This window comes from Peribacillus sp. NPDC097198 (genome assembly GCF_044762055.1).
Classification (GTDB): Bacteria; Bacillota; Bacilli; order Bacillales; family DSM-1321; genus Peribacillus.
Genome location: NZ_JBIWDO010000006.1, coordinates 173,015 through 288,357, shown reverse-complemented (window position 1 = coordinate 288,357; position 115,343 = coordinate 173,015). Strand labels below are relative to the sequence as shown.

Genomic DNA, 115,343 nt, shown 5'->3' with positions numbered 1-115,343 from the left:
TACGTTTGTTGAATCTCTTTTTTAAATGCAAAGCTTATCCAGAGGGCCACGATGATATTGATAAAAGCGATAAAAAATCCGGTCTTGATCAGTCCCAGCATCGGTTTTAGCCAAAAAGCAAAAGCCACGGTCCCCAATAGACTACCAACATAGTCCCATCCCAGTACATTAGCAGTCGATTCCTTTAAGTCGGCATCAATTTCTTCGGATTTCCGAATAAGTAGGGGCACTTCCAATCCTGTAAGATAACCGGTGATAATGATGATGGCAAATAAAAAGACCTTGGATGTCCCATCCCCGAAATTTGCTTGTATGTAAAAAACAGAGAAGATGGAGAAACCACCGATTAAGGCAATCAAATATTCCGTTATCACGAATTTGGACATCAAGTGGCGATGGAATTTACCGCTATGCATGGCCCCAATGCCCATCCCGCTCAAAAACAAGCCAATGGTTAAACAATAGAATAATGTGGAATCCCCGAAAAGATAGCCACCAGCGGCTCCATATAGTACCTGGTACACAATCCCACATATAGAAACAATCCCGGAAGACGTGAAGATTCTTCTTTTTTGAATGTGGCTTGCTCTTTCTGACATACTGTTCTCTCCTTCACAATCTATAATGATCCATCAAAAAAGAACCTGAAAGAACTCAGATTCTTCATGTTAGTCCGTCTTATGAAATGGCACCTGAAATGATAAAGGCGATAGCGAGGGATATAGCGGCTGCAATGATTCCAACCGATACTTTCCCTTTTTCAATCTCTTTTCTCACATCTAATTTCGGTGTAGCGATCTCAAATATAAAATAACCGATCATCATCAAGATAAAGCCGATGATGCCCCATATTGCGGCACCCAGTAAGGAATTATTTGTGTCAACGGCAGTACTCATGATATAGGTGATACCCAAGATTTTCCCCGCAAACTGAATAGCGACCGCACTGTTCCCGTTTCTGATCAGTTCAAAATCATTGTACGGTGTGATTTTTTCGAAAATCCACATACAAACAATGGATACTACACCCAATACCAAAAAGTAATAGATTGTTAGTAACACTTCCTGTACGTCTATAATGTTTTCAAACATTTCTTATATCCTCCTTGTCATTTCCCGGTCCCCGGACCGCCACCACGTACAACATCACCATTTCGAATGCTGTCCGGATCTGATGATTTTTTCACATTGCCTGTCCCTCTATAACCGCTACCCGTGTATGAAGATCCGGATTCGTCTCCCTCTTCATCCTCCATCAAAGAATTAGTGGGGATACTAGTGGAGTTATGATTTCTAAACGCGTTAACATAACCCTTATAGCCCAGCCGTTTCTTTAATGTTTTCGAGTCTACTTGATTCCAGCCATACAAAGTGGTAGCCACACTTAAAACGCCGAGTGTTTCCATAAGAGGAAAGTCATAGCTATTTTCGGCAAAATCCTCTTCGACGACTTCAATGATCGTATTAGCTGGGTTTAGTTCATCTTTCATAATATGTATGACTTCATCTGTTGAGTCTTCTGGATAGAGGAGAAACATCTCTTCCTCACTGCTTACTGAAGCATGATCGGGTTCTGTGTCCGTCCGGATCTCACTAGCAACCTCTGAAACACTTTTACTATAAGCCTGATAAACCGTTCCATGATCCCCTAAGTCATTTTCAATCGTATCAATTTCTTGATATTGAGAAGAAATAAAGGAATTTCCACAAGAAGCTAAAAATACGGATAACGAAGTAAGTATGACGGCCATTTTCTTCATGACTTTCCTCCTTGATTGTTGTCTTTAATATAATAGTATATTTTAGTGAAAAATTGTAAAAAATAATAAATGGGAAGATGTAGGGATCGTTTTACGAATTAGTTCCTTTTTATGGTAAATGAAGGAGAGAGAAATTATAATCAATAGATAAAAAAGACACCCGTTGAGAAATGGAATAGGGGGATACAGATGTGCATAGGTGTAAAAGAGTAATGATTGGATGGCTGATGATAGGTAGCCTTGTTGCATGTGAAGAACCAGCCATTCAAGAAGGAAAGTTCCAAGTGCAAGAAACAAAAGAGGGGAAAGACTTAGTGGAAACGAGTGATGTGCCTTCTTATAAGACCCCTAAGTATTTTGGTAGCCAATTGTACAATTATTGGGTATCGAATGACACGTACCTTATTATCATGAGGGATGAAATCAGTACGTATACCCTTCAGAGAATCACAAAAAACGAGATTGATCCACTTAGGCATTTTGAAATCGTGAATCCGACTGGTTCCACAATCACGGGTATCTTATATAATGAAGAAAATCGAAATCGCACTACCCTTTTCACTTTGAAATTGAGCGAAGATAAAAGGAAACTAACCGTTACGATGCCAAATGAAAAGCCGATTACGTACAAAGAAACGGACCTGGACCCGCATGAATTTAACCCTCGTTTTATTTGGGAAGATATTAAGTTTGAGTAAGTAGGTTTCTTTACGTTTAATAGAATGTGGCTGGCTTGACTTTGTGCAAAAAGTACAAGATAAAGTCTGAAATCATTTACTGACAAGAGGCGGCCTAATCACAACTCTTCTCGAAATGTTTCCCTTCACTGGGGCTTTTTCCTTCTGGTGGCGACCAAGAGCCTTGGCACAACTCATTGCTCAAGGAATACGAATACGTCCACCCTTTTTCGTTTTCAAATTCTACATTTACGTGATACGGATTATAGTTTCTCCCAATGTCCCTACTGAATTGCCATCTTTGATTCGGATATTTGTCCTCAAGATAGTGGTTGAGTTGTTCAGTCTTCTTGGATACTTGATAATCAACCCAATAGGGGCGAATAACAAAGAATGCAAGCACGAATACGGTAATGGAAGAGGCCATTAGTAAACTCAATTTCCTGATCTTTTGTGGCAATAATAAGGCAGTGGCATACAGCATAACTACAAAAATAGTAGACCCTATAATTTCTAATACTGTTTGTGGATACAAGGGAAATCACTCCTTCAAGGAACTATTATTTTTGTGGGAAATCATTGAATATATAAAAAAGACGAAAAAGCACCTTTGCTTTTCGTCTTTTTTTTCATTTATAAGAAACGCTTCCTGATACTTGGTGAAGGCAACATGCAGCTTTCTTCCTTTTTCCCGAACCATTTATAACGGTTTTTGGCAATGAAATCATAAGCGGTGTTCCGAATGAAACGTGGGACAATGACCAAGCCATAAAACAGCTTCCAAGCGCCTTTCAAATGGCTACATATCCTTAGTGCTGCAGCCGATTTATAGTAGGCCTTGCCATTCTCAAGCAAGACGATGCTATCGATATTCCCGGGAACCTGATACTTTTTCTGAAACTCTTGTCCAGTTGGACTTTGAAGGGAAGCAAAACGAAACAGCCCCTTCGGATCGCGCTTTATGATGAATTGGACACTCGAATCGCAAAAGTTACATTCACCATCAAATAAGATGACAGGATTCATGAACTTTCCTCCTCAAAAGAGACGTGTAGAGAATGCCTCATCCTTTCTCTACCCACATTACTGTGATGGAAACGTCTTTGGTTTTCGATGTTCTTTCTTTTATTTTACATGATTTATTCCATATTTACGCATTTTATGAAAAAGTTTTACCCGCCATGCTACTTTTCCCGCTAAAAAGTTTATATAGAGTATGAAAGGGGGTGAGCGACATGGCAAACCAAATCAAATTATCGACAACGTTACGATTGGATTTTGAAACGGGCCTCAATGAAAAAGGGGAGATCGTTTTTAAACGTAAGTCCTTTTCTAACATTAAAACGGATGCATTGGTCGATCAATTATCGGCAACAGCCAAGGCCATTGCGAGTGTGCAGAATTATCCGATGGGTGAAGTGAACCGCGTCGATACGAACGCCATCATCGGGTAAGTAGTGTGATGTCAAAAAAAGAGGGAGGTGACAGATATGGCTAAAGTATTGGAAATGATCTTTGTAACAGAAGAAGGAAAGTCGTCGACGATTTCTGTGGATAATCCAAAGGAACCGGTGGACGTGAATCAAGTGAAACAAGCAATGCAGCAAATCATCGCGCAAAATGTTTTCATCACCTCATCAGGAGATTTCGTTAGCATCAAGGGAGCACGCGTGGTCGAGCGTAATGTCGAGGACGTTGAAGTGCTTTAAAATTAGTAACGGTCGAATTATCCGTCTTAACGGTTGAATTAATGCCCATAATGGTCGAATTATTTTCTAATGTGGTTGAATTCTTGGTGATTCAACTCCATTCCGAGGCAGGCTCATCTTGAAGGACAAGTCCGGAAGCGGTGAGCCTGTCCTTTTTGATTAAAACTACTCAAGGCAGGTGAATAAAAGTGGACCAAATCCTACCGTTTGTCAGCGATATCGGGTTTCCCATCATTGTAACCTTGTACTTGCTTCACCGGATCGAAACAAAGCTGGATACATTGAACGAAACCATTGTCGAGCTGCCAGAACGCTTGCGAGAAGGATTCCAAAGTCAATTCAAAGGATGAAGGGAAACACCGTGGATGATTGCATTCACGGTGTTTTTATTATGCAATTCGGGTTAATCGATTGGATACGTGCTACTTTATAACTGTTTATTGATAACTTTTTTGTTTATTTTTCCCGTTTAGGTTTTATTATGCTAGCAATCCATTTACAATTAAAAAAAGAAATTTTTGAATTTTTTGTGAGGTGAACGGTTTGGGACATAAAATGATTATGACTGCTGGCTACCCTGAAATGGCTATACTGATTCGAGAACTTGCAGATGAATTAAGGCTGGATATAACCATTGTGGAAGGAATTTTAGATGAAGCGGCACAGGAAGTAAAACGATTGGTGCAAACTGATACATATGAAGTAGTCATTAGTCGGGCGGGCACAGCGGCGAAAGTAAGGGAAGTAATCGACCTTCCCATTGTATATTCAGATTCGGAGCATCTCGATTTACTTCAAGGATTTATCGAAGCAAAGAAGCTGGGGGATCGAATTTGTTTCATTACTTTTCCAGAGGAAGGATTTTTATTTAACTTTGAAGAAGTGACTAAGATTCTAGGTTTCGAGGTCTCTTTTTATCCTTATCATTCAGATCGTCAATTGATCGAACAAATAAAACAAGCGAAAGAGGATGGAATGGATGTGATTGTAGGAGGTGGCGTGCGGTCAGCCAATATTGCATCGAGCTATGGGATGAAAAGTATGTACTTGCCGCCCAACCCCCGTACTATTAGACGGGCATTGGTTCTAGCCGATCAAGTAGCAAGGGATCGCGTCATGATCAAGGAAGAGGCAGAACGGTTAAATGCTGTAATCAATGTTTCGGAAGAAGGCATCATTTTTTTGAATGAGGAAGGCATCATTGAGTCGATGAACGCTGCGGCTGAAAAGATTTTCAATGTGAGCAGGACAGACTATATAGGGAAAAGTAAGGAACAAATTTCATTGGTGGAGTTAAAGAATATTTTATTGAAAAGCAGTAAACACATTGAGGGTGGGAACTTTACGTTAGGAACCCTTAATGTATCATACAGTCCTGTGATTGTCGGGTATACGAAGATTGGAACCTTTGTGAATTGCAGAGAGGTTAGTAAAATTCAAAAGTTAGAACAGAAAATCCGACGGGATTTACATGTAAAGGGTCATACAGCCAAATTCACATTTGATGAAATCATTCATGAAGATCCAATGATGGAGGAAGTCATTGACTTGGCAAAGGAGTATGCAAAGACGGAGTCCACCGTTCTTATAATAGGAGAGAGTGGAACCGGAAAGGAACTTTTTGCCCAAAGTATACATAACGAAAGTAGCCGAAACAAAGGTCCTTTTGTCGCCATAAATTGTGCAGCCTTGCCTGAAAATTTATTAGAGAGTGAATTATTTGGCTACACGGAAGGGGCATTCACTGGTGCAAGTAAGGGTGGCCGTCAAGGTGTATTTGAATTAGCACATGAGGGCACGATCTTTCTAGATGAGATTGGGGAAATCCCGACGCATATCCAAACCAGGTTATTACGTGTCCTTCAGGAGAAAGAGGTTATGAGACTTGGTGGAGAAGGGGTCATTCCGATTGATATTCGAGTGATTGCAGCCACGAACAAAAACCTATGGGAAATGGTGGATAAAGGCGAGTTTCGATTAGATCTCTATTTTAGGCTTAGCATATTACATTTAGACGTCCCACCCCTTAGAGAACGGGGATTAGATATCCCATTACTTGTGGATCAACATTTTCAAAAGCTAAATCAATCGATTCGATTTTCTGATTTATCCATACCTATCCAATATTTCTTCAAGAATTATAGTTGGCCAGGAAATGTACGGCAACTCGAAAATGTCGTAGAGCGGTATATCCTCTATTCGAAAAATGTAAAAAAAGAAAAATATTTCATAGAAGATATTTTGAAAGAGATGGGTGAGGGACAGAAACTGGAATCCCAGGGAGATGAACTAATCGTTCGAGCAGGAACGTTAGATGAAATTAATAAGCAAGTGATAATGAAAATGTTAGAAGAACATAACGATAATAAAAAGGTTGTAGCCGAATTATTAGGGATTAGCCGAACAACATTGTGGAAGAGAATATCGGAAATATAAAAAATCAAAGTGGGTTCCTTCCGCTTTGTATTTTTTTGGAGTAATCTTACGCGTATGTTTACGAAATGAACGTTTTTATAGGAGTGTTTAAATAATGAACAGGTTCGTCGGCAATTTGTTAGAATTTAAGCCATTTTATATTTGGCATGGATTTTGCTTATTAAGTTAATAGGAAGGGGGAGATTACAAGTTGCAAAGTAGTATTAGCACCGTATCATATGGTCAAATCCGTGTCATTACATTAAATGAGCCGAAGAAAATGAATGCGCTATCATATGAGCTGAAGCAGGATTTATTTACAGAATTACAATCCTTACAATTCGATCAAGATATAAAAGTCATTATCCTGACCGGTTCTGGCAAGGCTTTTTGTGCAGGTGGTGACGTGAAAGCCATGCAAAAGCCTTATGATGCCGAAAGTATTCGAAGAAATATGGAACTCTCTAAACATATCATTATGCTCATCCGTAATTGCGAGAAGCTTGTCATTAGCATGGTGAATGGGGTAGCCGCCGGAGCGGGAATGAGCCTAGCGTTAGCAACGGACTTATCAATAGCGGAGAAGAATGTGAAATTCATATTGGCCTTTAAGAATTTAGGTCTTATTCCAGATTTAGGGTTACATTATTATCTACCGAACATTATTGGAGAGAAGAAAGCAAAAAAGTGGTTCATGGATGGTGCGAGCCTAACGGCTATGGAGGCATTAGGAGAAGGACTCATCAATGAAGTTGTAGAAGAAGGAGCGGGAATGGAGTACGCAATAGAAATGGCGCAACAATTAATTGAAGGTCCCGTTGATTCTTTTATCGTATCAAAATCATTAATCAACCAACAAAGTAATGATCAAATCGAAAAAATCATGACACTCGAAAATATGCATCAAACACTTTTGCGTGGGAATGAAGATCACTTGAAGCGTCTACAAACTTTCTTTGCTCAACGGAATTAATGGATAGATCAACAAATAAAGGAGGGATTCATTTATGAGAATTCGAAAGTATTCGCGCTTCGTCTGGCTGTTCATGGTTGTCATCATTTTATCGGCTTGTAACGTTTCTGCAAGTAATGGGGTAGTCAAAAAAAATGAAAATGGGGATTACAAAGTAACGATGACAACAGCCGGTACAAGTGGTTCATTCTATGCAATTGGCGCGGCCATCTCACAAAATCTAAACAATAATGCAAAGGGGATTTTCATTACGAATCAGGCTTCAGGTGGTTCTGTTGAAAATGTTCGATTATTGGACCGCAATGAGGTGAATTTCGCACTTGTAGGTGGGGATAGTGCTTTAGCTGCTTATAATGGAACACATGAATTCGAAGGAAATGCCCGTTCGGACGTATTACGCGGTGTAATAAGCCTATACGAGCAGCCCCTTACATTGGTTGTTTTAAAGGATTCCAATATTAAAACATTTAATGATCTGAAAGGAAAACGTGTGGCTGTGGGTGCGCCTGGTAGTGGTTCGGAACTGAAAAGTAAAGAGGTTCTGGAAGTTTTGGGGTTGCCTTATGACGAGGGGGTCAAGCAAAAGTATCTGTCCTTTGCAGATGCCATTGAAGGAATGAGGGATAACCAAGTAGATGCGACATTTGTTTGGGCAGGAGCGCCGGCATCAGCCGTGCAAGAGCTAGGGAGTACACGGGACATAGATATTGTTGGCTTCACAGAAGAAGAAAGTGAAAAAATATTTGAAGAAAACCCATCCATTTTTCCTTATGTATTGCCAGGTGGTACGTATAAAGAGGTAGAAAATGATGTAAGGACTTTGGCCATCAATACCCAAATTGTTACACGTAACGATATACCAGATGAAGCAGTGTATAACTTTGTAAAAGGATTCTTTGAAAATATAGAAGAAATCCAGCTTGCACATAGCTCTATGAAAGAAGTAAGTATGGAAAGTGCCGTGCAAAACGTCATTGAGATGCATCCAGGTGCGAAACAATATTTTGAAGAAAGTGGAGCTATGAAGTAATTAAAAAGGGGGAAAAAACATGGAGCATGAACCTCAAAAACCACAACACCATTTAGTGAAGAAAATTATTTTCATCACGGCCATTGTCTTATCGATTTTCCAGTTGTATACGGGAGGGTTCGGTTTACTAACGCCCATGTTACAACGAAGTCTCCACCTATACTTAATTCTAATATTAGTATTTTTAATGTACCCCATTAAACTACCAAAATCTTGGCGGATACTCGATTTTATTGCCGTTGCGTTATCGGTTAGTTCAGGGATTTATATATTCTCTACATATGAAACGCTTTTGTTTCGTGTAGGTGCGCCAAATGCATTAGATGTTTTCTTTGGTGCGGTGACTATCATTTTAGTACTTGAAGCAACTCGACGTGTGGCTGGGTTAATTTTAGCGTTAATCGGCACAGCCTTCATTTTCTATTCATATTTTGGTTCGTTTTTCCCGAGTGTTTTTGAGTCTTCGAACATGTCGACCAATCGATTCATGTCATTAATATTCCTTTCAAGTGAAGGATTATGGGGAAGCACTTTAGGGATTGCGGCAACATTTATTGCCCTATTCATCATTTTCGGTGCGTTCTTGAATGCAACGGGTGCTGGTAAGGTATTTATCGATTTGGCTTACTTTTTCGGGGGTCGTTATCGTGGGGGCCCAGCAAAAGTAGCGGTTGTATCGAGTGCATTAATGGGGACGGTTTCAGGTAGTCCGGTAGCCAACGTGTCATCGACAGGACAATTTACCATCCCGTTAATGAAAAAAATTGGTTATAAACCAAAAGTAGCTGCTTCAATAGAGGCAGTAGCTTCAACAGGTGGTTCAATGATGCCACCAATCATGGGCGCTGGCGCCTTCGTTATGGCAGAAATGACTGGGATTCCATATTCAGAGATCATCATTGCTGCCATCATACCGGCCCTTTTATATTATTTATCCATTTACTTCTATGTCGATTTGGAAGCTGCAAAGGAAAACTTACGAGGCCTTTCGAAAGCGGATTTACCTAACTTGAAAGAAACGTTTTTAGCAGGATTCCATTTGTATATTGGTTTAGTTTTCCTTATATACATGCTTGTATTTGTTCAAGCCTCACCGATGTTTTCGGCATTCTGGTCAATTGTCGCATTAGTCGTGTCCTATATCGCATTCTACTTCAAACAAGTGAAGTGGGGTTTCTTCATAGATGCATTACTTGATGGAGCAAAAGGGATGGTTCTAACAACCGTTGCCTGTGCTACAGCGGGTATTGTTGTTGGGGTCGTTAACTTAACAGGTGTGGGCGTAACATTGACTACACTAATGGTGAACGTTGGTAGTACCTCGATTATCTTAACGCTAGTTGTAACGATGGTAGCGTGTATCATCATGGGAATGGGGCTTCCCCCGACAGCAGCATACATTTTACTTGGTGTGTTAACGGCACCAGCACTAATCAATTTGGGAATCGAACCGATATTCGCCCATATGTTTGTATTCTACTTCTCTTGTCTAGCACCAATCACACCACCAGTAGCCCTTGCATCCTTCACAGCGGCGGGAATCGCCAATAGTCATCCACTGAAAACCAGTATAACTTCTGCAAAGATTGGACTTGTTGCATTCTTGATTCCCTATATGTTCATATACGGTCCGGAATTGTTAGCACAAGGGAAAGTATCGGCCATAATGTGGACCATATTAATGGCCTGTATAGGCGTTTTCGTATTAGCAATGGCCATGGTTGGCTGGTTGAAGCGAAAACTATTCTGGTATGAACGGGTATTGGCTTTTATCACAGCCGTATTACTGATATCGGCAGGAATGCTTACGGATATTATTGGCCTGGGTCTCCTTGTTGGTTTGTTAGCCCTTATTTACACGACAAGGAATAATCCGGTCGAGGCTGTTGATACAAACTTGGAATTAACAAAATAAATAGATTTTATTAAAGGGTGTGAGTGAATATGAAAGTATTTACTCCTCTTTTTTTAAATGACGTTAGGTTTGGATGATGTGTATGAAGCTTTATTCTTTATATATCGCGGCTATTTTTGTATTCATCGCAGTTTTTGGAATACGTCCATTAACCTCTTTATATGCGAGCTCTTTAGATGCGACGATGTTCCAGATCAGTTTAATCACGATGTGTTATTCGGTTGGCCCTTTATTGATAGCCATTAAGATCGGAAGATTCATTGATCAATATGGAGAAAAAATACCCATTTTGATAGGGGCTTTAGGGATTGGCGTTTCAGCATTGTTACCCGTTTTATTTCAAAGCATCGGTATGCTCTTTGTATCTCAGTTCTTATTAGGGACCAGTCAGATCTTAACGATTGTTGCCTTGCAAAATGGGGTGGCCAGTGCCGTTCCAAGCAGGAATCGTGATAGGGCAGTCGGGACCTTTAGTTTATTTACTTCGACAGGCATGTTCATTGGTCCATTTGTCGGTGGATTCACTACAGATTATTTTGGCTATCTAATGGCCTTTATCGTGCTTGCCTGTGCACCGATTGTTAGTTTTATAGCGACATTAGGCATTCAAACGACGAAAAAGAAAGAAACAAAGAAAGCTAAAGACAACAATCTGGGCGTGACACAACTTATTGGTCAAGTCCACTTGAGAAAAACGATTATCGCTGGAATGCTGGTGCTCTCGGCCTTGGATTTGTTTTATGTGTACTTTCCTTTATATGCAGAAAGTATAGGGTTCACAGCTTCCCGGATTGGCATTTTACTATCAGTAATGGCTGGTGCTAATATGCTTGCAAGGATTTTTATAGGAAAGCTCATCACTTTATTTGGGCGCGTTAAAACGTTATGGCTTTTTATGCTCATTGGGGCAGTTGGGTATGCGTGTGTGACGTTTACGAGTAGTTTTGCCGCCTTATTTCTTATCGTCTTTATTATAGGAGCTGGTTTAGGTGTGACACAGCCACTGACGATTATACTCACGTATAATTTAGCGCCAGTAAACCAAACGGGAGAAGTGTTGGGTATTCGGTTGGCGGCTAATCGTTTATCACAAACAATACTCCCCTTTCTTTTCGCTAACTTAAGCACATTAATCGGTCTTGGGTCGATTTTTATTTTTAAGGCACTCTTATTAGGAATCGGTTGCCTATCGGCCAAGGGTATTCAGGAAAAACAAGCTACAATCGAAAAGGAGGTACAAGATGTCAAATAGTATAGTCGGAACACCTGTACAAGTTACACATGAATTTGCAAAGTTCATTCATGATTTTCATCCAGTCCAACTAGACCAAACGGTAAAAAAACAAGTGCATCATATTTTAACGGATTATTTTTGCGCAGCCATAACGGGATCTCAAACAGAAACAAGTAAGAGGGTATTACATTATTTAATAGAAAGCGAAGGGACGGGGACAAGTAACGTCATTGGTTCAAAGCATAGGCTTTCCCCAGCAAATGCCGCTTTTATCAATGGAACGAGTGCACATTGCTTGGACTTTGATGATGGCCATACACAAGGGTCGGTTCATCCCGCTGCACCCATCATCCCGGCCGTACTGGCGATTGCGGAAAGCCTCCAGTCAGAAAAGGATGAACTAATAAAAGCCATTGTCATTGGTTATGAAGTTTGTTTGAGAATTTCCGCCGCGATACACCCCAATTCTCGTAAACGGGGTTTTCATAATACGCCGATTACCGGAATTTTTGGCGCAACGGCTGCTGTATGCTATTTGCATAAAATGGACGTGGAGGAGATCCAAAATGCTTTCGGAATCGCTGGTAGCTTTGCGGGTGGCCTCTTTGCTTTTTTAGGAACGGGTTCTGAAGTGAAACGGATCCACCCCGGACAAGCAGCAAGAGATGGTATACACGCAGCCTTATTAAGTCTTCATGGTCTAACAGGTCCAACCAATGTTTTGGAAGGGACCAACGGATTCTTTGAAGCATTCGCCGGGGACATAAATAATGAACGGTTATTTGCAAATCTAGGAACCCAATATGAAATTTTCAATATTTATTTCAAGCCATATCCATGTTGTCGGCACTTACATGTGGCGATTGATGTGATAAATGAAATGAAGAAAATATTTTCAATCGATGTTCAAGAAATTCGAGCCATTAAAATCGGGGTAAATGAAATTGCCGCGATGCACCATCATAAAGAATGCACGAATCTATTGGATGCACAAATGAGCATGCCCTATGCAGTTGCTTTGGCTTGTCTACATGATGAATTGCATGTGGATTTATTCCAACCATCCCATGCACCTGAAGAGGTTTGGGAATTAGCGAAAAAAATTGATGTGTACGTGGATGAAAAGGCAAATGAGCTGTATCCGGAGTATCGCGCAGCAAAAGTAGATATGGTGATGAATAATGGAGAGGAATGGAGTCACTTTATCGATAATCCGTTAGGTGAACCTTCCAAACCATTAACTACAGAACAACTCCAAACGAAATTCACGTCCAATTGTAACCCGATTATAGGTGTGAAACCGAGCCAAGTTTTCTTAAAGGGACTTAGTAGTGAAAAAAACACGGATGTTTTTTATCAAATTTAGGGGGCTACAAGGATGAGTGAATTCAAATATTTAGACGTGTATAAAGATGGCGCACTAGGAATTATTAAAGTAAACCGGTTAGAGGTCCATAATGCGCTTAATAAAGAAACCATCCAAGAACTTTCCGCTTCCATAGATAAATGGGTAAATCACGATGGAGTCCAAGTCATTGTAATGACGGGAGCCGGAAGTAAATCATTTATTTCCGGTGCGGATATTAACCAGCTGACCGTGAAAACACCTATTCAAGGTTTAGAGGCTGACTTGTCCGTGTTATGTGAGAAAATCGAGAATTGTGAAAAGGTAACGATTGCCGCCATCAATGGGTATGCATTTGGTGGGGGATTTGAAGTAGCGTTAGCCTGTGATATCCGAATTGCTTCTGCGAATGCAAAGTTTTGCTTTCCAGAATTAAACTTATCCATCATTCCAGGTGGAGGGGGAACTCAAAGATTATCCCGTTTGATTAACAAAGGGGTCGCGCTGGACCTCATTTTAACGGGGGATGTGATGACAGCGGAACGAGCTGAAAGGCTAGGAGTCGTTTCGGCGGTCATACCCCAAGAAGAACTATGGGAAGCAGTCATTACTAAAGCACAAAAAATCATTACCAAAGGGCCCATCGCTTGCCGGCTAGCTAAGTTAGTCGTGAAAGAGGGAGCTGAGATAAATTTATCGTCAGCACTAGTATTAGAAAAGTTAGCCCAATCTCTTTTGTTTGGGACAAAAGATAAACAAGAAGGTACACAAGCATTTATTGAAAAAAGAAAACCTATTTTCGCAGGAAAGTGAAACGTTTAGTTTATGAACGAAATTGTTCATAAACTAAACGTTTTTTTATTTATGGGTGTATTAAAAGGCATTGAAGTAAAGGATTCCCTATGTTTTTTAAGTTGGCATCAAAATTGCTTATATATAAAGGGAGTGGATTAAACTATTTAATTCCAACTATAAAACTACTAAAGGGGTGCTAGATATGGATTTTACATTATCAAAAGAACAGGAAGATTTAAAAAAGTGGGCGAAAAATTTAGCAAAAGAAAAATTCTCGGAAAAAGCATACACATGGATAAAAAACGGTGAGGTGCCATGGGAGAATGCACGGATTCTTGCAGAACACGGTTTGATGGGCATGACGCTACCGGAAGAAGATGGCGGTCAAGGAATGACGTTAATGGAAGCCATTATCGTCATGGAAGAAATCGCAAAAGTTTGCCCGAATACGGCTGATATGTTCCAGGTGGGGAATTTTGGGGCGATTCGCCAATTGTCCGCCTATGGTTCACCAGAATTGAAGGCCCGTACTCTCCCGGGGATCTTAGCGGGTGAACAGTTAATCTCTGTTGCCATGAGTGAGCCCAATGCAGGTTCAGCTACAACCGACTTGGAAACACGAGCACGTATTGTGGGAGATAAAGTCATCGTAAATGGTTCGAAAGTATTCAATACACATGGTCCCCATAATCAATATTACGTAGTCTGGGTCCGTTTCGGTGATGATGTTCGTAGCTCGGGAGCCATCTTGATTGAACGTGGCTTACCAGGATTCACACTAGGAAAAACGGAAACACATATGTCAGGTGAGGAACATTGTGCGTTATTCTTCGAAGATTGTGAAGTACCGATTGAAAATATCCTGGTTCCGGATAATGGGTTCAAAAAGTTATTTACCATGTTTAACATCGAACGTATGGGTAATACTTCACGCTCATTAGCTTTAGCACAAGCTGCTTTTGATATGGCAGTTGAACATGCAAAGGAACGTGAACAGTTCGGGCGTCCACTAGCTGAGTTCCAAGGCATTCAGTGGAAGGTGGCCGAAATGAAAATGAAATTGGAAGCTGGTCGCCTCTTGTTATATAAAGCAGCAACGAATGCAGATAAAGGAGCTCCAAGCCCATTAGAGGCTTCAATGGCAAAGTGTTATATCAATACAACCGCATTTGAGGTGGCAAATGAAGCAGTACAGATCTTTGGTGGATATGGCTACTCAACGGATTATCCATTGGAATATATTTTCCGTCGCGTTCGTGGTTGGATGATTGCAGGTGGTACACCAGAAATGCTGAAAAATAAAATTGCTGAGGAAGTATTTGAACTGCGCTTTAGCCAACGTAAAAAAAAGCCTGAGATTGAGAAGGTGGTTAAATGACTTTGACAGAACAAATGGTGGAGGAGAAGACATTTCTAACGGAATATGAAGGGGCGAAATTATTAAAAAAGTTTAAATTACCTGTTGCCCCTGCTGAATTGGCGAAAACACGCGAAGAGGCAGTGATTTTTGCTGATAAGATTGGCTATCCACTTGTGTTAAAGGGTATGTCCCCGCAAATTACGCATAAAACGGAAGCCGGTATTGTCAAAGTGAATATTCAAGATGAGCAGCAACTTTTAGAAGCCTATGAAGCTATTACTAATAATGCCATCGCCTATGATGCTTCGGCGAAATTAGAGGGCGTCTTAATTCAAAAAATGTCCCAAAAGGGGTTAGAACTTATCTTAGGAATCAAAAGGGACCCCGTGTTCGGACATCTTTTGGTTCTGGGGATGGGTGGTACATTCGTAGAAATTTTGAAGGACTTTTCCATGCGCATTATGCCCGTAAGCAAGCAGGATGTTCTAAGCATGGTAGATGAGTTGAAAAGTGCCGAACTAGTAAAGGGATACCGCGATCAAGCCGGAATCGATATGAGTCTACTTGTGGACATTTGCCAGAAGCTTAATGAACTTGTAACCCTCCATCCTGAAATTATGGAGTTAGACTTGAATCCTGTTATCTTCTCTGCAGAAGGTCCACTCATCTGTGATGTGCGCATTTTAAATGAGCCGGTCATTGAACTTGAAGGGGAGCGCCGGAGTTTAGAAAACCTAGATAAACTATTACATCCCTCATCAATAGCCATTGTAGGCGCATCGTCTAATGAAAAGAAGAATGGTGGCCGCCTAGTTAAGTATTTGGTGGAAAATCAGTTTAAAGGGAAAGTGTTTCCAATCAACCCTAAGGCAGATGAAATTTTCGGTCATCGCGTATATCCTTCTTTAACCCATGTAACTGAGCCAATTGATGTGGCTTGTATTATTGTGGCAGCACAGAGTGTCCCTGGCGTCATGCGTGAATGCCAACAAAAAGGGATTAAAAATGTCATTATCTATTCATCGGGTTTTGCTGAAACCGGAGCAAAAGGGGCCCTTTTACAACAAGAAATATTAAGTATCGCTAAAGAAGCGGGGATTCGGATCGTCGGTCCAAATGTAATCGGTGTTGCCAGCCCAAATGACAATGTGTATATGGCATTCGGTTCAGCTTTAACAACGAAAGAAAAAGTGGCCGGCGGGATCGGATTCATTTCCCAAAGTGGAGCGATGGGTAGTGCTTTACTCAGTCGTGCTTGGGAAAATAAAGTGGGCTTTAGCCGATGGGTAACAGTGGCAAATGAAGTCGATCTCACAACATCCGATTTTATTGAAACCTTTGCTGAAGATTCACAAACGAAAGTTATCTCGGCCTTCATGGAAGGTTTAAAAGATGCAAAGGCATTTGAACGTGCGACCCAAAAAGCGTTAGATGCGAAAAAGCCAGTCCTTGTCTATAAAACAGGACGTTCTGAAGTAGGAAAGCGGGCCGTTCAATCACATACGGGTTCCATCGCCGGTGATGAGGCGGTATATTCGGCGGCCTTTAGAAAATATAATGTATTACCCGTGGAACAAATCGAGGACTTAATTGAAGTTGCTGCGATATTTGAAAAACAACCACTGCCTAAAGGCAATCGCATTGGGATTGTTACAGCTTCTGGTGGTGCTTGTAGTGTAATTGCCGATTTATGCACAGCGAATGGACTTGAGGTACCTGAACTTACAGAAACTGCCGAGAAGATCAAGCAATACATTCCTGTATTTGGCGCAGCGAATAATCCCGTTGACGTAACGGCGGAGATAATCGGAAACCCTGATATGTTTAAGAAAGTATTAACAGCCGTTGTGGAAGATTCACAAATCGATGGTGTGCTCGTTATGCTAACATCGAATGCCGACCCGGGAGCACTTATCATTGCCGAGGCCATTTATGAAGTCTTCCAATCGCACCAAAAACCGATAATCGTTGGGCGCTTAGGGGCAACTGCGATCGCACCAAAAGCAGTATCTTTCTATCAGGAAAAACAATTCTTCGTCTATCCAAACCCAGAAAAGATTGTTAAAGCCATGAAGTATTTGGTGGACTATGAACGGATTCTACGGATGAATGGGAGTCTATGAGAGAGAAGGGTGAGAGGGAAATGGAACAAATAGCCGTCGTCGGAAGTGGATTGATGGGTAGGGGAATTGCATTAACCGCTGCTCAAAACGGATTCACTGTACAACTTAATGATGTGGATGAAGATACCTTACAAAGAGCGCAAGCGTTTATTGAAGAAGAACTGGAGAAGGCTGTTGAAAGGCAGATCATCAGTTTGGATCAAAAGCAGCAGGCAATCGCACGGATTTTCTATGAAACGTCACTTGAAAAAGCGGCTTCGAACGTTCAATTAGTGATTGAAGCCGTACCGGAAATCATGAAGTTGAAAATTGAAATTTTTAAAAAGTTAGATGAATATTGTTTACCACACACGATTTTAGCTACGAATACCTCAACAATGAGTCCTACAGAAATAGCGGCCCAAACGAATCGGCCTGAACAATGCATTGCGATGCATTTCTTTAATCCACCTCATAAGATGAAGCTTATTGAAATTGTCCGGGGATTACAAACAAGTGATGATACGATGGCATTTGCAAAAGCCGTTGGGGAAAAGATGAATAAACAAACGGTTGAAGTCAATGAGTTCCCAGGATTTGTAACAAGCCGTATGAACTGTTTAATTGGAAATGAAGCGATGACCATGCTAATGGAAGGTGTCGCTTCTGCACATGACATTGATCAAGCGTTAAAACTGGGACTCAATCATCCAATGGGACCATTGGAATTAGCAGACTTGGTAGGTTTGGATACGCGTTTAAAGAATATGGAGTATTTATATCAAACATTGGGTGAAAAATATCGGCCTTGTCCCTTATTAAGTAAATATGTAAAGGCCGGTCGTTTTGGTAGGAAATCAGGTAGCGGTTTTTATGAATATGATGAAAAGGGGTGTAAGAAGTGAGAAATGTTGTAATTGTAGATGCAGTCCGGACCCCCATTGCCACAATGGGGGGAACACTAAAAGAGGTGGAAGTTGATTTCTTGGCGGCTTCCGTGATCGATGCCATTGTTAAGCGATCCAATCTAGATGCGAGTCTTGTTGATGAAGTCATATTAGGTCAGGCAAAACAAAGTGCCGACTCCCCTAACCTTGCGCGTCTTGCTGCATTACGCGCGGGTCTTCCAGTAGAAGTGGCCGGATACACAGTACATAGACAATGTGGTTCAGGATTACAATCGATCGTAAATGCCGTTCAACAAATTCAATGTGGGCAAAGCGACATCATCATTGCAGGTGGGGCAGAAAGCATGAGTACAGCACCCTATTACATGAGAGGTATTCGTTATGGACTTGGTGCAAATAACGGGCAATTGCTTGATCCGAATACAGAAAGCCAACCCCGTTCACAACCAGAGGATCAATATGGCAAATTTACAATGGGACTCACAGCCGAAAACTTGGTGGAGCAGTATGGGATTTCAAGAGAAAAGCAAGATTCATTTGCTTTTCGCAGTCAGTCACTTGCTTTAAAGGCGATTGAAGAAAACCGCTTTGCAGATGAAATTATCCCGTATAAAGTGAAGACTAGAAAAGGAACGGTGATATTCGACAAAGATGAATATCCGAGACAAACGACTCCCGAAAAGTTAGCCGAATTAAAGCCTGTATTTAAAAAAGGAGGAAGCGTCACAGCAGGTAATAGTAGTGGTCGCAATGATGGTGCATCAGCCGTGTTGCTGATGTCTGAGGAAAAAGCTTTGAAGCTGGGCCTTAAACCACGCGCACGCATTATTGGACATGCAGCAGTAGGCGTATCCCCAGAAGTCATGGGGATTGGACCAGTACCTGCCACGAAAAAAGCATTACAAGTTGCGAATATTTCAATGGAAGACCTGGATTTAATCGAATTAAATGAAGCATTCGCTGCCCAGGCCCTTGCGGTGATTAAGGAGTGGAACGTGGGACTGGACAAAATCAATGTGAACGGAGGAGCCATTGCATTGGGGCACCCACTTGGGGCAACAGGTGCGATTTTACTAACTAAGATTCTCTATGAACTAGAACGTCGTAATGGTCGATATGGGTTAGTCACCCTATGTATAGGTGGAGGTATGGGTATTTCAGCCGTTATTGAAACAATGAAATAGACCAAAAAATAATGGACGGTTGCCCCGCTCCTATTAATGTAGGGATTGATCTCATAGTATAATCTACTTAATTGATAGAAGGGTGGCGGCATAAATGGATATATTCATAGAGGAGTTACAAGATTCAGATATGGAAGAGTTGTTAGCATTCGAACTGGAAAACAGAGCTTTTTTTGAAGAAATGGTCCCGTCTCGTGGAGATGACTATTATACCCCTGCTCATTTCAATGAAAGCCATAAAGCATTACTCGATGAACAAACACGAGGAGCTTCCATTTTCTATTTAATCAAGGATAACCACCATTCCATTTTAGGAAGAATAAATGTGGTAGATATCGAAGAAAACCAAAGAATAGGGCATCTTGGTTATCGAGTAGGTCAAATATACACTGGAAGAGGGATTGCCAATAGGGCTCTGCAATTATTACTAAAGAAAATCGTCAATAAAGATATCAAACAAATCCATGCAAAGACGACCACTACTAATATTCCCTCCCAAAGAGTTTTGGAGAAAAACGGCTTCAAGAAAGTGGCTACCAGTGAAGAAGGCTTCGAAATGAATGGACAGAATCTCCATTTTGTTTATTATACGTTGACTACCATGTTATCCGGTACAAACTGATGTATTCTATAATTATTGTATCAATTTTCCAAATGAATAATTTTGAGGGAAATTTACAATGAATAAGTTTTTGAAAAGTATTCTTCAGACTATAAACAAACAGGATCAATTTATGAGGGCATCCTTCTATATTATAGGAGGTTTCTTAATTATATTGGTTGGGTTAGTAACCTTTTAAAGGTCAGGATTACTTCTAACAAGTTGGAACAAAAATAAGCATTTGGTGGAAGCGTCCCATCGCCATCAAGCTAACAAGAACGAGTTACCCCAAAACGAAAAAAATGAGCTGAATTCCCATGGACAACTATGAAGGGATAAAATATTTATTTTGGGGATATTTCAAAATATTAGCTTGATGGGCATGGGTAGTACCCCTAATTTTGGTGTCAATGATGAAATAATCTTGGAGGAATCTGCAGATGTCGGATCGCTAACAATTTTTTACTTCTATTTATCTGGTGCTCACATTTTGTTTATGAGGAATAAACTACCTTGCATTATTTAATAGTTATGGAATATAATGTTATTAAATGGTACCTGTTATTAAACAATACTGATTTTTGTAAACTACCTTTCATTATTTACTACATAATAAAGAATCGGGTGATCAATATGGTAAAAATATAAAAAACGGAGCTTGACGATTGAAACAGACAAGGGTGAAATTACCTTAAAAAAATAACTTGCTGAGCAAAAAAACTTTATTTCAAACTAACAAGCAGGAAAAAGTGTGTTAGTTTATTTTTTTAGCAAGGTACCTTGCATTGAACAGTACTAGAATGTAATAGTGTGGAAAACGGACCGCTTTACACTTCATAATTATCGAAAGGAGCTATTATGAATACAAATCTATTGATTAAAGAAAGAATTGGTACGATTGATTGTATACGCGGCTTTGCCCTGTTAGGAATCTTTATGGTGAATCTGCCGATTATGCTGGGTATTTTTACCCCGTTTGAAAAAGAAGAGGTTACGATAAATCAGTGGATAGAAATATTCTTAAATCTTTTTATATCCAATAAATTCTTTGTTCTGTTTTCCTTTTTGTTCGGGTTAAGCTTTTTCATTTTTATGTCGAGGGCTGAAGCAAAGGGATATGGAAAAAAACTTTTCGCTCGCAGATTGTTTTTCTTATTGCTTTTCGGAATCATTCACCGGCTGTTTTTTTGGACAGGAGATGTTTTGTTGTTATATGCGGTTACCGGCTATTTCCTTTTATTCTTTTATAACCGCAAACCGAAAACAATACTCGTATGGGGAGTCTCGCTTATATCAGCATTTATCATTCTTGTCCATGGTCTTGCCGGTTTTATGTTTTTGAATAATCCTTCTTTATTGTATGGTTCTTTTCATAAAGAAGCGCAGATTGAAGCCTATCATACACTAGAGTATGCTGACTGGCTTATCTGGCATTTTAACGCCGAAGTTTTAACTGAAACACCTGAACATCTGCTTATTATACCTTTGCTTTTAGGTATATTCTTACTCGGATTATATACAGGAAAAATAGGGGTTTTTCAACATATTGAACAGTTTATTAAACCGTTAAAGAAGATTCAGGCAGCTTCAGGGCTTGCAAGTATACCATTAATCGGCTTGTTGTATTACTGCCAAGTTGCTAAAGATCCAATTGCTTTAATAAAAGCTTTCGAAACGCTTTATTTACAAGCAGGCGGAATTACTTTATCGGCATTCTACATGACAACTTTAATGCTTTTACTGCGTGTGAGCTTTGCTCAAAAGGTTCTATCTCCGCTTCGCTTATATGGACAGATGGCTTTAACCAATTATTTAACTCAAACATTAATTGGGTTCGTGATCTTTTTTATCATGCGCTTATATGGAACAATAGCATTGTACGAGTCCGCATTAATTTTCATTGGTGTTTTTATAGTGCAAATCATTTTCAGCAATTTATGGCTTAAGAATTTTCGGCTTGGACCTTTCGAATGGCTTTGGCGAACATTGACCTACGGAAAGCGGCAAAAGCTGTCGAAAAATAAAGGAGATATCGCTATCTAAAATGAAGATAAGGCTTCCTATACTGAATTAAATGGAGGATGCTATTAACAAAGCAAGGGGGGACAGGGGTAGCGCCCCTTCACCATCAAGCGAAAGCCAAATTGTATCCATAATACGAAAAAAACGCTATTCTTTCTGTAATATGTAGAAAGGATGGTGTTTTTTTATGTGTCACGAGGTTTCATTTGTGAACTTACTCTCTTTTCACAGGAATTACAACGATCTTTGTCTCCACAAGCTCTCCAACAGCTGGCCAAAAAGGTAGGCTTTGTTCAAAGGACGAGTAAGTACCAAGCCAAAGATTTAATAGCATTGTGCGTGTGGTTAATTAAGTCAAAAAGTAGCGAGTACTTCCCTGACACAGTTATGTAGTTCACTAGAATCTTCAACGGGGGTCTTAATAAGTCCTGAAGGGCTCAACTAGCGATTTAATACTTCGGCTGTCAAGCTTCTACAACACGTATTCACTTCCTTGCTTACTCAAAAGCTATATACCTCTCAGGTTCTTACTCATTGTTATGCTTCCCAGTTTCAGCGTATACGAATCTTGGATTCTACGACCTTTCAACTTCCAGATGTGTTTGCCTCAACCTATCAAGGATCCGGAGGCAGTAGCCATACAGCTGGCGTAAAGATTCAATTAGAATATGATCTTCTTAGCGGTCAATTCCTACACGTTCACTCAGGACCAGGAAAACAAAATGATCGAACCTAAAACAAGTGATTTATGTATACGCGATTTAGGTTATTTTGATTTGAAAGATCTCCATCAAATGGATGAGAAAGGAGCCTATTATATTTCTCGCTTATAATTAAACACTCGGATTTATCTGAGGAATCCTGATCCCGGACCCTTCAAAAATGGAACGCTCAAAAAACAAACCGAGTATATTCAATTGGATATAGAAGAAATCATGCATAAATTAAAACCAGGACAAACCTATGAGATCTCTGACGTTTACATTGGCCAGTATCAAAAGTTGCCGACTAGGGTCATTATCCATCGACTTACGGAAGAACAAACCCGAAAACGCTGGAAAAATCAAGCGTTAAAGGAGAAAAAGAAAGGTATTGTCATGAAAGAACGGAGTAAACGGTTGAGTGCTATGAATGTATACATAACCAATACGCCACAAGAAGATGTCCCAATGGGACACGTTCACGATCTTTATTCTTTACGTTGGCAAATTGAATTACTTTTTAAAACATGGAAATCCTTCTTTGAAATAGATCATTGTAAAGAGATAAAAAAAGAGCGATTAGAATGTCATCTCTATGGTCAACTGATTGGCATTCTCCTCTGTTCCTCCACCATGTTTCAAATGTGGCAGCTACTCCTCACCAAGAAAAAACGAGAACTCAGCGAATATAAAGCCATTTATATCATCAAAGATTATTTTTCACTACTGTTTCAAGCGATACAAAAAAGCACCCAAGAATTATCAAAGATACTGCTTCGCCTGTTTGCCCTCCTACAGAAAAACGGGCGAAAGGTTTATTTGGCATGTTTTTTTCATTAGCATAGACAGTTTTATTGTAGAAACGGCTCTACTAGTAGTATCCGTCGTTGTTAACTTGATGTGCATGTGGAAGCGCCCGCCAAATGCTATTTTTATACTCTGTTCAAGTTACTGAGGAATTTTTTTTACAGGGGGACTATCCTAGATTTTAAAGATAAGATGAAATATAATTGATATTAGAATATTCTAAAAATTATTCCCTTCGATTCCACATCATGACGCTTCTCTACATCTCATCCGTTTGTTCCTCAACTAGGTCCATTGCAAAAATATGATAACGCTTCCAACCATTTGTGATTCTTTTAATAGGAGGAATGGATCGTGAAATCAATGACTAAGAAAAGCTGGCCAAAAGGTGTTTTGGAAACCTTGCATTACCGCTTAGGGGAAAAGCCGCTTCATGAGTACTTGATGGATAATGCGAAGGAACGTCCGGAGGAAACGGCGTATGTGTACTATGGGAACAATCTGACTTGGAGCCAGCTTCAGGATGACACGGGGAGGCTTGCCCAGTTTCTCAAAGACCAAGGTGTGGGTAAGGGTGACCGGATCGCTTTGTTCATGCAGAATTGTCCGCAATACCTCATTGGACATTACGCCATCCAAATGCTTGGTGCTATAGTGGTTCCCTTGAATCCGATGTATAAAGAAGCGGAACTGGAATATTTGATCAATGAGGCGGATATAAAGGCCGTGATTGCCGGCCAGGAGTTATATCCAACTATGGAAGCGGTGAAAGGCAAGGCAAAATCTTTACAATTTATCATCACCACCCATTACGCTGACTTTCTTTCGGAATCTCCCACTTTGCCGTTGCCAGTCGAGTTTTTGGCGGAGAAAGTGACAATGGAAGGAACGTTTGATCTTCTTGAAATTCTCTATACGAATGAGGTTCTAAAAGAAGTGGAAGAAGTGAATATATGGGAAGATGTGGCCTTGATGGTCTTCACTTCGGGTACGACGGGGAGGCCGAAAGCGGCGATGCTTACATATGGGAACGCGTTGTTCAAAACGGCAGCGACTGCTCAGAGTTCTTTCATCACGCACAGCGACAAAACGCTGGCAGGCGCTCCATTTTGCCATATTGCCGGGATGGTGATGGGCGTCAATATTCCTATATATAGTGCCTGCATGTGTGTGGCATTGACAAGGTTTGAGCCAGAGGCGGCAATCAGTGCCATAGAGACGTATAAAGTGAATAAATTATATACGGTCGCCCCTATGAATGTAGCCATCTTGAATACTCACGGTATCGAAGGAAGAGACTTAACTTCACTTGAATTGAATTTCGCGACTAGTTTTGGCATTCCGGTCGATGAAAAGCTTGCAAAGGCATGGGGGGAATTGACCGATGGTTGTCTTTTGTATGAAGCCTCGTATGGGTTAAGTGAAACGCATACATGTGATACATTCATGCCGATTGATAAAATCAAGTTTGATACTTGTGGCATTCCGACATTCGATACCGAAATTTGCATCGTTGACATCGAAACAGGAGAAGATTTACGGCCGGGTAAACGAGGGGAAATCGTGTTGAAGAACCCTGGCGTATTCAAAGGATATTTGAATAGGCCAGACGCGACAGCCGAAACATTAAAAAATGGCTGGGTCCATACAGGTGACATTGGAATGCTGGATGAGGAAGGTTATCTGCATTTTCTTGGCCGTACGAAAGAGATGATTAAATCCTCCGGATACAGCATTTTTCCAGAAGATGTGGAAGTCTTGATGAAAGACCATGAAGCGATTTTACAAGTTGCCGCAGTTGGTGTGCCAGATGGGATCAGGGGCGAAAGCGTGAAAGCCTTCATCGTATTGAAACCGGAGTACAAAGGGAAAATCAGCGAGGAGGAGATCGTCGATTGGTCAAGAAACAGGATGGCGTCCTATAAATATCCCCGCTACGTTGAATTCCGGGACAGCTTGCCAACAACCAGTTCAGGCAAGGTATTACGGAGATTATTAAAAGAGTGAGAGAAAGCCGATAGCGGCAAGTGGCTATCGGCTTTGTTTTGTAGTGAATGTTGAATTAATGGTGTGAATGTTGAATTATTGCCACGAATGTTGAATTAATGAGGCTGAATGTTGTATTAATGCAAACGAACGTCGAATTAAACTATTCTAGTAAAAGGGCATATTGTTATTAGCATAATGAGGTATGATTCCACTATCATCTTGGTATAAAATGGATAGTGAAGGGAGCTGTTTTAATGAGTAATATTGGGGTACCAGGAATCATTTTGATGATCATCGTATTTGCACTTTTCGCTTTATTCTTTGTTTCATTCACTGCGTTTATCAGTAGGCTACTTAAGAATTCAGGCAAGAATCGTAATCAACCAGATATAGATAGTAGGCTCACTCGGATTGAAGATGAACTCCGGTCCATTAATAAGAAAATGGATCACCGGGATAGTTGAATGAAAGAGGGTGTAACCGAAATAGCGGAGGGCAAAATGAAGTCATTACAAGTAATCATGCTTATTATTTTTACACCAGTCATTGTGCTGGATTATTTCCCGAATCTATCGTTTGTATGGGTGATTCCAGATGGTATTTTCCTATGGCTGATGTTCGTCATATATGTGATCAGTTTTTTGTTTAAGAGATTCAGTGATGGGAATCCTAGGGAATGGCTCCAGTGGCAAGTGCTTTCCCTCTTTTATTTACTCTCATTACTAGCTTTGTTGACCATTCTCGGAGGCCAATCGCCTGCGGGAATTGCATTTGATAGTCCTTTCCTATGGCTGATTCTATTGATGTCGTGTTTGGATATCTATTCCCGGTGGAAGAAATTGAAACAGGAACAAGCTGCTCATTAGAGGAGGACTAGAATGATAAGTGCATCGACTTGGTTTAATCCTTACGTCTTAGAAGTGCTTATCCTCCCGATTGCTGTTGTAATAGGAACAGGATCAGCATTGGTTACAAAGAAAATTATAGTAGGACCCATCATTCATATAAGCATATCCGTGCTTTTCTATTGGTGGAATTTCACTTATTTTCACGACGAGGATTACCATTATAATAGGATTGATTCTGAATGGATACTTATTGACTTAATCTTTGTAGGAATTACAGGCTTGTTATCTTGGGGGTTACTAAAACTCAGGAGGAAATAGCTCATATCATAAAATCTTACTCTTCTTATTTAATAATAGAAGGGTAGGATTTTTTTTATTTTCATGTATAGAAAAGTCAAATCCAGTTAATCATGAGAGTAAGAGAAGGGAGAGGGGAACGGTTCACAAAAAAAGATGTCTTACTACTAATGTATATTTTTAAGAAAACATAAAGAATGATACTAATTTTCAAGTTGTCCAATATAATAGAAAAAAGGTGAAGGAGTTGGTTTCGAATGGAGAAGCAATTGCCTATAACACCACTAGAACCTGAGATGATGGAAACGTTGGCAGAAATGGTACTTATCAAGGCCCTCAGTGATTACCGGAAAACTCAAATCGAAAAAGAAATCGATCATTCGTTGGAAACCCGTGATAAGCAGGAATTTATAAGATTAACCAATGAATTGAAGAGTCTCTGTTAGATTGGCCTTATGAATCAGGCTTTTTAATATCTGTATATAATGAAGGACCAATCTTCTATTGAAATTGGTCCTTTGTTTTTCTTTATTTTAATTGTCCCTGATAGGAAATCTGTTATGCATAGCTAAAATCACATTCTGATAAGCTATAAAAAAATAACCTTCAACATCCCATAAATAGCATAATAAATCATAAGGGAAGCAAGTAACTGTAAAATAAGGGCGATTAGAAACAAAAACTTTCGAACAAACCAACTATATTTGCTAAGCCTTAGATAAATGTAGTAACCGGAACCAACGAGAAGGAACATGAATAAGTTTATGAATTTTTGATAAGGGCTACTAGGTTTTTCATAGATGGCTAAAGCGTAAAAGCTGGTCATCGTTCCTTCTAATAAAAAATACAGAAGCCATAGGTAAGTTGTATGGTTAGATAACCTGCTAATAAATTTCTTATCTCTTCTATAATGCTGTATGCCATTCTCATCTTCTCCCTAACATGAACGGTACTTATAAAAATATAACTTTCAAAACCCCATAAATGGTTTTATAAATCAGAACAGAAGCGATTGCCTGTAAAAACAGGGCAACCAGGAATAATAATTTTCGAACAAGCCAGCTGTAATTTCTAAGTCTAAGATAAATATGATAGCCTGAGCCAATCGTTATCAACATGAAGAGATTCGTTATTTTTTGAAAAAGATTATTAGGCGGTTCATAAATACCTAAAGCATAGAAGTTGGACATGGTATTTTCTAATAAAAAGATGGAGAAGCCATATGCAAGTTGGATTGAAAGTAAATATGCTAATATGTTGCCGAATAACTCTAAATTTCCTGATGACATGTAGGTCCTCTTTCTAAGATTATAGGAATATACCTTTCAAAGCCCCATAAATAACGTAATAAATAATAACAGAAGCGATTGCCTGTAAAAACAGGGTAAATAGGAAGAGAAACTTCCTAATAAACCAATTGTATTTTCTGAGTTTGGTGTAAATGTGATAGCCTGAGCCAATCGTTATCAACATGAAGAGATTCGTTATTTTTTGAAAAAGATTATTGGGCGGCTCATAAATACCTAAAGCATAGAAGTTGGTCATGGTTTCTTCGAACAAGACAATTAAGAATCCATACATCAGTTGTCCTGAAAGAATACATAATAATAAAATTCTTATACCTTGAATGATGTCGTGCACATAATCTGCCTCTTTTCAAAACGAAAGGCCAATCTCTATTGAAATGGCCCCTCCGCTTTACTCAATCTATTAACTTTTTTATATTGATTGTCCCTGATAGGCGGCCAAGTCACCTATGCCAGATAATGTGGCTTCCCATTCATCATGGTTGGCTAAATGGATATGTACAGGGGTTTTTGGATCATCCGTATATTCTGCAAGCCATATTCCACGATCAGAGGGTAAAAAGAATAGAATGTTCTCTAAGTATGCTTCTTCTTCATAACTCGTTAAACTAAAGTTGGAAATGTTGAACAGAGTCCAGTCATAAGTGCGCAGGTCATCAGAGAATAAGTAGAAACTGTCTTCTTCTTGCTGGGTAAACTTGGACTTCTTCCGTACTTTATCAACTTTTTTAGGATTACTTAACCAATCAAATGCTTGCTCGGTCAGAGAGAAAGCTTCCTCACCTTGATATTTGTCAAAGGAGATTCCATAATATTCTCTAATAATCATCTGGATTTCAGAAGAGGGGATAATCGCGAATTCATGAATGATATCTCGATCGATCAAATGGAAAAGCCATTCATCCTCTTCAAAGTGATGAAGCATTAATACGGACTTTTGAGGGAAATTGGAGCAGCGAATCATTCGTTTTGAGCCAATATACTTTTCGATGAAACGCTGAGTTTCCTGCGTTAATGGTACTTCTTCCCGAGATTCTTGCTCCTCACTCCACATGTTTTTCATGATCAATTGATTTTTCGTCACTTCAAGAATGGTCAACCACTCTTTTTCGGACTTATCCCCAATAGCCGTTTCGGCAATACCTTTTGCGATTTCATGATGTCCGGCAACACTCACCATCAAGGCTAATTCTTCAGTCGTACAGGTTAACAAATGATTCATTATGATGTCACGTCCTTTTAAGAACTATGGTTATGTATCCGCTTTTTGATAAGTTATAGAAAGATAGCTTTCACTGTCCCATAAATGATCTTGTAAATAATAATGGAAGCAATTCCTTGTATAATAAGAGCGATAAGGAAGAAAAATTTTCGAACAAACCAATTGTATTTACGAAGTCTGAGATAAATATAAAAGCCGGCACCCATCATGGCATACATGCAAAAGTTCACGGTTTTTTGATAAAGGTTACTGGGTTTCTCATAAGTTCCTAAAATATAATAGTACCTGATCATGGCGCTTTCGAATAAGAAGATTACAAAGCTAGATCCCCATTGGATTGAGAGGAGATATAGTAATAAAATTCCTATCCATTCAATTGTACTATATGTCATTATTGTCCTCTTTCAAAAAAATGGAATGTAACCCTTATAGAAAAATAGCTTTCAACGTCCTATAATAAATGATGTGATAAATAATAATAGAAGCAATTCCTTGTGAAATAAGGGCGATTAAAAATAAGATTTTCCGAATAACCCAATTGTATTTGCTGATTTTAAGGTAAAGGTTGTATCCAATCCCGGTTAAAGTGAACATAATAAAATTAATGGACTTTTGAAAAAGGGTAGAAGGTTCTTCGTAAGTCCCTATCGTGTAAAAATTAATCATTGCTCTTTCTAATAAAAAAATGGAGAGACTGTAAGCAAATTGCGTTATAAGAATACATAATAATAAAAGTCTTATACCTTCTATTATGCTATATATCATGGTTCTCCTCTTTCTAGGTATAAAAAATAAACCAGTTGTTACCTCCTGAATTTAGGAGGTTTACTATACAAACTATAAAAGTAATTGTATAGAAAATCACATGCTATCCTATAAATTGTGTTATGAAATATATTTATATAAGAATTATTGCTTCTAGAATACGAAGCAAGGCTATATAAATAATAACGGACACCAGTGCTTGTAAAACAAGAGCAATAAGAAATAAAACCTTTCTTACCAACCATTTATGATTTCTAAGTTTAAGATAAATGTGATAACCGGTACCCACGGTAACAAGCATGAAAAGGTTTGCGAACTTATGGAAGAAATTATTAGGTTTTTCATAGGTTGCTAGAGCATAATAATTCGTCATAGTACTTTCTAATAAAAAGATTAAAAAACCAAACATAAGTTGAATGGAGAGTATGTATCCAATTAAATTGCTAATTATTTCAGATGTTCCTGGTGACATTTTATCCTCTTTCTAAAACTATAGAAAAATAGCTTTCAACATCCCATAACTGATTTTATAAATAATCACGGAAGCAATTCCTTGTAAAAGAAGCGCTATTAGGAATAGAAGTTTCCTAACAAACCAATTGTATTTCCTGAGTTTTAGATAAATGTGAAATCCAGTACCAATTAAAGTGAACATGAAAAAATTCACGAATTTTTGATACGGAGTACTGGGTTTTTTATAAGTTCCCATAGCATAATAGTTGATCATCGCACTTTCGAATAAGAAAATAGAACAGCCAAATGCAAATTGTGTTGAGAGTATACATGTTATAAAGGTCCTGATGCCTTGAATTATATCGCCTACCATGACATTCCTCTTTTTAAGTTATAGAAAAATAGCTTTCAACGTCCTATAAATGATTTTATAAATAATCACGGAAGCAATTCCTTGTAAAAGAAGGGCTATGAGGAATAGAAATTTCCTATTAAAATTCTCATACCTATTAGTGCAGGGTTTTACTATACAAATTTCACAATTTTAAAAAGCCAGTGTACAGAAAATAACACGCTATGAGAAAAAATATGACTGTGGCTACGTTCGCTATAAAATTTTTAATGTGTTTTCTCATTTTAAACTCTCCTAAACCTTTTAAGTAATTTTATTCTTCTGCAAAGACATACAGTGGATAGCCGCCGTTATAGAAAAATAGCCTTCAACGTCCCATAAATGATTTTATAAATAATCACGGAAGCAATTCCTTGTAAAAGAAGAGCTATTAAGAATAGAAGTTTCCTTAAAAACCAATTGTATTTCCTAAGTTTAAGATAAATATGATAACCTGAACCAACGAGAAAGAACATGAAAAAGTTTACAAATTTTTGATAGCGGTTACTGGGATTCTCATAAATGGCTAGAGCATAAAAACTTGTCATTGTACTTTCTAGTAAAAAGATGGTGAAACCATACGAAAGTTGAGTTAATAGAAAACCTGTTAATAATACTCTTATGCCTTCAATTATGTTGTATACCATTATTTTCCTCTTTCTATTAATCAGAATATAAATTTGAGAATACTAAAATTCCTCTTATTTAGATGAGAATTAGAAAAGTGTATTAAATTCTTTGGATATGGTTTTTTAATTTTAATTAAACCAACTAGAAACCGAATTTTTAATATTACTACCAATGTCATCAACTAATGCACCTGATTTTTTGATAACCTTTCCAGTAACTTTTCCAACTTTTCCTCCAACATCTTTGATTTGATCACCAAAAGTAGAGCTTACTACACCGCCAGCTAAGCCTCCTACTGCACCGCCTATAACGATTCCCACCGGACCGCCAATACTGCCTATTGTAGCTCCTATTTTAGCGCCACTACCAATAGCAACCATATCTGTCGTGAAACCAAATGCGAATCTTCCAGCATTTTCAGAGAAGGATTTATTTGAGTTTTCTGGATTAGCAAACTCACCGAGATTAGAAGCAGCTGATATTGGAATTCCGACCAATGGAATCCTTTTAGCGGCAGATGTTAATCCTCTAGCTCCTGCTGCTTTACTTAATAGGCCTGTTGTACCATTTGTTTTTATTCTTTCAGTTGTTCCCTTAACTAAATCTTTACCGGTTGATCGTTCGAAATTTTTCGGGAAACCGGCCAGATGTTTTAACATATGGGAAGGACTTGTGTAAGAAGCAGCGAATTTCTGTAGTTTCTGCATCACTGGGTTAGTAGGTGTGGATCTGGAAAAGTCCAAGAGCCATTTAGAAACTTTCGAACTATGTTTTCCTTTCGATGTCCAAGACGGATCTGCCTTTACAGAAAACTCATAGTTTCCTTTTAGTTTTTGCCATAGTGTCGGTTTACTACCAAAGTAATGGATACTTAATTTTTTTGACAAATACATGGTAGATATAGAGGAAGCAGCTTGATACCCTACTAAGACATTATCGCCAAAACTCATTTTCCCGTTAATATAGGCAAAAGGAGAGGTAAGCATTTGTCCAAATGTCATCAAATCTTCTGAAGCTACTTGCTTTTTTACCTCTGAAAATGTCGGCTTATCCTTTAATTGATTCACATCATAGTTCTGAATGTTGAAGTTTCCGCCACTGAACATCCCTTGAATTTCATTGAGGTATTTGTTCATCAATTGTATGTCATCCTCTACGGATGCTAGTTCTTTTGTTTGGCTTGTATCGAACGTACCCAAGTTATCAATCGTTTCCTTTATTCTAGAAGTAGCCCTTTGATAATGGGTGAGAAATGTCTGGTCATTGAGCTTTTCGATGGCAACGATATCACGTACCTCATCCAGGGTGGTGTTGGCTTCATCCACTAAATCAATCGTGACATTATGTGCATTCTTTAATCCTGTCGTGAGTTCGCCTTCAAGAAAACTTTGGCGGATAAAACCGTTTGAATCAGACTCCAATTCAGTAGAAGCCTCTTTAAGAGCCGTCAGGACTGCTTCATAGTTTTTAAGAGAAGTGTCATAGAATGAAAGGAAAGGGATATGCCAATCTTGATAAAAGGAGCGTATCGCTGAACCACCTTTTCCTTTTAAGGAATCATCGAGATTGAAAAATTCAAGAATAACCTTCTCCAGTTCATTCGCCTGTTTCCTTTGGGCTTTTACTTTGCTTAGTAATCCATCTATTCCACTATGTAAAGATTGAGAATGAAGTGTCCTCATTGTATCCTCCATATTCTAATGTGCGTTTATAGAAGTTGAAAGCTGTTGGTCAACCTGTTCTACCTCTTGTATGGCCGTTCGTACGGATTGGTTATTAGCTTTTAAAATTTCTTTATAGGTTTGGCCAATCTTTTCTAATTGATGGTTTAGTTCATTGATTTTTTTTACAACGTCTAATTCATTTCCGGCTGCGAAATCTTCGGTTAATTTCGTTTTGAAGGATTCCATTGTACGGTCCATTTTCGAGATGGCTGATTTTACATCTTCACCATTCACTTTTATTTCTTGACTCAAACCATTCAATCCTTTCTTAGCTTTTCTTGTCTTCGTTTTTCTTCTTCTTCTCTAGCAAGTCGTTCGATTTCAGCCGTAATCCTGGTTTCTAATGAAGTAATTTCTGATTGAAGGCTCATTATTTTATTTTCGATGGCCGTTATCGCTGCATTCAACTGAGATTGAGATAGATCTTTATAGGCTAATTCTAGGTCTTCACGAACTTCCGTAAAATCAGTGGCTAAGGTTCCATGCCATGTTTGGGAAGAGAGCGCTGGTTTCGTTACTACTCTTTCGTTCTGAAGGAATTCTCCTTGTAGACTGTCTAATTCATGCTTGCAGGTTTTTAACTTTTCGACTTGTTGTTTCTTCAGGGTTAATTCGGATTGCAAATCGGTTAGGTAGGACAATGTTTTCAGCCCCTTATGCTTATAGGTATGGTGATAATAGTCACGGTATCTATATGGTAACACGTGGAAAATAACTTAATAAATGGGTATATATTACCTAAAAAAGTGTGAGTATAGTCAATTATTCCTGCATTAAATTGTTTTTGAATGGTGATGGAACAAGTTGCATTAGTTCATATTCTTAAAGCAGCATGCTAGGGTTTTCAAGATTCCGTTTCTTTTTTAACATTCTTATGGTGGAATAGTAAACTTTTGTTATAATGGAAATTCCTGCTTAATAAATGGGCGGCAAAAACAAAGAGGCGAGGGGAAGTTTTGAAAAAGTTCATGATCGTATTAGTGGGGGCTGTTTTGTTGGGTGGTTGTAACCTGGACAACGATGCCAAGTCAGAGGCAGTAGATCGTGCAGGCCATGCCGATAGTGCCGACAATGACAATATTATAGAAGAAACGAGGAAGGAAGAAATCCATTCAAGTTATACGGTTGCCGACTATATAAAGTCCGTAGAAGGTAACCTTGAGGCAAATTCGGATGCTTTGATCGAAAAGCTTAAAAAGGTACAAACATACAACTTTTACTCTGAAGTGGAGCTCTTGGATTTCGTGGCTGATCGGAATGATTTTTATTTATCCATCACGATGTTTTCCATGGATCGAGTAGCTAATGAGGTCTTTTATGAGGGAAAGGATTCTAGCATTTTTTCAGGTAGTGTGGGAATTGTAGAAGATGTACCATTTTCCATCGTCTTAGGTAACGAAATAGATGACTTTTGGAATTTTTACGAGGAGAACGATGAAGAACTGGATACATTAGAGAAACAAGCCATCACAAAATGGTTTGCAGATTGTTGGGAAAAAGCGAATGGACAAATGATTGAGTTGCCTTCCTACTTTTGTTTCCACGATGATTATGAGTCCTTTGATTTGAAGAAAAGAGAACAGATTTCCGATGATGAGAAATGGGCTGAATGAGACGCAAAGAAGGTCACCAATGGCGACCTTCTTTTTTTCGTTTTCTGTTAGAAGTACCATATCAACCCGGCAATGCCTAATGACAGTATGCCAATAATCCCGGTATACAATGACATGTTTAATCTGAACTGCCGATGTTCACTCGTTTCCGAATGGAAATTAGCTCTTTGTTCAGGCCCGGTCGTCCAGGCCCCTATAAATATTCCTGAAAGGCTTATTCCTACCACACCAATAATCTCGAATAACTTTAGCAATCGCCCCACCCCTTATTCATCTTAGGTAACTCTACGTTCCAAAAGGAAAATGGTTCCAATTATTTAAGCGAAGGTAGAAGTCCCCGACAAATGGGGTACTAGAAGGGAGGAAGAGGTTCTTTATTCTTCCATAAGGAAACACCTAAGAAATGAAAGTTGTGCGCAATTCCTTCATGACAAGGTGTTTTTTGTTGTCTCCTTAGATTTCTTTTTCTAATAGGCGCAGGCAGGTGTTGACGTTTTCCTCGAATTGTTCCATATCTTGTTTGGACTTGGAGGCATATTGGGTCTTTATAACATGGAGTAAGCTTTCTATTAAAAATACCCGTGGCTTACTGGTTTGCATCAGCTCTTCTTGAATGAAGTCGATTAGTTCATTTGCTTTTGATTGATCTTCTCGACAAGGGAGCGATCTGTGTGTTGCCTTTTTTAGGGCCAAGGTGGATTTCATTAACTCATTATGACATTGATGTAAATTATTTTTAGAGGTTGGAAGCCATGTATTGATTAATTCCGGATTAAGTATTTGTTCTTTGCTTTTGGCTACTCCGTCAACTAGATCGACGATCCGGTTCATGCAATAGCGGATGACTTTAATTTCTGGTGTAGCGGTATCTTTGGCATGGAAGCTGAAATAACTCATATGGGCCATCATTCCGTTAAAGAGAATGGCGGTATCCAATAAATAAGGTTTTTTACTTTCCCCAAAGATATCGATAAAACGACCATACATCCAACGTATGCTTAATAATTGGATGCGCTTGATGAATTCTTTCAATTCTTCGTCGTTTGATACACGTACTTCTTCAATTAAGACGAGTAATTTACTTTGTATATTCACCGTCATTTGTATTTCTAGCTGTTTAATGAATATTTCAATATCCGCCAAATCCTGACCAATCAATAGTTCTTCCCGGTCATAGCGGATCTTTTTATAGAAGGAACTGAAAATGGCCATAAATAATTCTCCCTTGGAGGGGAAATAATTATAAAATGTACCTTTGGAAATGCCACTGCCATCTAAAATATCTTGGATGGATGTCGCTTGATAGCCTTTTTCAATAAACAATTTATGAGCTGTATCGATGACATTCTGCTTGCGTTCATTCATATGATCACCCTTAGTCAATTATAATGCCTGTATAAATGTAATCGTATACTATTTTCCATACCAGCACAAACCCAATATTCACGTAAGAAATTTATATTGCAAAATATGGGCGAGGAGTATATTATATATTTTATGCAGAAAGTTAGACTTACCGTATAAGAAAATGAACCAACAGTTTGAATGGAGGAATAGATAAAAAGTGAGTACTACTCAAACGATAGAAAAAAAGGCCCCTTATGGCATTTTAGCCATCTTGATGATCGGGGCATTCATATCCATACTTAATTCAACTCTTTTGAATATTGCACTACCATCCATATCAAAAGATCTTGAAATCGAGACGGCAACCGTCCAATGGTTGGCAACGGGATATATGCTGGTGAATGGTATCATGATTCCTACAACAGCCTTCTTAATTAGAAAATATTCTGTGCGGAAGCTGTTCTTGACAGCGATGTTGCTATTTTCAATCGGGACGATTGTTGCAGGTGTAGCACATGTATTCCCATTGTTATTAGGTGCACGGATGGTTCAGGCGGCTGGTTCAGCGATCATGATGCCATTATTAATGAACGTTCTTTTAACGTCATTCCCTGTTGAAAAGCGTGGATCGGCAATGGGGTTATTCGGTTTAGTCATGATGGCTGCCCCTGCTATCGGACCAACGCTATCCGGATGGATCGTGGAACATTATGACTGGAGAATGCTTTTCCACTTTATTACTCCACTTGCGTTACTAGTTCTTATTCTTGGCTTCTTTAAACTGAAAGACAAGAAAGAAAAAGTAGATATTCGAATAGATATTCTGTCTGTCATTCTATCTAGTTTAGGTTTCGGCGGATTGCTGTACGGCTTCAGCTCAGCGGGTAGCAAGGGCTGGGATAGTCCTTGGGTATACGGAACATTAGCCGTCGGTGCCGTTACACTGGTTCTTTTCATTGTACGCCAGCTTAAAATGGAAACGCCGATGCTTGAATTCAGGATTTTTACCCATCCAATGTTCGCCTTATCAGCGGCCATTTCCATTGTCCTGAATATGGCAATGTTCTCGGCCATGATCTTGATGCCGATGTATATCCAAACGCTTCGTGGCATTTCACCGTTCGATTCGGGACTGTTGATGCTTCCAGGAGCCATCATCATGGCACTCATGTCACCAATTACCGGTAAGCTATTTGATAAGTTCGGAGCACGCGTTCTTGCTGCTGTTGGTTTGCTTATCACCGTTGTTACCACTTATTACTTTAGCGAGTTGACTATGGAAACATCGTATGGAAATATTATGGTTCTGTATTCTGTACGGATGTTCGGGTTGTCCATGGCAATGATGCCTATCATGACAAATGGTTTAAACTCATTGCCGGCCCGTATGAATCCACATGGTACTGCGATGAATAATACACTTAATCAAGTTTCAGGTGCAATCGGAACAGCATTGCTCGTTACGGTCATGTCTAACCGAGCCACTTCGTCTGGCGAAGACCTAATGACTGCTGCCATGAGCAAATTAACAAGTCAGCCTACAGCTGAGATGATGGCTCAAATGCAAGCGCAAGTTGGTATGCAAGCGATGTTAGATGGCATTAACTTCTCTTTCCTTGTATCAACCTTCATCGCTGGATTGGCGCTAATCTTAACATTCTTCATTAAGCGTGCTTGGCCTGCAGAAGATAAGCTAGCTAAAAGGGAAAAACAAACATCATAAGATAATAAAAACGTGATCATGGTCATCTCCTTTTGGGGGAGAGGCTAATGATCATGTTTTTTTATTTTTTTATGGTAAAAATAGGATAATTGCAAATTGATGTAGAAATATCTAACAGGTATCCAAAAAGGAGCTATTAAAGGAGGAGTACATGAGTAAATATGGATTGATTGGAAAGTTCATTGTGAAAGATGGCGAACGTGACGCAATGGTAAATATTTTGTTAGAAGCAGCAGAATCCCTAAAGAGCCTGGACGACTGTGAAATCTATCTCGTCAATATTTCCGAAGAAGAGCCTAACTCTGTTTATGTGTATGAAGTGTGGAACGATGAAGGTGCCCATCAAGCATCCCTCGGTCTTGAAGCGACTCAAACATTAATAAAACGAGCAAAACCAATCATGGCTGGAATGGAGAGGATCGGTACATTACAAACAGAGGGAGGGAAAGGCTTATTGGACTAAATGTGTGAAAGTGAAATTATAGGGTTTCTAAAGGTCCTTCTTTATCCTGTTAGAGGTGTTATCTGATCGTAAATACCAATTGGATAATAAATACTCAAGGAGGGAATCAATGATTTATGAAATGACCATACAAATTCGGGTTACCGATATAGAAGAAGGACGCCAGTGGTATGAGTCCTTCATAAAACGCAAACCTGACTTTATGCCTCATGAAGGTTTTATGGAGTGGGAACTCATTCCAGGGAGTTGGCTACAAGTATCGGAAGGAACACCATCAGAAGGATGTGGTCCGTTACGTATAGGTGTGGTTAGTCTGGAAAAAGAACGGGAAAGAGTCATGCAAGAACTTGGAGTGGAATTTTTTGAGATTCATTCAAGAGCGGAGGTTCCAGTAAAGTGGGGAACGTTTAGTGATCCTTGGGGCAATAGGCTTGGCTTCTTTGAATATGTAAGTAAAACGGAAAAAGCATGAAGTGTGGATATACGTTTTGGGCTTACCATTCGTAATCACAAAAGGGTAAGCAAGGTGTTTTGAAAGCTAAACGGTAAGAATGGGTTGTGTTTCGAAACCTGACTTTTCAAATAAAAGAGGATGGGCATGCTTCTAGATTGTAGAAGAACATGACCCATCCTCTTGCTTTTTTATTCGATTCGACATTAATTCATATCTACATGAGGTGGCGTTTTTTCAATGTTAATTTTGGACAATTTCATTCCTTTATACGATGTGATGCAAGGAACCAAACATAAGACGGCCATTGGGACGCAATAAAGAATGTAGAAGTGTCCTCCTTGTTGTATAAAAGGTAAATAAGCAAGTGCTATGCAAAGCAATGCAGCGAATATGATTAAGAAGATTCCGAAAGACTTATGATAAAATGAATAGACAGCTTCTCTTTCTACGCGCTGTTTGTATAAGGTCTTTGCGACTTTATCAGTGCGGATAAAGAAGTATAAGGACACTAAAAGAAATACAGCCGAGAACGGTAAGGCTAGGGCAAAGTAGGAAACATCAAGAATGCTGAGATAGAAGCTGGTTAAAAAAAACACTTCCGATATACCTAATGCAAAACCATAATTGAAAACGCTTACTTTTGAAGGTTGCTTAATCATGGAAATTCCTCCCTCTTTATATATATATTAAACGATATCCATCTTGTTCACAAGTTAGACACATTTATTTTTTGAAAAATAATCCATTTGGCAGGGGTTTTTGTGGGATACAAAGTTTCCTGGGGAATATAAGTGATGAACAAAAAAGTGGCGGGGTGTAAGTAATACATGAAACTCGCCATCCTTAGTTGGAACGGCGAGTGTGGGTGTTCTTATCCAAAGCCAGGGTGGCGATAATGGGGTAATGGTCAGATCCTGGAGTATAAATCACTTTCGCTTGAGATGTTTTTATCTCCTTTGAAGTGAAAATATAATCAATCCTTTTGGGGATGCCCTCAGCATCATAAGTATAAGCATCGTTTTGTTCGGCGAATGCATCATGAAAATGAGAGGCAAGAGTTTTCAATTCCGTGCTTTGTGGTCTTGTATTCAAGTCACCCATGATGACCTTGTGACCTTTTTTTCTATTTGAAATTTGGATGATTTCGTTCATTTGAATGTGACGCTCGTTAGCAGTTAAAGCTAAGTGTGTATTATAGATGTTGAGTTTATGGCCTTTTATATCGATGACAATTTCCAATAGTCCTCGTTGCTCCGATTCGCCAATTTTCGTAAGAAGGTAATTTTGCGCTTGAATGATTGGATATGTGCTTAATATGGCTGCCCCATATTGTCGGCGGTTTTTTCTTGATTTAAATGGAGGACGATCAATATTGGCCATATAGATATAATGCATGTCGAGACGCTTAGCCAACCAATCGGCTTGATCTTCAAAGCCACTTCGTTCTGACCAATGATTATCCACTTCTTGGAGTCCGATGATATCGGCGCCCTCGGCTTCTACTATACTGGCAATCCGTTCCATATCCAAAACCCCATCCAAACCTACAGCATGGTGGATATTGTAGGACATGACCTTCACGTTTTTCACTTTCTGCTTGGTGAACAACCGTCCAAAAGGAAGACCTTCCCGCAAAACGAACACTCCTTTCCGTTCATTAAACATTTATATTACCTATTAGTATACCTTTTGAAATCATAATATAAAGTGATTCGGGTTATTCAGCTCCTAGACAAGTTGGTGACAAGGGAAGTGGTGTATCATTTTTCCCAAGTGAAAAAGCACAAAAGTTGTAAGACCAACATCATTTATTATAATCTTCGTGCGGAAGGTGCTTTATCTTTTTAATGTAATCTTAGCCGTCAATGGGAGATGGTCAGAAGCTAGGGTGGAGATGACTTTTGGATTTGATATTTTTATGTTTTTTGATGCGAAAATATAATCAATTCTTTTCGGAGTACCATCCGCAGAGTAGTATGTATACGCATCATTTAGATGGGTAAACGCATCACGAAAAGAAGACGAAAGCATCGCTATTTCATTACTTTCTGGTGTTGCATTCAAGTCGCCCACTATGAGCTTGGGCCCTTTGGCTTCAAGGGAGATAGCGATGACCTCATCCACTTGTTTTTGTCTTTGTTCCGGAGCTAAGGCCAAGTGTGCATTATAAACAGTAAGGTGGTTGCCCTTCACTTTGATTGTAGCTTCTAATAACCCACGTTGCTCTGTATTTCTAATCTTCTTAAAGAAATGGTTTTGTGCATGAAGGATTGGATACTTACTTAATATGGCCGTTCCATATTGTCGTCGGTGTTCCCCGTGATTCAAAGAATCACGTTCCAAGTTGGCCATGTATGCATAATGCATATTCAAACGTTTGGCCAACCATTTTGCTTGATCTTCGAAAAGGCTCCGCTCTGACCAATGATTGTCCACTTCCTGTAACCCAATGATTTCCGCATGTTCTCCTTCGATTGTCTTCGCGACCCGGCCTATATCCAGAACCCCATCGATTCCAACAGCATGATGGATGTTGAAGGTTAGAACTTGTATGTCCACTGTCTTTCTCATACCATGCGGCCGTTCACCAGCCAAGGTATGACGTGCGGGATCCATGGTTACAAGAAAGAGCAATATCGTAATGAAGCCAATTATTTTTCTCAAACTATCACTCCTTTATGAAACGAATATTAATGAAGATATCATTTGACTATTTCATGAACTTTATTAGTCATTCCTCTTTTCGATCCAAGTATAGAGTTAGTCCTTAATACAAATAGTATTAGGAAAGTTAGGGGGAGGGATTTCATGACAAAAAAGATCGTGAAAGGAGCACTGTTTGTATGTCTATTATACGTCCTTTATGCAGTGGCTACGTCGGTTGTTCTGTTCTATTTTCCTTCGGATAAAAAAGGGGAGGCACCCCCTAACGATATAAGTGGTTTTATGGGGAAGGGAGATTCTTCAGATCGAGTGTTGCTCCTGGAAAATGGGTATGAATCGGGACGTGCACGGATGCAAATGATTCAGGAAGCCACTGATTCGATTGATATCGCCTATTATTCGATAGCAAAAGGTAAGTCGACTGAGCTGATTCTCGGTGCCCTTATTGATGCGGCGGACCGGGGCGTTAGGGTCCGGGTCCTTTTGGATGGGATTAGCCATGGTCTGCGATTTAAAATGAGTGATGCCCGTTTCGCCTTGGCATCACATGAAAATATTGAATTAAGGTATTATGAATCGTTCAAAATGTTTAAGCCTTGGACATGGAACAACCGGCTTCACGACAAAATCATGATGGTCGACGGGCGGTTGGGCATCATTGGAGGGCGAAATATAGCCGATAAGTATTTAGCGAAAAAACCACCTAAGAATTATGTCCATGACCGTGATGTCATCATCTTTCATGCCACACAAACTGGAGAAAACGTGATCGTTCAGATGAACAAGTATATGAATGAATTATGGAACCACCCATACACGAGTGACCCCTTTTCGGACCTTTCAAAAAGGCAGAGTACTAAAGGGAAAAAGGAAAAAGATAAGCTAACCCGTCAATACAAAACCGCCATTCAAGAAAATGAACATTTTGTTTCACCATCGATGAACTGGATGGCCATCACCACCCCAACAAAACGGGTGAGCTTTTTGCACAACCCGATCGAGCGTTTCAAAAAACAACCCGTTGTCTGGCAAACGCTTATTGATATCTCGACGGAAGCGAAGAAGTCCGTCCTGATTCAGAGTCCGTATGTTGTCCCTACAAAAGAAATGAAGGGATATGTACCAGAAAATATGAATTCGACAGCCAACTGGACCCTACTCACCAATTCCGTGAAATCCACTCCCAATGTTATGGCCTTCTCAGGATACTTGGATTTGAGAGACGACATTATAAAGACTGGGGTAAGACTTTATGAATATGCCGATAAGCATTCCTTACATGCTAAATCGGTGGTCTTTGATCAACGGCTAAGTGCAGTTGGCTCCTTCAACCTTGATTCACGATCAACCGTTTTAAGCACGGACTCGATGGTGATCATAGATAGCGAGGAATTCGCGGTACAGTTGACAGAGGCTATTCATGACAAAATCGATAAAAGCACGTTAGTGGCGGATAAGAAAAAGAAGATAGACACGCCTAAAGATGAGAAAAAGGACAAGTCTTATCGGGCTATCCTATTAAATGCACTCTCGAAGGTGTCCATATTATGGAGAGGATTGGCGTAACTGGTTTCGGAATCGAATATAACCATGAGCATTTTTTCACAAAAGGGAAATTACTCCAACTTATTCTGCAAATATTGTGATATTCTATTGTGATATCATCTAGAAAGTTTGTGGATTGGTAGGAGGATTCTTGAATGGAGATACAAAAAACCGTTGTTCAAAAACAAAAAAAGTCATTATTCTTATTTTTTTTCACCATGGGAATCGTTCTCGTTGCCTTCAATTTACGCCCGGCCATCACTTCAGTGGGACCGTTAGTCGGTGTGATTCAGACTGATCTTGGACTTGCCCATTGGAGTGCAGGGCTTTTGATGAGCGTTCCATTAATTACGTTTGCCATCATGTCGCCTATCGTTCCCAAAATCGCCAATCGCTTAACAAACGAGAAGACATTGTTGTTGGGGTTGTGCGTTCTGCTGATCGGGGTTTGCATTCGGTCGGTTTCTATGTCAGTCTTTCTCTTTTTTGGTACCGTTTTCATTGGAATGGGAATCTCCATCGGAAATGTTCTTTTACCCGTCGTGATAAAAGATAAATTCCCGCAGAAATTCGGTCTGATGACCAGTATCTATTCTACGTCCATGGGGTTGGTTGCTTCTCTAGCATCAGGACTTAGCGTACCATTAGCCAGTGGTTTGAATCTTGGTTGGCAAGGGGCTCTGATTGTCTGGGGAATCCCGGCCGTCTTGGCCATATTGATCTGGGTGTACCTCATCAGATTGGATCAAGGAAAAGGTAATCCCATTAAAAGTGTGAGCTTAAGCGCTACGAAGATCTGGCGCTCACCACTTGCTTGGCAAATCGCGTTATTCATGGGATTTCAATCGTTTTTATTTTATGTCACGATTACATGGTTACCCGAAATCTTGATTAGTCATGGGATAAGCAGGGGGACGGCTGGATGGTTGCTATCATTTACCCAAATAATCGGGTTGCCTTCAAGCTTCTTCATCCCTGTTCTCGCCGCACGACTTAACTCCCAGGTGTGGGTAGCTTTCGCGCTGGGGTTATGCTCGGTTGTCGGGTATGCAGGGTTATGGTTTGGATCTTCTTTTCCTATCCTGATCATCAGTATCACGTTAATCGGTATCGCATTGGGAGGGAATTTCCCGTTGGCACTAAGTTATATAGGCATTCGCGCACGGAATGCGAGGCGAGCTGCCGAGTTATCGGGAATGGCCCAATCAACAGGCTATCTACTTGCAGCCGTAGGACCGATATTCATTGGATACTTGTTTGATGTGGCTCAAGATTGGACCATTCCGCTTTTTGCACTTATCCTTATCTCTGCATTAGTCATGATATTCGGGGTGAGTTCGGGAAGGGCCCGTCATGTGGAATAAACCAAAGTAAAAGGGGCTGTCCCAAAAGGGGTAATTGCACCGAAATTAGATAAATGGTAAAAGGCAGAAACGTTGATTTAACAACATTTCTGCCTCTTTATTTTTGTGAAATTCCCTGGAATAAGGACTTATTAGACAGCCTCTTATATTTATTTAGTAAATCTTTATTTTTGTTGTATACACTTTTGAATAAAAGATACAAAGGTATCAATATGGCAATATAAACTAGCAAGTACATAGTTGGTACGATGTTAATTTGTTGGTTGATGGTTAAATTAGCTGCATACATTCCAAAAGCTAAGGCAAACAAAACCAAGTAAGCTTTTGATGTGAATTGTAAGGTTTTGACCCTAGATTCATTCATATTCTTAGAATAAAAACGATGAAAAATAATTTGGGCTACTATAAAAAAGAATAACCAGGGTATGATTTGGGCTAATTCTATGTATCCTTTCAAAATAGGTGCGGTTAAAGCGCCAAGTGGCCCTATACATAAGACCATAATTAAATCGAACCCGAAATCTCTTTTGCTTTCGTACTTATTTTGGTTGAGGTATTCTTCTTGTTCTGCAAGCTCGGTAAATGGATGTGGGTCTTCTTTGAAATTTGCGATTGTTTCTTTAATGGCTGTGGTTTCGTCTTTTCCATTTGCGATTTTATTTTCCACCTCGGAATACATATGATCTTTCATTTCATACATTATTTTTTTTCTTTTGTGTGAAGGAACTTCAATGAATTTTTTTCGATATCATTTAAGAATAAATCGATAATAGAATAGTTATTCGTCATCAGTAATGGTCTCCTTCTCTTTGAAGTAAAAAAAATTATATATAATGACCAAGACCTAAGGTTAATGCTGGGCCTTTTCCAACGCCAGTTTCATTCCAAAGCCGATTAGCACAATGCCTGTGATGCCTTCAAAAACCTTTTGAGTCCGCGGTCTTTTCATGAAAGCACTGATCTGGTTAAGCAAGTAGATATAGAAGATGAACCAGAGCGCAGTCAGTCCGGTGTAAGTGGCACCCATCAATAGAAATGGCAGGAATGTATCCTGTCCAGGATTCACGAATTGTGGGAGAAATGTTAGAAAGAACACGGCCACTTTCGGATTGAGCAAATTGGTCAGGAACCCTTGTTTAAAACAAGACTTGCTTCCGTATTTATCTTCATCCTTCCTTTCATCGGTTACTGCCACTTCCTTATTCCTCAATCCCCATAATGTCTTGATGCCTAGATAAATCAAGTACACGGCCCCGACATATTTAAAGATGGAAAATAATAAAGCTGATTTGACGATGATTGCTGAAAGTCCTAAGACAGCGGCGGATGTATGAATGAGCAAGGCACAACACGTACCAAGCATCGTTTGGAGGCCACCCGTTTTTCCAATCGAAAAGGTGTTCTTAGTCGCAATCGCCGTATCAGGACCGGGCAATAGGATGAGAAGAATGCACATCATGATAAATAAATAATAGTTTTCCATGTGAGAAACCGCCCATCTTCATTTGATTATTCTGATAATTCATCATTTAATGTACCATAGATCATTCTGGAAGAGGATAGGTAAATGAAATATTACATCGTACCCTGTATTTGTTTGCTATACTGTAAGCAAACTGATTGAAGAAGATAATCCGACGTTCCAAAGGAGAACTTAATCCATGCAAACTTTAGAACATGTATCCAACCATATCGTTTACCTGACGCGAGTGGAGGTAACCGACCGGCCAATTTTGGTCGCTGTTTCAGGAGCGAAGAAAACGCTCATCATTGATGCGGGGAATTCTGTTTCACATGCGCAACTTTTTCAAGCTGAATTGGCGAAGATCGATTGGAGTGGGGACATGCTTGTTCTTACTCATTCTCATTGGGATCATATATTCGGATTGGGACATGTGGACATTCCCGTGATTTGCCAGGAACGAACGTACCGAAACGTGAAAGAGATGCAGTCTCTTTCTTGGGACGATCACGCATTAGATCAACGGGTCGAGGAAGGAATCGAGATTCCATTTTGTGCCGATGCCATTAAATTGGAGTTCGGTTCGAAGCGGGATATTTCGATGAAGCTTCCTGATATTGTTTTTGAAAAGTCACTAACGATTGATCTTGGCGATATCACATGCATCGTTGAACACGTAGGTGGAGACCACGCCGCTGATTCTTGCATCGTGTATGTCCCAGAGGAAAAGACCTTAATGCTGGGAGATTGCCTGTATGCCAATCTTTATGCGGATAAATGGAATTATACCGCTGAAGAAGCCTTGAGGCTCGTTGAGAAGATTGAATCCTATGATGCCGATACGTATATCCTTTCCCATCATGATCAGCCTTGCACGAAGCAGGAAATGGAGCAGGAGTTCAAGTTATTCAAAGATTGTGCCAGCCTTGTCGGCAAACATCAGGGGGATCAAGCAGCAATGGAGCGGGAACTGGCGACGAAGCTTAACCGTGATCTAACCGAAAGTGAAAGGGAAACAGTGGGCTTCTTTGTAAATGGCTATGCCAGTTGATATGAAAGACACAAAAAAGTCGAATTCCTGTAACAGGAGTCGACTTTTTTTGTGTCTTATTCTGCTTTCACCAGAATCTCTTTCTTCCCATAAATCCGGTAAAGAATCAAGGCGAACACCATTCCGACGAATGAGATGGAAGAAATCGAAAGATAAAGGACTTTTCCTCCAAAAGCACCGTAGATGGCGCCCCCTACATATGAGGCGAGAATTCCCGATACCCCAAAGAACAGCAAGGCCAATATCGTCTGACCAGTGGCACGCCATTCGGCTGGGACGATCCGGTACAAATACTGTATGGCCGCCGAGTAGAAAATCGGGAAGGTTAACAGTTGCAGGATCTGCAAGTAAGCTAACAGGTGCGGGTCGGTTAACCAGGCCGAGACGAAATACCGAATGAAGAAAAATGCGGCAGCGAATGAGATGATGATGATTTCCTTCCCTTTGCGAAGCCACCAGAAGCTTAAGGCAAACACGACAATTTCACTTCCAGCTGCCAAGAACCAAGTGAGTCCAACGAGAGTGGTACTTCCACCAAGTTCCCGAATGTACACACCAAGGAACGTATCGTTCATCCTGGCCGGAACGGCACATATAAAGACCAGTAAAAGGAATAGCAGCGTTTCTTTATTACTGAAAAAGTGCTTGAGCGTTTTCATCGTGACGGGCTTCCCAGAGACGGGTGCATCGGGCATCATCCAGATGATGACAAAACCGATAATGGCAATGCCAGAAAAGAGCCAAGCTAGACTAGTAGCACCGAAATGGGACATGACATAGCCGGTAATCAATGAGATTACGGCATATCCTAAAGCACCGTATGTACGGATGGAGCCATAACTGATTCCATTCGATTCTGCAATCGTGAAATTGAGGCTTTCCGTAAGCGGGTCAATCGGCATCAGGAAAAAGTATAGCAACATGGCAAATAGAATCAGGTGGAGATAGCTTCCCGTATCGTACAAGAAATACCCGAGTATGCTTGAGCAGAGAATCAGCAACAACAGGACTTTGCGAATGGTCTTTGTTTTGTCGCTGATCATTCCCCATAAAGGTTGAGTGATCAAAGTCACAAACCCGCCCGTACCGATGATGAAACCGATTTGACCTGGCGATAGACCTTGATCATCCAGATAGACCGGAAGAAAGGGAATGAAAATGGCAAGTAAACCAAAGTATAAAAAGTTAAAGCTTCTTAGTAGTCGTAATGTTTTCATAAAATGTAATAGTACCCCACATATTCTATAGATTGATGTCCACTCAACTTTTTTATTGTAACATTCCTATAATTAATTGAAATCATAGATTTATTTATTCCTATATGAATAGTTGAATGTTGTAAGTATTTTTTACCATTTTATACTTTGTATGGGGACTCATGATATAATTAACGACAGAAAATGAGGCAGGGAGTTGGGGGTTTGGACCAAGATACAAAAGTTGTTCAAGAGTTACAGGAACTTAAACAAAAGGTTGCATCTCTTGAAAACTTATTAATTACTGGAAGAAAAGAGAATGCAGGCCCCGGCCGTACTTTTATGGATGCTGTTTTATCGTTATTATTCGGATTATTTGTTGTAGGACCGGTTGTCGTGGTAGTTATCGGGGTTTTAATGATAGTCATGTCATGGTTAGGGAAAGGGTTTTAAGTACCTTTTTTTAGCTTGTCACGTCATAAATTTTTCTTGTATAGGGTTTTGTCCTCCAAGAATAAAGATTTTGACATAATCATAGCTTATAAATACGATAGATGAATACATGATTCATATGAAAAGATATGGGGTAAATCCTATAATATAAATTCAATAAAAAAACGGAGTAAGCTATGAAAAAAAACATGAAAATCCTTTACCCATTAAGTTATTTATTATTGTTTATCCTTACTAGTTTCATATACTCCATCATCAATCAATTGCCGAGTGATGCGGTCGATGTCACGACGAAAATAGATGAGGGGATTCCCTTTATCAAGGAATTCATCATTCCTTACTTACTTTGGTATCCGTTTATGTATGGATTATTGATTTATTATTGCTTTGTTGACCGAAAGCAATATTTCGTGGCGATAAGCAGTTTGATATCCGGTAAATTGATTTGTTTTGTCGTATATGTTTTCTGGCAAACGACTGTACCGCGGCCGGACGTGGTCGGGGACGATATCTTTGCAAACCTGGTCCGTTTCATTTATATGCATGACCAGCCTGTCAACTGTCTACCTAGTATTCATGTAATGACGACGTTTATCATGATGATCATCGTATATAACAGAAAAGAGGACTTCAAGCGGGAATACGCATGTGTGACGGTCATGGGTACCCTTATTATCCTCTCCACATTATTCACGAAACAGCATGCCATCCTGGATGCATTGGCAGGAATTCTTGTCGCCTGTGCGGTATATGCTGCTGCCCAGTTTATGTTCAATGGTGGAATGAGCGTTCAGGTTAACCACATCAGAACAGCTCGAATGAAAAAGAGAATGAAAAATAGTGACCTATAAAAAAATAGTAAGGACTGTCTTCATAGTGGGCAGTCCTTTTTGCGATCGTTGCAAGTCTTCGATGGGCAATCATCCTAAATGAAGTTGTTTCTTTGCGCCGCGTCTATATAGTTCCTTGCAGAGGTCTTTGTATTGGAAAATAGATAAATTCCCGCTCACGTATTCTTTTTGAATGTAATCTAATAATTCATCAGCATGAAAAGGCTTTTGGCGTGTTTCTTGAATATAGTGCAAAATTAAAACTTCTATTGTCAGTTCGCTCACCTAACATTTCTATTGGATTTTTTATCTTTAACAATATAACATGGAAAATATAGTAAGATTAGTTTTTAGAAAATTTAAACTACCGACATTTTCATACAATTAAAGACAGAAAGAGTGGCGGGGATTTAAATGGATGAAAAAGGCCTGGTTATTCAACCAAGCCTTTTTAGTACTTCCTTCGTGTATATTGTAGTGTTTTTTAGTTATTGCTCTTCTTAATGGGAGAATCGCCTTTTTCCCATGTCGTAGGGCCTTCATCGCTCGGGACGAATTTATTCCAATATGCCCCTGACGTCTTATCAAAGATGATCATATTATTTTCATTTACAGGGACTAATTCATATCGATCTTCATGACTTGCACCCTTTGAATCTTCTTTAGATGAGGCCATCAGAAATAAACCTAGGATTGTAAAACCCATGATGATGGCCACCCCGATGATTAATGAGGAACTATTTTTCATACTCACCCTCCATATGTATCCATTATCTAACATTTATTATATAGTCTTTCCACCTTTTAGAGTGGATTTTCTTTTGAATAACTTCATGAAAAACTTCATGAAAAACAAAACCCCCATCTCAGTAACGAGATGGGGGAGAAGTAATTACATTTCAGTGTCTAGTTTAACAGATGTTTCGTTGTATTGTTCTTTATCCAGGTCATGCGTGATTTTACTAGTCAGCACACCTGACGTCATGCTTCCGCTAACGTTCAAGGCGGTTCTACCCATGTCGATTAATGGTTCAACCGAAATTAATAGTCCTGCCAAGGCTACCGGTAAGTCCATTGCGGAAAGGACGAGGATGGCTGCGAATGTTGCACCGCCACCGACACCTGCCACTCCAAAGGAACTGATGGCCACAATAAGGATCAAAGTGGCGATAAAGGATGGAGAAAGCGGATCGATTCCCACTGTCGGTGCAATCATGACGGCAAGCATGGCTGGATAAATACCAGCACACCCATTTTGTCCGATGGATAACCCGAATGATCCGGCAAAGTTGGCAATCCCTTCAGAGACACCTAGTTGCTTTTGCGTTTGAATGTTCATAGGTAGTGCACCTGCACTCGATCTAGCTGTGAAAGCGAATGACAAGACAGGGAATGCTTTTCTTAAATAAGTGATTGGATTCAATCCTGCAATCATCAGCAATAGCAGATGAATCAAGAACATCACGATAAGGGCTACATAAGAAGCTCCCACGAATTTTCCTAATTTAAGGATGGCATCGAGGTCACTCGTTGCGACCGTAGTTGTCATGATCGCCAAGATTCCATAAGGAGTCAAGCGTAAAATTAACGTCACCACTCGCATAATGATGCTATGCAGGGCATCGACGATTTTAGAGAAAAACTCTGCGTGTTCAGGCTGTTTTCTTTTAACCCCTAGATAGGCGATTCCAAGAAATGCAGCAAAGATGACCACTGAAATCGTAGAAGTCGAGCGAGCACCCGTTAAATCAAGAAACGGATTCGCTGGAATTAACTCGATGATTTGTTGTGGCATCGACATTTTATCTTCGATGGTACCTGTTTTTTCCGTTATTTCAGCACCACGGCTCGTTTCAGCATCACCTTGTTCAATTTGAACGGCTTCCAAATCGAATACTGTGGCCGATGTAATACCGATGGCTGCTGCAATAGCAGTCGTTCCAAGCAAGATCCCGATGATTAAGACACTGATTTTACCGATATTGCTTGTAAGCTTCAATCTCGTGAATGCCGACAAAATCGAAATGAATACAAGCGGCATAACAATCATCTGTAGGAATTTCACGTAACCCGAACCTACGATGCTAAACCAATCGGTCGATTTCACGATTGCAACCGAACCAGGTTCATAGAAGTACTGCAAAAGCAGACCGAATATGATCCCTAACCCTAGTGCCGTAAACACTCTTTTTGTAAAGGAAATATGTTTTTTGTTCATATAAAATAGAAGGCCCAACAGGACAATCATTATGGCGATATTCAGAAAAACATAACCAATCATTTTAAATCCTCCCCAATTCCTATTAATCTACTCTGAATAATAAATACTAGAGTATGATACATCATTTATTACTATTTTACCAGCGATAAATAGTATGATTTAAAGATATTTTTTTTGAAGGGTAGAAATGGAGGGGGCTGGAGGTGAAATTCTTTTTTAGGAGGTCAGCACTTCAAAGGGGCAATCATCCCGAATGTAAAAAAATACTCCTCGGTTAAAAGGAGTATTCAGGAATCTAGTTCCCTAATTTTTCAATTTGGTTGGTCAGGCTTGTGATATTATCAATCGTCTTCATGATTTCCGAATCTTCAAGGACCGCAGGATTCAATGTCCCATCTTCCATATTTTTTAGATATAAATCGATTCCGTCTTGAAGCTGTTGGTTGGAACTGACGATTTTATCGTGAATGCCATCAGCGATTTGGGGCGGTTCGGTTTCATTGAATTCTTCGATTTCCGTTTTCATCGTTTGCAGTTCATTCTCAAGTGTCTTCATTGCCTCCTTGTCGGTGACAGCATCCTTAGAGAGGGCGGGCACTTCATTGGCAAACTCTTTTACGGTACCGACATAGCTTGTTGCGGTATCGGCGTAGTCTAATGATGAATTGACTTCCCCTAGAAGCGAGCAGCCGGTTAATAAAATAAGTGATGTACATAGCATAAGTATTTTTTTCATGGTTTTCCTCCTGTATGGTTTATTAAATGGGCAAGAACCTTTTCTTATAGATGGCCGCAATGGAATTGAGAATAAAGGTAGGGATTTTCTTGGGAAAGTAGGGCCTCCTATAGAAAAGGTGGAATACGCGTTTTAAATCATGCCATTGCTTGCAGGATTTTGTCTGTCGGAACCGCGCAAGATCGATAATCTTCACTTTCTTATCGGACGTTATCAAGATGTTCCGTAAATGGATATCGGATGGATTCAAGCCTACCTTTCTGGCCAAGTTCAGGGCATGATCGATTTCCTTCACCTTTTCTTCCGTTACCGGGATGCCCATCGTCAAATGTTCAAAAAGCGTGTGACCCTCGATGTAATCAATCACGAGGTAACGCTCCCCTGCATCGAATAGGGTCGGGTAGTACTCGATATGCTGAACGGCCCGGTAAATATCCGCTTCTATTTTAGCCGTGTGGGCATGAGCCGGGAAAAATACTTTCAAGGCTAGGCCGGTATCTTGGATTCTAAATACATATGCGCTTCGCCCTTTACCGATAAGCGACAATGAATCATCGGCCTCGATCAATGTATGGTTTTTATCGTTCGCGATTTTCACACTTTGAGCCAACCTATAATATTGTGACAACTCCTTCACACCTCTCCAAAAGATTGATGATACAAAAAAAGACGGTATAACCGATTATCTTGGTTATACCGTCTTAGATACGAAAAAGACCTCACCAAAAAATCGGCAAGGTCTTGCAAACAACTGTAAATTAGTTGCCAATAAAGCCGAGGATGGACATCCTGTACTGACGACTTTACTGTATAGCTACTCCCCTTAACAGAAGAATTCATTTATTTAGTTACATTACAGTAAGTATAGAGGATATCATGCTCATGGGTCAAATTAAAGAATCTGAAAAGAGTCAGTCCCAAATAGGAGATAACAGATTCTTGTCGAATAGAATAGATGTTGGTAATCATGTTGTTTGTAGATAAATATGAAGGGAAACCTATTTTGATTCCAAATCTAAAGAAAAAACATTCCCTCCACCCGTAAGGATAGGCAAACGAATGAAAAAGGGGTTCCATTATGAGATATAACTATGATATGAAGCGGATAGGATGGATGATCTTTGCCTTTGGGGTATTTGTTTTCGTGCTATTCAAAACCGTTGAGAACGTCGAAGAACATATAGAGCTGAAGAATAAGGATGAAAGCGACCCGATGGATGCGATGGTTTATGAAAAAACGGCTCAACAGGATCTCTTGTATGGAGAGACCTATTATTATGTTCTCATTGCTCCGGGTCTCACGGGACAGGTTGTAAGGGAATTGGATGTCGGCCAGAGAGCGTTTGTGGAGAAAGAGGAATTTGAAAAGCTGGAAATAGGGGATTCGGTTAGCGGATACAGGATTGATGAAACCTTTCATAATAAGGATGATCTTAAAGACAAGGATTGGTCTTTTTATATCGGCTTGGCTTTCGCCAGTATCTATATCATTGGATACATCTTATATTGGTTAAGTAAAATCAAGTGGGTCACGGCCTTTTTTGATCGAATGGAGCGGGGGAAACACTCTGATCGTTTTCTTGGCATTTTCTTATATGGCTTGTTATACGGTGGCCTCATTTTGGGATTATCGTTTTGTTACTATAATATGGGACTAATGGTCATGAACGCATATGAGAAATATTCGGACGCAAATCGAATCGAGACTATGGCTATGGTGACTGATCATTCTCTCGAACGGAATTCATCCCGTTATGGAGATGACGGGTATTATTTGGCACTACGCTTTGAGAATCATGTAAACCAGACGGTATACCTGACGAAAAAAGTTACAAGGGATACCTATTATACGTACCAAGATCAACCGGTTCCGATTTCATATAATGAAGAGAATCCCTACAAAGTCTATCTGCAGGAAATGAGCTTGGAAGATTACTATCAAGTTTTCATTTCCAATATGATGTTATTGTACTATTTAGTATGTTTTGTAACGGTGTTATTGGTCTATGCATTCATATGCTGGAGACGCTATAAAAGGACAGGTTCCTACTATCGTGTCAAGAAGGGAGATCCCCCACTTTCTAAGTGAGGGGATTTTTGGCCTGGTACTTTTTCAAGCGGTATTGGAGGCTTTGCCGGCTTATATTCAAGGCTTTGGCTGCTTGGGAGATATTCTGGTTATGTTCTTTTAACACCTTTTCTAAATAGAACTTTTCTGTATGCGCCATATAATCATCAAGAGGGAGGGTCCCTTGATGAGAGGGAGGGGAAGGCGCTTTGGTTTCCATCTCTTCTTCTTCCCTATTCGCTTTCTTTTTGAAGAGAGTGGGAAGGTGCGAGATTTTTATGTGCTTATCGCCAGGTTCTAGCAAATTCATGGCCCCTTCGATGATATGTTCAAGTTCTCTTACGTTGCCATGCCATTCATAATCATAGAAAAGTTCGTAGGCTTCTTCGCTGATTCCTTCGATGTCCAATTCGAAAAGCGCATTGAATTTGTCAATAAACGATTGGGCGAGCAATGGAATATCCTCTTTCCGTTCCCGTAGCGGGGGTATGAATAAAGACACAACGCTTAAACGGTAATAAAGATCTTTACGTAAATGGCCGTTTGATATGGCATCAATCGGATCTTCATTGATGGTTGCGATGACGCGGACGTCGATATTCTTATCTTTCGTATCACCTACGCGACGAATCTTCCTTTCTTGAAGGGCCCGCAATAATTTTGCCTGCAAATTGGGGTTCAGGGAATTGATCTCATCAAGAAGGATCGTGCCGCCTTCTGCTTGTTCGAACAATCCCGGTCTTTCGACGGAGCCGGTGAAGGCACCTTTCTTCGTTCCGAAAAGGATTCCTTCTATTAAACTATCGGGAAGTGCTGCACAGTTCTGGCTGATGAATGGGTGTTTGGAGCGACTGCTTCCATTATGGATGCTTTGTGCAAAAAGTTCCTTTCCCGTTCCAGTTTCCCCAACGATGAGGATGGTGGAATAGGTTCTTGTCGAACGCTTGCTCTTTTCGATGACCTCCAAGAAATTCGCACTGACACCTAGGATGCTGTCAAAGGTATATTTGGTGTCGCCCTTATTTAATATATTATCCTTGATGATTCGTTCCAGGTTGGTAATATCCTTGGCTACTTCGATGGCCCCGATGATATTTTGCCTGGTGTCGAATATCGGATAGGTATTATTGATGGTCGAGATTTCCTGCCCCAGGCTATTGAAGTAAGTCTGTTTCGAGTTTTCGGTTGCATGGCCGGAGTGAAGGGCCCTGACCAGTGTGCTTTCCGTTTCTTCTTTGAACTTAAAGATGTCGTGAATCTTCTCTCCTAATACATCTTTTGAATCCATTCCCTCAATCTCCGCCATCTTTTTGTTATAGATGACCGTCAAGCCGTTCCTATCTATAATATGTATGCCTATATCAATCACATCCACAAGTGAATGGAGAATCGTTTGAAAACCTTCTATTCTCATAATCTGGTTTAAATCCATGAGGCACCTCCAGGTTTTTCCTTTTGTTGAAGCTAATTGTAAAGTAAATCCAATATTGGTGCAATTATTATTTGCACTGCAAGAATGCATGGCGGAAAGGTGCCAAATATTTTTGCGGATTTTATGAAAAAAATGGGTGAAACCCCTTTCCTGAAATATATTTTTTCTTTGAGTTAGGGTGTTTTTGATAGAGGCCTTTATTTTTGGCATGGAACTTGCTAGTTGATAGATAGGGGGACCTGAACTGATTTTTCAACAATGAAATATGCTACATCTTCATCTACAACGTAAATCATAGCGGAAACGTTTAAATCATAGGGGGAATTTATATGAAAACTGTGACGGAAAAGGTTATTGAACAAACTGAACAATATGGGGCAAACAATTATCATCCACTTCCCATCGTCATATCAAAGGCAGAAGGAGTATGGGTAGAAGATCCAGAAGGAAACAAGTATATGGATATGCTTAGTGCCTATTCAGCCGTGAACCAAGGTCATCGGCACCCAAAAATCATTCAAGCGCTAAAAGACCAAGCGGATCGTGTAACGTTAACGTCCCGAGCGTTTCATAGTGATCAATTGGGTCCGTGGTACGAAAAGGTGGCCCGTCTTACCCAAAAAGACATGGCCCTTCCGATGAACACGGGGGCTGAAGCAGTTGAAACGGCCATCAAGGCTGTTAGACGCTGGGGCTATGATGTAAAAGGAATCGCTGAAGACCAAGCGGAAATCATCGCTTGTATCGGCAACTTCCATGGCCGGACGATGACAGCCGTTTCTTTATCTTCCGATGATGAATATAGAAGGGGGTTCGGGCCGATGTTGCCAGGAATCAAGTTGGTTCCCTATGGTGACCTTGAGGCATTGAAAGCAGCCATCACACCGCAAACGGCTGGATTCCTGATTGAACCGATCCAAGGGGAAGCGGGCATCATCATTCCACCAGCCGGTTTCCTGAAAGCGGCATTTGAACTGTGTAAAGAAAATAGTGTATTGTTCGTTTCGGATGAAATTCAGTCGGGCCTTGGCCGGTCAGGTAAAACATTCGCCTCCGATTGGGATCATGTTGTTCCTGATATGTACATTTTAGGCAAGGCACTTGGTGGTGGGGTTTTCCCAATCTCTTGCGTGGCGGCCAACCGTGACATCCTAGGCGTCTTCAATCCTGGTTCACATGGTTCTACATTTGGGGGCAATCCATTGGCTTGCGCGGTTTCCATCGCTTCCTTAGAGATTCTTGAAGAAGAGAAACTTGCGGAACGCTCGTTGGAATTAGGCGAATACTTTAAAGAAAGCTTGAAGGAAATCAATAATCCGAAGATTAAAGATATACGTGGAAAAGGCTTATTTATCGGAGTGGAATTAACAGTGGAGGCAAGGCCTTATTGTGAAAAATTAAAAGAGGAAAACTTACTGTGCAAGGAAACGCATGATACCGTGATCCGCTTTGCTCCGCCACTTGTGATTACGAAGGAAGAACTAGATTGGGCTATTGCCCGTATTAAAAAAGTTTTAGCTTAATGTCGCTTACTGATTCTGAGTCATGAAAAAAGGGTATTCCAAAAAAAAGCGTAGGCTTATCCATTTTGGAATGCTCTTTTTCGTCTGCAAGGATAAAGGAAATCCAAAATCAAGGCGGTACAAATGAAATGTGTTCATATAGGGGGAGGAGAAAGAATGAATCATGACATCATTTATGTGAACGGAAAAATATTCACAGCCAATCCAACACAACCTTATGCAAGTGCTATGGTCATTCGTGATGGGCGCATACACTGGATTGGGGAAGAAGAAACCAAAGGGATGACTGGAGAGCGCATGAACCTTCAAGGACGCCGGGTGTTGCCGGGGCTCATCGATGCACACTTGCATCCATTGTATCTAGCCGGGTCTTCCAAGCAAATTTCCTGTATGCCGCCTGTTGTCGAATCACTGGAAGATTTAATTGACGAAGTTCGTAAGGCAAGCGAATCACAAGATTCCGGGGGTTGGATAGAAGGATGGGGATATGATGAGGGGAAATTAAAAGAGCGTCGTTCGCCTTCACGCTGGGATTTAGATCAAGCCACGACGAAGGTTCCCGTTATCATTACGCGCACATGCACTCACATGGTTGTGGTCAACAGTAAGGCACTGGAACTCGCCGGCATCACCAAAGATACACCAGACCCAGTGGGTGGAAAGATTGATAGAGATCCGTACGGTGAACCGACGGGCGTTTTACGTGAAAACGCAAAAGGTTTAGTCCAACAAGTAATGCCCGTACAAACTGTTGAGGAAGAAATAGAAGGACTTGTGGAATTAAGCCCAAAATTGCTATCGCACGGAATTACGGCCATTACGGATTTGATGGCAAAGCCTAAACCTGCGGATTATTTAGACATGTATCGTGCTGCTACGGAAAAGGGCATGAAGCAGCGTGCAGTCCTGTATTACATATGGGAAACCATGAAGGACGATCCGATTTTAGCCAAGAACAAAACGAATAGAGACCAGGACAATCATATTGGAGGAATCAAGTTATTCGCCGATGGAAGCGTTTCTGGCCAAACGGCCTGGGTCAATCCGCCATTTTTAGGGGAAGGCGAGAACTATGGCATCCCGATGACCACTAAGGAGGAGTTGCTACTTGCCGGTCAAGCAGCCGAGGAGAATCGTATCCAATTGGTCATACATGCCATGGGTGAGCAGGCGATCGATTTAATCATTGATACCTTTCATGGCAAGAAGGGCTGGATGGAAGATGGCCCTTCCATCAGGATAGAGCATGCGGCCATGCCTTCTAGGAAGGCCCTTCAACAAGCGAGTGAAATGGGAATCGCATTCGTCCCACAACCGATCTTTCTCTACGCTGAAATTGAATCGTACCTTACTAACCTTGGGGCGGAGCGTACGAAGCAAACGTATCCAATTCGTTCCATGTTAGATGCGGGTATCATGGTGGCCTTCTCATCTGATGCACCTGCAACGGCGTGGGCAGATCCGGTCAACCCATTTGTCGGGATGATGGCAGCCGTCACACGTAAGGCCTATGATGGAACGGATACAGGGCAGGAACAACGCATAGACATTGAAACGGCCATCATGCTTTATACAAAAGCGGCACAGGAAGTCACGCGCATCCCGGATGTTGGCCAGCTTGCACCGGGCTTTCATGCCGACTTTATTGTCCTGGATAGGGACATTTTGACCATCAAACCGGAAGAAATAGGGGAAGTGCAGGTTGAAGAAGCGTATATGGCCGGTAAGAGGGTCTTTCAAAAGAAATAGCAGGGTGATGTTCAAAAGCAAGAGAAGGCGCTTGTACAGTGCTCTATATCTGGGGCTTCCTCTCTGGAAGCCCCTTGTTATTAGGCGAGAGGTATCCTAAAATTCTATATAGAATGGATGGGTGCTTTCATCCAAACAGCATTCAATTCTCTGACTGAAATTCCTGAAAGTCACCATTTCCAAAGCTTGCTCAATGGGATAATACCCCACTTCCAAACTCTCTGGTGACGTTGTTACTGTTCCTCCAACTGGTTTAGCTAAAAACAGTGTATTACAGATGGACTCTTCAACGTTTTGAAAGATCCCACAAAATTTCAAAACCTCTATATCCATACCTGTTTCCTCTTTCGTTTCTCTTATGGCGGCTTCTTTCAAGGACTCGCCTTCTTCAACTTGTCCCCCAGGCATTTCCCAACCTCGCATGGGCCCCTTGATTAATAGAATTTCTCCTTGCTCATTGATTACAATCGTTGCTGCTGAGACGATGTGTTTTGGTGGTGAGAAGATTTTCTGCGTGCCATGTTCCAATCGACTTCCCCATTTCTATTGTTTAGTAGTCTAGCTGTTGCCCGTTCCTCGGACTTCCTGCCTGGTGCTTCCTCCATAATACCACCACATGTAAAAAAATTCCTTTTGAAGCGTAGGACTCAAAAAGAAGGCTTCGAATAAATGAAACGATATACCTATATATACTCTTGGGGATTAAATCTCATCTCAGAACAATTATGGTAGAATAAAATAATAACCCAAATAAAGTAACCTCAGTATGTTTTATGAATTTTATTGGGACATCTTACATATTCATGTAACAGTACTAAGTATTAAGAAGGAGTGTCATTCAACTATGAAAATATCAGAATTAAAAAGAGAAGCAAGGCTTTCATTGAAAGGGAACTGGGGAACGGCATTAGCACTTTCGTTAATCATGTTCTTGGTTAGCATTGTCATACCCACCACATTAGAAATCATGTTAAGTGGAGGGTGGGCAGAATGGTCAAACCAGGAAGTGACGCCGATATGGGCGTCTGCAATGGATATGCTTATATCGATTTTAATAATACCGTTCTCGATAGGTATTTACTGGTTTTATCTTGACCTGGTAAGAATGGAAAGTACATCGTTCGAGAAAACATTTTCGATTTATAAGGATGGGAAAATGTTTTCAAAAGTGATCATTGTATCCATTGTGCAAGGAATATTCGTCTTTTTGTGGTCTTTATTACTACTCATACCCGGGATTATCAAAGCTTTGGCGTATTCCCAAGTGTTTTTCTTATTAAAAGATCATCCGCACTTAACGACGCTTGAAGCGATTACGGAGAGCCGGAGAAGGATGAACGGCCTTAAATGGAAGTACTTCCTCATGTGCTTAAGCTTTATAGGGTGGGGAATTCTTTGTTTATTCACGATAGGAATCGGATTCCTCTGGTTGGTTCCTTACGTTGGGACAACGATGGCTGCTTTTTATAACGAATGGATAGCCTCTCAGGATGAAAATGAAAATGAAATAGTGGAATGAATTTTTAGCCGGTAGCATAATTGCTGCCGGTTTTTTTGTCTTCTTATAAATTATAGAATGGTGGGTAAAAAGTGGGGGTAGGGAAGGTTCATGGTGACTCTTGGGTATTTATCTTATAATGGTGTAGTTGCCTATTAAAGGTAAAATTAGAAATTACATAAATGGAACATGACAATTCTGGTAGAAACTTTGAAAAGATAGGGGTCGATATCATGACTGAAGTTATTGCCGTAAAAGAAATCCCGCAGTTTAAGACACGTACAGAGGAATTCAGCCCGTACGATTGGTGCAAAAAAATGCTAGAACATGATTCTGTGATCTATCACGAGGGAACAGATACGTGGAATGCTTTTACATATGACCATGTTAAACTTGTACTCAGCGATTACAAGCACTTTTCGAGCGTACGTAAACGGACAACGATTTCAGTTGGTGCAGATAGTAAAGAAGGGGCCATCCCTGACAAGATTAACTTGATTGGAGTGGATCCACCCTCACACCGAAAACATCGTTCGCTTTTAGCGGCTGCCTTCACACCCAGGAGTCTACAAAACTGGGAGCCTCGCATTCAAGAAATCGTGAATGAACTGATCGAGGACATAGGTGACTCTGAAATGGATATTGTCCAATCATTGACAAGCCCCCTTCCTATCATTATTATGTCTGACTTGTTGGGGGTGCCTTCGAAAGATCGATTGCTCTTCAAGAAATGGGTCGATATCTTATTCCTTCCTTATGAAAAGGAAAAAGAGGAAGAAGTTAATAAAAAGAAGCAAATAGCCGCAAAGGAATACTATGAATATATCTATCCAATCGTTTTGGAAAAGCGTTTGAATCCAGCAGATGATATCATTTCCGATTTATTGAAGGCGGAAGTGGATGGGGAAACGTTCACAGATGATGAAGTGGTACGGACGACGATGCTGATATTGGGAGCAGGAGTGGAAACGACCAGCCACTTGCTGACCAACTCGTTTTATTCGCTTTTGTATGATGACCCTACCGTTTATGAAGAACTGCACCAAAACCCGGAATTGGTACCACAAGCGGTCGAAGAAATGCTGCGGTACCGGTTCAATTTAGTCAAATTGGATCGCACGGTCAAAGAAGATAACAATCTTTTGGGTGTGGAACTTAAGAAAGGTGACGTCGTGATCGTTTGGATGAGTGCGGCGAACTTGGATGAAGCCATGTTTGAAGATCCTTTCAAGGTAAACATCCACCGACCTAATAATAAGAAACATTTAACGTTTGGGAATGGCGTACATTTCTGTTTAGGGGCACCGCTCGCCCGACTTGAAGCCAAAATTGCCCTCACCACATTCGTGAAGAAATACGCCCGCATCGAACCAGTCGAATCTTTCAATTTAGAAGACAGGCTGACCGATGCCGCGACGGGACAAGCCTTGATGTCGTTACCGATGAAGGGGTATAAAGCCTAAGATAAACAGGGGGCTGTCCCAAAAGGGGTAATTATACCGAAATTGTATAAATGGTAAAAGGCAGAAACGTTGCTTTAACAACATTTCTGCCTCTTTATTTTTGTGAAATTCCCTGGAATAAGGACTTATTAGACAGCCCCTTTTTCGTATTCTGGCTTTTTCCATGTTTTATGGAACGGAATGACGTTTCAATCGTATACGTAATTAAATCACTTCTATAGGAGGCGGATAGGATGAAAATCAAGACGTTTTATGGCTGGACGGAAAAAGGGATGGATAAAAAAGTGAATGAATTCTTAGCGGCGGTCCCATCCATTAATGTTGTGGATATTAAGTTTGGTAGTCCGGTATTTTTTTTTAGTGCGATGGTCATATACAAGGAAGAGTTTCCATCACCTTAACAAATGGAAGAGAGGAGGCCCACTTTTATGGAGAAAGAAGTTGTCATCGTAAAAAAAGAAAGAAAAAAGAAGTATTATAAAATAGGGATGGTCCTTCTGATGCTATCTCTGCTCACTTGGCTCATTCCGGTTGTGGCGCCATTTACGCCTTTTTCGACAAACATAAAGGCGATGATCATTGGTGGAGCCATCATCATCGCCGAAATCATGTTTTGGGTAGGAGCCATTTTGGTTGGAAAAGAAGTGGCAGCGAGATATAAAAGTTACCTCCATCCAAAGAATTGGAGAAAGAAACGGGAAGGTGAGAATCATCGAAACTGAAATGTTGAAAATATTCAATGAAGACCGAACCCATATCGGTGAAGCAACGAGGGAAGAAGTGCATAGGCTCGGACATTGGCATGAGGTGTTCCATTGCTGGTTCGTCAGTCGGGAAGATGAAGTGGATTATCTCTATCTCCAACATCGCTGTTCTATGAAAAAGGATTATCCGGATTTGTTGGACATCACGGCTGCGGGTCATTTACTGGCTCACGAAACGGTGGAAGATGGTGTAAGAGAAATTAAAGAAGAGTTAGGCATCGCGTTATCTTTTGATGAGTTGGTTTCAGTAGGGGTGATGGAAGACTGTGCGACGATGGAGAATTTCATCGATAAAGAACTGGTCCATCTATTTATATATAAGAGCACGAATCCGCTGAGTGATTTCACCTTGCAAAAGGAAGAAGTGTCGGGAATCGTGAAGGTTAAACTGGAGGATTTCGAAAAGCTATGGTTCGGTCCTATAGAAGAGATACATATTCAGGGATTCGAAATGAATGATCTGGGTCAGCACGTTACCGTCGATCAATATGTAGGCAGGGATCGATTCGTTCCGCACGAAACTTCCTATTACGAAGGCTTGATCCAGTCGATTAAACGTGAATTAAAATAAGAAAAAAGTCAGGGATTTGATGGTTTTTGTCGAAAAATCGATATATGGAGGTTTTTCGACGAAACAAATCCCCTTTGGGAAGATATCTTTCCATTTTAAGAAGATAAACTCGCTCCTTTGATAGAAAAAAAGAGCTTATATAAGTCCTCCGGGGTAGTCAGTCCCCGTTTTGCGTCTCTAATTGCAGTAAGAATTCCTTCATTTCCAATCCGCCCCGGTATCCGGTGATTGCCCCATTTTTTCCGATGACCCGATGACATGGAACGGTGATCAGCACGGGGTTGGCCCCGATGGCCGTTCCGACCGCACGAACAGCGGTGGGTCTTTGAATCATCCTCGCAATTTCGGAGTAAGAAGTGGTTTTCCCGTATGGAATCTGGTTCAATGCTTCCCAAATGGCTACTTGAAAAGCGGTTCCCCTCACATCCACAGGTAATGAAAAAGTCCGTCGTATTCCCTCGAAATACTCATATAGTTCAGTAAGATAAGGATGTAACGCTTCTTCACTCTCCAAAAGAATCGACTGAGGAAACCGTTTTTGTATCCACTTTTCCAAATCCTCATAAGACTGACCAGGTGAACCGACATAACAGAGGCCTTTCTTCGTTTTCGCTATGTATAGATGCCATTTGTCGTATGCTAAAACCGCCCAATTAATGGTTTCTTTCATATTCCTCCTCCTTTTTTAGAGATTTCTTCTCTTTTTAGTATACAAGAAAGTGTACTGTAACCAACAGTTCAATGAAAATTTACATCCACTTAAAAAACAAATGGTAGTATAGAGACACGAAGAAACTTTGATATTCAGGGGGAAGACACATTGGGTCATAGTAAACAAAACAAATGGAAGGACATTAAAATAGCGGAAGTTCTTCAACTCGCCTTGAATACGGCCTTGATCTTATTGGCTTTATCTTTATGCGTGTTACTTGCTAAGGAAATCTTCTATTTCATAAAGATGGCGCTTTATGATCCGGAAATACGGATAGAATTCGAACTCTTGGAACGCATTTTGATGTTCTTTTTGTATTTTGAATTCATCGCGATGATCGTGAAATATTTCAAAGAGGATTATCATTTTCCTATACGATATTTTCTCTATATTGGCATAACGGCCATGATCCGGCTCATCATTGTCTACCATGAAAATCCGGTACATACCCTTCTTTATACGTTATCGATTTTAGTGTTGATTATCGGCTACTATATCATGAGCTCCGCGACGGCACGGAAGGGAAAACTTTAACGACAAATCTTATAGAAGAAAGCACTGTGGGTCATACCAGGGTGCTTTTTTCTATAATTCCCAATCAATCTAGAAACCTGCTTGACAATTATAAGTTACTAAAATATAATTACTTACATAAAGTAAGTGAATAAAAAGACTGTTCATGTGGCTGCTCCTTTAGAATGGGTTGCGGGGCAAGAGGTGATACTAGGCTTGAGGTCCGGTAACCAGATACAAAATCAATCTAGCATACGAGCGCAGCCCTTTCACATGGGGTCAATATATATGGAAAGATAAAGAAGGGGTGTAAGGGTATGAGTAAATTTCATAGAAAACCAGTAACGTTTGTTGGGGAAGTGAGTATCAATGTCCTGAATTTGGCGGATGCCATTGCATTTTATGAAGAAATAATCGGTTTTCGAGTATTGGAAAAGACGAATCGTAAAGCCGTGTTAACGACGGACGGAAAAACGCCTCTATTAACACTGGAGCAGCCGGAAGATGTTATTCCAAAGGAAGGACGGACATCAGGGTTGTATCATTTTGCCCTTTTGCTGCCGACACGTGCGGACTTATCGGTCTTTTTACGGCATTTGCTTACCACCCAATATCGTTTCGGAGCGGCGGACCATGCTGTGAGCGAAGCACTATACATTACGGATCCGGATGGAAATGGGATTGAAGTGTATTATGACCGTCCATCGTCCGAATGGGAATGGGCGAATGGGGAAGTTAAAATGGTGACAGACCCGTTAGACGGTAATAGTATTCTGGCAGAAAGTGATGCCGCATGGAGTGGTTTGCCCGCCGGAACATTGATGGGGCATATTCATCTGCATGTAGCCAATCTAAAAGACACGGAGAAATTTTATACATCGGGACTTGGATTCAAGGTCGTGACCCGTTACGAAGGGGCACTCTTTACATCAACCGGGGATTATCACCATCATATCGGGTTAAATGTATGGAATGGTGTGGGTGTACCTACTCCTAAGAAAAACAGTGTAGGGCTGAACTGGTTTACTCTTGTTTATGCAGACGGAGAGGCGCGAAATAAAGTGATCGGACAGCTGAAACAAATAGGAGTAGAGGCCATACAAAATGATGAAGGGTATGTCATTACTGATCCATCGGGAAATGAAATCCATTTAGTGATCAATTAGGCCCTCTAGAAGGATACGCTCCATTCTTTAGAAAAGGAATTCTACCAATGAAAAGAAAAAAATCACCTTACCTTGAAATCTCAAGATAAGGTGATTTTTCTTTTCATTTGGACTTATTTATCTCCTTTTTGGATAACCATTTGCTTTGAGCGGATTTCTTCCTGAGAATACAAACCTAGTAAGTCCGATTAAGGAGTTTTTGAGAAATTGAATTTATTTGCATCATCGGGATAGACAATGGGATAATTCTTCATACGACTCGGTTTTGGCAGTGACAGGTAAGATCGTTCGCTCAAAAAAAGAGAACTATGGTACGATTGAAGAATATGGATACATTCACCACGCACAAAAGTGTAGAGGACCTCAGGAAGGAGCAAGGCATTGAATACCAAATTGAACGTGAACCTCATAAAAGATATGTGCGGTACGGTCTCCTTCAAAAGAGGGGACGCTTTTTATCGTGCTAATAAAGTATTATTCGACTCATATGGCCCTAGTGGCTGCGAAGCGACGGTTTCAGGAGTGGAGGATTTTCACGTCACCATTGATGTGGATAAGACCGGGGGCTTCCATACGAAGTGCAGCTGCCCTACACTCGCCTCTTTCTCCAAGGATTGTCAGCACGTCGCGGCCGTTTTACTTGCGGTATACCATCATCAACGCCAAGGGACCGTCCCGACTATTCAGTCCGAGTCGAGCCAGGAGCTGACGGATGGATTGCTGAGCCTTTTCAATCATCAGCCGGTACGTTCAAGCGGACATCAACGTCACTTTGAAAACAGGGAAGTGCTTGATACGGAATTTATATGTAAACCTGTGTTGGTATCTAAAGGGCAGTATATGTTCGGGATTGAAATGAAGATTGGATCGATCGATGTGCCAAATATCAGGGATTTCCTGATGAGGATAAAAGAAAGGAGGCGTTCCACCGTCTCCCTATCCTTTCAATATGACCCAAGCCTACACTGTTTTCAAAAAGAAAATGATGCCGTCATTCAGCAGCTGATCACGGTCATTTCTGATGAAAAGGTCTATCTGGATGCTTCCGGTCAAACGGGCTACACACAAATTCATTCCTTATTGCTTCTTCCGCCCTCTTCTTGGAAAAGGCTATTTCCGCTCCTCATCCAAGCTCCCATGGTGAAACTTCGGCATGACGGGACAATCGAGGACGGACTCCAAATATCGGAAGACTTGCTGCCGCTCCAGTTTGATTTTACCAAAACTGAAAGCAAGGGCTACCAACTGAATATCAAGGGGTTGGATTCGGTAATCGTGATGAATGCCTATGATTTCGTTTTGGCTGATGGCAAGCTGTTTTCTTTGAAAAAAGAAGACTGCCAACGCCTTATCGAATTGAAATCGATGCTGGAGACTTCCGGGGCGAATCGAATTCCGATTGCCTGGGATCAATTGGATGTATTCCTTGAAAAAGTGGTTCCGGGCTTGAAAAAAATAGGGATTGTCCATATTTCGGATTCGATTACCGAGCAGTTTGTGAAAACTCCCTTGATTGCCAAATTATACTTGGATCGTGTAAATAACAAATTGCTTGCCGGGCTCGAGTTCCACTATGGCAATATTGTGATGAATCCCTTGGAAAGCCGGGAAAACAAAGCGGTCTCCATGCTCATGAGGGATGTGGAGAAGGAAAAGGTGATTCTAACGTTGATGGAAGAAAGTCAGTTTGCCAAGAATGAGGGCGGCTACTTCTTACATAATGAAGAACTGGAATACGAGTTTTTGTACCATAGTGTGCCAAAACTGCAAAAGCTCGTCCAACTTTATGCGACGACTGCCGTAAGAAGCCGGATTGCCAGGGGGAATCCACCTCCGCAAGTGCGGATAAAAATCAAAAAAGAACGGACCAACTGGCTCGAATTCAAGTTTGAAATGGACGGGATCCCTGACAAGCAAATACGGGAGATCCTAGAAGCACTCGAAGAAAAACGGAAGTATTACCGTCTTCGGAATGGTTCGTTACTTTCATTGGAAACAAGGGAATTCGAAGAAATTAACCGGTTCTTGAATGCCCTTCCGGTTCAACATGAAGATCTGGAAAGCGGCTTGAATGTACCAATCGTGAGGGGACTTCAGCTTCTTGACTCCGCAGCTGATGGCACATTCACGATGGAGGAGTCGTTCCGTCAGTTCTTGGAGAATATCCGCAACCCAAGCAATCTGGAGTTCGAGCTGCCGGAGCGTTTGCAACCGATCCTGCGGGATTATCAAAGAAACGGCTATAAGTGGATGAAGAGTCTTGCAGGATACGGGTTTGGAGGGATTCTGGCAGATGATATGGGACTGGGTAAAACGTTGCAAAGCATCGCATTCATCCTTTCCGAATTATCCGCCATTCGACAAAGGAAGCTTCCAGTCCTCATCGTTTGCCCTTCTTCTTTGACGTATAACTGGCTGAGTGAATTCATGAAATTCGCTCCGGAGATACAAGCCGTTGTCATGGATGGCAATCAAAAGGAGCGATCCAAGATCCAGAAGGAACTGGGCGAGGTGGATGCGGTCATCACGTCTTATCCGTTATTGCGCAAGGATATTCTCTGGTATGAAAAGCAGGAGTTCCACACGGTGTTTTTCGATGAAGCCCAGGCTTTCAAGAACCCTGTGACACAAACGGCACGTTCCGTGAAGAAAATCAAGGCGGATCACCGTTTCGCTCTCACCGGTACACCAGTGGAAAACTCGTTGGAGGAACTATGGTCGATTTTTCACGTCGTCTTTCCAGAGCTCTTCATGGGCTTGAAGGAATATAGTCATCTCTCCCGAAAACAGATTGCTCGCAGAATCCGGCCGTTTTTGCTTCGCCGCTTGAAAGAAGATGTGCTGGAGGAGCTTCCGGAAAAAATCGAGACGTTGGAATCGGTGGAATTGCTTCCAGACCAAAAGAGGCTGTATGCGGCCTACTTGGCGAAACTGCGTGAGGATACGTTGAAACATTTGGACAAAAACACGCTTCGAAAAAACCGGATTAGGATACTGGCCGGTTTGACCCGATTGCGGCAAATTTGCTGTCACCCTGCTCTATTTGTGGATGGCTATAAAGGGAGTTCGTCAAAATTCGAACAGCTGATGAAGATTATGGAGGAATCGAGACTTTCCGGTAGAAGGGTCCTGATTTTCTCTCAATTCACGAAAATGCTTCAAATCATCGGCAAGGATTTAGCCATACAAGGGCAATCCTTTTTCTACTTGGATGGACAGACCCCATCAAAAGAACGGGTTGAAATTTGCAATCGGTTCAACGCGGGTGACCGTGACGTCTTCCTCATTTCCTTGAAAGCAGGCGGCACGGGACTCAATCTGACGGGTGCCGATACCGTGATTTTATATGATCTGTGGTGGAACCCAGCCGTCGAGGAACAAGCGGCGGACCGAGCACACCGCATGGGCCAGAAGAATGTAGTCCAGGTCATCAAGCTTGTGGCCCGCGGCACGATTGAAGAAAAAATGAATGAACTGCAGGAGAAAAAAAGGCATCTGATCGAGGAAATCATCGACCCTGAAAATTCATCGTCATCTGCCCTAACTGAGGAAGACATCAGGGAAATATTGAAGATATAGATAAAAGAGGTAGTAGCTTTTGCCCTCATAAAAAAACGGCCGTCAGAAGTAAAGAACTTCTACGACCGTTTTTTATTTGAAGTGTTTCTATTTTTAAAACTAAAACCTTGGAAAATTAGATAAATCGAACTTGAAATGCATCCAATTGTTAGACACAACTACTTTTGGGTACAGTTATTTTAAACTAAAACTAAAGTTAAAGTTTTGCTTCAAATGTATTAGTACGACCAACTAGTTGCCTGCCGAAACATTGTGCCTAACCCTTAATATTAGGGTTTCTTCACTTTTATAGTTTTTATCTTCCCTTTATTTCCGGCTACATCCTTGGCATAAATTTTTAGGGTGGTATCTTTCTTTTGTTTTGGGATTTTCACAGAATATGTGCCAGAACTTGATGCGGTTGCTTGACCAAGTTTTGTCTGGCCTCTATATACATAAACAGTAGCACCTTTTTCCGCTTTACCTGTCACTTTTGTAGATTTCGTTGTTACTTTATTGACTGTTGGAGTGGCGGGTGGCGTAGTATCTCTTTGTATAACTTTTAAAGTATAAGGAATTTTATTGGATTCACCATCGTATCTTCGAAGTTTAATATAATAAATCCCTTTTTTTAGATTGAGGTTTTTTATCGTTTTAAGCTTTCCATTTCCGTAATTGGTATATAAACTTTCGTAAACGGAATTATCTTGATTAAATATTTGTACATCATAACTTGTATCCTTTGAGGCTGTTAATTGTACAGCGATATTCATATTTTTGGTCAAGTTCAAGCTATAATAATCTGAATCACTTCTTGAACTGATTACACCATTCATAGCTTTGCTAACTTTCAGAGTATCTGCTAGAGACATTGAATCATTGTCTTCCGTTTCAAATAAAGAGTTCGCCTTAAAGTTCACTTTAAAGCGGTAAGGAATATTATCTCTATCCCCATCAGTTGTTCTGATTTTTATGTAATAGGTACCTTGAGGCAATCCTGTATGTATAACAGGAATCATAGAATCCTTACCGTAGTATGTATACCAACTTTCCATTTCACTTCCTGCACTATTGTACAAAGAAATTTCGTAGCTCGTTTTCAAGGTTCTATTCATTTCGACTTTCACTTCACCACTTGATGGTACCTCAATCACATAGTAATCACTATCGTAATCTGCCCATCCGTTATACTGCTTATTTAGATTAATTAGGTTAGCGGTTGAAAGATCATTATTAAATTCCTTTTCGTAAACACTACTTTGCGTATAATCGACCTGCAGTTTATATGGAACGCTTTCACCGTTACCGTCATAATGTTCAACTTTTACATAGTAAGTCCCCGCATCTAAACCTTGTGAAAAGAGCTCTTTTACTCCCTTATTTACATTATACGTAGTAGTATAATCCTCTAACGTTTCTTGTTGCGCATTTATAAGCCTTACTTCGTACCTTGTATTCAGATTATGATTAATTTTCAATACAACTTTTCCTGGTTCAGTTAAAGTGAAACTAAAATAATCATCGTCATACCTGTCGCTCAGTATGCCGTCAACATCTGCTTTACTACCCTTAAAACTAATTGGCGTAGCTGTAGAAAGTGAGTCATTCGACTCATATTCCGTTGCAGCCTCTGCAATAGGTACATGTAAGAAAATTGTAGCAATAAATAAAAATGCCGTGAATAAAAACGAGTTTTTAACCATAATAAATATCTCCTCTTTCTCTATTTATCAACCTAAAGTCACATAAATTTTAACATAAAAAGGAACGGTTAGTATATATGGCTTATTTTATTTAATTTTTTTATTTTTCTATAGAAGAACTTTTAAATGTTAACGATGGGTGAAGAATCTCTTGCGGCTAATGGGGATTTTCGATTGGACGAGTTCTTTTTTTCTCTACAAGAAGGGAGAAAAAGAGAAAACCATTTTGGAGGATCCCATGATAAAAAAGCTCCTGTTCCTTTTAACAGCTTTATCCCTTTTGCCTGCCCCTGCTGTTGCTAGCGGCCAGTCCGGACAATTTTATCCGCCATCCCATTCAGATTTCTATAACAAGAAATTTTCATGGCAGCTTTTCTTATCACACGGTGTGAAAAGAGTGGAGTTTACGCAATACGATGTAAAGATGAAGAAGCGATCTGTCATCTACCATAATTCGGTGAAGGAGAATTCTTTTCTATGAGTGGACTTCTATTGTCAAGGGACGGTGAGTGTGGAGTTATTTGATAAGCATGGCACAAGGTAGTCGAGTCGTTCATTAGACGCACGGCTGAGAAGTACTTGGATAATTCTTCTTGTTCCTATCCATATGCCGTCGCATTTTCCGATTATGATGATAAGAAGGGAAATATATAAGCGATACGTTCAAGAGGAAAAAGAAAAAGTGAACAAACAAAAACCCTATCGTTAAATAGGGTCAAATCGATTTCTTCATGCCGCATTCTCTGCATGTACGAATATATACATAATCCTTAACGGAACTTTTGAACTGAGCATTGCCGCAATTATCACAACGACCACTGACTATGTCAGGAAACTCTGCATAATCATAAATGATTGTGGTGTCATATACCTTTTTTTCTTTTGGAGTTTCTTCAGACAAAGTAAATCACCTTCATTATGTTATTTAACACATTTATCATACCAAAAAATGAGGGCAGTAGGAAATCAATCAGGAAATAAACCTAGCCATTATATATTTTTGCCCTGTTAAAAATATCCCCCAAGCCACGAGCCCAAGGGGGATAGCCAGCCCTACATGAATGGATTGCTTTAATGCCGTATAAATCACAACTAGCATGGCCACTGTAGCGGGAAAACCTGCCAGAACGCCCAGTGTGAATGTATGGATATTCTGAGTGGGCTCTCCCTGAACCGTTAGCCAAATTATACTGAGGATACTGATTAATGGCAGAGCAGCCACAATCCCGCCATATAAAGGGAATCGTCGGGCCATTTCCGTTACAAGTCCAATGATGACCGCGGAACTGGCTATTTTAATGAACAAATACATTAAGTAGATACCTCACTTAATAACCGGAATGCTTCTCTTATTTGTTCCCTTTCAGAAACGGATAACTTGCTAAGCGCCTGTTGTAGTTTTTTCTCATCCAATTCCGTGTTCTTTTTTAAAATGGTTGCACCGACATCCGTTAAATGTAAATACACCTTACGCTGATCATCTTCCGATCGCTCCTTAAGCACCCATCCGTTTTGCACCAATTTTTTGACATGCTCAGAAGCTGTATTGTGGGAAATCGATAATTGTTCGGCAATATCTCGGATCATAACATCTTTCCTTTTTTGAATTATTTGCAAGACTCGTACGCTTTGATGGGAAATGGCTTCTTGTTGTTGCGGATGTAAATGAAAATAGATATCCGTGAAGTAGTCATTGATTTCCTGTATCATGATTACCCCTCCTTTTTAAATCGCCTGAAACGAATATATCGTATTATACGATATAAGGTCAACGGAAAAATGCCCATTTTTACCAACTATCCGCATTCGCCCTGAACCTTTCTAACATCCATTACTTAGAATATCAAAGGAACTAGTATAGATGACCATCTAGAAAAGGGGTATACCCATGACACTTGAGTATAAAGTGAGGAAAAATGTTCTACACCTTACGGATAAGGAAAAAAAGAAATACATCACTGCCGTTTTAGCCTTAAAGGAAAAAGGGATCTATGATCGATATGTCGCCTGGCATTTGGCAGGAGGGGCGTTTCAAACTCCGCCGGGAGGAGATCCAACCACTGAAAGCCCTGCACACAATCATGCTAATCCAAGCGCAAGGAGTGTCGCGGAGAATTTACATGGAAATCATAGAGACCATAGAAGTGCCGCACATATGGGGCCAGCATTCTTGCCATGGCATCGCGATTTCCTTTGGCGCTTTGAACGTGATCTCCAAAAGATTGACCCAAGTGTGACCATTCCATATTGGGATTGGGCGGCTGATTCGGAACTGGAAGATCCGTCTTCATCCCCAGTTTGGGACGATGATTTTATGGGGGGGAACGGAAACAGGAGAAATGACTTTCTTGTCACAGAGGGACCTTTTGCAGCGGGACAGTGGGAAGTCATCGACGAACAGGGGAATCCTGCAGGGGGATTAAGGCGAAACTTTGCTGCAAGTGAACCGGTAGCGACCTTACCGACGAAAGCAGATGTGAAGGAAGTGCTGAAGGTCACTCCATATGACTCGCCTCCTTGGAATACGACGAGCACCCCGAGTTTTCGCAATCAACTTGAAGGGTTCATAGATGGACCTCAACTTCATAATCGTGTCCATGGTTGGGTTGGGGGCCATATGGGCTCTGTCCCTACCTCACCGAATGATCCTGTTTTCTTTTTGCATCATGCAAATGTAGACCGGATATGGGTAATGTGGAAAATCCTTAACCGGCAGGAAAGATATTTGCCAAGAAAAGGGGGACCATTCGGCCACAATTTACATGATCCCATGTTTCCATGGGACACGACGCCTAAAGATATGATCAACCATCGGAAGCTTGGGTATATTTATGATATGGAGAGAAAGGCTGTCAAAGGAGAGCATTGATACGAAAAGCGGTAACAAAAAAAACGCGGTGAATACAATCACTGCGTTTTTATAGTGATCAAGCGCTCTCGGAAGAAGGATCCGCTCTCTTTTCTCTCGTGTGTGAAACGTAGCTATGCAGGATCATTCCAAGAATCACGATGAAGATTCCTAACCAGGAAAGGGCGGAAGGAATCGGGAGCGATAAAAATACCAGTTCACCAGCTAAGGCGAATAGGACCTCCATTGATTGTGTCGCTTCAACGGAAGCTAGTTTCTGCATGTTCCCCCGCACCATATCGGTGGCCTTGAAAAACAGGACCGTTGCAATCACACCTGAAAAGAGGGCAACCAAAAGTGATTGGAAACTCTGCATCATCGTTGGCGCCCCAACGGTGAAAAAACCATACAACGAAAGTAAAAACCAAAACGGGAGGCTTGCCAATGTCATGCCCAACACCCGTTGGTAGGCATCCAAACGTCCTCGAGAAACATCCATCATTTTACGATTTCCAAGTGGGTAAGCAAAGGAGGCAAGAAGGACAGGAACGACACCCAACAAGAGATTGCTGAATGTAATATGCTTGGTGTGCTCCACCTGCATCAATATAATTCCAAACAGGATGATCAAGGACATGCTAAGCCCTTTCAAGGAGATTTTGCCTTTTTGCCTTAGAAGCCCATCCTTTGTTTCAAACATTTCAAAAAATAGCGGGGCGAGTAAAGCACCGGATATGATCGTGACTTGCCAGGTCCCGGCGATTAACCAGCCAGGTGAGTATGCCGAAGCATAGCATAATGGTGCATAAAATAACCCGAACCCAACGAAACTCCAAAGTAGCCAAGTTCCGGGTTGTTCTTTCATCACAAGGAGAAGAGGGCGAAGGTTTTTCCTGCTCAGAACGATACATAGCAGAAAAGGAACCATAAAGATATATCTTAAGGAAGCGCTCCAAATCCAACTGCCACCAGCCAATTCCATCGACTGATTGAGAACGAAGGTAAACGCAAAGAAGAGAGCGGAACAAACCCCTATTAAAATCGGTCGCAATCGACTCACCTCTATCTGTTTTTTTGCCACCAACCCCATCATATCGGACGCATGATTCAATGGGTACCATAAAGATGTATACCCAGTTCGGAATAATTATCAGAATATTGAAACCTGATTCTTTGTTAAATTGTCTACCAGTTACCAAATAAAATCAACAACGTTTTCACTAAAATCATGAATCTACCTATTTTCGACAAAATACGACAATGTGTAATTGTTGGTATTTTTGAAGAAAATTTGAATAAAAATATATTAATATATAAGAAAAGATAAAAAATACTCTCTTGAAACCTATAAAAATGCCATTATATCAGTGTTTATTCCGTATTTTTCGAATCTTCTAATAGAAGGTAGATAATATATTAAGATACGGTAATTGACGAAATTGGGAAGGGGTGGTATCTTTAATAAGAGAAAAGAATGTCGAATTTTGACGAATATAATAATGCATAATAAATAGTGAGGTAATGACAAATGAAATCTACAGGTATTGTACGTAAAGTTGACGAATTAGGCCGGGTGGTAATTCCAATCGAATTACGCCGTACATTAGGAATTAAAGAGAAGGACGCTTTGGAAATCTATGTAGAACAAGAGCGTATCATTCTTCAAAAATATAAACCGAACATGACTTGTCAAGTAACGGGTGAAACATCTGATGACAATATGAAACTTGCTGGTGGTAAGTTAATCCTTAGCCAAGAAGGCGCTGAACTTCTAATTAAAGAAATTCAAGCTAGCCTTGAAACAGCAAAATAATAGTTTTCAAGTAAAAAAAGTGCAACGGGAAGAAATTACCCGTTGCGCTTTTTTATTCTTCTATTAATCTCCTATCATTCTTACACGAACATAAAAAATGATGTTACCCATAAGAAGAATTCACATTGATAGTTTGCCCGACTTTCGGATTAATCATTTGGATTGATTATGGCTAATATCTGGTGATCTTCCCAGCGCCCCTGTATTTTTACACTTTGTTTTGCGATTCCTTCTTTGTGAAAACCGACCTTTTCCAAAACGCGTATGGAACCTATGTTATGTGGCATAACCCCAGCCTCAATCCTATGTAAACCAATCGTTTCAAAAGCATAATCCACCACCATTTTGGCAGCTTCTGTAGTGTAACCATTCCCATTGTTTTTTTGGTCTAAGTAATAACCCATGGTGGCACTTTGAAGGGGCCCGCGAATAATATGAAACAGGCTGATCGTTCCTATTAACCTATGATTAGTATTCAGGAAGATTCCAAACTCGTAACTACTATTTCCTTTTGACTTATGTCCCGAAGTTATGATTTCCTTTTGTTTTTCTAAAGAATAGTAGTTAGCTGGTTGGTCTGTCGAAAATGGTTCAAAGAACGGCCTATTTTCCACTAGCAATTGTAGTAAATTTTCAGCATCTGATAGTATAAGTTGTCTTACATATATATTTTTACTGGATAACACGATTGACCCCCTTCAGTTAATGGAATATATTTCATTATACACTATCGCTCGGTATACCATAGCAAAGACAAAGATAACCACGGCACGTATCACAGAGGCAATATTTCGACCATGCTACGCCAGTTGGGCCACTTATCCACCATGAACGACTACTCCTTTTTTGGAATCAGGAACTTGCGGAACTAATATAATTAGGGATGAAGGAAGAAAAGTACTTCCTGGAAGTAAGATGGAGATAGCTGCTTCAACAATCCGAAAAAAGGAGCGTGTTATAGTGGCAAAGAAACGTTTTGAGGACATTTATACAGAAGGAAAAATGGCTGTTACTAAAATAATTCGTGATAATGAAACAGGAGTCCTATATATGTTCCATTATGGCGGTCCTACTTCTGGGTTAACGGTTATGGTTGATAAAGCTGGAAAACCTTTAGTTGATAAAGACTTTATAGCTGAGTCTGGGACTTCAGTTGAGTAATGGGTCGGCCACTTCCATATGGAGGTGGCTTTTTTCACACATGTCACAAAGAAATATTTAACAGGTGGCTAGATCCATTTATAACGGACACTAAGAAAATAAAATGTACGGGCATTGGAGACTCACTTTCTAAGAATGTAGAAGAGACTTTAGGTAATCCACATGTTCCCGGTCTTTATCAAGAATTCTATGGACTAGATTTAGACTTTCTTCATCTAATTTATCCCTTACTAGGTCCTCACTCATTCTTATTCCATATAGGTTTTCCCCTTTAATGGCATGTTTAATAATCTCTTCCTCTGAATTGTAATTTTCCACTACATTTACAATGCCTGCCTCGATCTTTCCAATGATCCCCTCACTCGTTACAGGTGTACCACCTAGATGCTGAATTCTCTCTGAAATGAGGGTCGCATGATTCTTTTGGTCTTTCTGAATCGAAATGAACGAGTCTTTTAAAGAGGAATGTTGCAGTTTTTCTATAAAGCGTTCATAGGCGTGAATGCCCATGTATGTTCCCTGTAAGAATTTATTCAGTATCTTAATCGTTTGTTCTTGATCCAATCGTATCACTCCCTATAGATAATGATCTTAGTATGCGCTGTACAAATGAAAATTATCTGCATACTAAAAGGGGCCTGAAATTGGCCCCTTTTAGTAGATCACTCGAAATGTTAGATGGAATAATGATAAAAAAAGTTCGATTCTTTTACAAATCCAAATCTCTCATAAAGCCTTTGCGCAGTAACATTCTCCTTACCGGTCTCAAGGGATACCCCATTTGCTCCCGATTCTTTTGCAAAATCGACGGCGGCTTGTAATAAATTCTCACCAATTCCTCTCTTGCGGGCACTTTCCTTTACAAATAAATCGTTCAAGATCCATGACCGTTTCATGCTTATCGATGAAAAGGAAGGATATAATTGAACAAAACCCAATGAATCGTTACCATCCCTTGCAATGAAGACGACCGATTCCTCGTGCTCTAGTCTTTCTCTTAAAAAATGCTGAGCCCCTTCAAGATTAGAGGGTTGCTCATAGAAAACCCTGTATGAATCAAATAACTCGCTAAGTGAATCAAGCTCTGCCATTGTGGCTTTTTTGATGACCATGCATGAAACCTCCAATTATATTCCGAATAATCCAATAATACCATTCAGGAACACCTATTGTTCATTTTATTACTAGTCAAATGAATTCAGTTTCCCAAAAAGTGCTCTATGAGATCGCGAAGTTTTCTTTTATGAAGTCTCGGAATTTTGGATTGGTTAGGATTTGAAGTTGGAAATCATTTAGACTTCGGGTAAGTTTTTCTTGGTTCATGGAGGATAGATTATTTGAAAAAAGGGCGAGCTCTGTCCTATTTCCGTCTCTATCTGTTGCGTACATGGCCACCGTTAGAACGAAAGCGGTAGATCCTCCCTTTTGACCAGCATGTAAAAGCCATTTGCGATTACTGGGATTCTTCATCAATTGCTCCATGATGGGATCAAGGTGTTCATGAACATGTTGATCAAGATCCATCTTATTGTTTAATATCTTCATGATCGATACATAGTCTTTTGTAGTGGATCGTGACAAACGATCAGACCAAATTTTTTGAAAATCAAGAGACAGCAGTTTCGTTGCTTCTTTCTTCTCTTGTTCTGTAGGTGGTTTGCTTTTCCATCGCTCATTTATGGCAAGTGCCCAACTTCGATACTCTGCCATTTCCATCTTTTCAATCGCATGCAGCGTCTCTTTTCTTGTGAAATTCTTTTCTTTCATGAGAGTGCTGGGTATGAAAAGGGAAGCGCTAATCGGATACAGGGGTTCGTGGTTCGGGATTCCTAAGCTTTTTGGGACGGAATTGATACTATCCATCCCTAGCAGGTTCATTAAATAATCTGTATTCGCATTAGAACTGTAGGCAATCATTCCATTCACGACCTCGCATAAAGGAACGTTCCCGCTCGTTCCTACCTGTGAAAGCCAGGCTTCATGTGCACCGCCATCTGTTTTGGGTATGTAAAATTTCTCGATGTCCGCTATTTGCACTTTTTGATCAGGATCCATTAATCCTTCCGCAGCCTGTTGAGCGTATTCAATGGCCATGATGATTTTAACGGTGCTTGCTAATGGAAGCTGCACGGTTGAGTTAACCTCGGCAATCTTCTCATCATTATGATGGATGAATAAAGAAATATCTTTGCTCTCAGCATACTTTTTAATGAAATGAACGATATAGTCAGGGTTTGCCTCATATCTGGCCTTCATAAACTTCCAGAATCCAATTCCTGCAACCAGGCTGGGAAGTAGTAATTTTCCCCTATTAAATAGAATATTCCTCTTCAAAGAATCACGCCCCTACCTCAATTTCCTTTTTCTGTATATACGATTGTTAAAAGGGAAGGTTTCACGTTTTCCGAATAAATTTACCATATATATCCTTTTTGAATTAAAAGGTGATAGATTACACGATTTTCATTTTAATTCCGTTTTCCTTTAAGATATGGACTATATAACTATAAATAAAGAGTTGTATTAGTCATTGACAATATTATTATGGGTATATAGTATTGTTATGTGGAAAAATTAGGTTCCTGCTATAATCAAGCATGTTGCTTATCCTAAATGGCGATTTACTTTAAGGGACAATCAAGCCAACACGTAATCAAAAAGGGGAAATCATAATGGGGAATTCACCAACTGTTAAAAGGGAAAAAAAGCACAGAAGAATCTCGATCCGGGTAAAGTGGATGTTTTTTATTTGTCTATCCATTTTTCTGGCGATGGGTGTTTCTGTTTCAATAATGGCCTTCCAGGTTTCCAATGTGTTCAAGGAAGATAGTGTTGCCACAAATCAAAGCGCAGCCCAAAATGCTGTATCACAGATTAGCGCGGATTTGAAAGTCTATGAAGATTCAATAAATCAATTATCACAATTGGTATCGATCCATCTAAAGGATGAGGATTCACTGAAAGATATTCAGAGAACCATTGAATCTTTTCAACTGAACAATGAACACTTGCTATCGGCTTATTATATGGACGGTACGGACGGATCATTATACGCATCTCCTAAAATGGAATTTAAGGGAGATGCTCGAGAAACCGTAACGTATACGCAGCTATCGGAAAACCCGAAAACAAAATGGATGGACGTGTACCAAGATATCGTGAATGGCAGTATCATGACTTCAGTGGTCACGCCTGTTTTGGAAAATGGGAAAATGGTAGGGGCGTTAGGCTATGATATTGATTTATCTACCATCGGAAAGATGCGTACGGAAATTGAGAGGCATTCTGATGGTAACCTTGTGATCCTTGATTCGCAAGGCATTATCGTAAGTTCGTTCATGAAGGAAATGGACGGCAAGAATATGAATCCAAATCAAAGTGGGAAGGTCGAAGGAGTGGGGGACCTAGTAACGGATGCGGATCAATTCAATTCCAAGTTCAAGTGGGTTTCGGACATGTACGATGGGTCGAAGCAAACAGCCCAGACGTTAGAGTGGAAAGACCAACAGTATACGGGTGAAGTGAATTCGGTTCCTGACGTGAACTGGAAAGTGGTGGCTTTGACATCGGATGAAGTTTTGCAAGGTAAGTTGCTTGATATTAATCGGACTGTATTCGTCTCTTTGGTTTTTGGTGTATTGATGGGTATCGTATGTGCCATTTATTTATCAGGAAAGTTGAAAAAGCTGATATCGGATCTTCGACATGTCATGAAGAAGACAGCGAGCGGGGATTTAGTAACCGAATTTCACCATGCCTCGAATGACGAGATGGGCGACTTATCCAAAAGTTATAATATCATGTTAAGTAAATTAAGAGAATTGATTAACGATGTGAAAGGAAATACGAATGCTGTAACGGAGGCAACTGCAGGATTGAGCCAGATTGCGATGGAAAATAGTACATCCATTACTGAGGTTTCACGTTCCGTGGAAGAAATTGCAGCAGGGGCAGCCAGTCAATCCGAATCGGTAGAAGAAGGAGCCCATACGATTCAATTGCTCAGTGATGAAATCGATGGACTATCCAAGTTATCGGATAGGACACAAAACGTTTTGGAGACGGCTTCGGAAAAAATCGAGTCAGGGAAGGAACAAGTCAACGAGTTGGAAACGTCTTATCAAAAATTGGAGACAGCTTTTTCAGCCGTGACAAGCATGAGTTTGAGTCTTGTGGAGAAATCAAAAACCATTTCGAATGTGACGAATACGATTTCCCAGATTTCAGAGCAAACCAACTTATTATCCTTGAATGCCTCCATAGAAGCTGCAAGGGCGGGCGAATCCGGAAAAGGGTTTGCGGTCGTGGCGAATGAGGTTCGCAGCTTAGCCGAGGAATCGAAAGAAGCAACAAATAACATCCAGGACATCATACACAGCATTTTTTCAGACACGGAAATGCTACTGAAGACGACCAATGAAACGAATCAAATTAGTGCGAACCAAAAAAGTGCAGTCATGACGGTAAGCAAGGCCATGAAGGAACTTGAGGACTCAGTTCGTAAAATATCCTATTCATTTGTTGAAGAAACCCAGTCCATATCATCGATTAATCAACAAAAAGAAACGGTTGTGAAAATGATGGAGGAAATAACTGCGGTCTCTCAGCAAACATCTGCTTCTTCAGAAGAAATTGCATCATCCATGGAGGAACAAGCCGCTTCGTCCAATGAGCTTGCAAAATATACAGAACATGTCACGCAATTGATTGATGACCTAGAGCATACATTGAAAGGGTTTCATATAAAGGAATAAACAAAAAGGGAAACCATCCATCTGGTTTCCCTTTTTGTTTATTTACTGTAGCGGTGATACTAATGGATTTGGATTATTGATTAAAAAGCCATTGTCTTGAAAATCAATTTCGGTTTGATCCGTGAAACGGGCATCCGAAGGGTTCATTAAAAGCTTTATCCCATCTATAACTAGTACTTCCTCTAATTCGGTCTTATGACGCACAAGGTTCAAATAATAGTTCATCTGGTTGCAGCAAGAACTGGTTACCCCAAACCGTAAATATGTTTCCTCTTCCATATTCCGTTGCATCTCTTTAATGACTTCCTGGGCCTTTTTAGTGATGGTTATCAAGTTGTTCACTCCCAATGTTTAGACACTGCCTCATAAGTTAAGCGCAGTCATATATTCACTCTATCATGTTCGTGGCAAGAGTAATAACATTTTCTCTTGGATAACAATATTTCACAGCCCTTTTTTAGAATCCTTCCTTTTTCAAGGCCATTCTTACTGTTTTGAGGACATGTCCATCGAAGTCATCATCAAACTGAGAAACAACTTCGAATCCTTTTGCCTGGTAAAAGGCTGTCCCCGATTCATTTTTTTCCTCAACGTTTATAAAAAGCTCTTTCCAACCTTTGGAGTGGTCGATTCCTGTTTGCAATAAAGCTGTACCCATACCTTTTCCTTGAAACTCCGGATGAAAGTAAATCGCCACGAGTTCGACTTCTCCACCTTCCTTTACATGAGAAAAGTCGGCAAATCCGACAATTCTTTCAGCCACTTCGACCACGTAAACAAAAGAGTGTTTAACCCTCTTTTTCATCATCTCGTCACTATAGGCCACATCTAAAAAACGTTCTTGGATTGTAAGGGGGATAATCCCTTCGTACGTACTATGCCAACTTGTCTTCGCGACATGCTGGACTTGTGGGATGTCGCCGACTTGCATGCTACGGATGGTGAATTCCATGTCAATCAACCTTTCTGGTTTCCAGTTTTTTTTCTGAAAATTATAGCAGATTTCTCTTTTTAAACAAGGAAATTCTTGGAAGTTTTTCGTTAGGCCCTTTTCCATTGGAGACATGTTCACTAAAGTGACAAAGGCACAATTTAGTGGACGTGGTTACTTGTCCCGCTCCTTATACCTAATGACGAATATATATATAAGAATCGGACAAGTAGGGTCCAATGGCACAAGGCCCAAAAAGGGGAGAACATCATGCATTTTGAAATCGGGGTGACCATTTTTGTCTTCGTCATGACAATGGTTGTCATACTATGGAGACCACGAGGGCTAAACGAAGCTTGGCCAGCTTCATTTGGCGCGGCAATCATATTGCTTACTGGCATAGTATCACGTGGGGATGTAATGGATATCATCGGTAAAATCGGGGGTGCCTCCATCACCATCATGGCAACGCTTGTCATGGCAGTCATACTCGAGAGTTTCGGATTCTTTCATTGGGCTGCTGCGAGACTTGTAACCCTTGCAAAAGGCTCCGGATATCGTTTGTATTGGTACATTCAATTATTATGTTTTTTAATGACGCTTTTATTTAATAACGATGGGAGCATCATGATCACGACACCCATCCTCATATTACTTTTAAAAAACCTTCGAATGAAGAAACACGAAACCATTTCATATCTCTTGAGTGGGGCCTTGATAGCCACTGCATCCAGCGCACCCATTGGAGTTAGTAACATCGTCAATTTGATTGCCTTGAAAATCGTCGATATGACGCTTTATATGCATACAGCCATGATGTTCGTACCTGCAACATTGGGGCTGTTATTCATGTCATGGTTAATGTTCATGGTCATCAAGAAAGATTTGCCTAAAAAATTGCCCTCCCATTCCTATGACATTGAGGAACGATTTTTCACTAAAAATTTTCATCCGTTAAAAGAGAATACGACGGTGGAAACAAAGAGGCAACGTACAAAGTTCATGTTCAAGATACTGACCTATGTCTTCATTGTCCGCTGTTTATTATTCGTGGCTTCTTATCTATCGATACCTATAGAGTGGGTTGCGGTAATGGGTTCATTATCATTGCTTATTTGGAGATGGTATCATCTACGTACGAGTCCCGTAGATATTTTGAAGAAGACTCCATGGCATATTCTTATCTTTGCGTTCTCTATGTATATCATCATTTTTGGTCTTCAGAATGCAGGGCTTACAGCCATCCTTGTTCAAATCTGTGAACCGATTGTCAACAAAGGATTATTAAGTGCGAGTTTGGTGATGGGAGGGCTTGTTTCGGTCCTATCGAACATTTTCAATAATCATCCAGCCCTGATGATCGGGACCATTACGTTGACGGAAATGGGGTTAGATCCCATCACATTAAAAACCATTTATCTTGCCAATATAATAGGAAGTGATATGGGGTCCTTGTTATTGCCCATCGGTACACTTGCCTCCTTGATCTGGATGCATATCCTGAAACAAAATAAAGTGAAAATCACATGGAAAGAGTATGTGAATGTTACCGTACGAGTCATCCCGTTGGCTACAGTGGTGACATTGCTTTTACTATTTTATTGGGTTCATTTGGTCTTTTACTAATGAAATCCCTTTTCCTCCATCATCTTAAATGGCTAACCCCCTATACGCAAGGGGAAAGACCATACTCGCTCACTCATGAACAATTCCCTATAAACCCAACCTCATTACCGCTCTATCGATCCTTGGAAGAACAGCTGAAAACGATCGAAGGAAAGCTCGTTGTTTTGGATGGAGGGGAGGACCCTATGAAAATGGGGGTACTCAAGAAGACGGAAGATAGCTTGGTTGAATTGGCTACGGCCAAAGGAGAACGTATATATGTAAATCTCTCGCAAATTCAAACGGTGCATGTACCGTGAAAAGGAGAAGCCCAGCTGGCCTCTCCTTTTTTTGTTTTTCTACCTTTATATTAGAAGAACTTTCTGGCTTGATGGAACATATTGACTAGGCACTAAGTCCTTAAAGAGTTCGAAAAATAAATATATAAGTATAATATACTATTAAAATGTGTCATTTTTGTTAAAAAAGGATTAATATTTACAATTTTTTTGTCATATATAGTCTAAAGGATATAGAAGTATCACCGATATTATGGGAGATGGTAAGTAAAAAGACTCATTATAGTAACTGGAATTTATGATTGCCAATAATCTGGAACTGCTCTATGAATGTATTTCCAGCCAAAAAGGAAGGGTTCAAAATGAGAAGGAAATTATTAGTCAGCATGCTGCTTTTATTACTAGTCATGGTTGGAGTGACCTTTACACCTGGTACAAAAGTTGATGCAGCAGATCGGATTCATACAGTTTCCTCGCAAGAAACGGTAGAATCCATTGCATCGATTTATAATATAACGCCAGAACAATTGATGAATATCAATGGTTTACCGGATACCCAGTTATATGTAGGACAAAAACTTAAAATCATACAGACAGCCTATACTCCTTCCATCTATCAGTGGGCGGAGAGAGGGAAACGAATTGCCAACTATGCAAAAACATTTGTTGGATTCAAAAAAACAGCAGGAGAAGAGACCCCTTCTAAAGGCTTTGATTCGAGTGGATTGGTTCATTGGGCCCTTTCTCAGCAGAATGTGGCTGTGGATCGTTTAACCGTAGACGGATTTTATAAACTTGGGATGGAAACGGCTGTTCCTAAGGCGGGAGACATCATCTTTTTCCTTGAAAAAGACACATCAAAAGTGGTGACGGCAGGGATTTATCTAGGAAAAGACAAATTCGTCAATTCTGGATATGGTGCAGAAACCGTTCAAATAAGAAATAGTACGGAAAAGTACTTTGCTAAATATCAAGTTATCTATAAAACGTATACACCTAAAGGGGAACATATCGTACAACCGGGTGAAACGCTAAGTAGCATTTCAAACAATTACAGCATTCACATGAACTCCATCAAAAAACGTAATGCTTTACCGACTAATGAAGTGATGGAAGGTCAATACCTTCAAATATACAGTGATCTTCTATTCCCGTTCTATGAAGGACAAGAAACAGCATATGACAATGCATACGATGTAATCAGATATGCTTATACTTTACGAGGGTTCACGTATGTTTTCAGTGGGGCTGATCCGCTAACGGGAATGGATTGCAGTGGATTCATTTACTGGGCCATGAAGGAGCAGGGGATTTCCATAAAACGTAGCTCTGCTGCTGACTATTATGAGTGGTTGCCGGCTATATCAGAACCAAAAGCGGGCGATTTAGTCTTCTTTAGGGATACAGGTACAAGACAAGGTGTAACCCATGTAGGGATCTATCTTGGGAATGGGCGTTTTATCCATACAACCGAGAAAGCCGGTGTCCATATATCTGACCTTTCTTCCGGGTATTTTGCCCAGAAGTTCGAAAGCTATGGCCAAGTACAACTTATCATGAATTAAATGCAAGAGACAGGATAGAGGGGGCTTGAAACTGGCCCTATCTATCTTCTTTTTTATATCCTCTTTTTCAATGAAGTTTTTCAGAGTTGAATGACCTTTAAATGAGGCTTGTGCGATAAGTTTCTTTTGTGTAGAAGTCACAGAATACTCAAAGGATGTGGGTATCATATTTTATCGAAAAAGAAGTAGTGGAGGGAGGGGACTTGAAACAATCTTTTAGACCCCCAAGAAGGCTTCTCTGAGGGTTGAAAGATTGTTTTAATCATAAGTGTGGAAGATGCAGGACAAGCTCCTGATAAGTGATCAAGCCATTCCAATCGTTGCACTAGAATTGCTTTTTATTCAGATTGAGCATGTAGTGAATGGTGGCTTTCTCTAAAGCGCTAATGAATTGATTCAACACTTCGGTCTGGTTATGCCTGTTTGTCCTCTTAAGGTCACTGTCTAGGAAAAAATGTTTTCGTAAAGTCCTGGATATTTCCATTTGTACGCCAGCGCCGGTTTTGCAACGGTTGGTAATATTGTTTTTATTCATCCCCAACAAATGCTTCGGTGCTTCAGCTGTTTGAAATCCAGCTTCCTTTAAGGCTACTTGTATCACATGTTTATAGGTCTCGTTCCTGCCACCCATATAGATTAACGCTTCATTGGAATCGCGATAACCATGTAAAGAGAGGATTGTTTTTGCGTTATTTGCCATCAGTATGGCGGTTGGCTCATCGAAGGAGGTGGAGGTGATGTGCAGTTTGCTGTTATCCCTTCGTTTATGTCCTTCAAATAGATACGTACTTGAATGGAGTCTTTCTCCAAGGGCAAAGGCTACTTCACTAGTTCCCGGTTCGATATTGCCGCCATGGATCGCAAAAATTGCTATTTCTGGATTACGATGAAAAGCCGTAATGCTATAATCGGTGTTTTCTTTTTCATTCTGCTGCAGTTCCGCAAAACTTGAGTATCCATTCTCCATCCTATTTGCCTCCTCGTCCTGTAATCTCCTTGTATTGTATAACCATTGAAAAACAGGTTGAACCCTCATGAGGTTCAACCTGTTTTTTTACTCTTGGATATTTGTATACTGTTCTATTTTCTTTTGTTCATCGGGAGTCAGTGTTTCAGACCGTTTGAACGTATTCATTGTTACAAGCAGGACTGCTATCAGAACAACAGGGATAACCCAGCTTACTACTTTTTTTAATATCTTCATTTTCTCGTCCCCTTATAGATCTATAAAAATTTAGATGTTTTCAAGATGTATAGGCGTTTTCTTTATTGCTGTGCTTGCCAACTGCCATTTCTCCGAGGATCGGCTGCTCCTGATAACCTACCGTTCTTTTCATTTCTAACGAGTACCTGTACGCCACCATAGAACACAGGGGCGACTTTTTGTACGACATTGTAACCGGCTCTTTCTAATGCAGAGGCTGTTTCAGGCGAAGGGCGGTATTCTGTATAGATGGTATTACCATCAAATACGAATCGATTGCGATCTATGATATTCTGGAACGTATCCTCACCTTCTGTATAGGAATACAGGACCTGCATGAGCACTTGCGGTATCCTATCACCACCAGGCGAACCGATTCCGATTGTCTTTTCCCCTTGTTTTTTAAGAATGGTAGGAGCGGTAAAGGTCCTTGAGCGTTTATGCTCATCGATTTTATTCAGGCCAGTGCGGAAGTTTTTCAATTGGTCATTCAAGAAAAAGCCGTTCGTATAGGCACCGGAACCAAAAAAGTTACTGAGTGTATTGGTCGTAGAAACGACTGTGCCATACTTATCCATGACGACGAAATGAGTCGTGCTTTCATGTTCTTCAGACTGGAACTCTACATTTGACCAATCACCTTTATTTATCTCTTTTTTCAGGTTGTCCAAATGAAGGGGAGATACTAATTGTTCAGCTTTGTCTGCGCTGATTCCGTCCCCGGTATAGTTAATTCGATCTTTATAGGAGGCGTTGGTAATGGCTCCCAGTAACTCCATATAATCTGCCTTATTTGAAGCATTGCTTAAGTCGACTTCTTCAGCGAGATTTAACATTTCAAGGACGGTTATCCCTGAAAAGGGAGGGGGAGCGGTCCAAACATCATATCCGGCGAATTTGCCTTGGACTGGCTCTCGTTCTTTTACTTCATAATGCTTTAAGTCCATTAAGTCTACATCTGTTCTTTTTTTGATATTCCGTGCGATGTTCCCTTTATAAAACCCATCGGGCCCTTTTCGCTGAATCAGTTTCAATGTGTCGGCAAGATCTTCTTGTTTCAAAACCTTTCCTGGTTCAATCGAATCGTCATCAGGATAAAACAAGAGAGTTTTCTCTGAATAAATTCTTGCTTTGGCTGCCTTTAGGCGGGAGGCCAACATTTTATCGACTTCAAATCCTTCTTCAGCCAGGTCGATGGCCGGCTGAAGAAGGTCTTCCATCGGAATGGTTCCGTATTTATCATGGACAGCTTGCATCCCGGCTACAAAGCCAGGGACACCGGTATTATGTTTTAACTTTGAACGTTCAGGAGCCGTTTCACGATAATCAATAAAATTAGGTTTCTCAGATTCGGATACAATCAGCATTCCGCCGCCGCCGCCAATTCCAGATCCAAAGGGTTCAGTTACACCCAATGCATAAGAAACGGCAATCGACGCATCGGCCGCTGTTCCACCGTTATCTAATATATTCATCCCCACTTCTACGGCGATAGGGTTGGAAGAGCTAACTCCATATGATTTATCATTTAAAGATTCATTGGTATCATGCGTGTCAGAAAGAGGGTCAGTTTTTGAACATCCTGCTATAAAAATGAGCAAACAAAGGGAAAGGAGTACTTTCCGTGTGAAAGGATAAAACACTGATTGATCGCCTCTTTTCGGTGTGATCTTCTAAGATGTGTGTCTTCTAGCATACCTGCTAGTAGACTCTTATTCACGTATTATCTAGTTGTATGATGGTGCTTCATGTTTCTATTCTTCAGTAGTTGTCTCTTCTTGGGTTACTTTCTTTTCTTTAGCAGCTTTCTTTTCTTGGGCTGCTTTTTCCTCTTGTTCACGCTGTTCTTTATGGTCTATTACACGTGTATGATCCAATTTAATCTCTATCTTATTATCTTTTTTAGACCATTGCACGTTGTCACTTGTTTCTTTCGTCAACCAACGGAAAACTCGCGATACATCGCTAGAAGATGTAGCGGGTCTTGGTGTAGCTTCCTTGATTTGCAAGGGAACCACATCAACGGTTGCTTGTCCGTCATCAGTTAAATGGTATTGTACCATCGCAGAATCTTTTGTACGTGTCCAGCCTTGGTCGAATACAAAGTTTCCTAAGCTGTAAAAGATAAGTCCATCTTTATACACATCGAATGATTGGACGACATGGGGGTGATGGCCAATGATGATATCTGCACCAGCATCGATCACCGCTTTCGCTAATTCTGTTTGACGACCTGTCGCAGAAGTAGCATATTCTTGGCCCCAGTGCATATTGACGACAACTAAGTCTGCGTTTCCTTTTTTCGCATCCTTGGCGTCACCGATCATTTCAAATAATAAGTCAGGATTGGAATTCAATAACCCAGCTTGAGTATTTTTGGCTACCGCATTTTTACCATATACATCGGTAAAGCCAAGAGTAGCGATACGTACGCCTTTAACATCTTGGTAATTGATGTTTTCTTTCGCTTCTGTAATATTCCGACCTACACCAACATAATCCATTTTGGCATTCTCGAATTCATCGATTGTGTCGAGCAATCCTTGTTCTTCAAAGTCCATCATATGGTTATTCGCAAGAGTCATGACAGAAAATCCAGCATTTTTAACAGCTTCCACGCCATCTGCATACGAATTTAGACGAATGGCTGTATCAGCTTCTTCATATTTCGATACATCTTTTGCTAGAGCAGGATGTTCATAGTTTCCACTTACATAATCCGAAGCGTTAAAATAGGGCTTCATGTAACGGAAGAGGTAATCAAAACCATGGCTGTCTGTCACTTCCTCGACATAACGGCCCATCATGATATCTCCGACCATTGACATTGTAAGGGTATCGTTTGGTTTGGATGCAACAACTTCCACGTCTTTCGTGCGTCCCAACCAAGATGTTACGACTAAGACGATGATCAATATCGGTAGAACGATTGCAGTGTATTTGAGATTCTTTTTCTTCGTCCGCTTTGTAAAGATAAGTGTTTTTTCTTTTGCGTTTAAAGTACGTTTCATTTTATCCACCTCAGAATAGGTAATACACGTTCATTAGACCGAAAGTTACTCCGGATAATAAAAGCGTGCTGCCGAGTGTTAATGGCATTCCTTGTCTTTGAATGGCATTAGCGATCAAGCCAGGGACGATTATACCAATACCACGGAATTCATAGATTTCAAAAGGCATGACGGGGTAGACGAAATCCAATACGAGTTTTAGACAAATCCCCGTTATCATCATTGCGGCAAACTTTCTTCTTCCATATAAGATTACCCATCTTGAAAGACCGTGAGCGACAATGAAATAAGTTAAGATACTTACTATAATAATTACCAGCATGACTTGCCATTGATCAAAAACTAATGCCAAATAACCTGGCACGATAAGTCCGGCGGGCACAACACCCGTTTTTTCTGAAAAAATAAGGCTCAGTGTTACCCCTAGTACTAGGGCTACGTATAAATCCGATCCAAACATTAAGGTTCCTCCTACTTAACTCGCTTTTTGCTTCGTTTTAGTTTTCATGATTGCGTCAATTAAGGGTTCTGCTGCTCCGTGAATGTTACCGACCCCATAAACGATTCGGTTTTTCATGACTGGGCGCAGTTTGGCAACGATTTCTTCCGTTGACCATTCTTCTAAATCCCAATACTCTACTGTATCCAATTTTCCTTGCTCAAATGCTTTCGTTATTGGTGAAGTAGTTTCACCGATGGCAATGACGATTTCGGACTTTATGTAAGGCAATACATCTCTTGCAAATTGCTCTGTACGGTCCACACGGTCAGGACGGCAGTTCATGATTACGATAGGGGCTTCCGTGCTGTATCCGAAGGTACTTACCCTGTCCCAAATATTCAATGTAGATGACGCATCATTGGCGGCAAATCCATTAACGAAGAAAGTCGGTTGCCTAGCATCTCCAAATTTAGTGATACGCATGGCCCCTGGATCTGGATGTGCATTTAACATGCCACGGAATGCCGTTTTCTCATCGATACCCAATGCTTCTGCAACAGCCAAGGCAAGGGAGGCGTTATCAGGGAATACCATATAGTCGAATTCACGTAGAAATTCTTCTGAGATCCTTGAGTTATCGGCTACGATTACCTTCGTATTACGTTGTTTGGCAATTTCTTTGTAATATTCTAAATGTTCGCCCTCGATGGTTATTAAATGCCCATTGTAGGGTATGGTTGCAGTGAATGCTTCTGCAACTTGATCCAATGTTGGTCCCATGACATCCATGTGATCTTCAAGAACATTTACGATAACCCCAATATTTGCCTGAATCATTTTATTTTGGAAGATTAGTTGATAGTCAGGCTGCACGGCCATGCACTCACAAACTAATGCTTCAGTTCCTAAGTCAGCTACTTCTTTAACTACGCGACGTTGTTCCCCGATATTCGGTCCTTCTGGACGACGTATGATCGGTTTTTCTTTGTCCGTAAACCAATAAATCATTCTTGCGGAAGTTCCGGTTGTTTTTCCTATTGTCTTGTACTCCGCTTCCTTGATCACACCTGTAATCAGACGTGTTACAGTGGATTTCCCTCGGATCCCATTTACGTTGACACGTACGGGAATGGAGTCGAGACGCTTTTGATGGCGTTTTTGTTCGACTATGCCATAGCCAAGCAAAAATAATGCACAAATAAATATCGGTGCCATTTTTTAACCTCTCTTTTTTTATATATTTGATTTACTGAATACACACTACATGATTTTAAACTTATTAAGCAAGGGTCGTTTTTCTATAGCAAGATAGCTTATTTTGATAATTTCCAAATTAAACTATAAATGAGTGTAATAGTAACTAATGGCTATAATATTCATGTAAGGACAAATACTCTATGGATTCCCCATTTCATGATGATTCTATTATGAGATGGAGAATAAAAAATAATTTTTATAGGATAATGAATTCTTTTTATAAGGATAAAAACCCAATTCCTAGTATCTACTGTAGGAGTTTAATGTAGACGATCCTTCCTGTTTTATAATTGTTTATACCTATTTGTGCATTTATTTTCTAATCTACTAGTTTGTTTTTTCTTTATTCCTGTATTTTGATTCTAATGACTCATTTAGTGCTACTTTTTTGGATTTGGATAAAGATGAGTAAAATCACCCCCCATATTTTTTGGGTTTTTTTAATATGAAATACCCGAGGGGCTATGAGGTGACATCAATAAATTGTCAAAATCCTTCCCTTAAAAGTTTTGGAAACGAGGGTTTTTAAAAAAAAGACTAGTTTCTTCTATTAATATAGTGTTAATAGTAGAACTAAAAAAAACCCAGAATAAATTCTGAGTTTTTGGAGTATTTTTACATTCATTTATAATAAGGGATTAAATGAAATGTTATTTATAGATGAGAGTATTTTTTGAAGATTGATAGTCTCGAATCAATTTTAAGATGATGCTATCTTTAGCTAGATTTTATTCTATTTAAAAGCTCAGGATGTGAGTCCTTTTTACCGCCATCTATAACATAAAGCATAGGGGCTAATCTTCTGTTTCCTTTATCGGCAGAATTCATCTTCAAGTAATTTTCGTATTCGTTGCGAAAGAATTCGTCTTGGGCTTTCCCTTCGTTTAACTTTGCTATGAATTTGAAAAATCGTTTCATATGAATTCCTCCTTGTTTGGTTAAAAAGTATTAGGTTAATAGTAACATACTTTAGGTGGAAATTAACCACTTATTATAAAATAGGAAATAAAAAATAGTAAAGGTGATTATATAGACTTAGTTCTCTGGATTTGGAATACGATATTGATGTAAGACCATCTCGTCTGTTTAGAGAGTCTCCTGTTGATCGGGTTTCAAATGAGAGTAATTAAGAGTTGGTTCAAATGCTTTTTAAAAGTGTGCTGACACTTCTAGAGAGGAAGTAGTTATTCTACTATTTACTGATGTAAATATTACTGGAGTAATATTAATTATACATTGAATATTCAGAAAATAATAGTGTAAGTTGAATTATTTCTCTCTGTATAAGATTCATGGTGAATTTTTTATTATAGTGTGTTTTGTGTTGTTATTAGTTTATTCCCTGTATTCACTATATTGAAACAATTTTAATGAAGAGGATATATTTGTTATTAACTTCATAGGAATAGCTAAATGCAAGGAAAAGCTTCCCACAAGGTAGGCGTGGGAAGCGGCTTTCATCATAATTGAAATCTTTTAACCTGATCTGTTAACTGTTCAGCCGATGATGCAAGTTCACTGGCATGATTGGTGATTTCATCCATTGAAGAGCTGGATTGCTGTGCGGAGGCGGACACTTGTTCAATGCCTGCTGCTGACTCTTCGGAAACGGCTGCAATGTCTTCGACAGCCTGGTTGATTTTTATGCTATTGGTAGAGATATAGTGTAAGTCATTGGTTATGTGTTGTAATTTTGTGCTCATGGCTCCCACTGAATGATTGATGGTTTCAAAGGTTTGGCCGGTAATGGTAATTTGTTGGGTGCCTTCATCTACTTGTGTATATCCATCTTCCAAGGAGTGAACGACGGTTTTTGAACCTGTTTGAATGGCTGTAACAATTCCAGTAATGTCACCCACAGAATCTGTAACTTGTTCCGCGAGTTTCCGAACTTCTTCGGCGACGATGGCAAATCCTTTTCCATGTTCGCCGGCGCGTGCCGCCTCGATGGCTGCGTTTAAAGCGAGTAAGTTGGTTTGATTGGAAATGTCCTGTATGACCTGAACGAGCTTTGAAATTTCCTGGGATTGTGAATCAAGGCCTTTTACCTCATCGACTGCCTGTTTCACAATCCTATCAATCGTTTGCATTTGCTGCACGGATTTGTTCATCAAGACTGTCCCTTCCTTAGTTAGGGATAGAATCTCTGTGGAGGTTTGGGAAATTTCTTCTCCTTCACTGTGTGCCTTTTGGATCTTTCCTGAGAATTCTTCCACCATACGGACGATTTCCGTTGCTTGGTTGGCTTGTGACTCAGAGCCTTCTGACAGCTCGTACATAGTGGTTGCAATTTGACTGCTTCCTTGTTGCACTTCATTTGCCGATTGGGTCAGCTCTTCGCTTTTGCTTGTAACGGATTCGGATACATTCAGCATGTTTTCGATGATATCGCGAAGGTTTCTCTGCATCTCGTTTGTAGAAAACGTCAATTCCCCGAGTTCATCGTTTGATGTCTGCTTAAGTGGTTCATGGTTCAGTTCACCTTTTTCCACTAGCTTCATCCTGTCTCGGATCCTTAGGATCGGTTTGGTAATGAGGTTGGCTGTCACAAGGGCAAGGCCAATTCCTGCTATGACTGTAATGATGGATAAAATGATACTCGTCGTTTTAACGGATTTTCCACTGCTGATGACGGTCTCTCCGGAAGCGACGATCAGTTTTTCGCGCTCGGAAGCGAGCTCTTTGAAGCCATCCATTATTTCCGTGCTTATGGGCGCTACTTCATTTAGCAATATTTCTTTCGCCTGTTTTTCATCTCCTTGCTCATACTGGGTAAAGACGCGTTCTTCAATCATGGTTCTCCAATCAATGCTTGTTTCAATGATTTCTTTCGTTCTCTCAGAGTCGGATAAGGCTAATAGCTCTTCTTGTAGGTGTTTGCTTTCTTCGGTATAAGCTAGGAAATCCTCTTTATATTGTTCATCTCCAAATAGGATATACCCTCTAACAAATGCCATTCTTTGCGAAAGGTTATAGAGTAATTGTTCATCTTTAATAAGAAGAGGCAATTCATGGTCGATGATATCTCTAGAATGTTTAAGAGACTTATTGCTGCTGTAAATACTATAGGCTCCTAATATGATGCATAAAGATATGACTAGCATAAATGCTAACAATACCTTTGTTTTAATCTTTTTCAAGTGTACGGCCCCTTTTTCGGTAGATTAGTTTACCTTCTGTTTATCGGAAATGGGGACCGATATTTAAAGAGGAAAGGAGAAATTGGGCTGAAAAGACAGGGAATCTCTTTGTTTTTATGGAATATATTGATATGATTCCATATATTGCGTTATGATTATAGAGAAAAGATTATAAGCCGCTTTAGGCGGAAGAGGTTCTAGCTACCCTCTCAAAAAAACTAAGGAAAAGCAGCACTCTATTCTTAGGGTGCTGCTTTTTTCCGTAAAAAAGGAGTTTTTCATAATGTTGAAGAAAGAAAAGGCAGTAGTGGTGTTTAGTGGGGGACAAGACAGTACGACGTGTTTATTCTGGGCCATGAAGCATTTTTCGGAAGTGGAGGCAGTGACGTTTGATTATAATCAGCGTCATAGCTTGGAAATTGATTGTGCGCGGAATATTGCAAAGGAACTGGACATCCCGCATCATGTTCTGGATATGTCGTTGTTGAACCAGTTGGCGCCGAATGCGTTGACGAGAAGTGACATTGCTGTGGCGGATGGGGAAGAAGGGGAGTTACCGTCTACATTCGTACCGGGAAGGAATTTACTGTTCTTGTCATTCGCAGGAGTGCTTGCAAGCCAAATTGGGGCGAAGCATATTGTAACCGGTGTTTGTGAGACGGACTTTAGCGGATATCCAGACTGCCGGGATGTGTTCATTAAATCGTTGAATGTCACTTTGAATCTCTCGATGGATCAGTCTTTTGTTATAGATACGCCGCTTATGTGGCTGAATAAAGAAGAAACATGGGAAATGGCGGATCAACTGGGTGCCTTTGATTTCGTTCGTGAAAAGACGCTGACTTGTTATAACGGAATCATAGCCGATGGCTGTGGGGAGTGTCCGGCATGCAAGCTTCGAAAAAGGGGTCTGGATGACTATGTGATTAGACGGCAGGTGAAACTATAATGTATGGGTTCAAGATTGTCGATAAGCTTCAAAAAATAGAACAGGACATTCATCGTAATCAATTGAACTATCATCAAAGACGGGTGCTCGTGAGCAAGGAATTCACGTTTGATGCAGCCCATCATCTTCATGATTATGAAGGGAAATGCAAGAATCTGCATGGCCATACGTATAAGGTCATTTTTGGCATAAGCGGCTATAATGATTCCCGTGGGTTGATGATCGACTTTGGCGACATCAAAGAGATCTGGAAAAATGAAATCGACATTCACCTGGATCACCGCTATTTGAATGAAACGCTGCCGCTTATGAATACGACAGCTGAAAATATCGTCGTCTGGATATATGAAAAGATGGCTGATGCCTTGCTAAACAAGGATTATAAAGGGGCTAGGGTCGAATTTGTCCGTCTTTATGAAACGCCGACGAGTTATGCTGAAGCAAGACGGGAGTGGATGGACTGTGAGTAGACTGCCCGTCATGGAAATCTTCGGCCCGACCATTCAAGGGGAAGGCATGGTCATCGGGCAAAAGACGATGTTCGTCCGGACCGCTGGTTGCGATTATTCCTGTGCTTGGTGCGATTCCGCCTTCACTTGGGATGGGACTGGCAAGGAAGATATCGTCCAGATGACAGCCGAGGAAATATGGGAGGAGCTAAAACACAAGGGAGGCAAGGGTTTCTCCTTCGTGACGATATCCGGGGGCAATCCCGGCCTCCTGAAAAACATGGCGGAGTTAGTCACCCTTTTGAAAGAGAAGAACATCAGAATGGGCGTGGAGACACAAGGTAGCCGGTGGCAGGACTGGTTTCTCGATATTGATGAACTGACGATTTCACCAAAACCGCCAAGTTCCAGGATGGAGACCGATTTTGAAGTACTCGATGACATCTTAGCTAAGCTTTCCGATAGAAGGGACGAAAATCAAATCTCTTTGAAGATTGTCGTATTTGATGAAGCGGATTATCAATATGCGAAGAATGTACATGCCCGCTATCCCGGCATTCCTTATTACCTACAGGTAGGAAATGGTGACAGCGTGACGACGGATGACCGTCAGTTGGTCAGTGAACTGTTGGGGAAATATGAACAGTTGATTAATCGGGTGATTGCCGATGACGAACTGAATGATGTGAAGGTGCTCCCCCAGCTGCATACATATATCTGGGGAAATAAACGGGGCGTGTAAGGAAAAGGGTGGGGAGGTCATACTTTCTATGGAATGCCGTTTCTCTTCTATTATATATTCTTTACCTTTAGATACGTGTGGGGGGGTACTTTTATCCTTGATTTACTTCCGTATCCAAGATAAGATGAAAAAGGAAAAAAGATAATCCGCTTGAGGCGGAAGAGGTTCTAGCTACCCTCTCAAAAAAACTAAGGAGAACAGCACTCTTTCTTAGGGTGCTGTTTTTTCCTATAAAAGGAGATTGTAAGGAATGTTTAGAGTTCTATTGTATTTATTGTCCATTGTAACCGCGAATGTGGTCACAGCCGCTTTTATGCCACTGCAATTTGGTATGTTCATCATCCCGATGGGGACATTGTTGATCGGAGGGACCTTCATCTTCCGTGATTTAGTTCAAAATAAGTTTGGCAGGGCAAGGACTTATCTGTGCATTATTCTGGCATTAATTTTATCAGCAAGTGTATCATTCTTGTTAGGGGATACATTATTAATCGTATTTGCTTCCGCCCTTTCATTCGTGGTGGCGGAAACGGCAGATACGGAAATATATACTCGATTGAAGCTACCATTAAGTTGGAGGGTATTTTACTCAGGGGTAGTTGGAGGCTTTTTCGATTCCGCAATATTTGTGGTGATTGGGCTTAGTCCACTGGGGGCGAACATCTTGCCGTGGTCCTCTGTACCAGCCGCGATTGTTGGTCAAATCATTGTCAAAACGGTCATTCAGTCAATGGGGGCCATTCTATTGGGGAAAATCCATGTAAGGCTTGAAAAGCGGATCAATAATGGAGGGAATGCGCTTGATGGATGATACTAAAGAAGAAGATAAGTGCTATTGCTTGGAGGCTTTTCGCGAGAAATATGGTCCGCAAGTCCAGGGAGAATGCTTGAAGCTTTCTTGTGCCAACTACAGAAAGCATAAGCTTGATAAGCTAGAATCGAGAGAATGCGAGTAAACAAAACCCGTTGTTAAACGGGTTTTTCTTATAGGAAATTAGATTCCTATCCTGCGTAGTCAAACAAGGTTATCGATAATAAGAAGGGAAAAGGTACGGTATGATTACGTACCTTTTTATTAACATGATGTACCTCGAAATATAAGGTACATCATTGCTAAACTAAAAAAGGAAAATTTAGATTGCTAAATAAAACCAGTCATAGTAAAATGTCCTTCGGACCGCATCACTTGTCCTAAGTAAGGCATAGGTACTATAATCGGGGTAAAGAGGGTTACTTTAAATAGTTAATGATTTTATCAGAAATTTCAATATATACAACTTGAGGAAAAGGAGCAGATAGTATGAAAGTCATTGCACCTGAGTCATTCACATACAAAGGTGGAGAGAGAGCAGTTCTCTTACTTCACGGATTTACTGGAAGCACAGCAGATATGAAGAAGTTGGGTCGTTATCTCAATGACCGCGGCTATACCTGCCACGCACCTCTATATAAAGGTCATGGATTGCCAGCTGAGGAGCTCATCCATACAGGTCCAAAGGAATGGTGGAAAAACGTAGTGGATGGGTACCGTTTCCTTAAAGAAGAAGGGTACGAGGATATCGCCGTGGTCGGGATTTCCCTCGGTGGGGTCTTCTCTTTAAAAGTGGGAACGGAATTCCCTGTGAAAGGTGTCGTTTCGATGTGTGCCCCGATGAAAGGGAGAGACGTGAGTCGATTACATAATCGTATGATCAGTTATGCCAGGGCCTACAAAAAATTCGAAGGCAAAGACCCAGACCAAATCGATGCAGAAATTAAACGGTTAGAAAAAGAGCCTATGCACTCGTTGAAAGACGTTTTGCATATCATAGAAGATACTAGTGAAAATTTAGATTTGATTACGGCACCGACTCTTGTTCAACAGGGCCGGTTGGACGATTCCGACTATACGGAAAGTGCACCCATGATCTTCAATGATGTCGATACGCAACATAGGCAATTGATATGGTATGAGCAATCAGGGCATATCATCACATTGGGGAAAGAGCGGGAGCAAGTTTATGAAGATGTGCATCGTTTTTTAAATAACTTGATTTGGTAAAGTGGGAAGGCCGCCAGTTAAATTTGGTGGCCTTTTCTTATATTAAAATCTTCTGTCTGTTGAAATTCAGCTGTATAAGAACACTTTCACGTTCCCGTTAGTATCGATAGTTGCCAATAAAATATCGGCTATGTCCGCATTGTACATGGTTACTTTCCTTTTCAGCCATCCTTCATCCTTACCCACTCGGTTTAATTCGTGAAAATCAATCTTTCCCTCCTTAATAATGGTTATAGGAAAAGAAAATGGCTTTGTGGTCAACTTTATATCACCAGGGGTCACTGATTGGTATTGGGGAAGTAAGAAGAACGAAATAGTCCCATCCGGTTCCCAAAATGCCAAAGCAACTTTTTGAATTTCTTCAATTTTTGCCTTTCTTAATTCGGATAAAATAATATCGATAGAAATTCGTGCTTTGACTAAGTTTTTATGGATGACTTGTCCGTTTTCTATAAGAGGCAAAGGAGGGCTTTCAAAAAAATTACGGAGTCTGCCCCAATGAAGACTCACAAATACACTGATTATATATAAAATAACTAGTACGACAGACGTGATCATCGGTCCCTTTAAGCCTAACTGTTCATCAGATAATGGGTGGGCAAGAATATTTCCAATGATCAGTGCCATTAAAAAATCAATCAACCTTAACTGAGAAATGGCCCGGCGCCCCATCAATTTAACCGCAAAGAGTAAAAAAAAGAATGATATGATGGCTCTCAAAATCCACTGAAGGGTAGTAAGTGTTTCTTGGCTGTAGAAAAAATCCATCTAAGCTCACGTCCTTGGTTTTTGTTATCTAAGAATTAGTATGAGCGTTTGAATGATTTAGATGTAAAAATGAAAAAAAAGTGGACTCCTGGAAGTCCACTTTTTTAACGAATTTTTTGGGCAGGCTCGTCACTTGAGTTCTTCTCGATGAATTTCTTGACCTGTTCTATCGTTAGGCCAATTCTTTTGGCTTCCAATATAAGTGCCAGCCATATTTTGTCGAGTTGCTCCTGTTTCAATCTGTTCCCGGATTCCATGATCACCCTCCCAATCTACCTCTTGGATTTTTTATTCACTCAGAACAGCGCTAGTTAGAGAGTAAAATGACTTCTTGGGTTTTGGTGCTGTTCGTATTTTTAATTTCTTCTATGTGACTTTCCGGATGGTTTTTGTCAGGGCGCCCTATTCATAGGCTTTTCGAAAATGGGGTCTTTATTCGTGAGTGTGATTACTCATTTTCTTATGTAGTGATGTGGCTGCTATCCTGATTATTTTCCATGTTATTACTCTTATGTATTATCTTACAGTGATAAAGTAGGAGTCAAGTTAAAATACAGAATTAACAGAATATTAAAGAAAATAAAAAAAGCCGATCAGGCTTTTCCTGATTACGGCATGTAAAGTGGCTTATCTTTTTAAATAGTTTTCTGTGTAATAGGGCTTTTCATCTTCCTCAAACGCGACGCCCACTCCGAGTGAAGAAAAGTCTTTTTGTAATTTATTTTCCCTGTGACCGATGGAATTCATTAAGCCTTCGTGGGCGAAGATACTGCTGTTCTGACCAGCGGCAAGGTTCTCCCCGGCCATGCGGAAAGTGATTTTGTCACTTTCCATCCGATCGAAGGGAGATTCCCCATCAAGATTAGTATGGTTAAAGTATTGGTTGACGGCCATGTCTTTACTGTGATCTTGGGCTGTCAATTTCACTTGCTTATCCCATGACAGGACGGAAAGATCATGATTGACCCTTGAGGCATTGGTCAAGTCGAATAATTGATATTCAAAGCCCTTTTTAAGCTCCGGGCTGGAGGGGGCAAAATAGGTGCTTTTTTGCTGTTCAAGACCTGCACTGATGATTTGGATCGATGTGACTGTATTATCCTCGTGTTTATCATAAAAAATCGTGACGAAGCTGTTATCCATCTTGAACGTATCATATTCTCCATTGCTTTGAATCTGGTAATATACATTTCCTTTAAGCAGTTTTGTTATCGGTTTCCCTAATTTTTCCGTCACCGTTTCTTTGGGTGTACTTCGTTTGATTCCTTGCTTGGATGAAATCAAATCCTGGTTTGTATAGAGACCGACGACTCTATTCTTGCTGTCGTAGGCCACCATGAAGAAATTTTGATAATTTTCATGATAGGCAAACCACTCTACTCCATATTCGTTCAGGGAATGGCGTTTGGCCTCACCTGCCTGCTTTTCGACGGATTCCTTTGTGTCGCCAAGCTCGATATTACGGACCGAAAAGGAGGATTCAGCAGGGGCCTTCAAGTCAGGTTTATCCACCTTTTTCGTTTCGGTTTGTTCCTCATCTCTTGCTTGATCGACTGTATCCGTCAATTTGCCGATCAACTGGTTGACTCCGGTATTCAGTTTTTCAATGGCATTTGATACTTCAGGTTTGGTTAAGAGGGAGCGAACATCCGTAGCAAAAGATCCGATTCCCGCCTTTAATCCCGACTCCTGAATGTCTTTTCCATACCCATACCAAAATCCGCCGAGAAGAAGAAAGAGAATCAATAGATTAATCACACTCCGCACATCGTTCACCCCAACTCACAAATAATTACGTTCCCAATGATTAGCTCATAAACTGTAATAGGGGAGGTAAAGATAACAATATGATGGAGAATAAGAAAAGGACCTGGGTAACCCTTTTTGGCAGCTTTTCTTTTTTCCCTTTGTACCACCCACTGAATTGTAACTTGTTTCTATATAAAACAAACAATAATATAAGTATGGCCACAGAACCGAAGTAGCTATACTGATTATAATCTATTCCGAAACTCTGATACACATTCTCTAACAGAACGGAACACAATGCGCCGATAATACCGAATAATAAAAGAATCCGGATTAACTCAAATAGTACTCTCATGTTTTCCTCCTATTAATCATTTCCTAATGTTCCCCCGCTGTATATAGTTTTCTACGCGGGACATAAGGGTTCCTTCCTTTGTCAATCTTCAGTTTCTCGCTCAACACACTTTCTTTCAAGCACAGTAAATCACCATACGCCTTATCCTTTAAAGTACATTACTGTATTTTACTACTAAAATATATCATAATGGATGGTGGGGTGGACGATGCCTCAAAAGCAGTAGACATTTCTTATAGTGGATAATAAAAATTGGAGGTTTCTGATTATGGTCAATAGTTTACAAGCAACAACAACATTACATAATGGCGTCGAGATGCCTTGGTTCGGTTTAGGTGTATTTAAAGTGGAGGAAGGTCCAGAGTTGGTGAATGCAGTCAAAGTAGCCATTAAACACGGGTATCGTAGCATTGATACTGCAGCCATTTATGCGAATGAAGAGGGAGTAGGGCAAGGAATCCGCGAAGGTCTAGAGGTAGCGGGCATTACAAGGGAGGACTTGTTTGTCACCTCAAAAGTTTGGAATTCCGAACTAGGCTACGAATCGACAATCGCTGCTTACGAGACTAGCTTAAAGAAGCTAGGTTTGGATTATCTTGATCTTTACTTGATTCATTGGCCAGTCGAAGGGAAATATAAAGAGGCTTGGAGAGCAATGGAGACTCTTTATAAAGAAGGAAAGGTAAAAGCGATCGGGGTAAGTAATTTCCAAATCCACCATCTGAAGGATTTATTGAATGAGGCAGAAGTGAAGCCAATGGTCAATCAAGTTGAATGTCATCCGCGCTTAACTCAAAGGGAATTGCTGGAATTTTGCCGACAAGAAGGCATTCAATTGGAAGCTTGGTCTCCATTAATGCAAGGTGAATTATTAGATAATAAGGACCTTCAAGAGATTGCATCCAAGTATGGAAAATCCGTGGCCCAGGTCATCTTACGTTGGGATTTACAAAATGGAATCGTGACGATTCCAAAGTCGACAAAAGAGCATCGAATCGTGGAGAACTCCTCGGTATTTGATTTTGAACTAACGGAAGAAGATATGGCGCGAATGAATGAAATGAATCAGAATCATCGAGTCGGACCAGATCCTGACAACTTCGATTTTTAAGGAAAGGCAGAGATAGACGAGCTTGCAGTCTATCTCTTTTTTTCATTCAATCGTCCTTACTCGATGATTGACCATTCATGAAAAAAGCAAGGGCTGTACCCATGTCACTGTTGGATAATGATGTGTTAAGCGTTTCGTTAACCGTTTCCAACATTTCGCGAAGGCGCTGCTCACCCTTATCCGTGATGAGGGCACATACGCCACGTCGGTCATCTTCATATCCGAGCCGTTTTATTACCCCGCAACTTTTGTTTTCCATCCTGACGGAAAGCCTGGACATGGCACTTTGACTTAACCCGACAAGCCGCTGTAATTCCAAAAGCCTCAATTTTTTTTCGGGTGCCTGAGATAAGTACAATAAAACGTAAAACTCATTCAAGGGCATTTGGTGCTTTTCCTGCAAGGCTCTATCAAGGTCATTGGAGAGCTCGGCATGTATATGTGTAAAGGATAACCAAGTATTTATAAGGGATTGTTCATGGGACATATCTTTTTGCCTCCCTCTGTTTACCTATTTTACATGTACCATTCGTTAAATTAAATGTACCAATAGGATGGATCAATGACAATAGCCGATTTGAGCATCGGTCGATTTGAATTAGTTGACACTACTTTTTGTGCATGATATAAATGCATGTGCATGCATTATAATACTTTGAGAAGGAGTTAGATACTATGAAAGATTTATTTTCCCCTTATTCTATAAAAAATCTCGATCTTAAAAATAGAGTCGTCATGCCACCTATGTGTCAGTATTCAGTCATGGCTGAAGATGGCGTACCGACAAGCTGGCACCAACATCATTATGTAAGCAGAGCGATTGGCGGCACAGGTTTGATCATCGTGGAAATGACCGATGTGGAACCGGATGGCCGGATTTCCAATCGCGACCTTGGTCTATGGTCTGACGATCAAGTTGGGGCTTTCACTAAGATTGTCGATGAAGTGCGTCAATATGGAGCAAAAATCGGCATCCAAATCGCCCATGCAGGACGCAAAGCCGAAGATGCAGAGACACCTGTTGCCCCATCGGCGATTGCCTTTGATGAAACGTATAAAACGCCGAGAGCCTTGGAAACGGAAGAAGTGAAGGGAATGGTCGAGAAGTTCCGTCTATCTGTCAGAAGAGCGGTACAAGCTGGATTCGACGTCATTGAGTTGCATGGTGCACATGGCTATTTAATCCACCAATTCACCTCTCCACTTACGAATAAGCGGGAAGACGAATACGGGAAAGACCTGACCAAGTTCGGAGTGGAAGTCATTAAAGCGGCGAAAAGTGAAATGCCTGCCGATATGCCTTTGATCATGCGCATCTCTGCTAAAGAGTATGTGGATGGAGGATATGGAATTGAAGAGAGCATCGAGTTTTCGAAAGTCTTTAAAGAAGCGGGAGTGGATATGTTCCATGTCAGCTCCGGTGGAGAAGGACCGATTGGTGCTGATGGAAGACCGGGCACGCATGCCAATTATCAAACGCCATTAGCGAGAGAAATCAAAAAAGCGCTGGACGTCCCAGTGATTGCCGTAGGTCGATTGGAAGACCCGATTCTTGCAAACTCGATCATTGGCAATGAAGAAGCAGACTTGGTTGCAGTGGGAAGAGGCATGCTCCGTCATCCTTACTGGACATTAGAGGCTTCTAAAACACTGAATAAACAGATTGAGCTTCCAAAGCAATATCAACTAGCATTCAAACATTAAAAGTATGGACCGGTGGCCGCAGCATTTGCTTGCGGTCATTTTTCTGTATGCACTAACATTGGGACATTTTTGTAAAATAAGTGCTTGCAGGTAACGTTACGTAACCTTATAAACTGAAGATAACGTTTAGAGGGGGAATGGTCTTGCATACATATTTCGAAAGTAGAGCATGGTCCTGGAGGGAACTTGTTTCCATCCTTGTACTTGTTTTAGTCCTGGTACCGTTTTTTATCGAGTTTTTATTGGCGAATTTCTTATTGGAATTATTTCATGACGATTTGTATTCCGGAACATTGGTCGGTTTCATCATGTCAATCATCTTTATGCTGGCCGTCTATTCACTTGCTTTACAGCCGAAACGCCTAAGATGGAATGAAGTGGGGTTACGTAAGTTTCAGAGAAGCTATTGGAAGAATATCATCGGCTGGTCATTTGTATTGATTGTGGTCAGCATCCTGATTCTCATCGTGATGGATATAGTGGGGATAGGCTATGAAAATAGCAAAACGGAAAGTGTTCAGGCTCATTTGACCCCCATCCATTTCGTTCTCGGTTTCGTGTCGGCGGCAATCATTTCACCTATTTACGAAGAAATCTTATATCGGGGTTTTCTTTATAGGTGGCTAAGGAGTAAATACGGCTTGAAGGCTGGATTATTTCTCAGTTCCTTCATCTTCATGATCGTTCATATCCCAAACTATAATGTCTTGCCGGTCACTTTTATATCCGGCCTCCTCTTTGCTTGGACTTATGAAAAAACCAAATCAGTCGTTCCCGGCATGATCATCCACGGCACATTCAATGCCATTGCCCTGATCCTTACCGCATTTGGTTGAGAAATGGTAAAAAGAAGTGCTGTGCTCACAAGTGGTTGGAAAAATAAAGAGACTTTCAATGGAAGTCCCTATTTTTTATTTTGATTACATTTTACCAATTGTTGTGATTTGGCAAATATTCATGTGAAATGTAAAGCATTTTCCTTTATTGTTAAAAATGGATTCAAAACCAATGCATGGGTTTTCCTACCTGTTCATTGGTTTTGTTCGTGTCGTTATTTATGGGTTATGGATGAAAGGGGAAAAGCGTACATGTTTACAGCTAGATTCAATCATGCAACCGAGTGTAATGAAATGGTAGGAGGAAAAGCGCTAAATCTAATCAAAATGTCGAAATTGGGCATGCCTGTACCTGATGGATTCGTCATCACAAGTGAGGCCTTTTCACACTTCCTCGAAAAGAATCAATTAGATATAAAGAGTGAATCCATCCAAACGGAGGTTATGGATGCGGGCATCCCGGATGATTTAGTAAGGGACGTATTGAATGATTTCTGGGAATTGAGGAAACATTATCCTGCCGTGGCTGTTCGTTCTTCTTCTGGTGCGGAAGATTTGGAAGGGGCCTCCTTTGCGGGTCAATATGAAACCTATTTGAATGTAAAAACGGAAGAGGATTTCTTAGGTAAAGTAAAATCATGCTGGGCATCTTGCTTTGAGAACAGGGTACAGCAATATACCGAGAATATTTTTGAAGGGTCAGATAGCATTTCAATGGGGATTGTCGTTCAAGGTCAAATCTATTCAGATATTTCAGGGGTGATTTTCAGTCAAGATCCTGTTACATATAACCCGGAGTGTATCTTGATCAATGCCAGTTATGGATTGGGTGAGGCCGTCGTATCGGGCTTGGTCACACCGGATACCTATTTGGTCAGTCGAGATGGTACGAAAATGGAAAGAACCAAGGGCAGTAAAGAAATGAAAATCATTTCCGACTCCTCTGGAACAATGGAAGTGGCGACGGACCGGACTGAACGGAATACCTATTGCTTATCAGATAAGCTGATTCATACATTAATAGAAATGACCTTGAAAGTGGAAAACTATTATAACCATCCTGTAGATTTGGAGTTCGGCATTCATGACCAACAAGTCTACCTTTTACAAGCAAGGCCGATTACGACTGAAGTGAAGAAAAAGGAATCCGTGCCAGAAGCCAGGAAAGGTTACCTGTTGGAACGGAAAGATGAGGATGAATTCTGGTTTTTGCTTGATACGTTTTTCCCGAATCCAATCTCGCCATTGTTCACTTCCATCGTCACCCAGCCTTTTTATGAAGGCATGGCCATGGCCGTTGATGCATTGAAGGAACCTACGGGGTATACCAATATGAAAGCTCAGAACGGATACTATTATGGGAAACAGACTTTCTTTGAAACCGACCCAAACCAATTGTTAGCAGAACAAGAGAAACTAATGGAGGAAATGTATCCGCGAATGAGGGATCGGATGTATGAAATCATCTATGATAAATTGATTCCCATCTATCGGTATTTAGATGGGGAAAGGGCTCAAGCATTTACGGTCGACAAAGTGAAAAAGGGATTAGTAGAGTTAGAGGCCTTTTATAAGGATGTGTATTTCTGGCACTTCATGATTGTCTTCCCGAGCAATCATATCAACAGGAAATTGGAGAGCATTTATCAAAAGGCAACGGGAGATGCACCTTTACATGAACTCTATCAATCTTTGGCTGGCGTCATGAATAAGTCACTGGAATCCGACCATTTGCTTTGGGAGTTATCATTGAAAGTAAAAGCGGAACCTTCTTTGATGAAGGTGTTCGTGGAATCGGAAGAAGGAAGCCTGTTGCAGAACCTCAACACCGTCGGCAGGGGCAAGGACTTTCTGAACCGTGTAGAGAGCTTCGTCAGCGTGTACGGATACCGTTCCACCAAGTCACATGATTTTATAGAAGATACATGGATTGAGAACCATGAGCATGTGTTACAAATCATCAAGAACTTAATACTGAATGATCATGATTTTGACAAAGAATTCGAGTCGGCTGTCACGGCCAGAAAACAGATGTATCAAAAGATCATCAACAGAATCAAGGATCCCAACGATCTGGAAGCATTTGAAGAACAGTATAAATTGGCTTTGGATGCGGCTGTTATCACGGATGATCATCACTTTTATATCGATGCCATGTTTGACGCGAAGGCCCGGTTATATTTATTGAAAGTGAGTGAGCTTCTAGTGCAGCAGCAAGTGCTGGACGATAAGGAAGATATCTGGTTTGTATATAAAGATGAGATCCTCGCTGCACTGGATGAACCTCACTCCTTGATGGAAGTCGTGAAGGAACGAAAGAAACAATATGAGATTCAAGGTAAAATAAAAGCTCCTTCTTATTTTGGGAAACCGTCGGAAGAAGAGCGGAACTTCGTGGAAATGGTATTCGGCTCACTCGAAGAAGATAAGGAGAATACGGGGAATGTGATGAAAGGCATCGCGGCTTCCGGAGGTATTAGCGAAGGCCCGGTCCGAGTGATCTCCAGTATGCAGGAAGCATCCAAGTTTCAAAAGGGGGATATATTGGTCTGTAAAAACACGACTCCCGTCTGGACGACTTTCTTCCAGGATGCAGAAGCGATCGTTACGGATACAGGGGGCATGCTATCTCATTCCGCAATTATTGCAAGGGAGTATCAGATTCCCGCCGTTTTAGGAACGAAAGTGGGAACGGAACGATTACATGATGGGGATTGGGTCATTGTCGACGGCAATACAGGAACCGTTACGGTGATTGGCTAATTACCCTTTTGGATAGAGAATGTAAGAGGTGAAAGTATGAGTAAACAAAAAGAATTCCTGATGATAGCACTAACATTGATGGGGGCGTTCCTCGTGCCCATCAATTCAACGATGATATCCATTGCGCTCGGTTCCATATCGGGATTTTATGGATTGGATATACATAGTACGACCTGGGTGGTTACGATTTATCTGATTGTCATGGCCGTCACTCAGCCGATTGCCGGAAAATTGGGTGATATTTATGGAAACCGCAAGATCTATATAGTCGGTGCAGCCCTATTTCTTGTGGCTTCCATAGGATGCGCACTGGCTCTAAATATGATCATGCTTGTTGTCTTTCGATCTCTTCAAGCGATCGGTGGAGGATTGCTGATACCGAATGTGGTTGCCTTGATTCGACATACGGTGTCACGTGAACGTTTATCTAGCGTCATGGGACTATTCGGGATGGGGATGGGTCTGGGCGCAGCTGTCGGTCCTCTCGTAGGATCGCTGTTAATCGCGGTACTTAGTTGGAAAGCGATTTTTTGGGTCAATGTCCCCTTTTTAGTCGGTGCCCTTGCTGGCGGTATGTTCCTCATACCTAAGCTTGAGAAAAAGTCATCCAATAAACCGTTGGACGTACTCGGTTCCATCTATTTGGCCATATCAATAACCTTATTAATATCGTTGACGCATACAAACTCGACAAGGGTGTCTATCATTCTTGCAATCGTGAGCCTTTTATTCATTGTGCTATTCGTGAAGCGCGAGCGTTCCGTTCCGTCGCCGATCATCGATTTCCAATTGTTTAAGAGTCCTATCTTTGCGAATGCCAACATATCGGTCTTGCTAAACAATTTCATCATGTATGCAATCTTGCTTGTCATGCCGTTGATCATGACGACAAAAATGAACATGTCAACATCCATGAGCGGAATCATGCTATCCCTGTTCTCGATTTCCATGGCACTCAGCAATATGATGGGTGGGCAACTAAACCGAAAATTCGTATCGGCAAAAGTCATCTTCTTTTCTTTCGCCGTAACGGTGGTAACGAATTTCTTATTATTTTTCGTGATTTCCTCCCAGTCTTTTATCTACTTGGCCATTACACTCGTGTTAAATGGGTTGGCTATAGGGTTAGGACTGACCAGTATGCAGGTTGCCTCGCTTGAAGCGGTGGATGAGTCAGTCTCCGGTTCGGCTTCAGGCATCTTCTCGACGTTCCGATATTTCGGAAGTATCGCCTCTTCCACGCTCATAGGGATTGTTGCGAGTTATTCCATCCTATTTGGCATTCTAATGATAGCAGCCTTGTTAGGTGCACTTTTGGCCAGGATGGTGTACAGGAATAAAGCAGTAAGTACGGTATAAAGATCATGTGTTACGGACTTCCACATTTTCCAATTACCTGTATAATTAAGGTTGAAACCTTTATATCAATGAAGGGGGAGTCCGTATCGTTTTGAATAAAAAAAAGTATATGGTATTAGCTGGTGTTTTAATATTTTTCTTGATTATGTCGATGCTTTTTGCCCGTACATATTTTACACATCGAGAATTCATGGAGGCTGCCAATAAGTGTTATGATAATAATGGTATGCCAGAGGTAGAGAGAAATACTTTTTCGAATGATTGGTCTGTTATATGCCATCCATAATAGTCATGTTTTCCTGAAAGTTTTGTTATAATATACAAGACAAATTAAACGATAACTTGGGGTGCTTATAATGGAACAAATTAAAATTTTTACACCAGAAGAAATTGAAGCAAAGGTTGAGGCAGGAGAAGCGATTGAGCTTGTCGATGTCCGTGAAGACGAAGAAGTGCAAGAAGGCATGATCGAAGGAGCGAAGCACATTCGCATGAATGATATCCCTGCCAACCTTGACTACTTCGATAAGGATAAAGAATATATCTTCATCTGTCGTTCAGGACGCCGCAGTGAGAATGTATGCCATTACCTTCAGGAGCAAGGCTATAAAGTGGCAAACATGGATGGCGGAATGATGCATTGGACAGGGGAAGTCATCGTTAAGTGATGGGGTTTTTCAAGAAGCCTTGTTACTTTTGCAAACGGAAGACGAAAGACGTCACGACCTATCTGAACGAAGATCGAAAAAAGATACATGTTTGTGCACAGTGTAAGGGGTATGCGGAAAGACGTGCATATTTCCGAGCTAAATGAGTGGGGCCCTTCTTTCGGAGGGCTCTTTTTTCTGGGGATATGTTAAAATAAGGATGTTTAAGTCAGAATATATAGACAAAGGGGAATCTGTCAAGTGCATGTACATAAAGTAGCGGTCATCTCGGGAGATGGAATTGGTCCTGAAGTAATTGATGAAGGTATAAAAGTATTGAATAAAGTAGCTGAATTAGCGGGCGACTTTTCGTTTGAATTCACCTATTTTCCATGGGGGTGCGAATATTATCTGGAGCATGGGAAGATGCTTCCTGATGATGGGCTGGAACGGTTGAAGGAATTCGAGGCCGTCTATCTTGGGGCAGTCGGTTATCCTGGTGTTCCGGATCATATTTCCTTACGGGAACTGTTATTGAAAATAAGGAAGCAATTCGATCAATACGTGAATGTCCGTCCCATTAAGTTGCTGAAGGGTGCGCCTTGTCCACTGAAGGATGTGACTCACGACCAAATCGATATGGTGGTCATCCGCGAAAACAGCGAGGGAGAATATGCCGGTGCAGGGGATTGGCTATTTAAAGGAAAGCCAGAGGAAGTGGTGTTACAGACAGGTGTCTTTTCCCGTAAAGGTACGGAACGGATTATCCGTTACGCCTATGAATTGGCACGGAAGTCGGGAAGAACGCTAACGAGCATCAGTAAAGCGAATGCCTTGAATTATTCGATGGTTTTTTGGGATGAGGTGTTCGAGGAAATTGGACAGGAATATCCGGAAGTGGAAACGCATTCTTACCTGGTTGATGCGGCGAGCATGTTCTTTGTCAAACAGCCTGAAAGGTTTCAAATCGTCGTCACCTCCAATTTGTTCGGTGACATCATCACCGATTTAGGAGCCGCCATTGCTGGAGGGATGGGGCTGGCTGCCGGGGCCAATTTAAATCCTGAACGAGCGTATCCGTCCATGTTCGAACCCATCCATGGTTCTGCACCGGATATAGCGCAGCGAGGCATCGCCAATCCGCTTGCCGCCATTTGGTCTGCGAGCCAGATGCTTGATTTCTTCGGTCATGAAGATTGGGGCAAGAAGGTGCTGGGTGTCATTGAACAAGTGATGGTCGATAAAAAGGTGCTCACTCCTGATATGGGAGGAAATAGTTCTACTGAAGAAGTCGGCAATGAAGCGGTGGCTTTACTATTATAAGTAACACGTATAATCCATGAATAAAATGGGCACCCTGCTCAATAACCATCAAACGTTAAAAAGGCAGGGGAAAGCCAATGATTCAAGTGAAGTTGTTTGATTATGAGCATGAAAAGGATTTGGAAGAGGAGATGAATGACTTTCTCGTCGATATCCGTGATAGTCAAATCGTCGATATTAAATACAATGTCGCCACGACCGGTGAAGAGGAACATGAACAGATTTATTGTTTTAGTGCGATGATCATTTATAAAAAAAGGTGAAATCCGACCCATATGACTTGGTGTCGGTTTTTTTACATGTAAAAAACAGGCCATACTGTTCAAGGGATTTGTCTTCTGCGAAGAGAATAGGTAAAGTTAGACGTAATACAGTGTGATGGTGTATTAAAAGGGGAGATCCATTTTGGATAACAATATGAAGCAACTCATGAAAGAACTAAAGAAATCAAACGGAGGCCATGTGTTCTACTGTTTCGATGAACTGGAGACTTATATTCATAACGAAACCCTATTCATTATTTCCGGTGTTGAACAGGGAAACGATATAATGGTCGTCGAAAATGATCGGATCTTTCCTTTCGTATATAAGAAATTACAAGGACAATTAAATGACGAACAGCTGAAGAAAGTGCACCATATTAATAATTTTGATTTTTACTGCTTTGAAGGAGATTTTCATCCTAACACGATGGTCGATTATTTTTTAAGGAATGTGGAGGGATACATGGCGAATGATGTTTCCCTGCAAACCTGGGGCCACGTTGAATGGGGGGGAAGTGAGGAAGTCGTGTTCGAGAGCATTAGCGAATATGAAAAGGGCGTCAATCAAATCATTGCAAAAAAGGGCATGGTTTCTGTTTGTGCCTATGATGAATGTAGGCTGACCCCGACACTGAAATCCATGTTAATGAAGCACCATGGCGTGTTCATGACGGATGAAACGTGCACAATCATAGCTAATTAAACCAGGCAGAGGTGAGATAGTTGGAGCGCTTTACTGAAGAGGTAATCGGTATCATACAACATATTCCCCCTGGGAAAGTCATGACGTATGGGCAAATCGGCCAACTGGCTGGACACCCGCGCGGTGCAAGGCAAGTCGTCCGCATTCTTCATTCAAGCAGCAAGAAATATAACCTTCCTTGGCATCGGGTGATCAATGCGAAGGGTGAAATTGGCTTAAAACAGGAAGGGCTGGCTTCCCAACAAATCTTCTTGCTAGAGAGTGAAGGGATTAACATCACAGAACATGGCAAGGTCGACCTTGAGGTGTACCGCCATCACCCTGAGGAAGCCGAGGGATGGAATATGGATCGTGGTTGAAAAAAACGCGAATCGTGGTTGAATTAAGGGTAGGCGTGGTCGAATAAATCGGCGTTGTGGTTGAATAATGGCCATTTGTGGTTGAATTCCTATCAAGGACAAATCATAGCTACTCAAAAGAGGCTGATCCCGTAACGAACGGGATCAGCCTCTTTACATTCTATGAACGAGCATATAATGCAGCATTCATGCCGGCAAGTCGACCGGTCACTAATGCTGAAGTGATGTTATAGCCACCCGTGTATCCGTGGATGTCCAAAATCTCGCCACAGAAATACAGCCCGTCCATTAGTTTGGAGGCCATTTCCTTAGGTTGGATTTCTTTGACGGATACACCGCCACCCGTTACGAAGGCCTTTTCAATCGACTGGGTGCCATGGACACCGAATTGGAAGTCCTTACATAGTTCGGCGAAGCGGCGGATTTTTTCATTGGAGATCGTCGCACCTTGTTCTTGAAGGTCGATTCCGCTCCGTTCCAGCAAGAAGTGGAGATACCGTTCCGGTACAAGTCCTTTTAACGTGTTTTTAATTGCCTTTTTCGGTTCGGACTTGATTTCCTTTGCGATATCTTGGAAGACTTCTTCTTTGTTCCGCTCCGGAAGGGCATCGATTTTCATCGTCACTTCAGCGAGGTTCCACTTTTTCATCGCCTTGACGACGAATTGGCTGCACCGAAGAACGGCTGGTCCAGATACTCCGAAGTGCGTAAAGAGCATGTCCATTTTATGCGTAATCAACGTTTTGCCTTTGGGGTTCAGTACGCTTAATGAAACATCTCGAAGTGCGAGCCCTTGTAGCGTCTTTTCTTTAATGAATGTTTCATTACTTAGGACCGGGACTTCCGTTGGGAACAGCTCGGTGATTGTATGTCCGGCCTTACGTGCCCAAGCATAGCCGTCACCGGTTGAGCCTGTTTGCGGGACTGATTTCCCCCCGACGGCAATCACGACCGCATCCGTTTCGAAGATTTGACCATCTTTCAAGCGAACGCCGCTCGTTTTCCCATTATCATAGAGAACCTCAGCGACAGGGGAATTCTTATAGATCTTCACCTTCAAATCGGCCAGGCGCGTCAATAGGGCATCGACAACGCTTTGTGCTTTATCGTTGACCGGGAACATCCTTCCATGATCTTCTTCCTTTAGGGCCACGCCTAACTTTTCGAAGAACTGTATGATGTCTTCATTGTTGAATTCAGAAAACGCACTATATAAAAATCGCCCGTTTCCAGGGATATGCTGAATGATTTCATCGATGGAGAGCCTGTTCGTCACGTTGCAGCGCCCGCCACCTGATATCGCTAGTTTCCTGCCTAATTTCTCGCCTTTATCCACTAATAATACGTGGGCACCTTTTTCGCCAGCCGCAATGGCTGCCATCAATCCGGAAGGGCCACCGCCAATTACTATTACATCATATTTCAAAATGATCACGCCTTTATTTTTTTCAGTCTCTTCATTATATAGCAAGACCCTGTCAGAATGCGAACTACAATAAAAAGGAATGATTTGTTTGTATAAAATCCGTGAAAACGATAAACTTGAGTGTAGTTTTCTATAGAAAAAATCCTTTATTATGTTAAGATAAAGAGCGTGTGAAACGTAACTGAAAGAGGCAGGAAGGGATAAAATGTCGTCTAAGTTTTTAAAAGGGGCTTTTATATTAACCCTGGGAGCGATTATTTCCAAGGTTCTTGGTTTATTTTACGTCATCCCATTTGAACATATGGTTGGAAATAAAGGGGCCACACTCTATCAATATGGATATGTTCCCTATACGATATTCATTAGTTTCGCCACGGCTGGCATGCCGCTTGCCGTTTCTAAATTTATATCGAAGTATAATGCGCTCGAGGAATATGCAGTGGGGGAGAAGCTATTCAAATCGAGCTTGAAGTTAATGATGATCACCGGGTTCCTCGCCTTTGTGGTGCTTTTTACAATGGCACCGGTTTTCACTACCATGCTTGGCGTCAATAAGAACAGCGTGAGCGATATCACCTCTGTCATACGGGCGATCAGCTTCGCTTTGATCCTTGTGCCATTCATGAGCATCATCCGCGGGTACTTCCAAGGGCATGAAGCCATGGAGCCAACGGCGATTTCCCAGGTCGTCGAACAAATCGTCCGAATCGTATTTCTACTGGCCGGTGTGTATATTGTCCTGCATGTCCTTGACGGTGAA

Annotated in this window: 120 protein-coding genes, 1 pseudogene and 2 riboswitches (2 of these 123 running past the window's edge); of the genes and pseudogenes, 68 read left to right on the top strand and 53 right to left on the bottom strand. The window is 40.7% G+C overall.

Annotated elements, in window-relative coordinates; all coding sequences use genetic code 11:
* The 3 genes from ACIQXQ_RS13325 to ACIQXQ_RS13315 all read right to left on the bottom strand — a co-directional run.
* Window positions 1-599, bottom strand: partial view of a polyamine aminopropyltransferase gene (locus ACIQXQ_RS13325; protein ID WP_402958023.1) — the 5' portion only. The gene continues 949 nt to the left of window position 1, outside the view; 599 of the gene's 1,548 nt are visible here — the first part of the coding sequence; the start codon lies at window positions 597-599; its stop codon lies off the left edge, out of view.
* Between the two features lie 79 nt (window positions 600-678).
* A complete protein-coding gene (locus ACIQXQ_RS13320) occupies window positions 679-1,092 on the bottom strand; it encodes a DUF350 domain-containing protein (RefSeq protein ID WP_402958021.1) in 414 nt (137 codons plus the stop codon).
* A 17-nt stretch (window positions 1,093-1,109) separates the two neighbouring features.
* Window positions 1,110-1,760, bottom strand: coding sequence for a DUF4247 domain-containing protein (locus ACIQXQ_RS13315; RefSeq protein ID WP_402958019.1), 651 nt, complete (start codon window positions 1,758-1,760; stop codon window positions 1,110-1,112).
* Window positions 1,761-1,951: 191 nt separating this feature from the next.
* On the opposite strand from ACIQXQ_RS13315, the gene ACIQXQ_RS13310 reads away from it, so the two are divergent.
* On the top strand, window positions 1,952-2,458 hold the full coding sequence (locus ACIQXQ_RS13310) for a hypothetical protein (RefSeq protein ID WP_402958017.1): 507 nt from the start codon (window positions 1,952-1,954) through the stop codon (window positions 2,456-2,458).
* A gap of 94 nt (window positions 2,459-2,552) precedes the next feature.
* Here ACIQXQ_RS13310 and ACIQXQ_RS13305 read toward each other — a convergent pair whose 3' ends face one another.
* Together ACIQXQ_RS13305 and ACIQXQ_RS13300 are read right to left on the bottom strand one after the other, a co-directional pair.
* Window positions 2,553-2,972 (bottom strand): hypothetical protein, encoded by a 420-nt coding sequence (locus tag ACIQXQ_RS13305; RefSeq protein ID WP_402958015.1) that lies wholly within the window; start codon window positions 2,970-2,972, stop codon window positions 2,553-2,555.
* Window positions 2,973-3,070: 98 nt separating this feature from the next.
* Window positions 3,071-3,463 (bottom strand): thiol-disulfide oxidoreductase DCC family protein, encoded by a 393-nt coding sequence (locus ACIQXQ_RS13300; RefSeq protein WP_402958013.1) that lies wholly within the window; start codon window positions 3,461-3,463, stop codon window positions 3,071-3,073.
* A gap of 209 nt (window positions 3,464-3,672) precedes the next feature.
* Between ACIQXQ_RS13300 and ACIQXQ_RS13295 the strand changes: the two genes are divergently transcribed.
* The 22 genes and pseudogenes from ACIQXQ_RS13295 (at window position 3,673) to ACIQXQ_RS13190 (ending at window position 27,118) form a co-directional block, all read left to right on the top strand.
* Window positions 3,673-3,891: a DUF1659 domain-containing protein gene (locus tag ACIQXQ_RS13295; RefSeq protein WP_402873680.1), complete on the top strand. Its 219-nt coding sequence runs from the start codon at window positions 3,673-3,675 to the stop codon at window positions 3,889-3,891.
* A 36-nt stretch (window positions 3,892-3,927) separates the two neighbouring features.
* Window positions 3,928-4,146 carry a DUF2922 domain-containing protein gene (locus tag ACIQXQ_RS13290; protein WP_402958011.1) on the top strand — a complete coding sequence of 73 codons (219 nt, stop codon included), beginning with the start codon at window positions 3,928-3,930 and terminating at the stop codon, window positions 4,144-4,146.
* A gap of 188 nt (window positions 4,147-4,334) precedes the next feature.
* Window positions 4,335-4,496 carry a YvrJ family protein gene (locus tag ACIQXQ_RS13285; protein ID WP_402873704.1) on the top strand — a complete coding sequence of 54 codons (162 nt, stop codon included), beginning with the start codon at window positions 4,335-4,337 and terminating at the stop codon, window positions 4,494-4,496.
* Between the two features lie 193 nt (window positions 4,497-4,689).
* Window positions 4,690-6,582: a sigma 54-interacting transcriptional regulator gene (locus ACIQXQ_RS13280; RefSeq protein WP_402958008.1), complete on the top strand. Its 1,893-nt coding sequence runs from the start codon at window positions 4,690-4,692 to the stop codon at window positions 6,580-6,582.
* Window positions 6,583-6,772: 190 nt separating this feature from the next.
* Window positions 6,773-7,534 carry an enoyl-CoA hydratase/isomerase family protein gene (locus ACIQXQ_RS13275; protein WP_402958007.1) on the top strand — a complete coding sequence of 254 codons (762 nt, stop codon included), beginning with the start codon at window positions 6,773-6,775 and terminating at the stop codon, window positions 7,532-7,534.
* 34 nt (window positions 7,535-7,568) lie between these two features.
* Window positions 7,569-8,564 (top strand): TAXI family TRAP transporter solute-binding subunit, encoded by a 996-nt coding sequence (locus ACIQXQ_RS13270; protein WP_402958005.1) that lies wholly within the window; start codon window positions 7,569-7,571, stop codon window positions 8,562-8,564.
* A 19-nt stretch (window positions 8,565-8,583) separates the two neighbouring features.
* Entirely contained in the window at window positions 8,584-10,479 is a 1,896-nt protein-coding gene (locus ACIQXQ_RS13265; RefSeq protein ID WP_402958003.1) for a TRAP transporter permease, read from the top strand.
* An 82-nt stretch (window positions 10,480-10,561) separates the two neighbouring features.
* Window positions 10,562-11,731, top strand: coding sequence for an MFS transporter (locus tag ACIQXQ_RS13260; protein ID WP_402958001.1), 1,170 nt, complete (start codon window positions 10,562-10,564; stop codon window positions 11,729-11,731).
* On the top strand, window positions 11,721-13,079 hold the full coding sequence (locus tag ACIQXQ_RS13255) for an MmgE/PrpD family protein (protein WP_402957999.1): 1,359 nt from the start codon (window positions 11,721-11,723) through the stop codon (window positions 13,077-13,079). The genes ACIQXQ_RS13260 and ACIQXQ_RS13255 overlap by 11 nt, the downstream gene beginning before the upstream one ends.
* A 12-nt stretch (window positions 13,080-13,091) precedes the next feature.
* Window positions 13,092-13,871, top strand: a complete 780-nt coding sequence (locus tag ACIQXQ_RS13250; protein ID WP_402957997.1) for an enoyl-CoA hydratase/isomerase family protein — start codon at window positions 13,092-13,094, stop codon at window positions 13,869-13,871.
* A 184-nt stretch (window positions 13,872-14,055) separates the two neighbouring features.
* A complete protein-coding gene (locus ACIQXQ_RS13245) occupies window positions 14,056-15,231 on the top strand; it encodes an acyl-CoA dehydrogenase family protein (protein ID WP_402957995.1) in 1,176 nt (391 codons plus the stop codon).
* Window positions 15,228-17,336 (top strand): acetate--CoA ligase family protein, encoded by a 2,109-nt coding sequence (locus ACIQXQ_RS13240; protein WP_402957993.1) that lies wholly within the window; start codon window positions 15,228-15,230, stop codon window positions 17,334-17,336. The genes ACIQXQ_RS13245 and ACIQXQ_RS13240 overlap by 4 nt, the downstream gene beginning before the upstream one ends.
* Before the next feature lie 20 nt (window positions 17,337-17,356).
* On the top strand, window positions 17,357-18,220 hold the full coding sequence (locus tag ACIQXQ_RS13235; RefSeq protein ID WP_402957991.1) for a 3-hydroxyacyl-CoA dehydrogenase family protein: 864 nt from the start codon (window positions 17,357-17,359) through the stop codon (window positions 18,218-18,220).
* Window positions 18,217-19,407, top strand: a complete 1,191-nt coding sequence (locus ACIQXQ_RS13230) for a thiolase family protein (RefSeq protein ID WP_402957988.1) — start codon at window positions 18,217-18,219, stop codon at window positions 19,405-19,407. Before ACIQXQ_RS13235 ends, ACIQXQ_RS13230 begins: the two co-directional genes overlap by 4 nt.
* A 94-nt stretch (window positions 19,408-19,501) precedes the next feature.
* The gene (locus tag ACIQXQ_RS13225) at window positions 19,502-20,029 is read left to right on the top strand and encodes a GNAT family N-acetyltransferase (RefSeq protein WP_402957985.1); all 528 of its coding nucleotides are present in this window, start codon (window positions 19,502-19,504) and stop codon (window positions 20,027-20,029) included.
* Window positions 20,030-20,866: 837 nt separating this feature from the next.
* Entirely contained in the window at window positions 20,867-22,051 is a 1,185-nt protein-coding gene (locus ACIQXQ_RS13220) for a DUF418 domain-containing protein (RefSeq protein ID WP_402957983.1), read from the top strand.
* 153 nt (window positions 22,052-22,204) lie between these two features.
* A pseudogene (locus tag ACIQXQ_RS13215) lies at window positions 22,205-23,544 on the top strand (IS4 family transposase); the annotation flags it as partial.
* A 357-nt stretch (window positions 23,545-23,901) separates the two neighbouring features.
* The gene (locus ACIQXQ_RS13210; RefSeq protein WP_402958075.1) at window positions 23,902-25,545 is read left to right on the top strand and encodes an AMP-binding protein; all 1,644 of its coding nucleotides are present in this window, start codon (window positions 23,902-23,904) and stop codon (window positions 25,543-25,545) included.
* Between the two features lie 236 nt (window positions 25,546-25,781).
* Entirely contained in the window at window positions 25,782-25,991 is a 210-nt protein-coding gene (locus ACIQXQ_RS13205; RefSeq protein ID WP_402957981.1) for a DUF4083 family protein, read from the top strand.
* 36 nt (window positions 25,992-26,027) lie between these two features.
* The gene (locus ACIQXQ_RS13200; protein ID WP_402957979.1) at window positions 26,028-26,393 is read left to right on the top strand and encodes a hypothetical protein; all 366 of its coding nucleotides are present in this window, start codon (window positions 26,028-26,030) and stop codon (window positions 26,391-26,393) included.
* A 12-nt stretch (window positions 26,394-26,405) separates the two neighbouring features.
* Complete coding sequence (locus ACIQXQ_RS13195) at window positions 26,406-26,693, top strand: hypothetical protein (RefSeq protein ID WP_402957977.1); 288 nt, start codon at window positions 26,406-26,408, stop codon at window positions 26,691-26,693.
* 236 nt (window positions 26,694-26,929) lie between these two features.
* The gene (locus tag ACIQXQ_RS13190; RefSeq protein WP_402873721.1) at window positions 26,930-27,118 is read left to right on the top strand and encodes an IDEAL domain-containing protein; all 189 of its coding nucleotides are present in this window, start codon (window positions 26,930-26,932) and stop codon (window positions 27,116-27,118) included.
* A gap of 507 nt (window positions 27,119-27,625) precedes the next feature.
* On the opposite strand, the gene ACIQXQ_RS13185 is transcribed toward ACIQXQ_RS13190, so the two are convergent.
* The 7 genes from ACIQXQ_RS13185 to ACIQXQ_RS13155 form a co-directional block, all read right to left on the bottom strand.
* Window positions 27,626-27,961 (bottom strand): hypothetical protein, encoded by a 336-nt coding sequence (locus tag ACIQXQ_RS13185; protein ID WP_402957975.1) that lies wholly within the window; start codon window positions 27,959-27,961, stop codon window positions 27,626-27,628.
* Window positions 27,962-28,391: 430 nt separating this feature from the next.
* Window positions 28,392-29,201 carry a hypothetical protein gene (locus ACIQXQ_RS13180; protein ID WP_402957973.1) on the bottom strand — a complete coding sequence of 270 codons (810 nt, stop codon included), beginning with the start codon at window positions 29,199-29,201 and terminating at the stop codon, window positions 28,392-28,394.
* Window positions 29,202-30,099: 898 nt separating this feature from the next.
* Window positions 30,100-30,438 carry a hypothetical protein gene (locus ACIQXQ_RS13175; protein WP_402957971.1) on the bottom strand — a complete coding sequence of 113 codons (339 nt, stop codon included), beginning with the start codon at window positions 30,436-30,438 and terminating at the stop codon, window positions 30,100-30,102.
* A gap of 683 nt (window positions 30,439-31,121) precedes the next feature.
* Window positions 31,122-31,457: a hypothetical protein gene (locus tag ACIQXQ_RS13170; RefSeq protein WP_402957969.1), complete on the bottom strand. Its 336-nt coding sequence runs from the start codon at window positions 31,455-31,457 to the stop codon at window positions 31,122-31,124.
* Between the two features lie 111 nt (window positions 31,458-31,568).
* On the bottom strand, window positions 31,569-33,122 hold the full coding sequence (locus ACIQXQ_RS13165) for a ribonuclease YeeF family protein (protein ID WP_402957967.1): 1,554 nt from the start codon (window positions 33,120-33,122) through the stop codon (window positions 31,569-31,571).
* Between the two features lie 15 nt (window positions 33,123-33,137).
* Entirely contained in the window at window positions 33,138-33,416 is a 279-nt protein-coding gene (locus ACIQXQ_RS13160) for a DUF5344 family protein (RefSeq protein ID WP_402957965.1), read from the bottom strand.
* A gap of 5 nt (window positions 33,417-33,421) precedes the next feature.
* Window positions 33,422-33,805: a YwqH-like family protein gene (locus ACIQXQ_RS13155; RefSeq protein WP_402957963.1), complete on the bottom strand. Its 384-nt coding sequence runs from the start codon at window positions 33,803-33,805 to the stop codon at window positions 33,422-33,424.
* Window positions 33,806-34,120: 315 nt separating this feature from the next.
* On the opposite strand from ACIQXQ_RS13155, the gene ACIQXQ_RS13150 reads away from it, so the two are divergent.
* Entirely contained in the window at window positions 34,121-34,777 is a 657-nt protein-coding gene (locus ACIQXQ_RS13150; RefSeq protein ID WP_402957961.1) for a hypothetical protein, read from the top strand.
* A gap of 47 nt (window positions 34,778-34,824) precedes the next feature.
* On the opposite strand, the gene ACIQXQ_RS13145 is transcribed toward ACIQXQ_RS13150, so the two are convergent.
* Window positions 34,825-35,031: a DUF5316 family protein gene (locus ACIQXQ_RS13145; protein WP_402957959.1), complete on the bottom strand. Its 207-nt coding sequence runs from the start codon at window positions 35,029-35,031 to the stop codon at window positions 34,825-34,827.
* Window positions 35,032-35,230: 199 nt separating this feature from the next.
* Entirely contained in the window at window positions 35,231-36,142 is a 912-nt protein-coding gene (locus ACIQXQ_RS13140; protein ID WP_402957957.1) for a TetR/AcrR family transcriptional regulator, read from the bottom strand.
* Window positions 36,143-36,398: 256 nt separating this feature from the next.
* Between ACIQXQ_RS13140 and ACIQXQ_RS13135 the strand changes: the two genes are divergently transcribed.
* The 3 genes from ACIQXQ_RS13135 (at window position 36,399) to ACIQXQ_RS13125 (ending at window position 38,782) form a co-directional block, all read left to right on the top strand.
* The gene (locus ACIQXQ_RS13135; RefSeq protein ID WP_402873934.1) at window positions 36,399-37,847 is read left to right on the top strand and encodes a DHA2 family efflux MFS transporter permease subunit; all 1,449 of its coding nucleotides are present in this window, start codon (window positions 36,399-36,401) and stop codon (window positions 37,845-37,847) included.
* Between the two features lie 151 nt (window positions 37,848-37,998).
* Window positions 37,999-38,310, top strand: coding sequence for a putative quinol monooxygenase (locus ACIQXQ_RS13130; RefSeq protein ID WP_402873747.1), 312 nt, complete (start codon window positions 37,999-38,001; stop codon window positions 38,308-38,310).
* Window positions 38,311-38,419: 109 nt separating this feature from the next.
* Complete coding sequence (locus ACIQXQ_RS13125; protein WP_402873749.1) at window positions 38,420-38,782, top strand: VOC family protein; 363 nt, start codon at window positions 38,420-38,422, stop codon at window positions 38,780-38,782.
* 185 nt (window positions 38,783-38,967) lie between these two features.
* On the opposite strand, the gene ACIQXQ_RS13120 is transcribed toward ACIQXQ_RS13125, so the two are convergent.
* The 3 genes from ACIQXQ_RS13120 to ACIQXQ_RS13110 form a co-directional block, all read right to left on the bottom strand.
* Entirely contained in the window at window positions 38,968-39,423 is a 456-nt protein-coding gene (locus tag ACIQXQ_RS13120; protein ID WP_402873753.1) for a hypothetical protein, read from the bottom strand.
* A 184-nt stretch (window positions 39,424-39,607) separates the two neighbouring features.
* Window positions 39,608-40,399, bottom strand: coding sequence for an endonuclease/exonuclease/phosphatase family protein (locus ACIQXQ_RS13115; RefSeq protein WP_402957955.1), 792 nt, complete (start codon window positions 40,397-40,399; stop codon window positions 39,608-39,610).
* A gap of 201 nt (window positions 40,400-40,600) precedes the next feature.
* Entirely contained in the window at window positions 40,601-41,428 is an 828-nt protein-coding gene (locus tag ACIQXQ_RS13110) for an endonuclease/exonuclease/phosphatase family protein (RefSeq protein ID WP_402957953.1), read from the bottom strand.
* A gap of 144 nt (window positions 41,429-41,572) precedes the next feature.
* Here ACIQXQ_RS13110 and ACIQXQ_RS13105 point away from each other — a divergent pair, with 144 nt between their 5' ends.
* Window positions 41,573-42,994, top strand: coding sequence for a phospholipase D-like domain-containing protein (locus ACIQXQ_RS13105; protein ID WP_402957950.1), 1,422 nt, complete (start codon window positions 41,573-41,575; stop codon window positions 42,992-42,994).
* Window positions 42,995-43,128: 134 nt separating this feature from the next.
* On the top strand, window positions 43,129-44,337 hold the full coding sequence (locus ACIQXQ_RS13100; RefSeq protein WP_402957947.1) for a CynX/NimT family MFS transporter: 1,209 nt from the start codon (window positions 43,129-43,131) through the stop codon (window positions 44,335-44,337).
* A 97-nt stretch (window positions 44,338-44,434) separates the two neighbouring features.
* On the opposite strand, the gene ACIQXQ_RS13095 is transcribed toward ACIQXQ_RS13100, so the two are convergent.
* Together ACIQXQ_RS13095 and ACIQXQ_RS13090 are read right to left on the bottom strand one after the other, a co-directional pair.
* The gene (locus ACIQXQ_RS13095) at window positions 44,435-45,037 is read right to left on the bottom strand and encodes a hypothetical protein (RefSeq protein WP_402957945.1); all 603 of its coding nucleotides are present in this window, start codon (window positions 45,035-45,037) and stop codon (window positions 44,435-44,437) included.
* A 150-nt stretch (window positions 45,038-45,187) separates the two neighbouring features.
* Entirely contained in the window at window positions 45,188-45,820 is a 633-nt protein-coding gene (locus ACIQXQ_RS13090; RefSeq protein ID WP_402957943.1) for a LysE family translocator, read from the bottom strand.
* 178 nt (window positions 45,821-45,998) lie between these two features.
* On the opposite strand from ACIQXQ_RS13090, the gene ACIQXQ_RS13085 reads away from it, so the two are divergent.
* Window positions 45,999-46,850, top strand: a complete 852-nt coding sequence (locus ACIQXQ_RS13085; RefSeq protein ID WP_402957941.1) for an MBL fold metallo-hydrolase — start codon at window positions 45,999-46,001, stop codon at window positions 46,848-46,850.
* 56 nt (window positions 46,851-46,906) lie between these two features.
* Here ACIQXQ_RS13085 and ACIQXQ_RS13080 read toward each other — a convergent pair whose 3' ends face one another.
* Window positions 46,907-48,067, bottom strand: coding sequence for an MFS transporter (locus tag ACIQXQ_RS13080; protein ID WP_402957939.1), 1,161 nt, complete (start codon window positions 48,065-48,067; stop codon window positions 46,907-46,909).
* A gap of 204 nt (window positions 48,068-48,271) precedes the next feature.
* On the opposite strand from ACIQXQ_RS13080, the gene ACIQXQ_RS13075 reads away from it, so the two are divergent.
* Both ACIQXQ_RS13075 and ACIQXQ_RS13070 read left to right on the top strand, forming a co-directional pair.
* Window positions 48,272-48,499, top strand: a complete 228-nt coding sequence (locus ACIQXQ_RS13075) for a hypothetical protein (RefSeq protein ID WP_402957937.1) — start codon at window positions 48,272-48,274, stop codon at window positions 48,497-48,499.
* Between the two features lie 176 nt (window positions 48,500-48,675).
* On the top strand, window positions 48,676-49,350 hold the full coding sequence (locus ACIQXQ_RS13070; protein WP_402873783.1) for a phosphatase PAP2 family protein: 675 nt from the start codon (window positions 48,676-48,678) through the stop codon (window positions 49,348-49,350).
* Between the two features lie 69 nt (window positions 49,351-49,419).
* Here ACIQXQ_RS13070 and yppF read toward each other — a convergent pair whose 3' ends face one another.
* The 5 genes from yppF to ACIQXQ_RS13045 all read right to left on the bottom strand — a co-directional run bounded on the left by yppF (window position 49,420) and on the right by ACIQXQ_RS13045 (window position 52,923).
* A complete protein-coding gene (gene yppF / locus ACIQXQ_RS13065; RefSeq protein ID WP_402873786.1) occupies window positions 49,420-49,614 on the bottom strand; it encodes a YppF family protein in 195 nt (64 codons plus the stop codon).
* Between the two features lie 199 nt (window positions 49,615-49,813).
* Window positions 49,814-50,077 carry a hypothetical protein gene (locus ACIQXQ_RS13060; protein ID WP_402873788.1) on the bottom strand — a complete coding sequence of 88 codons (264 nt, stop codon included), beginning with the start codon at window positions 50,075-50,077 and terminating at the stop codon, window positions 49,814-49,816.
* Window positions 50,078-50,221: 144 nt separating this feature from the next.
* Entirely contained in the window at window positions 50,222-51,610 is a 1,389-nt protein-coding gene (locus ACIQXQ_RS13055; protein ID WP_402957935.1) for an L-cystine transporter, read from the bottom strand.
* A 235-nt stretch (window positions 51,611-51,845) separates the two neighbouring features.
* Window positions 51,846-52,286: a DUF6376 family protein gene (locus tag ACIQXQ_RS13050; protein WP_402873793.1), complete on the bottom strand. Its 441-nt coding sequence runs from the start codon at window positions 52,284-52,286 to the stop codon at window positions 51,846-51,848.
* Between the two features lie 22 nt (window positions 52,287-52,308).
* Window positions 52,309-52,923, bottom strand: a complete 615-nt coding sequence (locus tag ACIQXQ_RS13045; RefSeq protein WP_402957933.1) for a protein kinase domain-containing protein — start codon at window positions 52,921-52,923, stop codon at window positions 52,309-52,311.
* Between the two features lie 441 nt (window positions 52,924-53,364).
* Here ACIQXQ_RS13045 and ACIQXQ_RS13040 point away from each other — a divergent pair, with 441 nt between their 5' ends.
* Window positions 53,365-54,375: a hypothetical protein gene (locus ACIQXQ_RS13040; protein ID WP_402957931.1), complete on the top strand. Its 1,011-nt coding sequence runs from the start codon at window positions 53,365-53,367 to the stop codon at window positions 54,373-54,375.
* Here ACIQXQ_RS13040 and ACIQXQ_RS13035 read toward each other — a convergent pair.
* On the bottom strand, window positions 54,368-55,786 hold the full coding sequence (locus ACIQXQ_RS13035; protein WP_402957929.1) for a sigma-54 interaction domain-containing protein: 1,419 nt from the start codon (window positions 55,784-55,786) through the stop codon (window positions 54,368-54,370). The two genes, ACIQXQ_RS13040 and ACIQXQ_RS13035, sit on opposite strands and share 8 nt — an antisense overlap.
* 329 nt (window positions 55,787-56,115) lie before the next feature.
* On the opposite strand from ACIQXQ_RS13035, the gene ACIQXQ_RS13030 reads away from it, so the two are divergent.
* Together ACIQXQ_RS13030 and ACIQXQ_RS13025 are read left to right on the top strand one after the other, a co-directional pair.
* On the top strand, window positions 56,116-57,309 hold the full coding sequence (locus tag ACIQXQ_RS13030; RefSeq protein WP_402957927.1) for an ornithine--oxo-acid transaminase: 1,194 nt from the start codon (window positions 56,116-56,118) through the stop codon (window positions 57,307-57,309).
* Between the two features lie 156 nt (window positions 57,310-57,465).
* The gene (locus ACIQXQ_RS13025) at window positions 57,466-59,058 is read left to right on the top strand and encodes an amidohydrolase (RefSeq protein ID WP_402957925.1); all 1,593 of its coding nucleotides are present in this window, start codon (window positions 57,466-57,468) and stop codon (window positions 59,056-59,058) included.
* Window positions 59,059-59,154: 96 nt separating this feature from the next.
* Here the strand turns inward: ACIQXQ_RS13025 and ACIQXQ_RS13020 are convergent, their stop codons facing one another.
* Window positions 59,155-59,586 carry an NUDIX hydrolase gene (locus ACIQXQ_RS13020; RefSeq protein WP_402873808.1) on the bottom strand — a complete coding sequence of 144 codons (432 nt, stop codon included), beginning with the start codon at window positions 59,584-59,586 and terminating at the stop codon, window positions 59,155-59,157.
* 316 nt (window positions 59,587-59,902) lie between these two features.
* Between ACIQXQ_RS13020 and ACIQXQ_RS13015 the strand changes: the two genes are divergently transcribed.
* The 5 genes from ACIQXQ_RS13015 to ACIQXQ_RS12995 all read left to right on the top strand — a co-directional run bounded on the left by ACIQXQ_RS13015 (window position 59,903) and on the right by ACIQXQ_RS12995 (window position 63,354).
* Window positions 59,903-60,577: a DUF975 family protein gene (locus ACIQXQ_RS13015; RefSeq protein WP_402957923.1), complete on the top strand. Its 675-nt coding sequence runs from the start codon at window positions 59,903-59,905 to the stop codon at window positions 60,575-60,577.
* Window positions 60,578-60,786: 209 nt separating this feature from the next.
* Window positions 60,787-62,019, top strand: coding sequence for a cytochrome P450 (locus tag ACIQXQ_RS13010; RefSeq protein WP_402958071.1), 1,233 nt, complete (start codon window positions 60,787-60,789; stop codon window positions 62,017-62,019).
* 233 nt (window positions 62,020-62,252) lie between these two features.
* Window positions 62,253-62,420 (top strand): sporulation protein Cse60, encoded by a 168-nt coding sequence (locus tag ACIQXQ_RS13005; protein ID WP_402957920.1) that lies wholly within the window; start codon window positions 62,253-62,255, stop codon window positions 62,418-62,420.
* Between the two features lie 27 nt (window positions 62,421-62,447).
* Complete coding sequence (locus ACIQXQ_RS13000) at window positions 62,448-62,741, top strand: transporter suffix domain-containing protein (RefSeq protein ID WP_402957917.1); 294 nt, start codon at window positions 62,448-62,450, stop codon at window positions 62,739-62,741.
* Entirely contained in the window at window positions 62,653-63,354 is a 702-nt protein-coding gene (locus ACIQXQ_RS12995; protein ID WP_402957915.1) for an NUDIX hydrolase, read from the top strand. The genes ACIQXQ_RS13000 and ACIQXQ_RS12995 overlap by 89 nt, the downstream gene beginning before the upstream one ends.
* A gap of 157 nt (window positions 63,355-63,511) precedes the next feature.
* Here ACIQXQ_RS12995 and ACIQXQ_RS12990 read toward each other — a convergent pair whose 3' ends face one another.
* Complete coding sequence (locus tag ACIQXQ_RS12990) at window positions 63,512-64,024, bottom strand: methylated-DNA--[protein]-cysteine S-methyltransferase (protein WP_402957913.1); 513 nt, start codon at window positions 64,022-64,024, stop codon at window positions 63,512-63,514.
* A gap of 150 nt (window positions 64,025-64,174) precedes the next feature.
* On the opposite strand from ACIQXQ_RS12990, the gene psiE reads away from it, so the two are divergent.
* The 3 genes from psiE to ACIQXQ_RS12975 all read left to right on the top strand — a co-directional run bounded on the left by psiE (window position 64,175) and on the right by ACIQXQ_RS12975 (window position 69,324).
* Window positions 64,175-64,600, top strand: coding sequence for a phosphate-starvation-inducible protein PsiE (gene psiE, locus ACIQXQ_RS12985; protein ID WP_402957911.1), 426 nt, complete (start codon window positions 64,175-64,177; stop codon window positions 64,598-64,600).
* A gap of 296 nt (window positions 64,601-64,896) precedes the next feature.
* A complete protein-coding gene (locus tag ACIQXQ_RS12980; protein ID WP_402957909.1) occupies window positions 64,897-65,745 on the top strand; it encodes a VOC family protein in 849 nt (282 codons plus the stop codon).
* A gap of 381 nt (window positions 65,746-66,126) precedes the next feature.
* A complete protein-coding gene (locus ACIQXQ_RS12975; protein ID WP_402957907.1) occupies window positions 66,127-69,324 on the top strand; it encodes a DEAD/DEAH box helicase in 3,198 nt (1,065 codons plus the stop codon).
* Between the two features lie 269 nt (window positions 69,325-69,593).
* Here ACIQXQ_RS12975 and ACIQXQ_RS12970 read toward each other — a convergent pair whose 3' ends face one another.
* Window positions 69,594-71,006, bottom strand: coding sequence for an Ig-like domain-containing protein (locus ACIQXQ_RS12970; protein WP_402957905.1), 1,413 nt, complete (start codon window positions 71,004-71,006; stop codon window positions 69,594-69,596).
* A gap of 238 nt (window positions 71,007-71,244) precedes the next feature.
* On the opposite strand from ACIQXQ_RS12970, the gene ACIQXQ_RS12965 reads away from it, so the two are divergent.
* A complete protein-coding gene (locus ACIQXQ_RS12965; protein ID WP_402957903.1) occupies window positions 71,245-71,487 on the top strand; it encodes a hypothetical protein in 243 nt (80 codons plus the stop codon).
* Window positions 71,488-71,721: 234 nt separating this feature from the next.
* Here ACIQXQ_RS12965 and ACIQXQ_RS12960 read toward each other — a convergent pair whose 3' ends face one another.
* The 3 genes from ACIQXQ_RS12960 to ACIQXQ_RS12950 all read right to left on the bottom strand — a co-directional run bounded on the left by ACIQXQ_RS12960 (window position 71,722) and on the right by ACIQXQ_RS12950 (window position 72,716).
* A complete protein-coding gene (locus tag ACIQXQ_RS12960; protein ID WP_402873837.1) occupies window positions 71,722-71,907 on the bottom strand; it encodes a DUF8096 family protein in 186 nt (61 codons plus the stop codon).
* Between the two features lie 69 nt (window positions 71,908-71,976).
* The gene (locus ACIQXQ_RS12955; protein WP_402957901.1) at window positions 71,977-72,318 is read right to left on the bottom strand and encodes a DUF3147 family protein; all 342 of its coding nucleotides are present in this window, start codon (window positions 72,316-72,318) and stop codon (window positions 71,977-71,979) included.
* Window positions 72,318-72,716: a MarR family winged helix-turn-helix transcriptional regulator gene (locus ACIQXQ_RS12950; RefSeq protein WP_402957900.1), complete on the bottom strand. Its 399-nt coding sequence runs from the start codon at window positions 72,714-72,716 to the stop codon at window positions 72,318-72,320. Before ACIQXQ_RS12950 ends, ACIQXQ_RS12955 begins: the two co-directional genes overlap by 1 nt.
* A gap of 178 nt (window positions 72,717-72,894) precedes the next feature.
* Here ACIQXQ_RS12950 and ACIQXQ_RS12945 point away from each other — a divergent pair, with 178 nt between their 5' ends.
* Window positions 72,895-73,875, top strand: coding sequence for a tyrosinase family protein (locus ACIQXQ_RS12945; protein ID WP_402957898.1), 981 nt, complete (start codon window positions 72,895-72,897; stop codon window positions 73,873-73,875).
* A gap of 58 nt (window positions 73,876-73,933) precedes the next feature.
* On the opposite strand, the gene ACIQXQ_RS12940 is transcribed toward ACIQXQ_RS12945, so the two are convergent.
* The gene (locus ACIQXQ_RS12940) at window positions 73,934-74,905 is read right to left on the bottom strand and encodes a DMT family transporter (RefSeq protein ID WP_402958069.1); all 972 of its coding nucleotides are present in this window, start codon (window positions 74,903-74,905) and stop codon (window positions 73,934-73,936) included.
* 477 nt (window positions 74,906-75,382) lie between these two features.
* Here ACIQXQ_RS12940 and ACIQXQ_RS12935 point away from each other — a divergent pair, with 477 nt between their 5' ends.
* Window positions 75,383-75,667: a transition state genes transcriptional regulator AbrB gene (locus tag ACIQXQ_RS12935; protein WP_402873851.1), complete on the top strand. Its 285-nt coding sequence runs from the start codon at window positions 75,383-75,385 to the stop codon at window positions 75,665-75,667.
* Window positions 75,668-75,816: 149 nt separating this feature from the next.
* On the opposite strand, the gene ACIQXQ_RS12930 is transcribed toward ACIQXQ_RS12935, so the two are convergent.
* Window positions 75,817-76,353 (bottom strand): GNAT family N-acetyltransferase, encoded by a 537-nt coding sequence (locus ACIQXQ_RS12930; RefSeq protein WP_402873854.1) that lies wholly within the window; start codon window positions 76,351-76,353, stop codon window positions 75,817-75,819.
* A gap of 111 nt (window positions 76,354-76,464) precedes the next feature.
* On the opposite strand from ACIQXQ_RS12930, the gene ACIQXQ_RS12925 reads away from it, so the two are divergent.
* Both ACIQXQ_RS12925 and ACIQXQ_RS12920 read left to right on the top strand, forming a co-directional pair.
* Window positions 76,465-76,539, top strand: coding sequence for a hypothetical protein (locus ACIQXQ_RS12925; protein ID WP_402958067.1), 75 nt, complete (start codon window positions 76,465-76,467; stop codon window positions 76,537-76,539).
* A gap of 88 nt (window positions 76,540-76,627) precedes the next feature.
* Window positions 76,628-76,828, top strand: coding sequence for a DUF6440 family protein (locus ACIQXQ_RS12920; protein WP_402957896.1), 201 nt, complete (start codon window positions 76,628-76,630; stop codon window positions 76,826-76,828).
* Window positions 76,829-76,957: 129 nt separating this feature from the next.
* On the opposite strand, the gene ACIQXQ_RS12915 is transcribed toward ACIQXQ_RS12920, so the two are convergent.
* From ACIQXQ_RS12915 to ACIQXQ_RS12905, 3 genes are all read right to left on the bottom strand, one after another.
* Window positions 76,958-77,392: a DUF2383 domain-containing protein gene (locus ACIQXQ_RS12915; RefSeq protein WP_402957894.1), complete on the bottom strand. Its 435-nt coding sequence runs from the start codon at window positions 77,390-77,392 to the stop codon at window positions 76,958-76,960.
* Between the two features lie 110 nt (window positions 77,393-77,502).
* The gene (locus ACIQXQ_RS12910) at window positions 77,503-77,940 is read right to left on the bottom strand and encodes a GNAT family N-acetyltransferase (RefSeq protein ID WP_402957892.1); all 438 of its coding nucleotides are present in this window, start codon (window positions 77,938-77,940) and stop codon (window positions 77,503-77,505) included.
* Between the two features lie 106 nt (window positions 77,941-78,046).
* Window positions 78,047-79,162: a serine hydrolase gene (locus ACIQXQ_RS12905; RefSeq protein WP_402957890.1), complete on the bottom strand. Its 1,116-nt coding sequence runs from the start codon at window positions 79,160-79,162 to the stop codon at window positions 78,047-78,049.
* A gap of 338 nt (window positions 79,163-79,500) precedes the next feature.
* Here ACIQXQ_RS12905 and ACIQXQ_RS12900 point away from each other — a divergent pair, with 338 nt between their 5' ends.
* Window positions 79,501-81,582 (top strand): methyl-accepting chemotaxis protein, encoded by a 2,082-nt coding sequence (locus ACIQXQ_RS12900; RefSeq protein WP_402957888.1) that lies wholly within the window; start codon window positions 79,501-79,503, stop codon window positions 81,580-81,582.
* A 42-nt stretch (window positions 81,583-81,624) separates the two neighbouring features.
* Here the strand turns inward: ACIQXQ_RS12900 and ACIQXQ_RS12895 are convergent, their stop codons facing one another.
* Together ACIQXQ_RS12895 and ACIQXQ_RS12890 are read right to left on the bottom strand one after the other, a co-directional pair.
* A complete protein-coding gene (locus ACIQXQ_RS12895; RefSeq protein ID WP_402873870.1) occupies window positions 81,625-81,915 on the bottom strand; it encodes a HesB/IscA family protein in 291 nt (96 codons plus the stop codon).
* Between the two features lie 124 nt (window positions 81,916-82,039).
* A complete protein-coding gene (locus ACIQXQ_RS12890; RefSeq protein ID WP_402957886.1) occupies window positions 82,040-82,534 on the bottom strand; it encodes a GNAT family N-acetyltransferase in 495 nt (164 codons plus the stop codon).
* 249 nt (window positions 82,535-82,783) lie between these two features.
* Here ACIQXQ_RS12890 and ACIQXQ_RS12885 point away from each other — a divergent pair, with 249 nt between their 5' ends.
* Together ACIQXQ_RS12885 and ACIQXQ_RS12880 are read left to right on the top strand one after the other, a co-directional pair.
* Window positions 82,784-84,139 carry an arsenic transporter gene (locus tag ACIQXQ_RS12885; protein WP_402957884.1) on the top strand — a complete coding sequence of 452 codons (1,356 nt, stop codon included), beginning with the start codon at window positions 82,784-82,786 and terminating at the stop codon, window positions 84,137-84,139.
* A gap of 640 nt (window positions 84,140-84,779) precedes the next feature.
* On the top strand, window positions 84,780-85,982 hold the full coding sequence (locus tag ACIQXQ_RS12880) for a C40 family peptidase (RefSeq protein ID WP_402957882.1): 1,203 nt from the start codon (window positions 84,780-84,782) through the stop codon (window positions 85,980-85,982).
* 325 nt (window positions 85,983-86,307) lie between these two features.
* On the opposite strand, the gene ACIQXQ_RS12875 is transcribed toward ACIQXQ_RS12880, so the two are convergent.
* The 8 genes from ACIQXQ_RS12875 to ACIQXQ_RS12840 all read right to left on the bottom strand — a co-directional run bounded on the left by ACIQXQ_RS12875 (window position 86,308) and on the right by ACIQXQ_RS12840 (window position 95,036).
* Window positions 86,308-86,949, bottom strand: coding sequence for a poly-gamma-glutamate hydrolase family protein (locus tag ACIQXQ_RS12875; RefSeq protein WP_402957880.1), 642 nt, complete (start codon window positions 86,947-86,949; stop codon window positions 86,308-86,310).
* 87 nt (window positions 86,950-87,036) lie between these two features.
* Window positions 87,037-87,186, bottom strand: coding sequence for a CapE family protein (locus ACIQXQ_RS12870; protein ID WP_402957878.1), 150 nt, complete (start codon window positions 87,184-87,186; stop codon window positions 87,037-87,039).
* 62 nt (window positions 87,187-87,248) lie between these two features.
* Window positions 87,249-88,829, bottom strand: coding sequence for a gamma-glutamyltransferase family protein (locus ACIQXQ_RS12865; RefSeq protein WP_402957876.1), 1,581 nt, complete (start codon window positions 88,827-88,829; stop codon window positions 87,249-87,251).
* 111 nt (window positions 88,830-88,940) lie between these two features.
* Window positions 88,941-90,197 (bottom strand): CapA family protein, encoded by a 1,257-nt coding sequence (locus ACIQXQ_RS12860; RefSeq protein WP_402957874.1) that lies wholly within the window; start codon window positions 90,195-90,197, stop codon window positions 88,941-88,943.
* Between the two features lie 10 nt (window positions 90,198-90,207).
* Window positions 90,208-90,657, bottom strand: coding sequence for a poly-gamma-glutamate biosynthesis protein PgsC (pgsC, locus tag ACIQXQ_RS12855; protein WP_402957872.1), 450 nt, complete (start codon window positions 90,655-90,657; stop codon window positions 90,208-90,210).
* Between the two features lie 15 nt (window positions 90,658-90,672).
* Window positions 90,673-91,854, bottom strand: a complete 1,182-nt coding sequence (pgsB, locus tag ACIQXQ_RS12850; RefSeq protein ID WP_402873896.1) for a poly-gamma-glutamate synthase PgsB — start codon at window positions 91,852-91,854, stop codon at window positions 90,673-90,675.
* 759 nt (window positions 91,855-92,613) lie between these two features.
* Window positions 92,614-92,814, bottom strand: a complete 201-nt coding sequence (locus tag ACIQXQ_RS12845; protein ID WP_402957870.1) for a hypothetical protein — start codon at window positions 92,812-92,814, stop codon at window positions 92,614-92,616.
* A 542-nt stretch (window positions 92,815-93,356) separates the two neighbouring features.
* A complete protein-coding gene (locus tag ACIQXQ_RS12840) occupies window positions 93,357-95,036 on the bottom strand; it encodes a methyl-accepting chemotaxis protein (protein ID WP_402957868.1) in 1,680 nt (559 codons plus the stop codon).
* Window positions 95,037-95,221: 185 nt separating this feature from the next.
* Window positions 95,222-95,264, top strand: a riboswitch (PreQ1 riboswitch).
* A gap of 58 nt (window positions 95,265-95,322) precedes the next feature.
* On the opposite strand from ACIQXQ_RS12840, the gene queC reads away from it, so the two are divergent.
* The 6 genes from queC to ACIQXQ_RS12810 all read left to right on the top strand — a co-directional run bounded on the left by queC (window position 95,323) and on the right by ACIQXQ_RS12810 (window position 99,217).
* On the top strand, window positions 95,323-95,985 hold the full coding sequence (queC, locus tag ACIQXQ_RS12835) for a 7-cyano-7-deazaguanine synthase QueC (protein WP_402873943.1): 663 nt from the start codon (window positions 95,323-95,325) through the stop codon (window positions 95,983-95,985).
* Window positions 95,985-96,455 (top strand): 6-carboxytetrahydropterin synthase QueD, encoded by a 471-nt coding sequence (queD, locus tag ACIQXQ_RS12830; protein ID WP_402957866.1) that lies wholly within the window; start codon window positions 95,985-95,987, stop codon window positions 96,453-96,455. Before queC ends, queD begins: the two co-directional genes overlap by 1 nt.
* Complete coding sequence (queE, locus tag ACIQXQ_RS12825; RefSeq protein WP_402957864.1) at window positions 96,448-97,176, top strand: 7-carboxy-7-deazaguanine synthase QueE; 729 nt, start codon at window positions 96,448-96,450, stop codon at window positions 97,174-97,176. The genes queD and queE overlap by 8 nt, the downstream gene beginning before the upstream one ends.
* Before the next feature lie 155 nt (window positions 97,177-97,331).
* Window positions 97,332-97,374: riboswitch (PreQ1 riboswitch) on the top strand.
* Window positions 97,375-97,426: 52 nt separating this feature from the next.
* Window positions 97,427-97,987: a VUT family protein gene (locus ACIQXQ_RS12820; RefSeq protein WP_402957862.1), complete on the top strand. Its 561-nt coding sequence runs from the start codon at window positions 97,427-97,429 to the stop codon at window positions 97,985-97,987.
* On the top strand, window positions 97,977-98,132 hold the full coding sequence (locus ACIQXQ_RS12815; protein ID WP_402957860.1) for a hypothetical protein: 156 nt from the start codon (window positions 97,977-97,979) through the stop codon (window positions 98,130-98,132). Before ACIQXQ_RS12820 ends, ACIQXQ_RS12815 begins: the two co-directional genes overlap by 11 nt.
* Before the next feature lie 344 nt (window positions 98,133-98,476).
* The gene (locus ACIQXQ_RS12810) at window positions 98,477-99,217 is read left to right on the top strand and encodes an alpha/beta hydrolase (protein ID WP_402957857.1); all 741 of its coding nucleotides are present in this window, start codon (window positions 98,477-98,479) and stop codon (window positions 99,215-99,217) included.
* A 66-nt stretch (window positions 99,218-99,283) separates the two neighbouring features.
* Here ACIQXQ_RS12810 and ACIQXQ_RS12805 read toward each other — a convergent pair whose 3' ends face one another.
* The 4 genes from ACIQXQ_RS12805 to ACIQXQ_RS12790 form a co-directional block, all read right to left on the bottom strand.
* A complete protein-coding gene (locus ACIQXQ_RS12805; protein WP_402874656.1) occupies window positions 99,284-99,985 on the bottom strand; it encodes a DUF421 domain-containing protein in 702 nt (233 codons plus the stop codon).
* A 104-nt stretch (window positions 99,986-100,089) separates the two neighbouring features.
* Entirely contained in the window at window positions 100,090-100,242 is a 153-nt protein-coding gene (locus ACIQXQ_RS12800) for an anti-repressor SinI family protein (RefSeq protein ID WP_402874659.1), read from the bottom strand.
* A 370-nt stretch (window positions 100,243-100,612) separates the two neighbouring features.
* Window positions 100,613-101,752 (bottom strand): CAP domain-containing protein, encoded by a 1,140-nt coding sequence (locus ACIQXQ_RS12795; RefSeq protein WP_402874662.1) that lies wholly within the window; start codon window positions 101,750-101,752, stop codon window positions 100,613-100,615.
* Window positions 101,753-101,792: 40 nt separating this feature from the next.
* Entirely contained in the window at window positions 101,793-102,089 is a 297-nt protein-coding gene (locus ACIQXQ_RS12790) for a hypothetical protein (protein WP_402874664.1), read from the bottom strand.
* A gap of 268 nt (window positions 102,090-102,357) precedes the next feature.
* Here ACIQXQ_RS12790 and ACIQXQ_RS12785 point away from each other — a divergent pair, with 268 nt between their 5' ends.
* On the top strand, window positions 102,358-103,200 hold the full coding sequence (locus ACIQXQ_RS12785; protein ID WP_402957855.1) for an aldo/keto reductase: 843 nt from the start codon (window positions 102,358-102,360) through the stop codon (window positions 103,198-103,200).
* Window positions 103,201-103,246: 46 nt separating this feature from the next.
* On the opposite strand, the gene ACIQXQ_RS12780 is transcribed toward ACIQXQ_RS12785, so the two are convergent.
* The gene (locus ACIQXQ_RS12780) at window positions 103,247-103,687 is read right to left on the bottom strand and encodes a MarR family winged helix-turn-helix transcriptional regulator (protein WP_402874668.1); all 441 of its coding nucleotides are present in this window, start codon (window positions 103,685-103,687) and stop codon (window positions 103,247-103,249) included.
* Between the two features lie 188 nt (window positions 103,688-103,875).
* Between ACIQXQ_RS12780 and ACIQXQ_RS12775 the strand changes: the two genes are divergently transcribed.
* The 9 genes from ACIQXQ_RS12775 to ACIQXQ_RS12735 all read left to right on the top strand — a co-directional run bounded on the left by ACIQXQ_RS12775 (window position 103,876) and on the right by ACIQXQ_RS12735 (window position 113,157).
* Window positions 103,876-104,904 carry an NADH:flavin oxidoreductase/NADH oxidase gene (locus tag ACIQXQ_RS12775; protein ID WP_402957853.1) on the top strand — a complete coding sequence of 343 codons (1,029 nt, stop codon included), beginning with the start codon at window positions 103,876-103,878 and terminating at the stop codon, window positions 104,902-104,904.
* 137 nt (window positions 104,905-105,041) lie between these two features.
* Complete coding sequence (locus ACIQXQ_RS12770; RefSeq protein ID WP_402957851.1) at window positions 105,042-105,740, top strand: CPBP family intramembrane glutamic endopeptidase; 699 nt, start codon at window positions 105,042-105,044, stop codon at window positions 105,738-105,740.
* Window positions 105,741-105,992: 252 nt separating this feature from the next.
* A complete protein-coding gene (locus tag ACIQXQ_RS12765; protein WP_402957849.1) occupies window positions 105,993-108,503 on the top strand; it encodes a PEP/pyruvate-binding domain-containing protein in 2,511 nt (836 codons plus the stop codon).
* Window positions 108,504-108,539: 36 nt separating this feature from the next.
* The gene (locus ACIQXQ_RS12760) at window positions 108,540-109,862 is read left to right on the top strand and encodes an MFS transporter (RefSeq protein WP_402957847.1); all 1,323 of its coding nucleotides are present in this window, start codon (window positions 108,540-108,542) and stop codon (window positions 109,860-109,862) included.
* Window positions 109,863-110,218: 356 nt separating this feature from the next.
* Window positions 110,219-110,530: a rhodanese-like domain-containing protein gene (locus ACIQXQ_RS12755; protein WP_402874682.1), complete on the top strand. Its 312-nt coding sequence runs from the start codon at window positions 110,219-110,221 to the stop codon at window positions 110,528-110,530.
* Between the two features lie 240 nt (window positions 110,531-110,770).
* A complete protein-coding gene (locus tag ACIQXQ_RS12750) occupies window positions 110,771-111,832 on the top strand; it encodes a tartrate dehydrogenase (RefSeq protein WP_402957845.1) in 1,062 nt (353 codons plus the stop codon).
* 77 nt (window positions 111,833-111,909) lie between these two features.
* Entirely contained in the window at window positions 111,910-112,095 is a 186-nt protein-coding gene (locus tag ACIQXQ_RS12745) for a sporulation protein Cse60 (protein ID WP_402874688.1), read from the top strand.
* A gap of 142 nt (window positions 112,096-112,237) precedes the next feature.
* Window positions 112,238-112,798 (top strand): MEDS domain-containing protein, encoded by a 561-nt coding sequence (locus tag ACIQXQ_RS12740; RefSeq protein ID WP_402957843.1) that lies wholly within the window; start codon window positions 112,238-112,240, stop codon window positions 112,796-112,798.
* 20 nt (window positions 112,799-112,818) lie between these two features.
* The gene (locus tag ACIQXQ_RS12735; protein ID WP_402957841.1) at window positions 112,819-113,157 is read left to right on the top strand and encodes an MGMT family protein; all 339 of its coding nucleotides are present in this window, start codon (window positions 112,819-112,821) and stop codon (window positions 113,155-113,157) included.
* A gap of 160 nt (window positions 113,158-113,317) precedes the next feature.
* Here ACIQXQ_RS12735 and ACIQXQ_RS12730 read toward each other — a convergent pair whose 3' ends face one another.
* Entirely contained in the window at window positions 113,318-114,583 is a 1,266-nt protein-coding gene (locus ACIQXQ_RS12730; RefSeq protein WP_402957839.1) for a BaiN/RdsA family NAD(P)/FAD-dependent oxidoreductase, read from the bottom strand.
* Window positions 114,584-114,788: 205 nt separating this feature from the next.
* Between ACIQXQ_RS12730 and ACIQXQ_RS12725 the strand changes: the two genes are divergently transcribed.
* Window positions 114,789-115,343 carry the beginning of a putative polysaccharide biosynthesis protein gene (locus ACIQXQ_RS12725; RefSeq protein ID WP_402957837.1) on the top strand. The gene runs 1,047 nt beyond the window's last position, so 555 of the gene's 1,602 nt are visible here — the first part of the coding sequence; its start codon is at window positions 114,789-114,791; its stop codon lies beyond the right edge, outside the window.

What these genes read in the sequence shown, in the direction of transcription:
- ACIQXQ_RS13320 (WP_402958021.1), bottom strand. Translation starts at nt 1,092, where the DNA reads ATGTTTGAAAACATTATAGACGTACAGGAAGTGTTACTAACAATCTAT.
- ACIQXQ_RS13315 (WP_402958019.1), bottom strand. Translation starts at nt 1,760, where the DNA reads ATGAAGAAAATGGCCGTCATACTTACTTCGTTATCCGTATTTTTAGCT.
- ACIQXQ_RS13300 (WP_402958013.1), bottom strand. Translation starts at nt 3,463, where the DNA reads ATGAATCCTGTCATCTTATTTGATGGTGAATGTAACTTTTGCGATTCG.
- ACIQXQ_RS13295 (WP_402873680.1), top strand. Translation starts at nt 3,673, where the DNA reads ATGGCAAACCAAATCAAATTATCGACAACGTTACGATTGGATTTTGAA.
- ACIQXQ_RS13290 (WP_402958011.1), top strand. Translation starts at nt 3,928, where the DNA reads ATGGCTAAAGTATTGGAAATGATCTTTGTAACAGAAGAAGGAAAGTCG.
- ACIQXQ_RS13270 (WP_402958005.1), top strand. Translation starts at nt 7,569, where the DNA reads ATGAGAATTCGAAAGTATTCGCGCTTCGTCTGGCTGTTCATGGTTGTC.
- ACIQXQ_RS13265 (WP_402958003.1), top strand. Translation starts at nt 8,584, where the DNA reads ATGGAGCATGAACCTCAAAAACCACAACACCATTTAGTGAAGAAAATT.
- ACIQXQ_RS13260 (WP_402958001.1), top strand. Translation starts at nt 10,562, where the DNA reads ATGAAGCTTTATTCTTTATATATCGCGGCTATTTTTGTATTCATCGCA.
- ACIQXQ_RS13255 (WP_402957999.1), top strand. Translation starts at nt 11,721, where the DNA reads ATGTCAAATAGTATAGTCGGAACACCTGTACAAGTTACACATGAATTT.
- ACIQXQ_RS13250 (WP_402957997.1), top strand. Translation starts at nt 13,092, where the DNA reads ATGAGTGAATTCAAATATTTAGACGTGTATAAAGATGGCGCACTAGGA.
- ACIQXQ_RS13245 (WP_402957995.1), top strand. Translation starts at nt 14,056, where the DNA reads ATGGATTTTACATTATCAAAAGAACAGGAAGATTTAAAAAAGTGGGCG.
- ACIQXQ_RS13240 (WP_402957993.1), top strand. Translation starts at nt 15,228, where the DNA reads ATGACTTTGACAGAACAAATGGTGGAGGAGAAGACATTTCTAACGGAA.
- ACIQXQ_RS13235 (WP_402957991.1), top strand. Translation starts at nt 17,357, where the DNA reads ATGGAACAAATAGCCGTCGTCGGAAGTGGATTGATGGGTAGGGGAATT.
- ACIQXQ_RS13225 (WP_402957985.1), top strand. Translation starts at nt 19,502, where the DNA reads ATGGATATATTCATAGAGGAGTTACAAGATTCAGATATGGAAGAGTTG.
- ACIQXQ_RS13220 (WP_402957983.1), top strand. Translation starts at nt 20,867, where the DNA reads ATGAATACAAATCTATTGATTAAAGAAAGAATTGGTACGATTGATTGT.
- ACIQXQ_RS13210 (WP_402958075.1), top strand. Translation starts at nt 23,902, where the DNA reads ATGACTAAGAAAAGCTGGCCAAAAGGTGTTTTGGAAACCTTGCATTAC.
- ACIQXQ_RS13205 (WP_402957981.1), top strand. Translation starts at nt 25,782, where the DNA reads ATGAGTAATATTGGGGTACCAGGAATCATTTTGATGATCATCGTATTT.
- ACIQXQ_RS13200 (WP_402957979.1), top strand. Translation starts at nt 26,028, where the DNA reads ATGAAGTCATTACAAGTAATCATGCTTATTATTTTTACACCAGTCATT.
- ACIQXQ_RS13195 (WP_402957977.1), top strand. Translation starts at nt 26,406, where the DNA reads ATGATAAGTGCATCGACTTGGTTTAATCCTTACGTCTTAGAAGTGCTT.
- ACIQXQ_RS13190 (WP_402873721.1), top strand. Translation starts at nt 26,930, where the DNA reads ATGGAGAAGCAATTGCCTATAACACCACTAGAACCTGAGATGATGGAA.
- ACIQXQ_RS13185 (WP_402957975.1), bottom strand. Translation starts at nt 27,961, where the DNA reads ATGTCATCAGGAAATTTAGAGTTATTCGGCAACATATTAGCATATTTA.
- ACIQXQ_RS13180 (WP_402957973.1), bottom strand. Translation starts at nt 29,201, where the DNA reads ATGAATCATTTGTTAACCTGTACGACTGAAGAATTAGCCTTGATGGTG.
- ACIQXQ_RS13175 (WP_402957971.1), bottom strand. Translation starts at nt 30,438, where the DNA reads ATGTCACCAGGAACATCTGAAATAATTAGCAATTTAATTGGATACATA.
- ACIQXQ_RS13170 (WP_402957969.1), bottom strand. Translation starts at nt 31,457, where the DNA reads ATGGTATACAACATAATTGAAGGCATAAGAGTATTATTAACAGGTTTT.
- ACIQXQ_RS13165 (WP_402957967.1), bottom strand. Translation starts at nt 33,122, where the DNA reads ATGAGGACACTTCATTCTCAATCTTTACATAGTGGAATAGATGGATTA.
- ACIQXQ_RS13140 (WP_402957957.1), bottom strand. Translation starts at nt 36,142, where the DNA reads ATGAATGAACGCAAGCAGAATGTCATCGATACAGCTCATAAATTGTTT.
- ACIQXQ_RS13135 (WP_402873934.1), top strand. Translation starts at nt 36,399, where the DNA reads ATGATCGGGGCATTCATATCCATACTTAATTCAACTCTTTTGAATATT.
- ACIQXQ_RS13130 (WP_402873747.1), top strand. Translation starts at nt 37,999, where the DNA reads ATGAGTAAATATGGATTGATTGGAAAGTTCATTGTGAAAGATGGCGAA.
- ACIQXQ_RS13125 (WP_402873749.1), top strand. Translation starts at nt 38,420, where the DNA reads ATGATTTATGAAATGACCATACAAATTCGGGTTACCGATATAGAAGAA.
- ACIQXQ_RS13120 (WP_402873753.1), bottom strand. Translation starts at nt 39,423, where the DNA reads ATGATTAAGCAACCTTCAAAAGTAAGCGTTTTCAATTATGGTTTTGCA.
- ACIQXQ_RS13105 (WP_402957950.1), top strand. Translation starts at nt 41,573, where the DNA reads ATGACAAAAAAGATCGTGAAAGGAGCACTGTTTGTATGTCTATTATAC.
- ACIQXQ_RS13100 (WP_402957947.1), top strand. Translation starts at nt 43,129, where the DNA reads ATGGAGATACAAAAAACCGTTGTTCAAAAACAAAAAAAGTCATTATTC.
- ACIQXQ_RS13095 (WP_402957945.1), bottom strand. Translation starts at nt 45,037, where the DNA reads ATGTATGAAATGAAAGATCATATGTATTCCGAGGTGGAAAATAAAATC.
- ACIQXQ_RS13090 (WP_402957943.1), bottom strand. Translation starts at nt 45,820, where the DNA reads ATGGAAAACTATTATTTATTTATCATGATGTGCATTCTTCTCATCCTA.
- ACIQXQ_RS13085 (WP_402957941.1), top strand. Translation starts at nt 45,999, where the DNA reads ATGCAAACTTTAGAACATGTATCCAACCATATCGTTTACCTGACGCGA.
- ACIQXQ_RS13080 (WP_402957939.1), bottom strand. Translation starts at nt 48,067, where the DNA reads ATGAAAACATTACGACTACTAAGAAGCTTTAACTTTTTATACTTTGGT.
- ACIQXQ_RS13070 (WP_402873783.1), top strand. Translation starts at nt 48,676, where the DNA reads ATGAAAAAAAACATGAAAATCCTTTACCCATTAAGTTATTTATTATTG.
- ACIQXQ_RS13060 (WP_402873788.1), bottom strand. Translation starts at nt 50,077, where the DNA reads ATGAAAAATAGTTCCTCATTAATCATCGGGGTGGCCATCATCATGGGT.
- ACIQXQ_RS13055 (WP_402957935.1), bottom strand. Translation starts at nt 51,610, where the DNA reads ATGATTGGTTATGTTTTTCTGAATATCGCCATAATGATTGTCCTGTTG.
- ACIQXQ_RS13050 (WP_402873793.1), bottom strand. Translation starts at nt 52,286, where the DNA reads ATGAAAAAAATACTTATGCTATGTACATCACTTATTTTATTAACCGGC.
- ACIQXQ_RS13040 (WP_402957931.1), top strand. Translation starts at nt 53,365, where the DNA reads ATGAGATATAACTATGATATGAAGCGGATAGGATGGATGATCTTTGCC.
- ACIQXQ_RS13035 (WP_402957929.1), bottom strand. Translation starts at nt 55,786, where the DNA reads ATGGATTTAAACCAGATTATGAGAATAGAAGGTTTTCAAACGATTCTC.
- ACIQXQ_RS13030 (WP_402957927.1), top strand. Translation starts at nt 56,116, where the DNA reads ATGAAAACTGTGACGGAAAAGGTTATTGAACAAACTGAACAATATGGG.
- ACIQXQ_RS13025 (WP_402957925.1), top strand. Translation starts at nt 57,466, where the DNA reads ATGAATCATGACATCATTTATGTGAACGGAAAAATATTCACAGCCAAT.
- ACIQXQ_RS13015 (WP_402957923.1), top strand. Translation starts at nt 59,903, where the DNA reads ATGAAAATATCAGAATTAAAAAGAGAAGCAAGGCTTTCATTGAAAGGG.
- ACIQXQ_RS13005 (WP_402957920.1), top strand. Translation starts at nt 62,253, where the DNA reads ATGAAAATCAAGACGTTTTATGGCTGGACGGAAAAAGGGATGGATAAA.
- ACIQXQ_RS13000 (WP_402957917.1), top strand. Translation starts at nt 62,448, where the DNA reads ATGGAGAAAGAAGTTGTCATCGTAAAAAAAGAAAGAAAAAAGAAGTAT.
- ACIQXQ_RS12990 (WP_402957913.1), bottom strand. Translation starts at nt 64,024, where the DNA reads ATGAAAGAAACCATTAATTGGGCGGTTTTAGCATACGACAAATGGCAT.
- ACIQXQ_RS12980 (WP_402957909.1), top strand. Translation starts at nt 64,897, where the DNA reads ATGAGTAAATTTCATAGAAAACCAGTAACGTTTGTTGGGGAAGTGAGT.
- ACIQXQ_RS12970 (WP_402957905.1), bottom strand. Translation starts at nt 71,006, where the DNA reads ATGGTTAAAAACTCGTTTTTATTCACGGCATTTTTATTTATTGCTACA.
- ACIQXQ_RS12965 (WP_402957903.1), top strand. Translation starts at nt 71,245, where the DNA reads ATGATAAAAAAGCTCCTGTTCCTTTTAACAGCTTTATCCCTTTTGCCT.
- ACIQXQ_RS12955 (WP_402957901.1), bottom strand. Translation starts at nt 72,318, where the DNA reads ATGTATTTGTTCATTAAAATAGCCAGTTCCGCGGTCATCATTGGACTT.
- ACIQXQ_RS12950 (WP_402957900.1), bottom strand. Translation starts at nt 72,716, where the DNA reads ATGATACAGGAAATCAATGACTACTTCACGGATATCTATTTTCATTTA.
- ACIQXQ_RS12945 (WP_402957898.1), top strand. Translation starts at nt 72,895, where the DNA reads ATGACACTTGAGTATAAAGTGAGGAAAAATGTTCTACACCTTACGGAT.
- ACIQXQ_RS12935 (WP_402873851.1), top strand. Translation starts at nt 75,383, where the DNA reads ATGAAATCTACAGGTATTGTACGTAAAGTTGACGAATTAGGCCGGGTG.
- ACIQXQ_RS12910 (WP_402957892.1), bottom strand. Translation starts at nt 77,940, where the DNA reads ATGGTCATCAAAAAAGCCACAATGGCAGAGCTTGATTCACTTAGCGAG.
- ACIQXQ_RS12900 (WP_402957888.1), top strand. Translation starts at nt 79,501, where the DNA reads ATGGGGAATTCACCAACTGTTAAAAGGGAAAAAAAGCACAGAAGAATC.
- ACIQXQ_RS12890 (WP_402957886.1), bottom strand. Translation starts at nt 82,534, where the DNA reads ATGGAATTCACCATCCGTAGCATGCAAGTCGGCGACATCCCACAAGTC.
- ACIQXQ_RS12885 (WP_402957884.1), top strand. Translation starts at nt 82,784, where the DNA reads ATGCATTTTGAAATCGGGGTGACCATTTTTGTCTTCGTCATGACAATG.
- ACIQXQ_RS12880 (WP_402957882.1), top strand. Translation starts at nt 84,780, where the DNA reads ATGAGAAGGAAATTATTAGTCAGCATGCTGCTTTTATTACTAGTCATG.
- ACIQXQ_RS12875 (WP_402957880.1), bottom strand. Translation starts at nt 86,949, where the DNA reads ATGGAGAATGGATACTCAAGTTTTGCGGAACTGCAGCAGAATGAAAAA.
- ACIQXQ_RS12870 (WP_402957878.1), bottom strand. Translation starts at nt 87,186, where the DNA reads ATGAAGATATTAAAAAAAGTAGTAAGCTGGGTTATCCCTGTTGTTCTG.
- ACIQXQ_RS12860 (WP_402957874.1), bottom strand. Translation starts at nt 90,197, where the DNA reads ATGAAACGTACTTTAAACGCAAAAGAAAAAACACTTATCTTTACAAAG.
- pgsC (WP_402957872.1), bottom strand. Translation starts at nt 90,657, where the DNA reads ATGTTTGGATCGGATTTATACGTAGCCCTAGTACTAGGGGTAACACTG.
- pgsB (WP_402873896.1), bottom strand. Translation starts at nt 91,854, where the DNA reads ATGGCACCGATATTTATTTGTGCATTATTTTTGCTTGGCTATGGCATA.
- ACIQXQ_RS12845 (WP_402957870.1), bottom strand. Translation starts at nt 92,814, where the DNA reads ATGAAACGATTTTTCAAATTCATAGCAAAGTTAAACGAAGGGAAAGCC.
- queD (WP_402957866.1), top strand. Translation starts at nt 95,985, where the DNA reads ATGTATGGGTTCAAGATTGTCGATAAGCTTCAAAAAATAGAACAGGAC.
- ACIQXQ_RS12820 (WP_402957862.1), top strand. Translation starts at nt 97,427, where the DNA reads ATGTTTAGAGTTCTATTGTATTTATTGTCCATTGTAACCGCGAATGTG.
- ACIQXQ_RS12810 (WP_402957857.1), top strand. Translation starts at nt 98,477, where the DNA reads ATGAAAGTCATTGCACCTGAGTCATTCACATACAAAGGTGGAGAGAGA.
- ACIQXQ_RS12805 (WP_402874656.1), bottom strand. Translation starts at nt 99,985, where the DNA reads ATGGATTTTTTCTACAGCCAAGAAACACTTACTACCCTTCAGTGGATT.
- ACIQXQ_RS12800 (WP_402874659.1), bottom strand. Translation starts at nt 100,242, where the DNA reads ATGGAATCCGGGAACAGATTGAAACAGGAGCAACTCGACAAAATATGG.
- ACIQXQ_RS12790 (WP_402874664.1), bottom strand. Translation starts at nt 102,089, where the DNA reads ATGAGAGTACTATTTGAGTTAATCCGGATTCTTTTATTATTCGGTATT.
- ACIQXQ_RS12785 (WP_402957855.1), top strand. Translation starts at nt 102,358, where the DNA reads ATGGTCAATAGTTTACAAGCAACAACAACATTACATAATGGCGTCGAG.
- ACIQXQ_RS12780 (WP_402874668.1), bottom strand. Translation starts at nt 103,687, where the DNA reads ATGTCCCATGAACAATCCCTTATAAATACTTGGTTATCCTTTACACAT.
- ACIQXQ_RS12775 (WP_402957853.1), top strand. Translation starts at nt 103,876, where the DNA reads ATGAAAGATTTATTTTCCCCTTATTCTATAAAAAATCTCGATCTTAAA.
- ACIQXQ_RS12770 (WP_402957851.1), top strand. Translation starts at nt 105,042, where the DNA reads ATGGTCTTGCATACATATTTCGAAAGTAGAGCATGGTCCTGGAGGGAA.
- ACIQXQ_RS12765 (WP_402957849.1), top strand. Translation starts at nt 105,993, where the DNA reads ATGTTTACAGCTAGATTCAATCATGCAACCGAGTGTAATGAAATGGTA.
- ACIQXQ_RS12760 (WP_402957847.1), top strand. Translation starts at nt 108,540, where the DNA reads ATGAGTAAACAAAAAGAATTCCTGATGATAGCACTAACATTGATGGGG.
- ACIQXQ_RS12755 (WP_402874682.1), top strand. Translation starts at nt 110,219, where the DNA reads ATGGAACAAATTAAAATTTTTACACCAGAAGAAATTGAAGCAAAGGTT.
- ACIQXQ_RS12745 (WP_402874688.1), top strand. Translation starts at nt 111,910, where the DNA reads ATGATTCAAGTGAAGTTGTTTGATTATGAGCATGAAAAGGATTTGGAA.